This window comes from Vibrio sp. LB10LO1 (assembly GCF_010092875.1).
Lineage (GTDB): Bacteria > Pseudomonadota > Gammaproteobacteria > Enterobacterales > Vibrionaceae > Vibrio > Vibrio campbellii.
Genome location: NZ_JAADJW010000010.1, coordinates 1 through 115343, shown reverse-complemented (window position 1 = coordinate 115343; position 115343 = coordinate 1). Strand labels below are relative to the sequence as shown.

Below are 115343 nucleotides of genomic sequence, written 5' to 3'. Positions count from 1 at the left end.
AACCAAGTATTGGCATCATTGAAGAGTTCGCACCAAGCGAAACTGGAAACGGTTCAAGAGTTCAAACAAGAACTTCAAGAGTTTGGCGTTAACGCGGACGAAGGTGCAGAAGAACGTGCAATGCGTCGTCGCGATGAACTGCATGAGCGTCTACACACTTCTCGTAGTCGTAAGAGCGAATACGAGCGTACGATCACCTCTACTGAGCTAGAGATGAAAGGTTTGGCGAAACGTCTGAAGAAAGTTCAGAAAGAATACGTTGAGCTGCGTACCTTCGTGGTTGCAGCGAAAGCCGGCTGGTGTTCAGTACTTCGTTTGGCGCGTGAGAACGATGTTGAGCGTCGTCTACACAAGCGTGAACTGGCTTACATGTCAGCGGATGAACTGCGTTCAATGTCGGATAAATCATTGGGTGCACTGCGTCTAGCGGTTGCGAACAACGATGATCTTCGTGATGCGCTGCGTCTATCAGAAGACAACGCACGTCCAGAGCGTAAAGTTCTGTTCTACATTGCGGTTTACCAACACCTTCGTGAGCGTATTCGTCAGGATATCATCCGTACTGATGATCCAGTGGAAGCGATCGAAGAGATGGAAGTAGAGCTGGCGCGTCTAACGGAAGAGCTAACCCAACGTGAAAACCGTCTAGCGATCAGCTCTGAGTCAGTAGCGAGCATCATCAAGAAGACGATTCAGCGTGAGCAAAACCGTATTCGTATGCTGAACCAAGGTTTGTCGAACATCTCGTTCGGTCAGGTGAAGGGCGTACGTCTAAACGTGAAGATCCGCGAAAGTCACGAAGTGCTACTGAACGGTCTAGCGACACAGCAAGAGCAGCATAAAGATCTGTTTGAATCGACTCGCTTTACCTTCTCTGAAGCAATGGCGAAACTGTTCCAACGCGTGAACCCACATATCGATATGGGTCAACGTTCTCCTCAGGTTCTGGGTGAAGAGCTACTGGATTACCGTAACTACCTAGAGCTAAGTGTAGAAGTGAACCGTGGTACAGATGGTTGGCTACAAGCTGAGTCTGGCGCGCTATCAACAGGTGAAGCGATCGGTACCGGTCAGTCAATCCTACTGATGGTAGTGCAAAGCTGGGAAGAAGAGTCTCGTCGTCTACGAAGCAAAGACATTGTGCCTTGTCGTCTGCTCTTTTTGGATGAAGCAGCACGCCTGGATGCGAAATCGATCGCGACATTGTTCGAATTGTGTGACCGTCTGGATATGCAGCTTCTTATCGCGGCACCAGAAAACATCAGCCCAGAGAAAGGTACGACCTACAAACTGGTGCGTAAGGTGTTTAAAGACCACGAGCATGTACACGTAGTTGGTCTGCGTGGTTTTGGTCAAACGGATAAGCCTAAGACCGAAGCGCAAGAGATGATTGAAGAGTTTGAATCGTAAACTCCGAATCTAATAAAACCAAACGCCCGCAATGATTGCGGGCGTTTTTGTTTATGCTCTGATGAAAGACAAACCTATCACTGAGGGACTTGTTGTCGATATTGCCTTGGCGAGTTGCCGCTCCATTTACGAAAGGCACAACGGAAATTTGCGCTGTCGGAGAAGCCAATACGCTCAGAGATTTCCTCGACACTCATCTGTGTCGAAGCCAAGTAATGGCGCGCTAAGTGAAAGCGAACATGGTCAAGGATCTGCTGATAACTGCTTTCTTCCGATTTAAGGTGGCGTCGCAACGTTCTTGAAGACATACCCAACTCGGTAGACAACTGCTCAATGGAGGGATAACAACCTGGCCGCTCGAGAAACATCTGTGTGATCTTCTCTTTTAAACTGACATGACCGCTTACTTTGGCCAGCATTTCATCACAAGATTTCAAACACATTTGCAGCGTCATAGGATTCGCCGCTGGCAGCGGATCGTACAAGCTGGTGGCATCGAACTGCCATTCCAAACGGTCGCTGTTGAACTCTATTTTGCAATGGAAGACTTGTTCATACAGCTCGCTGTGTTCAGGTTCCGGATAAGGGAAGCGAATCAATTTTGAGGGAAAAGGTTTTTGCATCACCTCTTCACACAAACTTTGAATGGCCGCGAACCAATATTCACAGCAAAAAGGCAAAATGGATTGTAGGTCGATAAGTTGCTCAGCTCGAAAGTATCCTGAGTTATCTTCCACCCACATTTTTTTCTTTAACACCGGCCCTGCAAGCCGAAGATACTTAAAGCCCATCATTAATGCATCGAGCAAGGTATTACTGCTAAACACAGCATACCCAAGTACACCAAAGTCACTAAAACGAGCTTGTTGTCCTACTTCAAGCCCCAGTCCTGGCTCATCAGAATGGGCGAGGGCATTGCTAAAAATCACCAGCTTTTGTGCGAGGGTGATGTGTGTGTCCGGGGCATAAAGTTCGGGGGCACTAATGCCACTGCCTTCAAGTAATGTTTCCACTTTCACAGAGGGCTCAAGGTAGCGTGTGAGTAGCTGCAAGTCCAAAACACCACAGGATTCGGTATCTGGCTCATAAACTGCGGTGTATTCCATCATTGCCCCCTTTAAATTCGGATCAATCCTAGCGGTTATTCCGATGGTATTCAGTCATGCTTGTCTCAAAGCTGTCCGAATATCACCGTTTTTTGTCTTTTTGTAACCTGTGCCTCATGTTATCAAAATGTTGTAATTGAATAAATTGCACAGTAGGAGAGAAACATGAATGTACTGGCTAAGCAAGATACGGATGTACAGCGTGATCAAGGAATGGTTGCTACTAATGATTCGACAGTGAGCGAACTTGAAATGTGGTTTGCTGAGTTACAAGCCGCTTATCAAGCAGAACCAGCAGCGAGCTATGCGGTGAGAAAGCATCGTTTGTTGGCACTGAAGAAGCAGCTTTCTCGATACCAAGATGTATTGGCACAAGCAATGAGCCAAGATTTTGGAGGTCGTTGTCACACCGAGTCTGTTATGGCTGACATACTTGCTCCTATCCTCGATATCAACCACGTTGTCCGTCACTTAAAAAGCTGGATGAAGCCAAGTCGTAGACCTACTGAGTGGCTGTTCAAAGGCAATAAATTGGAAGTTCGATATCAGCCGAAAGGCGTGGTCGGGATTATCTGTCCTTGGAACTTTCCTTTGTATCTTTCCATCGGCCCGATGATCACGGCGTTAGCGGCAGGTAACCGTTGCATGATCAAGATGCCACCAAACTGCCCTGAGACGACTCGACAGCTGCGTCGCATGCTCGCTGAGATTTATCCAGACAACTTGGTCCGCATTGTTGAGGGGAATCATCCAGAGGCGATGGAAATCTCTCATCTGCCTTTTGATCATCTAGTGTTCACTGGATCGCCAGCAAGCGGCAAGATCATCATGGCTAACGCTGCTGCCAATCTTACTCCAGTGACCTTGGAGCTAGGGGGCAAATCACCCGTGGTGGTATTTGATGATTATGACGTTGAGAAAGCAGCAGAGCGTATCGCCCATGGCAAAGGCTTTAACTCTGGCCAAATCTGTATCGCGCCAGATTACGCCTTTGTGCCGGAAGGTAAGCAAGAGGCTTTTGTTGAAGCGTTAAAGCTTGCTCATCAGAATATGTACGGCGAAATTAAAGCCAATCAGGACTACACCGCATTGGTGGATGATGCACAGCACAAACGCTTCCATGACTTACTCGATGATGCACGCGAGAAGGGGGCAACGGTTACCCAGTGCTTAGATTATGGTGAAGGGCGAAAAACACCGTTGTATATTGCGACCAACCTGACACCCGAAATGCGTATCTGCCAAGAAGAGATCTTTGGTCCCCTATTGCCTGTTCATACCTATCGCTCAATCGACGAAGTGATTCAATATATCGTCCACAGACCTCGACCACTGGCTTGCTATCTGTTTAGCAACAACTCAGAACAACGTGAAACCTTGCTTACTCAGACCCACAGTGGTGGTGTCACTATCAATGACTGGGGATGGCATGTCCTTAATCACTCTGTGCCATTTGGTGGTGTGGGCAACTCAGGTATTGGCAACTACCATGGTGAAGAAGGTTTCCGCGAACTCAGCCACGCGCGCACAGTGCTCAAAATGCGCGATTGGTTCCCAATCCAATTGTTTGCACCGCCTTACGGCAACATGGTGCAAAAGCTGGTGCTGCGCGTATTTGCAGGCAAACCCGACCCAGACTTAAACAAGCACTCGTAACCCTCAATTCTTACCTCTCTACACAAAGAATCTTCAGCAGCCAGTGCTCGCTGGCTGCCTTGCGACCAAAGGAGATCATGGATGCATAACCTTGCTGTCAATCTGGAGCGCAGTGCTGCGCTCTTTCCTTCAAAAGTGGCGCTCAGGATGGGCGATGATGAAATCAGCTACGCTTCACTCGACAAATTCGCAGGCAACATAGCTGCCAACTTGAAACGACTGGGACTCCAAGTTGGAGATAAAGTCGCGCTGTCTTGTCCAAACATCACTTATTTCCCCATGGTGTATTACGGCATTTTAAAAGCAGGCTGTGTGGTCGTGCCTTTGAATGTGCTGTTTAAAGGCCGTGAGATTGCGTATCACCTCAATGACTCTGATGCTAAAGCGTACTTTTGCTTTGAAGGAAGCGAAGAATTACCAATGGGGAGCTTTGGCAGGCAAGGATTTTCTCAGGCCGAGCAGTGCGAATATTTTATCTCCCTCTCTGCTCAATGCGAGGAAGGAGAGCATGCAATAGACTCTTGGCTTGCTGAAGAGCATGAGAGTTTCGAATCGGTAACGAGAAATGGTGATGACACCGCAGTGATCCTTTATACCTCCGGTACCACAGGACAGCCAAAAGGGGCTGAATTATCCCACACCAATATGCTAACCAACGCCATGTCCTCCCAGTACCTGATGCGTCTGGAATACAGCGATACAACCATGGCGACCTTGCCGCTATTTCACAGCTTTGGGCAAACCGTGATGATGAATGCCAGCGTGCTGACAGGCTCTACCATGGTCCTGATTCCACGCTTTGAGCCGAAGTTCGTGATTGAGCAAATTATCCAGCACAAAGTCAGCGTGTTCGCTGGTGTGCCAACCATGTATATCGCACTGCTAAGAGCAGGTGAGCAATCTCCGGAGCATTCTGAATTGGTGAAACATAGCCTTCGGTTGGGTGTATCGGGTGGTGCCTCTATGCCAGTAGAAGTGATTCGTCAGTTTGAACAGCGCTTCGAACTACCGGTGTTGGAAGGCTATGGGCTGTCAGAAACCGCGCCAGTAGCGACATTTAATCATATTGATGGTGATCGACTACCGGGGAGTGTTGGACAGCCCTTGTGTGGCTACGTAATTAAGATTGCCGATGTAAAAGGGCATGGCCAAGCCGTTGGGGAATTAGGCGAAGTCTGCATAAAAAGCCCGAGTGTGATGAAAGGTTATTACGGACGACCAGAAGCAACCCGCGATGCGTTACGTGATGGTTGGTTCTTAACTGGCGATATTGGGCGTGTGGATGAGCACGGCAATTTGTTTATCGTCGACCGCGTCAAAGACATGATTATTCGCGGTGGCTACAACGTGTATCCGCGAGAGATTGAAGAAGTCTTGATGTGCCACCCCGATGTAGAGATGGTGGCTGTCGTTGGTGAGCATGATGACCGCCTAGGTGAAGAAGTACATGCCCATGTCGTGCTTCATCAAGATGCGCATTGTTGCCCCGATACTTTAATCGCTTGGTGCCGTGAACAACTGGCCGATTACAAGTACCCGCGTCGTGTCTTTATCCGTAAAGCACTGCCGATGACAGCAACTGGCAAGATTTTAAAACGAGAGCTTCATCCTTTAGACGTTGTGGAGGTCGAAAATGGACAAGTATGATTTTATCGTTGTTGGTGGCGGTTCAGCTGGTTGTGTTTTAGCGTCTCGCCTCACCGAAGATCCTAATGTCACCGTCTGCTTACTGGAAGCGGGTGGCACAGATTCAAGCCCTTTCATCCATACGCCCGTTGGTGTGGTTGCCATGATGCCGACCAAGATAAACAATTGGGGTTTTGAAACGGTTCCTCAAACGGGCTTGAATGGTCGTAAAGGCTATCAGCCGAGGGGCAAGACACTTGGTGGTTCGAGTTCCATCAATGCGATGATGTATGCCCGAGGTCACCGATATGATTATGACTTGTGGGCAAGCCTTGGTAATGAAGGGTGGAGCTATCAAGATTGCTTGCCGTACTTCAAGAAAGCGGAAAACAACGAAGTTCATCATGATGAATTCCATGGGCAAGGTGGTCCGCTTAATGTCGCTAACTTACGCTCGCCAAGTGAGATCCTTGAGTGTTATTTAACAGCGTGTGAGTCAATCGGTGTACCACGTAATTCGGACATCAATGGCGCCGAGCAATTGGGTGCTATGCAAACCCAAGTAACACAAATCAATGGCGAGCGATGCAGTGCTGCTAAAGGTTATCTGACGCCCAACCTGAACAGACCCAATCTGACCGTTATCACTAAGGCGACCACGCACAAAGTATTGTTTGAAGGTAAACGAGCGATTGGAGTGGAATACGGCTTGAAAGGGCACAGCTTTCAGATCAGGTGCAACAAAGAGGTGATTCTCTCTGCAGGTGCATTTGGCTCGCCGCAGATTCTAATGCTCTCAGGTGTTGGTGCTAAGAAAGATCTCGTCGCTCACGGCATTGATCAAGTGCACGAACTGCCTGGAGTAGGTGAGAACCTCCAAGATCACATCGATCTAGTGCACACTTATCGCTGCTCGGCCAAGCGCGATACGTTTGGTGTTTCGCTGCAAATGGCAACGGAAATGACTAAAGCGCTACCGCAATGGATGAAAAACCGTAACGGTAAAATGAGCAGTAACTTTGCTGAGGGCATTGGTTTTCTCTGTTCGGATGAAGATGTCACGGTCCCAGATTTAGAGTTTGTTTTTGTTGTCGCAGTGGTTGATGACCACGCACGTAAAATGCACATGAGTCATGGCTTTAGCTCTCACGTGACTTTATTGCGTCCAAAGAGTATTGGCACTGTCAAACTCAGCAGCACTAATCCTTATGATGACCCGCTGATTGATCCGGCGTTTTTCAGTCATCCCGAAGACATGGAAATCATGATCAAAGGTTGGAAGAAGCAACATCAGATGCTAGAAAGTGAAGCGTTCGAAGAGATTCGCGGCGAAAACTTTTATCCGGTTGATGCCTGCGATGATAGCGCCATTGAGCAGGACATCCGCAATCGTGCCGATACTCAATACCATCCAATTGGCACCTGCAAAATGGGAACTGAGACGGATCCTTTGGCTGTTGTCGACAAAGACCTTAAGGTTTATGGCTTGGCTGGATTGAGAGTTGTCGACGCCTCTATCATGCCGACGCTGGTGGGTGGGAACACCAATGCGCCAACCATTATGATTGCAGAGAAAGTAGCGGATATTATTAAAGCGGATTATCGCCTAGATGAGAGTGTTGAGGAGCAAACGGCTGCCTCGATATAAACCGCCTATCGCAGAATGAAATAAGCCGAGCTGTAGGACTACAGTCTCGGCTTTTTTAGCAGGCGCTTAAATGTGAAAAGGTGAATCCTATTCTTCTGACAGGTCATTTCCTTTTTCGATCATTTCAGCAAGCTCATCAAGTGCTTGGACAGAGATTTCCGACAAACGTTGTAAGTGCTGGTCAAAGCTCTCTTGTTCTACAAGCGAAGTATCATTGTTATTAGTTTCTTTTGTTAGCATCGCCCAACCTCTCGAGTTGAGTAAGGGGGAGAAAATATAAAATCAAAAATCGGCAGAAAAAAGAAACGATCGATGTGTGTTTTGTTAGCTGGATCATCGATTGGAGTAATAAAAACGATGAATTACTTAAGAAGGGAGCGATAGTGCTCAAATATGAAAGGTTAGCTAGCAACTATGGGAATAGCTGCTAGCTAAGAGATTAGAACTGAGATTTCACACCGAATTGTTCGGCTGCGTAGGCAACGCGCTCTTTCGGTTTTGGATACTCGGCTGGCATGCCAAGGTTTTCAATGTGTTTCAAGCGAGGTAGAAGGCCAGCACCGTTAGCAATTTGGATTGCTAAACCAGGACGTGCATTCAGCTCAAGCACCATTGGACCTTCTTCTTTGTCCAATACCATGTCGGTACCCATATAACCAAGGCCTGTCATTTCCCAAGCACTAGACGCAAGCTCTAGCAAACGCTCCCAATGAGGCACTTGCAGTGTCGACAAGTCTTTCCCAGTATCTGGGTGGTGAGTGACTGGTTGGTCAAATTGTACCGCACGAATGGCTTTGCCTGTTGCGATGTCGATACCAACGCCAACCGCACCTTGGTGAAGGTTCGCCTTACCATCTGATGCTGCCGTAGAACAGCGCATCATCGCCATCACAGGGTAGCCCTTGAATACAATGATACGTACGTCTGGCACACCTTCGTAACTGAAGCCGTCGAAGCAGTCATCAAACTTAATTAAGTTCTCAACCACAGCCACATCATTCTTACCACCAAGCGAGAAAAGACCCGCTAGTGCGTTACTGATATGACGCTCAACTTCTTCTTTGTTACAGGTAGCACCTGATGGCTTAGTGTAGACGCCATCTTTGTGCGAAGTGATAACCAAGATACCTTTACCACCACTGCCTTGTGCTGGTTTGATTACAAAACCAGGCCAGTCTTCGACCATTTTGTGGATCTTTTTCACTTCAGCTTGGCTGGCAATCACACCGATAAGAGCAGGCACAGTCGCGCCTGCTGCTTCAGCGATGATCTTGGTTTTTAGCTTGTCATCCACCAATGGGTATTTAGAACGATCATTGTAGCGACCAATGTAGCTGTGGTTACGCTTGTTCATTCCCATAATGCCTTTATGGCGAAGCTTTGATGGCGAAGTAAAACGTTCAAACATCGTTTAGTCCTCCGCTAGTGGTTTAAAGCGGCGCAGCTCAGTTAGACGGTAACCCGTGTATGTACCTAGTAGTAGAATACCTGCCAGTACAATAAGCTGTAGGCCGATAAAGTTAAACGTTAGGTGCTGGATGTACGTGTTAGTCATTGCTAAGTAAACCAGTACCGCTGTTAGCAGTGAACCGCCACCTTGAAGCGCTACTTCTTTCGCACCTTCTTCTTCCCATAGAATCGACATACGTTCGATAGTCCATGACAAGATGATCATTGGGAAGAAGGTAATGGTTAGACCTTCAGTTAGACCAATCTTGAATGCCACAACCGTGAACACAGAGATGATCATGATTACCGTGATGATAACCGCGGATATCCTTGCTACCAGAAGTAAGTTCAGCCTCGATAAGTAACTTCGGATGATCAGGCCCGTACCAACAATCAATAGGAAGCCAACGATACCAGTCACAAGTTGCGTTTGTACAAAGGCAACCGCAATCAGAACAGGCATGAAGGTACCGGATGTCTTAAGACCGATGATAACGCGCAGGAACACGACGATCAGAGCGCCGATTGGAATCAGCATGATGGTCTTGAACATCGCTTGTTCTTCAAGAGGCAAGCTGTGGATCGATAGGTTCAATAGACCGTCAGCTTCCACTTTATTATCTGTTGCTTCTTGCGGCGTGAGTTCTTGCTTGATCATTGAGAAGTGAACTTGGCTGTTTTTACCGCCCACTAGGTCAAGTAGAGAAACGTTTGATTCATCCCACACCAGAAGGTTAGGTTGTGCTGCCGCTTGTTCTGAATTTGGTGAGAACAGAACCCACTTATCGCCAGACCAAACTTGAACCATAGGTTGGATGGTTTGACGACGACGGCCATCTTCTAGCTCGATAACACCAACGGTTTTGCTTTGTACACCTGCAGTAAGCAAGATTTTATGTAGTGCATCAGTGCGGTCAAAGTCGTTTAGAATCAGTGCCGCGTTTTGGCTGTCTGGATCGTTGAGTGTTTTGATCAGCTCTCGAGCGAAAGTTTCGTTGTCTGCCGAACGGCTCATCGCGCGCTCAATCAACGCGTTTGCTGCCGCTTGTTGTGGAGCTGAAAGGGTAGGCTTGGTGATTTCACCCGATGGTGGTAGTTCGTCTACCTTAGCTTGAGGGTCAACCAAGAATTGTGCTTTGTAGTAAATGGTTTGTGCGCCAGTTGCCTGACGAATTGACCATTCAGCACGGCGGCCTGAATCCGAGTTTACGTAAGAAACACCGTAACCTGGAGACGACGCAGACTCACCGATTAAGGTGTAGCCTTTTTGTGTATGAGGGGCAGCAAGAGAAGCTTTTACTTCACCGCCGTTTGCATTGAATTCAATGCGGGCTTCAACATCCCAAACTTGACGTGTTTCACCTGGAGTCCAAGGAACGCCGTAATTCTGATGTCTGAAAACACTCAAGGCGATGCCTGCCACCACCAAAAGGATGATTGACAGGTAAAATGGTATTCTGGACGTCATAATCTACCTTATTATTTTTTCTTTTCTTCCGTTTGAATATATTTACGGCTTACATCAACCAATGCGATGTCGCGCATAAATTCTCTTCCTAGTAACACAGGATGGTTCATTTGAGAGCGATCTGCCAACGTAAATTGCGCTTTTTCATGAATTTTTCCAACGCGTACCCAAAGTTCAACAACAGCTCGACGCTCTAGTTCTTCATTGGTTGCTTGACGGATTTTCACGTAGCGAATAATTGGCGCTTCAATCCAAATATCTTTCTCTTCTTCTGACTTGGTATTGTCAGCAAGGTGGAAACGCACCCAGTTTTTGCCATTTCGTTCGAATTCTTCAATATCGACTGCATTCAGTGAAGAAGTCGCTGCGCCAGTATCTACGCGAGCATCGAAAGTTTGTTTGATTGAATCGATCGTCACTCGCTCAATTGAGCCAAGGACAATGTCATGGGTAGGAGTGGCTTGAACAGGAGCAGGCGCTTGAACAATGATAGGTTCTTTTGGCTTCCTGACTTCGTCCATCGCTTCTTTGCGGAAGGTGCTAAGTTCGCCATTTAACTTATCCACTTGGTCTTCCAGATTCTCGATGTAATCCGACTGGTTACTAAGTTGAAGCTCTAAGTTGGTAACGCGAGTATTGAAATTCGTTTCAGAAGCCTGAATAGCAGCTAACGTTTCTTGGTGGTACTGTTCGCCTTTGGTTAAAGTACATCCAGATAGTAAGGCGATGGCAACAACCGGAGTCAATCGTATAAACATTGAAAACCTTGGGATTGGAGTAAGTTGTTTGTTTTTTAGGAGTTTAGCGTTATCGACAATCGCTCACAAGCAAGAATCTGCGACAGTCTCTTACAGAGTGAGGAATAGTGACGAAAAGCCAAAAAATTAAGGACGCAATATGCATCCTTAATTAGATTTGAAGAGAGGTTAATGTCTTAACGGGGGGAGTGAGTTAAGACAATGTCAGAAATCTCAGTTAATTATGGCTTGGTTGCCACAAGTACCGCTCGACGAGGGGCAGGGTAGCCTTCTACCGTTTTGCTCGGGTCGTTTGGATCAAGGTAATCCGGCAGTGAGTTATGTGTCATCCAATCGGTCGTGCGCTGCTCACCAACCGTCGTTACGTTTTCATCTACGATGCGCACATCTTTAAAGCCAACCAGTTCTAGCCACACTTTCAGCGCTTTCGCTGAAGGGAAGAAGTACACATTACGCATTTGCGCGTAGCGAGACGTCGGAACTAATACCGCGTTCTCATCGCCTTCGATAACGAGTGTCTCAAGAACAAGCTCACCGCCTGATACCAACTGGTCTTTTAGCTGCACCAAGTGATCCAGTGGAGAGCGACGGTGGTAAAGCACGCCCATGCTGAATACGGTGTCGAACGCTTCTAACTTAGGTAGCTGTTCAATCCCTAATGGAAGAAGGTGAGCGCGTTGGTCATCGCCCATTAACTTGCGAATCGCTTCGAACTGAATTAGGAACAGGTGAGAAGGGTCAATACCAACCGTTAGGCGTGCACCTTCACCTAGCATGCGCCACATGTGGTAGCCGTTGCCACAACCCACATCTAATACGCTACGGTTTTTCAGTGGCGAGATGTGCGGAAGCACGCGATCCCATTTCCAGTCACTGCGCCACTCGGTATCGATATGAATACCGTGCACAGTGTATGGGCCTTTACGCCATGGGTGGAATGTACGCAGTAGGCTTTCTAGCTTTTTCAGCTCACCTTCATGGAAAGGCGTATCGTTGCTGATGGTTACTGAGTTTTTGATGTCCACTTGGTTTGGGGCACCTTGTGGGATCTTGTTCAGCGCTTTCAGCCAGCGACCAAAGTCACCGTGCTCAGCATTTTGCCAATCTGTTAACTGTTGAGGTAATACGTTTAGCCACGGCTGAAGACGAGTGTCTTGAGCGATTAACTGATAAAAATTAGCAAAATTAAACATAGTTTTTCACTGAGTTTATGGAGTCAGCAGACCCTGGGTAAAAGTTAAATGTGTCATTCCCTACAGTGAGGGACGAACGTGATAGGGAATCTCGGTTTTGATCGGTTTTGATAAGATATCCCCAACTCGCTCGTTCCTCGCTCTTGAGGATGACGTCCTAATGAGAGCGAACTGTGTTGCGAAGCTTATTTAATCGCAAACATCGAACCGAAGTTAAAGCACTGGAACCAAACGTCGTAGCTTGAGAACCCAATTTCTGCGAAACGCTCTTTATGATCTTTCTTTGAATCTGGGCGCATCACGTTTTCAATCGCGCTGCGTTTTTGGCTGATTTCTAGTTCGCTGTAGCCATTCGCACGTTTAAAGTCGTGGTGAAGGTCAATTAACAGCTCGTTAGATACTTCATCTTCAAACACGAACTTTTCAGACAGAATCAAAATACCGCCCGGACGCAGACCCGCGTAGATTTTCTCTAGTAGCGCATAGCGATCTTCTGGAGAAAGGAATTGCAGCGTAAAGTTCAGCACCACAACAGATGCGTTTTCGATTTCGATATTACGAATGTCTGCTTCGACTACATCAACTGGCGTATCACTGCGGTACGCGTTGACGTGAAGCTTACAGCGCTCAACCATCGCAGGAGAGTTGTCCACTGCAATGATTTGGCAACCTTCTTGTTTGATATGACGACGCATGGAAAGCGTAGCAGCACCCAAAGAGCAACCTAGGTCGTAGATGTTTGAGTGAGGCTTAACAAAACGCTCTGCCAACATACCAATTGCAGAAATGATGTTGCTGTAACCCGGCACCGATCGTTGAATCATGTCAGGGAAAACTTCCGCTACGCGTTCATCAAACGTGAAATCCCCAATTTTATCGATTGGAGCCGAAAAAATAGTATCTGGATTGCTCTTAGGGTTCATAACCAAATCTCTGCATACAAGCCGCCTGAAATGTCAGGCATCAAAAAAGGCGCGTATTTTATGGGAAATTCGCGCCTCTGTCATTTGCTTAATTATAAGCTTGTCTAAAACATTTGTATTTGCGAGTTGCCATCGTTGGCAGGAAATACAGACAAGTTCGGCAGTGAGAACCTAAGTTGTAGCTGCTTATACAGCTTTTCAGCCAGTTCTGGTGCTAAGACGTTATCTGGCGTGTGAATCATCAAGTACGGTTGAATGCCTTGTTCAATCCACATCGGCAGTTTCTTCAACCAAGGTTCGAAAAAGCGCAGGTTATCGTCCATATCTGGATGGCCAATAAAACGAATCATTGGATGCTTGGCGGTTGCAATTGCATGCACCGGAACGCGAGGCTTTTTCTGGTGGGCATCGATCACCGCTTCTGTTGTCGGCTGCGCGGCAAATACAGGGCGGCTGTCCATAATAATGCGGTCAATGCCGCTCTCTAACAGCCACTGATTCAACGCACGCTCTTCTTCACCTTTGGAGAAAAAAGCCATATGACGGACTTCCACCCCAAGTGGGAAATTCGGCGGAAAGCTGGCACAGAACTTCTTCAGGCGCTCAAGATGCTCAGGCCCAAAAGCGGCAGGAAGCTGAATCGTCCATTGCCCAACACGCTCATGAAGTGGTTCCATGATCGTCATAAAGTCACGTAACTGCTCGTCGCAACCTCTGAGCATCTGCTCGTGAGTAATGGCTTTTGGCAACTTAAAGGTGAATTTGAAATCGTCGTGAGTCGCGGCTTTCCAGTTTTGCACCGTGTTGAGCGTCGGTGTGGCGTAAAAGGTGGTGTTGCCTTCTACAGTGTGGAACACCTGCGCGTACTTTTCGAGTCGCTCTGCAGGCTTGGTGCCACTACCATAAAAGCTTTGTTGCCACTGGTTGTGCGACCACATGGTCAATCCAAGTCGAAGGGGTAAATTATCCATATCTCTGCTTTACGTTTTTTCCTGAGCCCACTTTACGAGAGTTTTGCTGAAATAGGTAATTTCACGCTATAATCCCCACCAATTTTTTCGCTTTGGTGCGCTTTTGAACATTTGTTGTACTAAAAACCACCAATGAATGATAAAACACACTTAATTGTATGTTGAGTAGTCGATTTTCATAGGCTTTCAGCGTATAAATGGATCTTTACTCTGCTCGGCAATGAGGCTGACAGAGCGTAGTTAACAATATTTGAGAGATTGGGAATTTCATTATGCGTACCCATTACTGTGGTCACCTGAACAAGTCCCTTGCAGGACAAACTGTAGAACTTTGCGGCTGGGTTAACCGTCGTCGTGATTTAGGCGGTCTTATTTTTATCGATATGCGAGATCGCGAAGGTATCGTTCAGGTAGTTGTTGATCCAGATATGGCAGATGCGTATGAAGTGGCTAACACACTTCGTAATGAATTCTGTATCAAGCTAACTGGTGAAGTTCGCGTTCGTCCAGAGAGCCAAGTAAACAAAGACATGGCAACAGGTGAAGTTGAGATCCTTGCGAAAGGTCTTGAAATCATCAACCGTTCTGATGTTCTGCCTCTAGACTTCAACCAAAAGAACTCTGAAGAGCAACGTCTGAAGTACCGTTACCTAGATCTACGTCGTCCAGAAATGAGTGACCGCATCAAGCTACGTGCTAAAGCGTCTAGCTTCGTTCGTCGTTTCCTAGATGACAACGGCTTCCTAGACATCGAAACACCAGTACTAACAAAAGCGACACCAGAAGGCGCTCGTGACTACCTAGTACCTAGCCGTGTTCACAAAGGCAGCTTCTACGCGCTTCCTCAGTCTCCACAGCTATTCAAACAGCTTCTAATGATGTCTGGTTTTGACCGTTACTACCAAATCGTTAAGTGTTTCCGTGATGAAGACTTGCGTGCTGACCGTCAACCAGAATTCACACAGATCGATATCGAAACGTCATTCATGACGGCTGACCAAGTTCGTGCAACGACTGAGAAAATGGTTCGTGAAATGTGGCAAGAGCTACTGAACGTTGACCTAGGTGAATTCCCAGTAATGCCGTTCAGCGAAGCGATTCGTCGTTTCGGTTCTGATAAGCCAGACCTACGTAACCCACTAGAACTAGTAGACGTTGCTGACCTAGTGAAAGACGTTGAGTTCAAAGTATTCTCTGGCCCAGCAAACGACGAGAAAGGTCGCGTTGCAGTTATCCGCGTACCAGGTGGTGCAGAGCTTACTCGTAAGCAAATCGACGGCTACGCAGAATTCGTAGGTATCTACGGTGCGAAAGGTCTAGCATGGATGAAGGTTAACGACCGTGCAGCAGGCATGGAAGGTATCCAATCTCCAGTAGCTAAGTTCCTAAACGAAGACGTGATCAACGGTATTCTAGATCGCACTCAAGCGGAATCTGGCGACATCATCCTATTCGGCGCAGACAAAGCTAACATCGTTGCTGAAGCACTAGGCGCACTTCGTCTTAAACTTGGTAAAGACCTAGGTCTAACTAAAGAAGGCACATGGGCTCCTCTATGGGTTGTTGACTTCCCAATGTTCGAAGAAGACGACGAAGGTAACCTACACGCTATGCACCACCCATTCACATCGCCTCTAGGTGTTACAGCGGAAGAGCTAAAAGCGAACCCAGCAGCGGCGAACTCAAACGCATACGACATGGTTCTAAACGGCTACGAAGTTGGCGGTGGTTCTGTACGTATCCACAACGCAGAAATGCAAGCAGCAGTATTCGATATCCTAGGTATCAATGCAGAAGAGCAACAACTGAAATTCGGCTTCCTACTGGACGCTCTGAAATTCGGTACGCCTCCACACGCTGGTCTTGCATTCGGTCTAGACCGTCTAGTGATGCTACTATGTGGTACAGAGAACATCCGTGATGTTATCGCGTTCCCTAAAACAACTGCGGCGGCGTGTCTACTAACAGACGCACCAAGCCTTGCAAACCCAGCGGCTCTAGAAGAGCTAGCGATTGCAGTAACAGTTGCGAAAGAAAAAGACGCAGAATAAGCGCACAACAATTAAAGAAAAAACTCCCGCACCTGCGGGAGTTTTTGTTTTAATGGCATATATTCTAATAAATTTAGTGAGTTATTGATTAGGACTCTTCATGTCAATTATTTTGGGTATTGACCCAGGCTCTCGTATTACTGGTTATGGCGTGATTCGCCAACAAGGTCGTCATCTGCAATATCTAGGTAGCGGCTGTATTCGCACTTCAGAAAAAGAGTTGCCAGGTCGTCTCAAGCAAATCTACGCAGGCGTGACGGAAATCATCACCCAGTTTCAACCAGATGTATTTGCCATCGAACAAGTGTTTATGGCGAAGAACGCTGATTCTGCACTAAAGCTCGGGCAGGCGCGTGGTAGTGCGATTGTGGCGGCAGTGAATGCGGATCTTCCGGTGCATGAGTACGCCGCTCGCCTTATTAAACAAGCGGTAACAGGTACAGGTGGCGCAGACAAAGTACAGGTTCAACATATGGTTCAACACATGCTTAAATTGCCAGCCAAGCCTCAAGCCGATGCTGCCGATGCGTTGGGTGTTGCTATTTGTCACGCTAACACGAATAAGACGCTGGTGGCGCTTGCAGGCAAAGCAACTAGTGCAAGAAAAGGTCGTTACCGTTAGGCGTGTTCTCGTATTAAAAATGAGACATCTCAGACAGATTTAAGGATTAAATTTGTTGAGAAAATGTTACAAAACTATAGTGGTCAGAGGTCTAATAAGAAATCAATCAAGGAAGATTGAACATGAATCCAGCCACGCTGTGGCGCAGTGCATTTATGCCGCGCCAAACTCAATGGACGAGAACACAACAACGTCAAGCCGACATCCTCTCTCTATTTACCCTCATCGCTTTCCTCGTCGGGATCTACAGCCTGATCAAATGGTCCAAACATGGACATGAAAGCTTAATTTTCACATCAATACTCTTAATCGCACTCGAACTGATATCCGCCTTCAGCCTGAAATGGTTCAAGCAACCAGCATTGTCGCTCAATTTGGGTTTTGTTGGCATGTCAGTGCATGCGCTTAACATCATCTATCAAAGTGGTGGTGTGGTCGATTCAACCCAAACTTACTGGGTACCTTTGTTAGTCGTCGCTTTCTTTTTATCTGGCACTCGTATCATGGCGATCTCTTGGAGCGCGTTAGTGATAGTGCTTTCTGCGGTAATGACGTATCAGCATGTGTCTGGTTTTGGTTTTCCTCAACTTGTGTTGTCTGAATCTGCCCAGCGTGTGGAAATATGGTCAGGCACCGTGTTACCGCTGGTGGTGATTTGTATTGCACAAGCCTTTACCGCCAAGCAGCGAGACATCGCGATTGAAAGTGCAGAGATAGCCAAAGCAGAAAGTGAGTTGGTGGCGCAGAAGGCAACAGAAGGAGAGCTGCGTTTAGCTGAGGTGTTAGAACAGGCGAATCAAAACTCAAGTGAGTTGAAACAAGTCTCCCAAGTGTTGGACGAACAATCATCACAATTAGATGCTCAAGTGAATGCGCTCAATGTAAACAGTGAATCCCAAGCCAGCGCAGCCGAGCAAATGAGTCAGCAAGTGCATCACATGGCGACGGGGATTGAAGAGTCCAGCAAGTTTGTCGAAGAGCTGCGTGAGAAGAGTGAAGACGTGCATCAACAAGCTGAGAAAAGCTCGGAATTACTGGAGGATTCAACCCAAGCGATCAGCCAGATTATTACCAGCCATGAAGACATCATGAAAGTGGCAGACTTGATTACCTCGGTCGCAGAGCAAACCAACTTGTTGGCACTCAATGCCGCTATTGAAGCAGCGCGAGCGGGTGAGCAGGGCAGAGGCTTTGCGGTAGTTGCGGACCAAGTACGAGATCTTTCGGCTAAGAGCAGTCAGTCGGCCGTGGAAATTCGTAACTTGCTTGATCGCAGTGAACAAGAAGTGAAGCATGGTCAAAGCGTTGTGACGTCAAGCACAGAGCGAATGAACACCATTATCCAGCAAGTTACCACCATCTCTCATGATGTGCAGAGTTTGTCCGGCATCATGGCAACGCAAATGACGGCTTTAAAAGAGTTAGATGAAGCCAGCAGTGAAGTGGCTAACGGTGTAGTGAACACCAAAACTATTGCCGAAACTGTCGCGCAATACGGCAACGAGCTGAACGGGCAAGTAGTCGCGGTACGCAACCTCACACAGCAACTTGATCAAGTTGTCTCAAAAATCTAACCCCACCGCATAAAGGACTGGATGTCTATCCAGTTCTTTATTATCCTGTCGCAAATTCATTTCCAAAGAGTATTTATAGTGATTGGACGTCTTCGCGGCACTCTGCTTGAAAAGCAACCACCTGAAGTTTTAATTGAAGTTAATGGCATTGGTTATGAAGTTCAGATGCCAATGAGCTGTTTCTACGAACTGCCAAACGTCGGTGAAGAAGCCATTATTTATACTCACTTTGTTGTACGTGAAGACGCGCAATTGCTTTACGGTTTCAACACAGTCAAAGAACGTGCGCTATTCCGTGAAGTGATCAAAGCGAACGGTGTTGGTCCTAAGCTAGGTCTGGGTATCCTCTCAGGCATGACGGCGAGCCAATTTGTTTCTTGTGTAGAGCGTGAAGACATTTCAACGCTTGTGAAACTACCGGGTGTTGGTAAGAAGACGGCTGAACGCCTCGTCGTTGAAATGAAAGACCGCCTGAAAGGGTGGGGCGCTGGCGATCTGTTTACTCCGTTTACTGATGCAGCACCTGCGGACTCTGGCTCTGCGGCTTCTAACAACGCAGAAGAAGAGGCAATCAGTGCGCTTCTTGCTCTAGGCTACAAGCCGACTCAAGCGTCGAAAGTGGTTTCTCAGATCGCTAAACCGGATATGACCAGTGAGCAACTGATCCGTGAAGCACTAAAATCAATGGTGTAACGGAAAGCCCAAGGGAACAATATGATTGAAGCCGATCGTTTAATCGCGCCAGAAAATCCTTCGTTTCGTGAAGAAGACGTCATCGACCGTGCGATTCGTCCTAAGAAGCTGGCGGATTACCAAGGTCAGGATCACGTGCGTGATCAGATGGAGATTTTCATCAAAGCCGCTCAATTGCGAAATGAAGCGCTCGACCACCTTTTGATTTTTGGTCCTCCAGGTTTGGGTAAAACCACGCTTGCGAACATCGTTGCCAATGAGATGGAAGTGAACATTCGTACCACTTCTGGCCCTGTACTCGAGAAAGCAGGGGACTTAGCGGCGCTGTTGACCAATTTAGAAGAAAACGATGTGTTGTTCATTGATGAGATCCACCGCTTAAGCCCGATGGTTGAAGAGGTGTTGTATCCAGCGATGGAAGACTACCAGTTAGACATTATGATTGGTGAAGGTCCGGCGGCACGCTCTATCAAAATTGATTTACCACCTTTCACTTTGATCGGTGCAACGACGCGTGCAGGCTCTTTGACATCACCATTGCGTGACCGTTTTGGTATTACTCAGCGTCTTGAATACTACAAAGTGAAAGACCTGCAAGATATCGTTCAGCGCAGTGCTGACTGTTTGGGCTTATCTATGGAGTCGGAAGGGGCGTTAGAAGTTGCTCGCCGTGCTCGTGGCACGCCACGTATTGCTAACCGATTGCTACGCCGAGTTCGTGACTATGCGGAAGTAAAAGGCAACGGTCATATTTGTGCTGATACCGCAGACAAAGCATTGAACATGCTTGATGTCGATGCCGAAGGTTTCGATTATATGGACCGTAAGCTGCTGTTAGCGATCATGGAGAAGTTTGGTGGTGGACCTGTTGGTTTGGACAACATGGCAGCGGCGATCGGTGAAGAGAAAGACACCATCGAAGACGTTCTTGAACCATATCTAATCCAACAAGGCTATTTGCAACGCACTCCGCGTGGTAGAATTGCCACCGATCGTGCTTATTTGCATTTCGGAATTGAAAAGTAAGATTTCAACGCTGGGCACGTAGTGCTCAGCTTTTCACCAATGTTGACCAACCTCTCATTTATTAAATCTCTTCTAATACTAAATAGGTAATAAAAACTTATTGGTTGTTAACTCTATGTTCTTAGCCAACTGATAAATCTCTCTCCTGATTACGCTCCTTTAACATCCCTTTTAAATATCGTTTGATCTAGATCAAATTGATGGATTTTTGTTCAAATTCGACGCCTAAAGATTGATATATATCAAAGCGCTTTCCTGCTATAAACCTTTTGAAACAAACTGTTTTTAGAAGTAATATTAGGCCCAGCTATATTAGCTGATGCTTAACAATTAACTAACCAACGAAGCACATTTTTGCAACAAAGCGTTGTGATAATTCAACATTTTTCAAGTGTAAATAACACTTGTGTATGGATTGCAATATGTAGAGAGTGTCATTCAGCCGACACATAGGAGTTACCATGATTGACGTAGTTGATCTGTCGCGGTTGCAGTTTGCACTGACAGCGATGTATCACTTCCTATTCGTACCATTGACCCTTGGTATGGCCTTCCTTTTGGCCATTATGGAATCGATGTACGTAATGACGAACAAGCAAATCTACAAGGACATGACCAAGTTCTGGGGTAAGCTGTTCGGTATTAACTTTGCACTTGGTGTGGCTACCGGCCTTACCATGGAGTTCCAGTTTGGTACGAACTGGTCTTACTATTCCCACTATGTAGGTGACATCTTCGGTGCGCCACTTGCGATCGAAGCACTGGTTGCTTTCTTCCTGGAGTCAACTTTTGTTGGTCTATTCTTCTTCGGGTGGGATCGTCTATCGAAACGTCAACACTTGGCGGTAACCTGGTTGGTTGCTCTAGGTTCTAACTTCTCTGCACTTTGGATTCTTATCGCGAACGGCTGGATGCAAAACCCAGTAGGCGCTGAGTTCAACTTCGAAACCATGCGTATGGAAATGGTGAGCTTTGCAGACGTTGTTCTAAACCCAGTAGCGCAAGTTAAATTTGTACACACAGTAGCGTCAGGTTACACGTGTGGTGCAATGTTCGTTCTAGGCATCAGTTCATACTACCTACTGAAAGGCCGTGACGTGGCGTTTGCTCGTCGCTCATTTGCTATCGCAGCATCTTTCGGTATGGCAGCAATCCTATCGACAATCGTTCTAGGTGACGAATCTGGTTACGAGTTGGGTGAAGTTCAAAAAGTGAAACTAGCGGCAGTTGAAGCAGAATGGCACACAGAGCCTGCGCCTGCAGCATTCACGCTATTTGGTATTCCAAACCAAGAAACAATGAACACCGATTACGCAATCAAGATCCCTTACGTAATGGGTATCATCGCAACGCGTTCATTTGACGAGCAAGTAACAGGTCTACACGATCTACGTGAAGAGCACGTTGACCGTATCCGTACAGGTATGTACGCGTACGAGCTACTTGAAAAACTGCGCGCAGGCGACAAGTCTGAAGCAAACATGACTGCGTTTGACGAAGTGAAAGGTGACCTAGGTTACGGTCTACTTCTAAAACGTTACACAGAAAACGTTGTTGATGCGACAGAAGATCAAATTCAAGCGGCTGCGGATGATTCTATCCCAACAGTTTGGCCACTATTCTGGTCATTCCGTATCATGGTTGCGTGTGGTTTCATCATGCTATTCGTATTCGGTGCGTCATTCATCCAAACATGTCGTCAGAAGATCGAACAGAAACCTTGGGTTCTTAAGGCTGCATTGTTCAGCATTCCACTTCCATGGATTGCGATCGAAGCAGGTTGGTTCGTCGCAGAATACGGTCGTCAGCCTTGGGCAGTAGGTGAAATTCTACCAGTTCACGTAGCTGCATCTGCACTGACTGCAGGTCAGATTTGGACTTCACTATTCGCAATCCTAGCGCTATACACTGTGTTCCTAATCGCAGAAGTATACCTAATGGTGAAATTCGCTCGTAAAGGTCCAAGCAGCCTGAAAACAGGTCGCTACCACTTCGAGCAAAACGCTGACTCTGTTGAAGACAAAGTTAGTCGCCAAGTAGAAGCGTAAGGCAAGGAGACAACAAGATGTTTGATTACGAAATCTTGCGATTCATCTGGTGGGTACTGATCGGTGTTCTACTAGTTGGTTTCGCGATTACTGACGGTTTCGATATGGGTGTAGGCGCGCTTGTACCTGTAATCGGTAAAAACGACACGCAACGTCGTGTGATGATTAACTCAATCGCTCCGCACTGGGATGGTAACCAAGTATGGCTTATCACTGCAGGTGGTGCATTGTTCGCAGCATGGCCTTTGGTTTACGCGACATCGTTCTCTGGTTTCTACCTAGCGATGATCCTAACTCTAGCGGCACTTTGGCTACGTCCAATCGGTCTTGATTACCGTTCGAAAATTGAAGATCCAAAATGGCGTAACACTTGGGATATCTGTATCTCAATCAGTGGCTTCGTTCCACCAATCATCTTTGGTGTTGCGTTTGGTAACCTTCTACAAGGTGTTCCGTTCCAGTTGAACGAATTCCTAATGCCAACGTACCACGGTTCATTCTTCGGTCTACTAAACCCATTTGCTCTGCTATGTGGTCTAGTAAGCTTGTTCATGATCCTGATGCAAGGCGCAACTTGGCTGCAAATGAAAACAACTGGCGAAGTACACACTCGTGCTCGTAACGTAGCTCAGCTTACTGGCCTACTAACAGTGGTTGCTTTCGTAGCAGCAGGCTTCTGGATCCAAAACATTGAAGGCTACGTAATCGTAGGTGGTATCGACACTGCAGCAGCGTCTAACCCTCTAAACAAAGAGGTTATCCGTGAAGCAGGCGCGTGGATGACGAACTTCGAAACTTACCCACTACTATGGGCTGCACCTGTATTGGGTGTTGCTATGCCGCTTCTAGCTGTATTGGCATCTCGTCTAGAGAAGTGTGGTATTGCATTCCTAACATCAAGCTTAGGTAACGCTGGCGTTATCTTTACTGCTGGTATTGCGATGTTCCCATTCATCATGCCATCAGACCTAGTGCCAAGCCACAGCTTAACAATGTGGGATGCAACGTCATCTGAGCTGACTCTGAACCTAATGACAGGCGTAGCGTTTGTAATGGTTCCAATCATCTTGGCTTACACGTCTTGGACTTACTACAAGATGTTCGGTCGCTTGGATGATCAGTTCATCGAAGACAACAAAAACTCACTTTACTAAGGAGCTATTACTATGTGGTATTTCGCATGGATTCTAGGTGTACTACTTGCTTGTGCATTCGGTATCATCAACGCTCTTTGGTTAGAGCACTCAGAAATGATGGATAAAGACAGTGAGTAATCTCGCTGACAAGGTAGCGAAACTTCACGCACCAATGGACAAGACTCTGTTGAGAGTCTTGGCCTTAATCCTCGGCTTTATGCACGTTGGATTGGTGATGTGGGACCCAAACGCATACCATCGAGAAATTGGTGGCTTTAATGCGTTTATCGCGCCAGCATTGATTTGGGCTTGTTGCTCAAGCATGGTGTATGGCGTGGGTTTTAAACCGAGAAGCTGGTACTGGCAAGTATTGTTCAGCCCTTACTTCTCACTCGCTATCCTAATTTATCTAACTGCACTCTATTTCATGTAAGCGTTACACTCTGAAATAAAGTCGGTTACTAAATCATCGAATAAAAGCCAGGCAGTTTGTCTGGCTTTTATTTTTTCTACAAAATTCAAAAATATTCCCTTCGCTCAGTACCAATTACTGCCGCTTCAGTTATAGTAATTGCTTTAAAGAATTGAAATTACTGGTACTCCCTTGCAAGGCACATCAAATCCCTTCCGCTGGCCGATCACCGTGTATTACGAAGACACGGATGCGGGCGGCGTTGTATATCATTCAAATTATTTGAAATTCTTTGAACGTGCACGCACTGAGATGTTGCGTGAAAAAGGCGTTTCCCAACATGTGTTATTGGAACAAAACATAGGCTTTGTTGTCCGACACATGGATATCGATTTCAACCAAGGCGCTAGGCTGGACGAGCATTTGACCGTTCTAACCCGAGTGTCAGAAATCAAACGTGCTTCTTTGCAATTCTGTCAAGAGTTAGTCAATGATGAAGGCAGAACATTGTGCAAGGCAATGGTTAAGGTAGCATGTATCGATAATAAGAAAATGAAGCCAATTGCGATTCCATCATTTATCAATTCGGAGCTAACAAATAGTGACTGCTGATATTTCCATTTTAGATCTCTTTCTTCAGGCCAGTCTGTTGGTAAAGCTTGTGATGTTGACACTGCTAGGCATGTCAATCGCATCATGGGCTATGATCATTAAGCGCAGCAAAGTCTTATCTCAAGCATCAAAAGATGCAGAGTCATTTGAAGACAAATTTTGGTCGGGCACGGATCTTTCACAGCTTTATCAAAAAGTGAAAGGCCGCAAAGACGACATCACGGGCACAGAAGAAATCTTCTACGCAGGTTTTACCGAGTTCGCACGCCTACGTAAGAGCAACGCAAACTCACCCGCTTACATCATGGAAGGTACTGGCCGTGCAATGCGCGTCGCCGTTGCTCGTGAAGTTGATGAACTTGAAACCAGCCTACCATTCCTTGCAACGGTTGGTTCTATCAGTCCATACATTGGTCTGTTTGGTACCGTTTGGGGCATCATGCACGCGTTCATCGCTTTAGGTGAGGTAAAGCAAGCAACGCTTTCAATGGTAGCGCCCGGTATCGCAGAAGCACTGATTGCGACAGCGATGGGCCTATTCGCGGCAATCCCTGCGGTAATGGCTTACAACCGTCTAAGTAACAAAGTAAGTAAGCTAGAACACACATACGCAACTTTCTCTGAAGAATTCCACAGCATTCTGCACCGTCAAGCGATGGCGGGTCGAGACAGCGCAAGTAAGGAATAAGTCATGGCGGGTTACCAACCTAAAAAGCGTAAAATGACTGCAGAGATCAACGTCGTACCTTACATTGACGTGATGCTTGTTCTGTTGATCATTTTCATGGCGACCGCTCCATTTGTGACTCAAGGCGTGGATGTGGATCTACCACAAACGTCGACGGCTGAATCCATGCAAGATCTGGCTGGTGATACTGACAGCAGCTTCATCATTATCGAAATCGATCGTGACGGCAATTTAGGTCTGAGCGTGAATGATGAAGAGGTTCAACGCGGTCTATCACTACAAGACGTGATTGTGCGTGTGAAAGCCGAGCGTGAGATTAAGCCTGATTCACCTGTTGCAGTCGGTGGTGATGCGGCAACGCCATACGCTGACGTTGTACTTTTGCTTGACGAGTTAAGTCGTGCAGGCATCCCAAAAGTGGGTCTGATGACCGATATCAAGGAATAGACATCGTACATCTATGAAAGACAACAAGAAGAAACGCAAAGAATACACCAAGCCGATAGCGATATCGGTTGGTTTGCATGCGCTGTTGGTCGTTGCTCTGCTTTGGGGTACGGATTTCACAATGTCGAAACCAGAGCCGACAGGGCAGATGGTTCAGGCCGTGGTGATTGATCCAAAACTTGTTCAGAAACAAGCGAACGAGATTCGTCAGCAACGCGAAAAAGCCGCGAAGAAAGAGCAAGACCGTCTGGATAAACTGAGACGTGAAGCTGAGCAGCTTGAGAAAAACCGCAAAGCTGAAGAAGAACAGATTCGTAAGCTAAAAGAGCAGCAGGCAAAAGACGCCAAAGCCGCTCGTGAAGCTGAAGCTGCTCGCAAGAAGAAAGAACAAGAACGTAAGGCCGAAGAAGAACGCACTCGCAAAGCGAAAGAGCAAGCGGCAAAAGCCGAGCAAGAGCGTAAAGCCAAAGAAGAGGCAGTACGTAAGGCAGAGCAGGAACGTGTAGCGCGTGAGAAAGCCGCGAAAGAAGCGGAAGAAAAAGCGAAACGTGAACGCGAAGCTGCAGCAAAAGCCGAACAAGAACGCATCGCGAAAGAAAAGGCAGCCAAAGAGGCCGCAGAGAAAGCGCGTAAAGAAAAAGAGCGTCTTGAGCAAATCGAGCGTGAGCGTAAAGAACAAGAAGCGGCACTGGATGACATCTTTGCCGGTCTAGAAAGTGAGTCGAGTGCAAACCAACAGGCACAAGGGCAATTTGTCGCTGACGAAGTTTCTCGTTACAGCTCAATCTATACTCAGCTTATTCAAAGCAAATTGCTAAAGGACGACTACCTATTGGGAAAGGAGTGTAGAGTTAACATTAAGCTGATTCCGACAGGGGCAGACATGATAGTCTCATCGGTGAGTGTGCTTTCTGGAGACTCTAGAGTATGTGCGGCTGCAAAGAGTGCAATCGCACAAGTGCCAAGTTTTCCAATGTCTACCGATTCAACAGTTAACCAAAGGCTGAAGGATATTAACCTTACGGTCGCACTACAACAATAAGGGATAAGCCGTGATTAAACGTCTTTTACTAGGAATGTTTGTACTGCTTGGCAGTCTGACGAGTGTAGCTCATGCTGCATTAGAGCTGGTGATTACCGATGGTATTGATTCAGCACGACCAATTGCTGTTGTTCCATTCAAATGGGAAGGCAGTGAACCGCTTCCTACCGATATTTCTGCTGTGATTGCTTCTGACTTGCAACGCAGTGGTAAATTCAGCCCGGTACCAACCAGCAAAATGCCCCAAACGCCATTCAACGAATCAGAGGTGAACTTTGACGCGTGGACCGGCTTAGGTGTGGACGCATTGCTTACTGGCTCAATCAAAAAGAACGAGCAGGGTAACTACGTAGTCAACTACCAATTGGTTGACGTAGTGCGCGGCCAGCTAACTGGTGGTAAGAGCAAAGCATTGGGTGGTGACGGTGAGCTAGTCCTTTCTAAAGATCATGTTCTGTTCAACAAGGTTGCAACAGTTGAAGGCCCACGTATGCGTGAATACGCACACCGCATCTCTGACTTGGTTTACGAGCAGTTGACGGGTGAACGTGGTGCGTTTATGACGCGTATTGCTTACGTGGTAGTGAACGATAAAGATAACTTCCCTTACCAACTTCGCGTGGCGGATTATGATGGCTACAACGAGCGTTTAGTTCTGCGTTCTAAGCAGCCACTGATGTCTCCTGCATGGTCTCCAGATGGTCAAAAGCTGGCTTATGTTAGCTTCCAAAATGGCCAAGCTGAAATCTTCATCATGAACATCTATACCGGCGAGCGCGAGAAGATTACTTCATACCCTCGTCACAATGGTGCGCCAAGATTCTCTCCAGATGGCAGTCAGTTAGCACTGGTACTTTCTAAGACTGGCTCGCTTCAGGTATACACTTTGGATCTGAAAACTCGCAAGCTGACACAAATTACGCGTGGCAGATCAAATAATACAGAACCGTTCTGGCACCCTGATGGTAAATCACTGATTTTCACATCTGACAGGGGTGGTAAACCACAGATTTATCAAGTAGATTTGGGCAGCGGCTCTACTAACCGCTTGACTTGGCAAGGCAGCCAAAACTTAGGTGGTCAAATCACCCCTGATGGTCGATTCCTAGTTATGGTGAATCGCAGTGATTCGGGTTTCAACTTGGCTAAACAAGATTTGGAAACAGGCGCTCTTCAGGTTCTAACAAAAACATTGCTTGATGAGTCTCCGAGCATTGCCCCAAATGGTGGCATGGTTATCTATAGCTCGATTTACAACAAGAAAAACGTACTATCGATGGTGTCAATTGATGGTCGATTTAAAGCTAGATTACCGGCAACAAATGGGCGTGTAAGAGCTCCCGCATGGTCACCGTTTTTGTAGTAAGAAAAATTGATTAATAAAGGAAAATAAGATGCAACTGAACAAGGTTCTAAAAGGGCTACTAATCGCGATTCCTGTGATGGCTATGACAGCATGTAGTTCAAGTGATGACGCTGCTTCTAACACTGGTGCAGAAACAAACACTGGTGCTTCAGAAACAACAGTAGTAACGCCGATCGATCCAAATGGTCAGCTAACGGAGCAAGAGCTAAAAGAGCAAGCGCTACGTGAAACTCAAACTATCTACTTCGCATTTGATAACTCAACAATCGCGGGCGATTACGAAGAAATGCTAGCAGCTCACGCTTCTTACCTAAGCAAGAACCCTGCTCTTAAAGTAACGATTGAAGGTCACGCGGATGAGCGTGGTACGCCTGAGTACAACATCGCACTTGGCGAGCGTCGTGCTGAAGCAGTATCGAACTACCTACAAGCACTAGGTGTTCAAGCTGACCAAATCTCTATCGTTAGCTACGGTGAAGAGAAGCCACTTCTTCTAGGTCAATCTGAAGAAGTTTACGCTAAGAACCGTCGTGCGGTTCTAGTATACTAATTCGAGGTAAACCTCATGTTCAGTAACACTAAGCGCGCTGTTACGCTTACGTTACTGGCAAGTGCAGCGAACTTCGCGTTTGCTGCACCAGCTCCAGTATCAGATCTCAACAGCACATCATCAGTATCTACTCGATCTTCTTCAGAAAGCGACATCGAGCGTTTAGAGCGCTTGCTGCAAAATCGCAACCGCGTTCAGCTTCAAATGCAAGAGCAAATTGACCAAATGTCACAAGAGATCAGTGATCTACGTGGTCAGTTAGAGCGCAACAGCTACGAGATGCAGCAAATGCTGAAACGTCAGCGAGAGTTGTTCGTTGAGTTAGATCGAGTGCGTGGCGAAATGAAAGCTGCGCCAGTAAAAGAAACCAAACCAGCGGAAACGGGTGGTAAGTACTCATCGAATGCCGATGAGCAAACGGCTTACCAAGATGCGGTGGACTTGATCCTTAAGAAACGCGACTACACTGGCGCGATCGCTGCATTCCAACAGTTCCAAAAGGACTATCCTGATTCAACTTACTCAGCGAACTCGCATTACTGGCTAGGTCAGTTGTACTTCGCTAAGAAACAGGACAAAGAGGCCGTGAAAAGCTTTGCTGCTGTGGTTTCTTACAAAGATTCCAACAAGCGTGCAGACGCATTGGTTAAGCTAGGCGATATCGCAGAGCGTAACAAAAATGACGCACAGGCGAAGAAATACTATCAGCAAGTTGTTGATGAGTACCCGGGCAGTGCCTCGGCGAAAGTTGCAGGCTCTAAGCTGAAGTAATCACGCCTAATCGGTAGCAAGACAATATCAAAGGGAGCAGAGGCTCCCTTTTTGTTTTTTGTATCCCTATCTCTTTCTACTCCTTATCTCCCTATGCCTCAATCCCCATCAATTCTTCTCGATATTCGTCTCTGCGTTGCTGAGCTGAGATGTAACAAGCGTTCATTCTCTACAGTTAGAATTGTTACTTACAACAAAGATATACGGCTAGACTGCTATAAATTCCGGTTACGGGTTGGTTTTTGAAAATCAACAAGGTTACAATACTCGGATTAAAGGAAGTTGCGTAGAGCAAGAGCAATGAGCCACATACTAGATAAAATCGAGACAGTTTACCCATTCCCTCCAAAACCAATCCCATTAAGCCAAGAAGAAAAAGCCGATTACATCGAGCGAATCAAAAAGCTGCTTAAAGAGAAAGACGCGGTACTTATCGCGCACTACTACACCGATCCTGAGATCCAAGCTTTGGCTGAAGAGACCGGCGGTTTTGTTGGTGATTCGCTAGAAATGGCGAAATTTGGTAACCGTCACCCAGCAAGCACACTGATCATTGGTGGTGTGCGCTTTATGGGCGAATCTGCAAAGATCCTTACGCCTGAAAAACGCATTCTGATGCCAACGCTAGAGGCTGAATGCTCTCTTGATCTTGGCTGTCCAGCAGACAAGTTCAGCGAATTCTGTGATGCACACCCTGACCATACGGTCGTGGTATACGCAAACACGTCGGCAGCGGTAAAAGCGCGCGCTGATTGGGTAGTTACATCAAGCATCGCTCTAGAGATTGTTGAACACCTAGACGCAGAAGATAAGCCAATCATCTGGGGCCCTGACCGTCACCTAGGTTCATACATCGCGAACAAGACAGGCGCAGACATGTTGCTATGGCAAGGTGAGTGTGTGGTTCACGATGAGTTCTCTGCAGATGCACTACGCAAGATGAAGAACGTATACCCAGATGCCGCTATCCTAGTGCACCCAGAGTCTCCTGCGAGTGTGGTGGAACTTGCCGATGCAGTGGGTTCTACAAGTCAGCTAATCAAAGCGGCGAAAGAGCTTCCTCAGCAACAAATGATCGTGGCTACTGACAAAGGTATCTTCTTTAAGATGCAGCAGCTAGTGCCAGAAAAAGAGCTGATTGAAGCACCAACGGCAGGCGCGGGTGCAACGTGTCGCAGCTGTGCACACTGTCCTTGGATGGCTATGAACGGCCTTAAAGCGATTGAAAAAGCATTGAGTGAAGGTGGCGCAGAGCACGAAATCTTTGTTGATGAAGCACTACGTGTGAAATCTCTGATCCCACTGAACCGCATGTTAGATTTCGCAGAGCAGCTCAATATGCAGGTGAAAGGCAACGCTTAGTCAGTTTTTCAGACCAAAGTTTGCTACGACAAATCTCAAAAACCAGCCGAATATGGCTGGTTTTTTTGTTTCTTACAATCAATGAGTTAGTATTTAGTTATAGCAATCAGAAAGGAATCGGAAACTTATGGCTGTATGGCTAGTACTGAAAAAGTGGCTAAGTACCCATCTTTTCAAATTGAGCAACCGAAACCTTCTTGTCATTAGTGGCGCATATATTGCCATCTCATGGTTGTTGCTGGCCCTCGCGGGAGAGCACGCACTAACCGATAACTTCTCGAACTTCATTTACTACCTTATGGTCACTGCCTCTACAGTGGGCTATGGCGATCATTCACCCGTCACCGATATGGGCAAGTGGGTAGTTGTGTTGTTTATCATCCCTGGTGGTCTGAGCTTATTTGCCGCCATTTTGGGACGAGTGGCGGGAAGCGCGGTCGACTATTGGCGAGCGGGAATATTGGGCAAACGGAGAGTAAGAGTGGAAAACCATATCGTATTATTGGGTTGGAATGGCGCACGTACCATGCATCTGATCCGCATGTTGCAACATGAAGAACATGGCAAGCGTCCAATCGTTTTGTGCAGTCGTTCAGACATTGAAAACCCACTGCCGGGTGAGATTGGTTTTATCAAGGTTAACAGCTATACCGATGCGCAGGAGATGAAGAACGCCAACATCACCGAAGCGAACTGTATCATTGTTGATAATCTCACCGATGACATCACCCTCTCAGCCGCCTTGTATTGTGCCTCTGTGAATCCTGATGCACACTTGCTCGCTTACTTCAAAGACGATGCGTTGGGCCGATTGTTGAGCCAGCACTGCCCGAGAGCGGAATGTATCCCAGCTGTAGGGGCAGAGATGCTTGCCAAAGCGGCGGTGGATCCGGGCTCAAGTGCACTCCATCAAGAGCTGTTGGCTTCAACACGTGGTATGACTCAGTACTCTGTGATTTACCCTGAAGATCAACCAACGACGACGGTCGAGACGATCTTTGGGTTCATTAAGAAGCACCATCAAGCGACCTTGATCGCTTTCGATCTTGGTAGTGGCATTGAGCTTAACCCAGAGCTCAGTGCTAAAGTGCCACCGAGCACTAAACTGTTTTATATTGCCGATGAGCGAATTGATGATTTCGCTTGGACAGACATGAACAAGGACAAATAATGCACATGATTGCCGACCTCTTGGCAGGTTTTCCTAACTTTCTTATCTATTTTTCTGTTTCGATTATCTTCGTACTGGCGTTCAAGTTCATCTACGTCAAACTGACGCCATACGATGAATGGCACCTGATCAAAGAAGAGAAAAACACCGCGGCTGCGGTTGCGTTAAGTGGTGCGTTCCTTGGTTATTGCTTAGCGATTGCAGGTGCGGCGACTAACTCAGTGAACATCGTCGATTTCATGGTGTGGGGCGTTGTGGCCATGCTCGCGCAAATCATTGCGTTTGGTATCGTACGTTTCATTCTTTTGCCAAAAGTCTCAGAGCGTATTGAGAATGATGAAGTGCCAGCGGGCATTGTGCTAGCTGCCGTCTCTGTCTCTGTCGGCGTGCTGAACGCGGCTTGCATGACGTACTAGGAGGAGCGATGAAACGCAGTTCTAACGTCAAACGTTCTTCAATGGACAAAAGCTTTAAAGTTGGACGAATCATTCCATTCGTTGCTTTTGGTGGCATCTTCTTTCTGGCAACACACGAATCGAAAACGGAAGGTTACATCTACACCGATGCGGATGAGTGTAAATCGGATGCGCCAGAGTTCAGCGAACAGTGTGAAATCGCGTATCAAGAAGCGATGGCGAAAGCAGAAGAAAACGCACCACGCTATAACAATGAGTACGAGTGTGAAGACGATTTCTACGAAGACGATTGTTACTACAGCTCACGCCACCGTTCTTACGTACCATTTGTGGGAGGATACTTCTTCAGCCGTGCAGTCAGCGGTTTAAGTGGTTACAACAAAAGCTACTATTCAGAGCCGATGTATCGCTACAAATCCAAGTATTACAACGGCGCAGGGCAGTTCTACGGCTCTTACCGTAATCAACCGACTAAGGTGGCGACGAGTAACCTAAACAAGCGAGGTGGCGGTACGATTGGCCGTGCCATGTCGCGAGGTGGATTCGGTAAAGCAGTATCAGTGAGTCGTGGCGGTTAACAGCGATGTTTCGACGAGAAATACAAGAAAGAGAAAACTGGCGTGATTTAGCACGCCAGTTTGGTTTTGGTTTCCATTCTATGTATGACCAACCCTACTGGGATGAGAGTGCTTACTATCAATTCTCTCTTTCCCAAATCGAACAAGACATTGAAGACCCAACCGAGGAGCTTCATCAAATGTGTCTTGAAATCGTGGACGAGGTCGTACGAAGTGAGCGATTACTGACGCAATGTGCCATTCCTGAAGCCATGTGGTCCCAAGTGGCTTCCTCTTGGCAACGCAGAGAGCCATCCCTCTATTCAAGAATGGATTTTGCTTACAACGGTTCATCACCAGCAAAACTTCTAGAGAACAATGCAGATACCCCTACCTCTCTGTTTGAAACAGGCTTTTGGCAGTGGGTATGGTTAGAAGATGTGGTTAACAAAGGCCGCATCCACCAAAGTGCGGATCAGTTTAATATTCTGCAAGATTTCCTCATTGAGCGCTTCGCCGAGATCGCCAAATTGCAACCGGGGCAGACGTTGCATTTCAGTTGCTGCAAATACACCGAAGAAGACAAAGGCACAGTGCAATATCTGGAAGATTGCGCCCGTGAAGCTGGTTTAGCTACGGCGTTTGTTTTTGTCGAAGATATTGGTGTGACAGAAGAAGGGCAGTTTGTTGATGCCGATGACCGAGCGATTCGTTGGATGTTCAAACTCTACCCGTGGGAATTCATGTTCGAAGAGCAATACAGCCAGTATCTCGCAACTTCGAGTGTGAATTGGTTAGAGCCGATGTGGAAGTCGATTCTGTCTAACAAAGCGCTATTACCGTTGCTTTGGGAGCGTTTTCCAAATCATCCTAATCTCCTGCCTGCGTATTTTGCGAACGATCCAAAAGCGAGCAGTTTGAAAGACTATGTCATCAAGCCTTTTTTTTCTCGCGAAGGCGCAAACATAGAGATCGTCAAAAATGGACAGCGTTTAGTGAAAACTCCTGGCCCGTACGAATCGAGCCAAAACATCGTCCAGCAATATCATCCGCTACCGAAATTTGGTCAGAGCCATACTTTGATTGGCAGCTGGTTAGTCAATGACAAAGCCGCCGGCATTTCCATTCGAGAAGACAGCAGTTTAGTCACGCAAGATATGGCGCGCTATATTCCCCACGTTATTCTCGATTGATCAAAAAAGCTCTCCAACGTGGAGAGCTTTTTCATCAAATGCAGTCTGCTTTAGGTGAGTAAAGCGTCTTACTCTTCTTCTGCTAGCATAACGCCGCGTTGAGTCAGACCACCAAGCATCATTGGCATCGCATTGAAGATCTCTTCAAACTGCTCTAAACCTTCCATGCCTTGCTCTGCAAGTGTCGCGATCGTTGTTTCTGGATCGTAAAGCATAGTAAGAGAAAGCAGAACACCCCCCAGTAGAGCGCTGTCTTCGCTATCTGCAGGCATCAAGTTTTCCCAGTCATCACGAGTGATTTGCCAGCCTTGAAGTACGCCTTCACAGAAATCACGCGTGTTCGCTGAAACGATATCTTGATCATCCAGTTCACAACCTTCTGGCCATTGCCATGAACCTTCTAGAAGAGCAGGACGAGTTTGGTTCCACATTTGAACAATCTCATCAATGTACTGCTCTAGTTGTTCGCCATCAGAGAAGGGTGCGGTTTCTTCACCACCCCATAAGAACGGCAGCCACTCTTGAGGGTTTAGAACGTTTGGCGCACACGCCATCGACGTTACAAAGCCTTGAGTTTTCGCTAGGTTTAGTAGTTTTCCATCAAGTTCTGGAAGAGAAAGGATGTCTTGTAGTTTCAAAATCGAATACCATTTGTTAATGGGCTGGTTGGTTGCGCTCATATTACCAATCAATCAGCGATAAATCGATATTAGGGAATGATTCGTCTACATCTATGGAAATTCGTTCGTCACTCAGAAAAAAAAGCATTCTCGCCCTAACGCTTTATTTGTGTTTCTTTATCGCGACCATTGGCTCCGTCGTGTACCTCGTTGTTGACCCGCCAGTTCGAGAAAAGCTCGAACGTAATTTGAATTTACGCACCCAATTACTCGCATCTCAAATCGAGGGGCCATTGACCAGCTCCGTTGGATTGCTGAACAGCTTGGTCGGGTTAGGGCAAACACCAACAGCCGATATTTCGCTGCAAGGTACCATTCCTCAGTTGCTTGCCGTGAGTGATGACATCATCGTCAGTGGCGGTTTATGGCCAAAGCCGACACTCGAAGATGAGCGCTGGCAATACACAAGTTTATTTTTCAATAAGAACGAGCACGGCAGCTTAGATCAAATCCATTCTTACAATAACCCCGAGTCCGGTGGTTACGACAACGAGCCATGGTATCAATCTGTGGCGAATAAGCCCGCTGGTTATGTCAGTTGGTCTGGCGTTTATATTGACACCTTTACCCAAGTTCAGATGATCACGGCTTCAGCGCCTTACTACAAAGAGGGCGTTTTCGCTGGTGTCGCCACGGTCGATTTATCCCTCGAAGCGCTATTCCAATTCATTCGCGAGCACACCAACCAATACTCTTTAGGCGTGGTGATCCGTGACGCGGATGGACAAGTCGTGATTGAGCATAACTTTCATCTCACCAAAGACATTTACATCAGTCAGCTTGAATTCGGCGCTTTCCAATGGCAAATGGACGTTGTGAATGCCAAAGTTCAAGTTGCAGAACAAGTGTTTGATCAAGTGATGAGTGTAGAGCGGGGCATCATACCTTTCTTATTGATCTGCGTGCTGGTGGGCTACTACCTACTGAATCGATACATTGTGGAACCCATCGTCCGCATCGCGCAAAAAGTTGATGACTCCAAAACTGGTGGCATCATCGACATTACCTACGACAGTGAAGATGAAATCGGGCACTTGATCACCAAGTTTAATGAGAAAACCGTCTACCTAGAGCAAGAGCGCATCAAAGCGCAGGCATCCACCAATGCGAAAACGGCATTTTTGGCGACGCTATCTCATGAAATTCGAACGCCGATGAATGGTGTGTTGGGAACGGCGCAAATCCTGCTGAAAACCCAGTTAACCGACGAGCAGAGAAAGCACCTCAACACCCTTTATGACTCAGGCGATCACATGATGACGTTGCTAAACGAAATCTTGGATTACTCGAAGATTGAGCAGGGGCACATCGAGATTGATAACACCCCATTCCCAATTGATTCGATTCTGGGCAGTACCAACAGTGTCTATCACACCTTGTGTGCTGAGAAGGGCCTGCAATTCCGCGTGATTTCCAATGTGCCAGAGGGGCGTTGGTACAACAACGATAAAGCGCGACTGCGCCAAGTTTTGTTCAATCTGCTCAATAATGCAGTCAAGTTCACCGACCGAGGCTATGTAGAGGTAGAACTGACAGAGTATGTCGAGGGGCAGCAAACGCGCTTGCGCATTAGCGTAAAAGATACAGGCATCGGCATTAGTCCTGACGCTCAGGAACGCATCTTTAGGCCGTTTGAGCAGGCGGAATCTTCGACCACGCGTCGATATGGCGGCACAGGCCTTGGACTCGCGATTGTTAAGCAAATTTCCGAGCACATGGGCGGTAGCATTACCGTGCAGAGCCAAGAATGTATCGGCACTAAGTTTGTGGTCGAACTTGATCTAAACCCCTGTGAAGCGGGGATATTGGAGCCTACCAGCACACACAAACTTGATTGCCAAGGTTTACGTGCGCTGATCGTTGAAGATAACCGCACCAACACCATCATCATGGAGACTTTCTTACGCTCGAAGGGTTTCGCTTGTGTTTGTGTCGAGAATGGCAAACAAGCCGTAGAGCAGGTGTCCAGTCAGAAGTTTGATTTGGTATTAATGGACAACCACATGCCGGTGCTCGATGGGGTAGGCGCAATAGCGGTGATTCGCTCTATGGATACCCCCGCAAAATCTGTGTTGATCTTCGGGTGTACGGCCGATGTATTCAAAGAGACACAAGAGAGAATGCTGGATGTAGGCGCTAACCACATTATTGCAAAACCTATTGTTGAATCAGAATTGGATGATGCTTTGTATCGCCACGCTTCTATCCTCTATCAATACCAAGATAAGCAGGGGAATAAACCAGTAACACCGCACGATGTAGATGCGTTACTTTTGAACTTCTATCTAGCGTTAGATGATGGCAACCTCACTCAAGCGCTAACGACGCTGTCTTATATTCTCGATAGTGTGCAACCGAGCATGACAGAAGAGCTAAGCAGCGTTATCGAACGTATTGAAAGCCACTTACTCAAAGCCTTATCTCCTGAGCAAGAAGACATCGATCAGCTCACCATATTATTGGCAGATCAATAACCTCACACATAAAAAGGAAGTCGCTTGAACCGAGGTTCGAGCCACTTCCTCTGTTCAAGCCCATTTCTCTAACCCCACAAACTTCGCATTTACTCTGAAAATCGACCTCCAAGTAGCATAAGCCGATCTTTTTGAAATTCACTTACCAGATATTTCTCTGGTTTTCTGCGTGTTTTCGTGTGCTAAGTCGTTTATTAGTAAATAAATTACGTTTTTAAACCTCATTTTAGGTCGTTTTAAGGTGGTTTTTACTGGTTTTGGTGAAAGCTGCTACTTTTGGGCTTAAAGTTGGTTATTAATTTACAACCAAGAATTTAAAACGGAATCATAAACTGAAAATATTGTGTTTTAATAGCGCCATTAACTGCTATGTGGTTTTAAATGCAGTAAATCATTTTATAGATGTCTTTTTTAATAGTGTTTGATTTTAGAGGTTGTAAATGAAGTCTCGTGGACCATTTTGTATTCGTAACGCCGCAGCGGATACTTTTGCTATGGTGGTTTTTTGTTTTATCACAGGGATGATCATTGAGATTTTGATCTCGGGTATGACGTTCGAGCAGTCTCTGGCATCACGCACGCTGTCTATTCCAGTCAACATCGCAATTGCATGGCCTTATGGCATGTTCCGTGACTGGGTGCTACGCCAAGGCAACAAGCTTTCCCCTTCCTCTTTCATGAAGAACGTATCTGATTTGGTGGCGTACGTGCTATTCCAATCTCCAGTTTACGCAGGTATTTTGTTTGCGGTAGGCGCATCGACTGACCAAATTATTACAGCAGTGGCGAGTAACGCGGTAGTATCTTGCGGTATGGGTGTACTTTACGGTTACTTCCTTGACCAATGCCGCCGTTGGTTCCGAGTACCTGGTTACTATCAAGAAGCATAATTGCCCCTGTTTTATGCAATTTAGCTAGATAGTGAGCAAACAAACGCAAAAGGGCGCTTTTTTTCGTGTTTAGCCTTGACCATCAGGCACATAATCATTAAATTAGCGCCTCGTTAGCCAATGATGCTAACCACAATTTGATTCGGTGAGTTGTCCGAGTGGCTGAAGGAGCACGCCTGGAAAGTGTGTATACGGCAACGTATCGAGAGTTCGAATCTCTCACTCACCGCCACATTCTAAAGCCCCAGCAGAAATGCTGGGGCTTTTTCGCATATATACTTCGATAATTTATGTTTATCTATCCTCCGTACATTTCCTTTCTATTAAGCACAAATCCACAAAACTAAGCAACGTGTAAAGTAATGCCGCCTAGTTCCTTAAAATTTAGTAAACGGTTTGCTGCTGTTAAAAGCAATCCTGAGGGCATGCTATCAATGAAAGGCAAGAGTACAAATGTCACTTGGATGGTTTGTCGTCATTGCGCAAGGTAAAAGTATTGCCATGCAGAAAAAGACCGAGAGCAGTTAAGCAATAGGACTTAGGTGTATTAGTTCAGACTAGATCTGCCACTTTAGTTTGAAAAAAGATGTGAATTTTTTCAGGCAAATTAGCGGAATATGAACATGTACACATTATATTAGTTTAAAATACGGTGTCATACAGTATTTAGCTTGACTAACAGCGTAAGCCGGCCTGGTTATTACCTGTATTTCTGCCTATCTAACATTTTCATGGGGTTATAACACTTGATTGATTTACGAACCGCACTGAGTGTGATGTCAAAATCGTCGCCATATGCAGTCTCTACAGAGAGAGAAGCAGTACTATCTACGGACCTAGATGCTGTAAAAAAGTATCTTTATGTAAGAACTGACATAGAAGATAAATTTGCTAAAGAATTGAAAGAACTGTCCTCGACAGATAAGAGATTAATTTTTTTGTGTGGTAGTAGTGGTGATGGAAAGTCTGAAATACTTACAAAGTATAAGAAAGAGTATCAAAATAGAGCTGACTTTCATCTTGATGCAACCCACAGTTTCCGTCCGACGGACACCGCAATTCAAACTTTGGACAAACTCTTTTTTGATTTTGAGCGAGGGGGGAGGTCATTAGTTGTTGGTATCAATGTGGGAATGATGGGTAACTACGCAGAGGAAGGTGATGTTACCTCGGTGAGAACATCGATAAAGAACTACCTAGAGCAAGAGACAATACCGGATAACCATGTTTACCTTAATTTTGAAGACCATCCAAGGTTCACCTTCGAAGACGAAGGACACAGCTCTCAATTTGTTAGTGACTTGTTAACTAAAATTACAGCGCAGGAAGATAACCTGATCCGCCAGTACTTTGATAAAGAGTTGCAGTCAACAAGGCCGAACCAACGTTTAATATCCAACTATCAGATCTTGAGCCGACCAGAGGTTCAGGCTGTCATTATTGATGTGCTTTTCAAGGCTAGATTGATAAAAGACCAGTTTCTAACGGCGCGCTCTCTGTTGGATTTTGTCTTTCATTTATTGGCTGGTCCTGGTCTACTTCAAGACAATCTTTTTGCATCGCGAGAAAACGAGCTAACCAGTAAAATCACAGAATTTGACCCGGCTAACATCCATTCCAAAGGGCTGGATGCCTTCGTTTTGGCCCGCAACCTGAAACTGGAAGACGGTGAATTTGACATTTTCTGCTCTGGGGTCAAAGAGTTAGTGGGTGTTGGTAATATCAATGCGAGCTCTTATGTAAGGTTGTTTTATTTGCTGCGTCAGGCAGATGTAAGTAACAACTACCACCTCCAGTTCGCTAGTGACTTTGATGAGCAGCTCTTATTTCAATACTCGAAACTTTGGCAAACCCATGTGAATTACAGCGGCGAAGTAGCTGAGCGTAAGATGTTGCGCGAGTTCTATCGAGATACTGCAGTCGCAGCCATTCATAAATACATCAACCGAAATGCACCAGAGTTGAGTCGAGGCGAGTATTTTGTGTCGAGTCACAACGGAGTCCAGCTCGCGGCAGAACTGGATATTCAACCATCGTTTGACGACATTCAGTGCGATAATGGGCGTGCTATCGGGCATTTTTTAGCGTACTTCAAAATCGGTGATGCGATCATTCCAATGCCAATAAGCATCAACCTTTTGGGTTTGATGCTACGTATTCTTGAGGGTTACATGCCCAACAAACACGATAAGACGACAGTCGTTATGCTTGATGAAGTTACGGATCACATAGCAGATGTCGCGAGTAAGGCTACATCTCTTTATGTTTTGGATAACGGAAAGAAAATAAAAATCAACAACATCGAAGATGAGTACTTTGAGGTAAGTGGACTATGATAGTGGCGCAGATCAGAGCGGATCTCCCGCAGGCAAGTAAAGATGTAAACCCAAGTAACGCTTTGAGTAGTTACTTTCCGATCCGAACAAGCGATAGGAAAAATAAAGACATCTTTGACTGGGATACCGTACTCGGTTTCACAGTCAAAAACGCTTATCGTAAGTACCAAGAGCTCGATGTTGAGGCCTTTAAATCTGGGGTAGAAGCTCGTTTTGTTGGTAAGCTAGTTGGAGAAAAATTTTGGCTAGTACTCGATAAAATGTACTTTGAGCGTGAAGGGTTTTACAACATAGCTCCCGAGTTTTTGTTGTTTAAAGCGAATAAAAAACAAGGGGCAACGGCCAGCTCTCGTCTAGGGGACATGTACTCAAGTCTTATGCAGGATTTTCTTCCAACCGAGAAGCTCAACGTATCGATGAATTTTCTCGAGCGAGAGCTTTATGAAGAGTTGAAGGAACAACTAAATAAACAATCCGGAGATAAGAAACCGAAGAGCAAGAAAAATGGGCAGGTTATTGGCAATAATGAGTATCCGTATCTGCCTTTCTTGACCAAGCTCTTTCAACAAGACCTTCACTTCTTAGAGGAACACCCCAAGTACCTCCTCTCTACGTTTACTGATTTTCTGCGTTTGTATTCTGTACTCTACACTTCTCAGCTTGCGTTGAATCTAGGCAGCTGGCGAGATGGCAAACCAGAGCCCAAGCGTTGCTACTTCATTTTAGATAGTGAAAAGGCTAGTGAAGAGCGGACGAATGTGAAAGATTTTGGCTTTGGACAGCTGAACCGAGCAATGCACAATATTTTCCCCTATTTGGCAATGAACGACAGCCTTCAGATACCTAAAGCACGTAAGCAACCTATCTGGAAACTTGCTCAGCAGCTGCAGGAAAGTCCGGAGCTTGCGGAAAAGTTAAGTAATTACGCAAAAGCATTTAATGAGCGCCGTGGCCTTGACCAGCAAATAGTGCAAACAAAAGACCCCTTGGCTGCTTTGGATCAACTACTCAAGTTATCGAAAGATGAGTTTGGGCGAGGTATGTCCAAGCATTCAATTAATAAGGAATATGTCCAGACGATCCAAAGAGAGCTGTGCTCAAATTTTATTTATAACCGAGGACGTATTGGCAAGGTCTTGGTTATAAATCAAGACTATTTAATGTTACTCACAAACATTGTGATTGGAAACCAAGAGAAAATGCGTTTCCACGAGCTGGTTTTAGCATTTGAATCTCGCGGCGTGTTTTTCGATAAGCAAAGTCATGCGGCATTAATCGAGTTTTATGAACGAATTGGTAATGTGGAAAAAATGAGCGATAGTGGAGACGCAGTATATGTACGTAAAACCATTTGAGGACTTTTTGGTCGAGCTGTTTGTAAGTGATCTTGACTTCGAAAAAGCAGGAGAGAGGTATCACTTCAAATCGCCAGATAGTGCAAACAGCACGCGCCTCTACAAATCGTTTATGAACTTATCAAAGCAAGAAATCAATGCAGCAATCGGGGACGAGTTCATAAGTCTTCCGGTGGTTAATTGTGGAAAAATTAATTTAATACCTGTACTGCACAGGGATGAAAAATCTCTGGACATTAAGACGGCAGGGAACGCACCTAAACACGGCTTTACTGAAAATTTCATTTCAACTTTACGTGATGCGGTTTCTGGTCAAAATGGTCAATTCAAGGGCTCGGTACTTTTAGTAATTCACAACAGTTCATTAGACACAATTATTAGTGCTTGTGATGATGTGGCTAAAGAAAATTCGGTTTGGCACCCTGAAAAGATTAAAGATGCACTTTACGATATGATCGGCATTGCATCGAAACTTAGGAAAGTATCCGAGTGCCTGCTAGAACAGAGATATAAGCAAATTAATGAAGACGAGTCCACAATGTTTGGCTTCGAGGGATTGCACAAGGTCGTACAGGATGGCGATTTGAAGTTTAGCGAGCTCAACTTGCTAGATGACCCTAAAATTCTAGATTGGCAAGATAACCCAAAGCAAATTGAAGAGCGACTGGAGCAAAACCGGAAGTTATACGACCGTATTGATCGGATCACCAAGAGCGAGAATGATCCGAATGAGTTGAAGGAGAAGCTCGCAGAAATTGACTTTGGTGATAAATTTATTAGTGAGCACTTTGGTGGCGATGACGCGTCTGGCTGGAAGCAAAGCTTAACCCTTGGAGAGTGTTTTCAAGAACAACAAAAAAACAAGCAAAATCTGCTCGAGCTTGAGTCTGAAATTCTGGCCCGAGGTGAACTTATAGCCAAGAACAAAGCAGATACCAAAGCTGGACAACGAGAGCGCCACCTCATCCTGTTGTTGGAAGGTGAACAGCAAACCTTCAATCTCGAACTGAGTTTCTTAAATGGTCGAGTAGAGAAGAAGCAATGCTCGATCCAACATGACAACAGCGGAGTCGTTGAGGTTACCGATATCAATAATACAGGTGGTAAGCGCAGCCGTGTTCTATTGGAAGGGGTTTACACTGGTAGCCCCGTCTTTTTTACTCTCTCATTGAAGCGGGACAAAACTGCCGAACGCTTTAAGTTTAAAGTTCTAGCTATTCGAGCCAGTGATTTCCATGTTGATGCATTTCGTACCAATTTCTTAATCCAGCCCGCAACCACAGCAAAGAAAACTCCTCAGGTTGTGCTTCAGACTGGGGACAAAGCCCTTGAGATTGCGGAACAAGGTTCGAAAGTCTCTTTAGAGAAGATTGGGCAGGAGTTCGATCGCAGTGAAGTCGGAACCGTCGACTTTCAAAAAGTAGCGAATGAATCTGATGAACTTCGTTTCACTGTCAACAACGGTGAAGCATCCCTGACCTTCAATATCGAGGGTCCTGATGCGACCGACTCGTTGAGATTACCTTTGATACTCGATCAAGAGCGACACGGTAAGCTCTTTACTCGAGATGATTACTTTGGCCTATTCAGGGCAAACTCCAAAGTCGTGCTTGACAATAAAGAAAATTCTCCAACTGGTCGTCGTTTAACACTTTTGCAATGGGAAGCCCAGCAGGTAGCACAGCGGTTATTGAGCGGTGAAATTGTCGATGAAAACCCAGAAGGCGAGCAGCTTAGCATCGCAGACCTTGAAGTCAGTTACCCTAATCTGCATAAAGCGTATCGTACACTTTTCGACTACTGCGTGGACAACCGCACCCTGATTAGCTTAGCTGGATGGGGGCCAAAGTTTCGCGATTTAGTGAAAGCGGTCGTCCAGTACTATTACGAGGCGCTAGATACCATTGAAAATGATGTGGTATTGAACGACCAGCAAAAACAGTTGATCAAGATAGGCTTTATCACTGCAGAAGGGCGAGAGTATATCTCACCATTTAGCCCGCTAGTACTTGCTCATTCACTGGAATTAGCTCAAAACATCGAAGCGGATCATAGTGGTAGCTTTAAAGAGCTGCCGCCAGTAACCGTCGCGCGACTGAATGCCCGTGGGTTACTACCTTATCTCTATGATGTCCGCAACGGTTTTTCGTTTAGCCAAGAGGATAAAGACAATTCATTCTGGATAGCGCTGATGCCACAGCAGGAAACCAGCTACGCTTTTGTTCGACGATTGGTGAGAGATAAGGTCTCCGAGTTTAAAGAGGCATTCTCTTCACTTTTCTCAGTGGGACCACAATCTACGTTGATCATCAACTCCGTCAACAACCATAAGAACCGTGAGTTGTTCTTAGGCTTGGTCGATTACGTAAAGGCGCAAAAGGATAAGGTCTGCCATATCCATGTCAACCTGTATGACGATAAACTGATCTACAGCGAGTTCGATCGTTTTGCAGAAACCGGCAGTTATGACGAGTTAAAGGCCCTATACGAAATAGATAAAGGCGGTGCCAAAGCTCGCGAGCAGGCCGATATGGTGGTCGACTTGCTACGCACTCGAATCACTTACAGCAAGTTCGAAAATGATAAAGTCGATGGTGAGCAAGCCTATGCCCACCTGAGCTTCTTCCTTAATAACAGTAAGGTTGAAGCCCGCGATGTTAACGTTGAAAAGCAGCTTAGTGGTGTTTTGTGTCATGGACTTATGGCCGGTGAAGCCTCCGAGTCAGAGGAAGGCAGTTACAACACTGCTTTTGGTCTGCGTGGGGTGGATTGTGCCAACAAACCGCACCTGCAGATAGCGCAAAAGTTGAACAGCCTGATCAAGCCGGCTCGCCGTTCTGGCGAAAAAACCAGCAACGCTAAGTCAATGAGCCTAATGGTTAGCGACAACTTCAAGACGCTGTTAGACCGCTCATACGAGAATTCCATTTGGACTACTATCATCGACCCCAAAGTTACTTTGGATTTTTTTGATGCGTCTAATGATGCCGTGCTTATTCAGTACTCGGATAACTACACTAACTCCACCAACTACGATGCAATTACAGTGACTAAGCAAACCGAAGTTTATAAAAAGGTGTTGGAACAAGGTGAAGGTGGCATTATTGAAGAGTTTAATGCTTTTAATGGTGAATGGTTACTGAAGATGGTCGCGGCAACGGGCAGCCCAACGGCTATTGCTAACAACCGCAAAGAGAAACGTGGCATTATCGGCGCCTATAAATTCGTGAACTGCCTGCTAGCCCAGTCTGATATCATTTGGGTACCGATGTCTGTCGCAGAGATGCTGCGCGTCGCAGGCAATATCGGTCTCAACATGTCGGACGGTGACTTTTCCCGCAAAGCACAAGGTTACAAATCTGGCGCTATTTCAGATGATGTCCTGTTTGTAGGTTTTAAAGACCAGCAGATGTATTTGTTACCGCTTGAGGTAAAGGCGGGGCAAAAACAGACCCACAGTAAAGGGGTGAAGCAGGCGCTTGAACTAAAACGTTACTTGTCTGAAGATATCCTCGGTCGAGATGACTTGGCTGGTAACCTCTATCGTGGTTTGTTTATTCGTCAGGTGCTGATGCAGGTGGATAAGTACCAACTTTACGATCTGTACGAAGATAGCTACTTCGACGCATTCCTCAATCAACGTGAATGGTGGCTTCAAGGAGACTATGGTCTGGCGGACATTGCAGAGTACCCGAAAGGATTCTTGGTTTCCTTAGTAGAAAATGACACATTCATCTGCGAGAGCTTTGAAGAAGTGGATGATATCCTGAAAATCGAACTACCTGTCAGTGATGTTACCAAGTTTATTGCTACGCCATTGCAGATGCTCATCAATGACATCCGTCCGGAAAAACTATGTGCGATACCCCAGGAGTACATCCTGAAAGGGCAAACTTCGGGTGTTACTTCGATTTCAATGTTAACAAACTCAGTGCCAGATACCTCTAACGCTAAATATGAGCCTTGCTTAGATACCGGAGTAGGCGCGGTTGAACCAACCCCACCCGCCACTGCTGATCCAAAGCCAATAGTCGATGTTCAGCCGTTAGTTAAAAACGACGTTGAGTCGCTTCAAGTACTGATTGGTCACGATGTACGTAACCAAGAACCGATGCTGTGGGAGCCGACCAATACCGCAAAGTTCATGAACACCAACACGGGTATTATTGGCACCATGGGTACGGGTAAAACCCAATGCACAAAGTCTGTGGTGACCCAGCTGCATCGCAACCAGCACCTGAACGTTGATGGCAAGCCAATTGGGCTACTAATTTTTGACTACAAGTCTGACTACGTTGATGACAAGTTCCTCAATGCAACAAGCGGTAAAAAGTTTAACTTATATAAGCTGCCCTACAACCCTCTGAGCCTGTTTGGTGATATTCCAATGCTGCCGGTGCACACTGCTCGTGGTTTTGCTGAAACCATGACTAAGGCCTTTGGTCTCGGTAAGGTCCAGCAAAACAAACTTCAGCGGTTAGTGGGAGAAGCATACGAACTGGCAGGAATTAAGAAGGCCGATAAGTCAACGTGGAGCCGCCCAGCCCCAACCATTGCTGATGTCTGGGCATTGTTTGAAGCCAGTGAGCCAGCAGAGGATTCGCTCTATGCCGCTCTTATGAGCCTGCAAGAGTTTGAGATTTTTGAAGATGACATAACCAAGTGCACCAGTCTTTATCAGTTGGTCGATGGCATTACCGTCATTGAGTTGGCTGGCTACCCAGGTGAGATCCAGAACCTAATTGTGGCATTGACGATGGACTTGTTCTATTCACAAATGCAGAAGATGGGTAAGCCAGAAGTGCGAGGTGACTATCGTCAGATGACTAAAATGATTCTCGTGGACGAAGCCGACAATTTCATGTCGCAAAATTTCCCTAGCTTGCGTAAGGTACTTAAAGAGGGGCGGGAATATGGTGTTGGCGTGATCTTGTCGACTCAAGACATCACTCATTTCAAGACCAGTGAAAATGATTATTCGTCTTACCTCTTCACTTGGATTGTTCACCGGGTCTCGCAGATTAAAAATCAGGACATCAAATCAATATTTAATATTGATGCTAAACCCGAACAAGAGTTGCTAATGAAGACGATTGGTGTACTTGAAAAACACCATAGTCTTTATGTGGATGGGAGCAAGAAAATTACGAGAATGAAGGATAGGGCCTTCTGGGAATTACTCGAATAATAGAAAGGGGCCGAAAGGTCCCTTTCATTCTTGTTTATTGATAACCTAGTAGCGGACTTAATGTTGTTGAGTTGGTTGGTTATCCATCAGAAATTCAAAACCGAGCTGTGGTCATCTCACTGGATTTGTTCTACTCACAAATGCAGAAGAAAGGTAAGCCAGAAGTTCAAGGCGACTTCCGACAAATCACCAAGATGATTTTGGTGGACGAAGCCGATAACTTGATGTCTCAAAACTTCCCAAGCTTGCGTAAGATCTTAAAAAAAGACCGTGAGTATGGTGTTGGGGTGATTCTGTCTATTCAAGACATTACGCACTTCCAAACTGGCGAGAACGACTACTCAAGTTATGTGCTTACATGGGTAGTTCACCGCGTGGCGAAGATTCGCCCACAAGAGCTGAAAGCCATGTTTGGTGTCAATGAGAAAGCTGAGCAAGAGAAGTTGATGGAGACCATCAATAAGCTAGAGAAACACTACAGTCTTTACATTGATGGAGCTAAGAAGATACTTCCAATGAGAGACAGGGCATTCTGGGAGCTTTTGCGATAACTTTATGATTTAAAACGCCCTTTTAGGGCGTTTTTTTGATCTGATTAGTATTCATATATGACTCAGTATGTATAATTGCGATGAATTATGATTGTGGAATTCAGCAATGGAGCTATTAGATAAAATTCAAACGATCTCACGTTGGCGACGTGGAGATCAACGAGCTCCACATAAACCCTTAATGCTGCTTTACGCTCTATCTCAATATAAACGAGGCCATGAGCGCTTGTTCCAGTTTGAGAGTGAAGTGGATAACCAGGTAAAAGAGCTGTTGGTTCAGTATGGCCCTTCGCGAAAAGCCTACCATCCGGAGTATCCATTTTGGCGTTTAGCTAACGAGAAAGATCCATTTTGGGAATTAAAAAATGGTGAAGAGTGTATTCCCCGTAAAAGCAATACAGACCCCAAAAAGTCAGAACTTATTAAATACAATGTAATGGCTGGATTTAACGCGACTTCATACCAGAGCTTAATTTCTAATCCAGAGCTGATTGAAAAAATAGCTTCCAAGTTAATCCAAGACAATTTCCCCGATACATTACAAGAGGAGTTGTTTGTTCGTTTTGGTTTTGAGGTTGATACGTCAACTAAGCAACGAGATCCCAATTTTCGAAAGAACGTTTTGCGGGCATATAATTATAGATGTGCGGTGTGTGGCTTTGACTTAGCTTTAGATACCGTACCAGTTGGAATTGAAGCAGCGCATATAAAATGGAAGCAGTATTCTGGCCCTTGTGAAGTTTCAAACGGCATTGCGCTTTGCAGTATTCATCATAAAGCTCTAGATAAAGGTGTGATTACTTTCGATTGTGATTTCAGAGTTCGTGTATCTCCGGGAACCACCGGTGGGAGTATGGTTGAACGTTTGATTTGGGATTTTGAAAACAAAAAGATTAGTTTACCAAGAGATGTTCTCTTATATCCATCTGAAAGGTCACTTGGATGGCATATAAGAGAGGTTTTCAAATGCCTATAGGATTAGTTTTAGTCCGAATTAATTGGTTATTAATGTTAGGCGTAATTTAAATATTGTAGTTTTTTAGTAGGATTTATACTGAGGACTATAATTATTAGGGAATAAAATGAGTATTAAGACAAAAAATATTAATGTTAAATTAGGGCAGTTAATGCTAGATCCTAATAACTATAGACTAGATAATGGTCAAGAGACTAAACAATATACAGATAGTGAAGTTATTGATTTACAAGAGAAAATTGAGAATGATCTAGTTAAGGAAAATATTGCTGATCTGGAGCTTTCTATTTTAAAAAATGGATTCTTGGAAGTTGATAAGATCGTTGTTCGAGAGCTTCGTAACATTGAATCTAATACAAGAAAGTATTTAGTTATTGAAGGTAACCGGAGGACTTCTGCATTTAAGTCACTAATGTCTGAACATTATAATATACAGTCAAAAACTTTTTCAGACCTGATCAGTCAAGAACTTATAGATAAGTTTAATGGTATCAATGTTGTACTAGTAGATGGCACTGAAGACGAAATAAAAGACTATTCTCAAAGGGTTATGGGGATACGCCATATTTCTGGACCTAAGAAATGGGGAGGGTATCAGAGTGCAAAGTTGATTCATGATATGAGTAAGACTAAGGATTATAAAGAAATAGGGAGACTTCTCGGAATTAGGCATCAGGATGTAAAACTTAGGCATGAAGGTTTTTTAGCTCTAGAACAAATGAAAAGCTATGAAGAGTACGGTGAATATGCCAGTCCTAAGTTATATACACTCTTTCATGAAGTTGTTAGCTCGACGACATTTTTTAAAAAAGAATGGTTAGGTTGGAGTGAAAGTAAATTAGAGTTTATGAATGTTGATAACATTCAACGAGTTTATGATGGTTTTATCCCTGATAAAAATGGGAATAAAGAGATAAATAACCCCGCAAGACTAAGGAAGTTTTCAAAATGGGTTACCGATTTTCCAGAGGTTAGAGAGCAGTTAGAGAGACCCAACCCTACTAACATGGATGATGTGGACTTTGATTTTAGCGCTGAGAGAAGGTTAAGAAAAATTAATAGTTTCATTACATTCATAGATAAACTGAATAGAGAAAAAGTGACTGACAATGAGATTGAGCAATTGAAGGTTCTCACTAAGAGTATACAGACTTTGTTCATTAAGGAGGGGATGTAATGAATAATGCGTGGTACCCTTTCGCTTTAGATTTCGTAAAAGAAGAATTAGAAGATAATGGTCAGCAAAGTGGAATGACTATACTGAGCAATTTTGTTGAGACCAATAGAAATGAATATTTCCCTGACTTAGATATTTCAGAAATTGAAGACTTTGTTAGTGAGGAGTTTGAGTGTTTTCAAGCATGGCTTAAGACACAAAATCTATCTTGGCTATTGTTTGGAGCCCGAGGTAAGTGGAATTTAAAAACTCAAGAGCTTGAAGATAAAATTGCAAGAGAGAGTGAGATATTCAATATTGACTCTAAATTGAATATTTCAGAAGCAGATAAAAAGTTATTATCTGAAAACGAGATAAACTTGAACTCAGATTGTATCGAATTATATGAAAGATTATTTTATAAGCTCTCAGAATTTAATATGCCATCAGAAATTGCGGAATGTGCATATAGGTTGGCTATTTGTCATGAAAACGTAGCTGATATCAGTAATAGTCAGCTAATAAAAGTTTGGTCAATTGCTGCTGAAAAAGCAGGAGATGCAAAAAATAAGTACTTAGCTTACAAGGCTCATGTTCAGGTTGCTGAGCTATATAAGTTGAATTCTGAACATTTAAATGCAGCAATTAACTTTGAAGAAGCATTTAATAATCGAGACCAAACAAAAAAATCTAAAGATGACCTTCGCGTTTATACTCGATTAGCTCGATATTCTAGGGTTCAATATGACTTAGATGGGGACCATAAATCAGCATCTAGAATGTTTGTTCATGAAAAAAACACTGAAAAAGAAGCGGCAGGATTTTTAGAAAAATTAATACTAAACTTACATAAGTACACATCTTTCTATGGTGAGTTACCTATCCTGGTTTGCGGATATATGCTGGTAGCCATACTTCTAGCATCTTCTGCTTTTTATTTTGCAGGTACTAGCGATTTTTGCCCGTCTTCGGAAATTGGTGTTGTTGCAGAAAAAGCTACTCAAGATGACATTGCATGTGATTCTTCGGAAGATAATATTGGTAATAGCATTTATATGTCGATTGTAACTTTTACGACCTTAGGGTACGGAGAGATCACACCCGTTAATGTGGTGGGTAAAGTTACCTCGATCTTGTTATCTTTTTTGGGTGTCATTTTAAGTAGTTTGTTTATGGTGACATTTGTTAGGAAGTATTCGAGGCCTTAGGTTTTATATCTTTTATTTTACTTGTACCACCTTCCATGGAAGGTGGTTTTTATCAGTATAATAGTGTTGTTGCCTTGGAGCTATTACATATTTTATTGACGAACCCTTACTATTTGGGTTCGTCAATAAAGTTTATGTCTTATAGATTTCTGGAAAGTAGCCCTATAGCTTTATGGTTCCTCACTGATGCTATCCCATCTTCAACATGTGCAGCCCAAGCTTGTTGGTATTCTTTACTATCAAGCTCTGGGTAGTACATCTTCAACATTAGCTCAGTCACATCGCTAGTCTCACCAAGCCAAGTGTACTTATCTAGTACAAGTGAACCATCTAACTTAGCTTCTTGGCCTTGATAGCGGAAATCACCTTCAATAGAGCGGAAGAAAGCAATACGTGCCGATACGTTTGGAGTGATACCAGTATAGCCTTTCAACTTTTTAAGTTGCTCTTCAGTAGTGCGAGCCAGGTTCATACGATTAGGTAGCATTACACAGCCTCCTTGGTTGTTTCTCTCCAGAAGTAACCTTCCTTCAAAGTTGAAGACTTAGTTGTACCGTCAAAGCAGATCTCGTAAGTACGAGCGAGATCGTCTTGAATAAGGCTGGTGTAGTTTCTATCGATCTCTGTATCTGTCGATAGGATTACAACTTGGTGGCTGGCTGTTGGGAAGTAGTTCTCAACCAGCTTATCACGGTGGTGTGAGTCTAAGCGACCTAGTGGTGTATCAATAATAATTGGCAGCTTGCGACCGGATGTGCGGCCTAGTGCTTCCAGAATCGAGATCGCGTAGATCTGTTTTTCACCTGCAGACATTGCTTTGCGATTGATCTTAATACCATGTTCGTCTACTAACTCAACATCAAACGAAGATGGGTTAATTGAAGCGGATAGCTGCAAATCTTCTTTACGAGCCAGCTTCTTGTAAGACTGTACGAACTCGTTCTCTAGTTGGTTGACGCGAGCTTTAGTTAGCTGTTCGCCAAATTTCTCTAGCAGCAAGATTGAGTTTTGGGCATTGCTAATACTCTGATCTTTATTGGATTGATCTTTATTCTTATCGTGTAGCTTCTGAATTTGACGGGCTGTTTCTAGTGCTTGGCGCAATTCGCGTTTTGCTTCTTCAAGCAAAGTATGGTATTCGATAATCAGCTTTTCTTTTTTCTTATCTAATGCGCGCACGTCCGCAAAAAGTTCTTGCACCTGCTCTTGCTCAGGAGCTCGTGCAATATTGTTTGAAGCGTTGTCTATCTCTTCTTCGACTTTTTTCAAGCGTACTCGTGCTTCATCGAAACGTGAAAAAGATTCTCGAGCCAGATTTGAGAGTTGATAGTCAATAGTATTCGCTTGACGGTCGGAGATATCTAAAAGCAGCTCAGCAGAATCAAATTCACCCACGTGTGCTTTAAAGCTGTCAGCAATCGCACTTTGAGCCATCTCTGTATCAAAACTTGGGTACTTTGAACGCAGTGTTTCTAAGAATGAGTCCAGTTCATTACCAAAGTTCTGTTTCTTCTTAATCTGTTGTTCTTGCTTGATCTGAGTTTGAAGGCGCTGCATTGCATTAGGTGCTAGTGCGAATGGAAGACTTGTCTCCATCTCCATGCGGATTTGCTTTTCAAGCTCGACTTTCTCTTTAAGTAAGCTATCTACTTTTTGTTGTTCATCTTCTCGAGTTTTAGCCCAAGCGCCGCCGTTTTGAGATAGCTTATTCTCTAGGCTAAGGATATCACGTGACACGAGCTCAATTTGTGCATCAACGATGTCAGCTTCACCACGAAGTTTCTCTGCGTTGCGCTCGTGGCTGATACGCTGCTCATCAAGAGAATCCATTTCCTCTTTTAGCGATTGGCTTAGTGCACTAGAACCTTGTTTCTTCAAGAATATATTTAAGTCACTCTTGAGCTTTGCGATAACATCTAAGCCCAATAGTCGACGGACTGCGGTCTTTAGCACCGTGCCTGACTCATCTTCCGCAAGCTCTGCGATTTTTTCACCGTCGAAGAAGAACAGATCAGCGATGCCTGTTGGGATCAATTCGTTGAGGAAACCCTGACACTGCTCGTAGTTGAGCTCTGGAATTTGGATGCCGTCTTTCTCAAGGCACAGGCTATCTTTCTTACCGCGTTTCCAGCCGCGAATCACTTTATAAGTGTTTTCTTCGCCGTTTTGGCTGTATTTAAACTCAAGCTCAATCGATGCGTTATCTTGAACGCCACCATGGCCAACGCCTTTATGGATAAGTTCGGATAGTGCGTCAACGTACTCACCATTTGACAACACTTGGCTAAATGATTGACGGCCAAAAAGAGCGAGTCGTACAGCTGTCAGAATCGATGTTTTACCAGCACCGTTAAGGCCACCAAACAAAATAATTGGTCGTTCGGTTCCTTCAATAGGACCATTTTTACTCAGACGAGCAGGAGCAGGGCGCAAGTCGATTTCATGTACGCCACGGAACACTCGAAAGTTGTTTAGAGTTAGTTTTGTAATTAACATTTCAGTATTTAAAACTCTTTTTGAAGCAGCTTATCTAGCTCGGCAAGTTGGTCGTTGTAGCGCTCGATCTCTTTTTGGTGAATATCAAACTCAGCTTTACTCTGCAGAGAAGCATGCTTTTGTTTGATCTCTTCCAAGCTACCCCAGTCTCGCTTCAACAGCGACGCGATTTTATTTGAAATACCGCTACGACGGCTTAACCCTTCCATCGAGACTTCTAGCTCGATAAGCTTCATGATCATCTCAGGTTCAATATCAAAGTTGTCACAAAGCTCATGGATGAGTTGTGCGTCATCTTTACCAAAACTCGCGTTGTCGTCGTATACCCAATCAAGGTCGTAACCATAAACTTCTTTGAAAATAGTAGGTAGAGAGTCGTCCCAGTCTGGCTCATTTGGATCGTGAATCCACTCTTGGCGAATTGCATGAAGTTCAGGTACTGTGATCAGCTCGATCTCTCTTCCTTCTGCTTTAAACTTCTTATCCAGTTCAAGCAACTCGCGCAACCATTGACGGCGATATTTCAGCCAGTAAGGTCCCGGCACGTGCTTACGTTCTGTTGCGATGTCTTCGCCTTCTTTTGCGTATTGGTAGCTAACTTTACCTGTGCGACGTTTATGGTTTCGGTACTCTTCTTTGTTCGCAGGATCGGTTGTCATTGACAGCTTATTACGGAACTCAAGAAGAGGGGCCATCCATTGCTCACCATTTTGGATAAGACTTTCCATTGCACGGTCTTTCGTTACGACAGTACAGGTCCAGCAACCAAAGCGAGAGTTACCACAAGATGGTGTTGTCTCATCGATGACCATTGGGCATTCGCCTTGCCCAGAAGAGTCTTTATAGAGGTTCCACAGCACAAGGTTTTTGCCGCCCCACGGATTTTCCCATTCAAGATCATACTCATCGATCCAAATGTTCTTAGGTCCGTACGGGGTTTGCTTAGTTTCTAGATGGCAAAGACGCAGTAGTTTCCAAACATCGTCTACACCCCATGTATCGATAGGGGTAAAAATAAACGCATTTGCAAGTGTTGTATGGCGGGCTAATCGTGAGCCGTCAATTTTGTGTTTCGCAATGACCTGCGCACGTGATGCACTTTCTTGGCTACGAGAGCCAAGTACTACAATCACTTCATCAAATTGTGAGACTTTAGACTTGATAAAGTCGCTCACTGGGTCAATTTTCATTCGTTCTGTACACCAACGGAAGGAGCGTGTTGGTGCCGGATAGCCTTTACCAAGCAAGTTTGCCCAAAACGTTTGATTGTCTTTAGGGACGACTTTATGGCAAGTGATAGGTAGGTTATCGCGCTTCGCGCCTTTCTCGATAGCGGCTAACGAGTCTTTGATGTGGTTAACAACAACAGGTGTTTCAACAAGTGTGTCTGAAGATACAACAAAAACCGGTTTTTGGCGGTCTTTTGGTTCTAAGCCAAGTAGTGCCAAGTAAACTAACGACATGACTGCTGATGAGTCTTTACCACCGCTGTAGCCAATTACCCATGGGCGTTTGTCAGCACAGTAGACACGCTGCACATCTGCAATGTAGTGGCTTAGTTTGTTATTTGCGAAGTCTTCTGCATTGATAAAGTCTTCGTATTCGGCTAGATCTTCTGCCAGTTTTAGCTCGTGTATCATGATAACTGCTTCTCTAGAGCTTTCTCTTCTGGGGTTAGTGGTAACCCAAGTTTAATTTTTAGTGCGTTGGCAGTAAGTTGAATGTTCTGTGTCGACTTACTTAGTTTGCCGTGGTTCATACTTCGTTTGATCCAGTCCGGATTGGTTTTTAACCAGTTAACTTTGCTCAACTGCTGAAGCTTTTCTTTCCATTGTTTCGGTTCTTGGCACAGTAGGTGTTTACCTAGGACACCAATGGCATGTAACCCGACGCCATGCGCATGTATATATTCTTGGCGAAGTTGTGCTGGGGATACTTCTTTATCAATGACTAGTTGCCAATCTTTGATGTGGCGAGTCACTTCTTCCCAGAATTCAGCTGCAAGTTGCTTTTCTTCTTCGCTGAAGCCGTCCTTAGGACCTTTGCTCAAGAGTGCGCGAGTCGATTGTTTGATGCTACTCAAAGTAAATAGCTTGTTCGACTTAGGGCTGATATTAGATTTCTCCATTTCAGTTAAACCGATGAAAGGCTTAACCTTAGTTGCCAATTCGCGAGCAAGCTCGGAGCTTTCATCTCTATGGTCATACAGCGTACCCAGAGACGGGCTAGGTTTTACCGCGTATTTGTTGAGATCAGCGAACATCTGTTGGCTGCGTGTAAGTCCTTCATCAATGAAGAACAACACTGGGATGTTGTCTTGGCCTAAGTCCGGATTTTCTCGCAGTGCTTCTTCAATTGCCTTGCGACGATGTTGTCCGTCATTAATCAAGATTTGTGCATCCATAGGAACTCTTAGGGTTCCTAAATTCGGTGCACCATCATGATCTTCAAATGAAATATCGACACCTACAGATACTGTTAGCGCAGAAAAAACATAATCTTTTGGGTTATCAAGTAGGTACTTAACCATTTCAGGAATACGAGTTTTGTTCAACGTTCGTTGAGCTCTTAGCTCAGGCGGAACATCGTCTTCGTTGTAACTGAAAATTTTAGGAATGATCCTAAGAGGGCACGTCGCAATGTAAAAGGGACGTCCTGCTTGAATACCTCTGACAGCAGGAAAGGAGTAGCAATAGCCTGAATCTTGATTTTGCATAGTTAGCTCTAAGGTTATGTTATTTGTCTATGACATAAAACATAGATGGTATGTCATTTTTTGACAAACTAATCTTGGAGTTTGTTATGTGTTGGTATTGTCTATGCGAATTATTACATAGGTATGCCAAAATAAGTGTGACATTTTACAAGGATGCAGGGTAGATTTCTATGGCAGGACAGGTTTTTTCTGAAGGTTTAACTGGATGCAGTTGTGCTTACTGTAAATCCTCTGACTTCCTTATTGTGTTTGTTTAAAAGTACCTCAAACTCTGCTCGAACCATCTGAGTCTCTTCAGTTGGTTCAAACTCCATTAACTTCCCTAATCGCTTATCAAAGTTCAGCTGCTTTTTGTAGTTCTCGTGTTCGGGTGGTATGTAAAGGTGCTTGTTGAGCAATGGCGGTCTGCGCTTCTCATCTACATAATCAAAGAAATCGATATCTTGTTCTGCCATTTTTATTTTGATGCGCTCGACCAGAAATGGTATAGAGTGCTCGAAGTTGTCATAAGCAGTTAAGGTTAGCTTGCCTGACGTGATATGGATTTTGATTAAATCGATTTCTTCATCCAGTTCGCCATACATTTGTAAACCCGCACCTACGTATGTGCGCAGTAAGAGTGGTAAATCATCGATGTAGTCACGGTGTAGTATGAGTGAATGCCTCTCGTTCAATAAACTTGCAGGTAATTGCTTGTGGGCCTTTTCACATTGCGTGTTGATTTGGTCTGTATCGGCTATCGCGAACAGCAATTCTGCTGCGAGATTAAGTGCGGTTTTATAATCATCAAATAGAGCTTTGATATCGCGCTTGAGTGTTTCTGGTTGTTGCGTATAAGGTTTTCTCTTCTCAAACAGTCCCATCGCGAAGTAAAGTAACAGATCTTCTTTGCGGCGCTTTTCTGCTTTTTCGAACTCTTCGGTGTCGAACATTTCTTGCAACAGACCAAACACTTTTTTGTGCGAGCCGATAAGCGCTCTTACTTCGTCTGATTGCTCAAATTCTTCATTAGCAGGTATACGGCCAAACGTTAAGCATGTGTTCCAAAATGCGTCGAACAGTTCTTGGTTTTGAGTGATCAGAAGCTTGGCTTTGTGTTTTGCTTCGACAGGTTCTGGAGAGGTGAGTTGCTGCCATTTATGGTGGCGCTTGTATTTGCTTTGTAAGTACTGCTGCTCTTCGAGTTTATCTTTGAAGATGTAAAAAATGCCGGGTGCAACGGTAATGGCATCCTCTTGCAAACTGCGTTCAATATAAGCCTTTATCTCAGACTGGGCGTAATACTTTTGAAAGGTATTACGGGAAGTAATCACACCATCTTTGTAGGGTTTGAACTGGGCGATATAGCTTTCGTTAGCAAGCATGACAGAAACAACGAGAAGCTTATCCGCCAGCTCCCAAGCGTCTAACAAAGCATCTAGACGTTCATCTTGGTCTTCAATCACGTTTAGAACAAAGCCAAGGTTGACGATGTCTGAACTCACTTTGTCGTTATCAGGCTGAAAGTTAGGATCCCAGCCAAGTACATCTAGCCCATGCGCCTCCAGTTCTCGCAAGTCATCGCCACGCCCGCAGCCATAATCAAAAATGGAAAGTGAGCCTTCTAGGTAACCATGCTTTACTAGTGTTTTCATAGGTGCAGACAGTTCATGGCGAACGAGTGCCGTTTTGTGTCTATCAATTCCAGTTTCTTCGACTTGAGTGACAGCAGAGCTGCGAAACAAACGCCCGTCGACAAGTTCATAGCCATGACGCGCAATGAGGTTTTCCCAAGAGCGCTTAAACCCAATCAGTCGGCTATTCTCATACAGCCCCGCGTTTTCACCTTCTTGAGTGAGTGAAGTGAAGTGATCAAAGTGCTCACTTTCTGGCAAGATCATGGTCTCTTTGCGATGAAGGATCGGTGGGTTGTCAGAATCCGAGTAGTTTGTGAGTTTATGGCTTAATTTAGATAGGTCGACGTTTAAGCTCTGTCTTAGCGCAGGGTAGGAGTCAGTGTAAAAGTCAGGGTAGTGAAGCAAAGATAGACGGAATTCTTTTTTAAACAGTTTCACTAGATTCCAGTGTTCATCATCTAGGCTAACGGCTTTTGCTACCGCAGGTATGAATTGAGTGAGTACTGTCGGTAGGGCGCTAAAGGCATCTTTATGAAGGTAGATAGCATCCGGCAATTGTTTCCCTACTTTGATCTGCGCAATAAGCTCAGCAAACTGTTCTTCATTCATTCCATGTCCTCGATGATGTTTCCTCGATTATAAGTTATCGAATAAGGTCCGTGTGGCGCTGCCTTTTGCACTTTTCTTGTTTACGCGAAGTCCATCACTGCGTTTTTCTCGAATCAGTGCATAGCGTGTGTTTTCAGAGCCGACACTGATGTGAATAGGGCGGTCTTTTCCGTAGAAGTAGAGGCGATCGAATTCGAGGTTCGTGCAAATGTACTTTGCGACTTCATCCATTCGCTGCTCATAACCTTGTACATAGAAGTCACAGGCAGCGCCATTTCGCTTACAAATTCGATTTCCTTTGCTGTTGAGCTCAGTGGATGCATGTTGGTCAATGTTTGGAGCCATATCTCCCGGACTAGTTTTTAGTATATAGCGAAGTAAGGCATGACTTGTAAAACCGTAGGTGATGGTGATACTTCCAAGTGCGGCAAGTGGTATCAATATCTCGTCCTGTAGTCGCAGTAATTGAATTTGCGAGTCAGCCGATGGAAGATTGTCACCAGTAAATTGATGATGCTTTACTTGATACCAGTGAATAAGTGCGTTAAGCATAAAGGTGAACCAAAATTACTGATGAATGACGGGTGATGTTATTACAGTTAGGTTGCGATGTCAGGATACGAAAATTCATTTTAAGGAGCGATTTGTGTTTAAAATTTGACCTCGGTAGCACGGTTGAAATTGTATAAAATGGCGTGTAAGAAAATTTAAAAATTTCCATATTCTACTTTAAATTCATAGCTTTAAATTGGTCGTCTGACGTTCTCACTCACCGCCACATTCTAAAAAAACGTCCTAGAGCATCTTTTTTTTACCTCTAATTTCAAAAACAACAAAGCCCCGAAATTTCGGGGCTTTGCGTTTCTTGTAAAGTGAGGTCTAACCCTAGCTCATCGGCCTATTGGTCGCGATCACTTGAACCTTTCTACTCAACAGGCTTTGTGCTGCATTCGAGTCTTTTTCAAAGCTTAAAATCGCGTTGGAGAGCTCAGTATTGGCAAGCATAGAAAGCGTCTCGCCTAGCTCCAATTTTGAGTTAGTGCGGTTTTGCTCTCGCTCGTTTGGATTTATCTGCACCACGGTTCTGCCTAGAAAGTTTCCCTTCTGTACAGACTCAGTCTGGCTATTGTTCTCGATCCAATCGATAGATAAGTGCTTTTGTGTTGGTTGGATGTCATTGGACATAGATTACCTAAACTCTTAAATCCGAGCTCTGAAGCTGAGATGGCAAAGCTTCCATGGCGATGTGGGCGGATAACAAGTCTTCCCAAGATTCGCTCTGTGTGAGCAGCTCAGCCAGTGCATCTTCAAACAGTTCGTAATCGAGTGACTCTGCGTGAAGCAGTCTATTTAAACAAAGCTTGTGCCTGTGGTTATCTAAGCTAAAAAACAATTGATGCTCAGACCAATGGTAGTTGAATGCGATAAAAGAACGGTAAAGGTCAGAATTAACAATTTGTAGATCGACGATCTCAGCTTCTAATTGAAGCATCCCTGTCGTTGGGTGAAAAATCACATGCACTCTTAAGTTGTCATCAAAAGCTAAACCCAATTCGTCTTCAATCAACTGTAATTTAGGTAACCCTATTTGATGAGCAAATTTAAGTAAAACCTCATCTACGATTTGGCGCGCAGACATAGAAGTCATCCTTTTTAGAATTTTAAGGGTGAAGTTATGACAAGTGCATTTCGATGTTTATCAAAATTGGTTGGATTTTTTTATATAAACGTTTTTTCTATAAGGTTAATAAAGAAAGTATTGATGGTGTTGCTTATATCATTAGTGCATATAAATTTCACTTATATAATATTTGATTATGTGCTTGGAACTAATGTCAAATTTTAAAACAAAGCAAATCCAGTGTAATTAACGGTTTCTTATTTTTGAGAATTTATTTTTTGAGTCATTTATAAAATACAGGTTGATCTTTTATATATTTCTGTACCAGAATTGCGACTGTCATTTTTAATAAAAAGATAAGTAGATAGAGTACGCAGTGAAATCTAGAACGCTTATTGGGTTGCTAAGCCTGTTGTTTTTGAATGCTTGCACTCACACCAATTCCTCAAACGGCGGCTTTGCGAGCTCTTCCCAAGCTGTGCTGTATGGGTGGGTGGCTTTTGATGAGTATATTGCGCCCGTGAGTACATCGGTTGATATTGATGTGTGCCAAGTAACCACAGAACGGTGTATTACAGTCGCAAAGCAGACATACCAGGGGGTTCAGCTGCCTGTGCAATACTCTTTTGTTATTGCGCCTATACAAGCAGGTAAGGGTGAAATGAAGATCCGCGCAGTGCTACGTTCTCAAGGGGAAATCAGAGCCAGTAAAGAAGAAGGCTATATTTTTACGCAAGGCAGAGTGCATAAGGATTTAAAACTAGAAGCTTACAATAATAACTAAAAAAGTAATCGTTTTCATTTTTTCTATTTTAATAAAAATTTAAGTTGAATGAAGCGAATAATCCGGCGCTAAAACCCTAATTATTAATGGGGTCAAGTCATCGGCTCAGTGCTTCTTTATATGAATATCAGTTGCACTCACTGCAATTTTTATGTTTATATCCCCCGCTTCTATGAAGTTGGCTAGATAGAGTGGTTTAAAAATAAACACTCCATTTTTTGTGGAAATACCAATGTAGGTGAGAGTAGGCTTAAATATTAGTACTTTCATTTATTCTAATATAATAAGAGCTTTGGTTGCTTGAGTATCACTAGTTATAAGTTGAACTTTAGCAAAAGCTTATTAATTTCTCGAGAATATAACAAACAATATCGAGACGTTTTTCCAAGATTATTTTTGCTACCACCGGTAGTTTTTGAGCTATTTATAATTTATTCGGGGAGTATGGTCGTGCTATCGCACCTATGCTCTTTTCTTTGCTTCTTTAATTGACATCGTTCTGATTAAACATCGCACGTACGTTTTTGTATAGGCGTAGTCAGGCTTTGGCATTTCTCTATTTGGATTAGAGAAATTAGGATTATGAAGGGTAGAAAATGGATGTGTTAGGCCAACTAAACACAGAAAGGGTCAACTCGCTATCGCGAAAAATCCATAGTACTTGTTACTATGAAAAATACGATGAAGTTTTTCATTCTCGCCAGTCTCACATTGTTGTCGTTCACAATGGGCAATTGCGAGTTCAGACGGGGGATTGCACGTTAGATGTCGTCGCTGGTTGTGGTGTGTTCCTCTCTCAAGGGGATTACTTACTAGAATACACGCCAGTAGATGGCCAATATACGGCGTCAGTGATCGAATTCGACAATGAACTTGTCAGTCAATTTTTGCAAAAGCACAGTGATTTACTGATGTCGCTACCAAAAGTTGAGAACGTTCAGTCTGGATTGTTCCCGTTTACTTTCAATTTGTTGATAGAGCAGACCTTATCAGGGATGAAGACGCTAGAAGAGCAGTCTTATCCTGACACCATCATGCGCTTAAAATACGAGGAAATGCTCATCTTATTGCTCCACGGTGAGCAAGGTGAGAACCTGTATGCGTTATTATCACAGCTGACCAACAAAACCTCAGACCGACTGCGTCGCTTTATGGAACTCCATTACCTGAAGGAGTGGAAGCTGACCGACTACGCACAAGAGTTTGGCGCGAGCCTGACGACGTTTAAAGAGCTCTTTAATGAGCACTATGGCGTTTCTCCTAGAGCGTGGATCAGTGAGCGCCGTTTGCTGCATGCCCATAAGTTATTGCTTACCAGCAAAATGAGCATTGTCGACGTCGCAATGGAAGCGGGCTTTTCTAGTCAATCTTACTTTACGCAAAGTTACCGACGCCGTTTTGGAACGACACCAAGTCGTGTACGTTCTGGGGATGAACAAGTCGCTATTGCTAAGTGAAATGTCTGACGACTAAAATTTTCTGACTAATTTTGAAAGGCATCAACTGGCGTAAACTCTATTATGCTCAGCGTAACAACGAACAAAACTATTACCTCTACTTCCTTCTGGATTGTTCGAAGTAGATGCGGAGAACAACACCAATGAAAAAGCTGCATTGGCGACGCCGTTCGCTTTTTCCTAACAACATTGTGACGCAAAGGAAGGTCACTGTATTGCAGAGAGGCGCAAGATACGAAGGTTTAACCCAATCATCGCAAGTGCCCAATGTTGTTAATGTCAATCACCGACAACTGCTTAGTGAAGATGTTTTGAGTTCAGAACAATTGTCTTTGCTGCAACGTTTGCTTGACCGCAATGTCGTTGATTGCTTATGTGCAAGCCAAGTGGTGAAAACCTATCAAAGGTTTGGTACCTCTTTAGACCGGTTTGCCATGCGCCTCTTTCTCGAGGTGGGTGGACAACTGAGTGACAATCATGTGTTGAGCTCTTTTGAGCAAAGGCTGGATTACATTAACAGCCGATTAGGGTTTCGCTTCAATTTGGCGTCCCCTAAAACGCTGATCCTGTCGATGTATTTAACCCTGAATGAGTGGGTGAACCGGAAGACAGATCAGACGGTGTTGCATGACACCATCAAGCTTGAGCAGTTGATTAATCAGCTGAGTATTCAGAAAGACTACTGGTTGAGGCTGTCGACAGAAGAGAACAGTGCGATTTTTGCAGAGCAGCAGTTAGCACTGATCCAGAGCCAGCAGAGTGAACTGTATGAGCAGCTTGATGTTCTTAATGAACAACAAAATCAGGCCGTCGAATCTCACCGAGCGATGGTGGAAGAGTGGAAGCCAACGCTTGAGAAGCTCAAAGGTCTGTCTCAGTACGGCGAAACATCAGATAAGTTTATCTCTGAATGGAAAGTCTGGTGTGGCGAAGCTCGAGTACAAGCGCCTGAGCTCAACGACGTGTGGGACGCTTGTGACCATGTGTACAGCGACTTAAATGCGGTTGCGAAGATTTGGCAGTGGTTTCAAGACATGCACACCGTTGGCAATGTGGATCACTACTATTTTGATATTCAGAGTAACCAGTGCGGTCAAGCTTGTAACCATCTCAGCCAGATTTAAATAGAGCTAAATATGTTAGATCAAATGATGAAATCTCTCGCGGCAACGCTTGGGGTTGGGGATTTTATTGCCTCAAATAATGGTTCCTACGATATCGAAGTCGACCAGATGCTGCTTAACATTCGGCAGCATTCATCATGGGTCTTGTGGGAAACCGTGCTCCCATTTCAGTTTGAACAGCACCTCGATTACCAAAAAGAGCAGGCACTTAAGCATTGTATGCAGCTCTCTTTGAAGACACTGCGAGATACGAGTAGCACACTGACGGTGAATGATAACGAACAGTTGATTGTGCAAGGAAAGATGAACATGGAAAGCGCAACCGCAGAAGCATTATGCGCTCAGCTCTCCCAACATGTGAATTTGGTGGAGCAGTTTAGTGGTGTGCTAGAGCATCAACGCGTTAATCATACCGTCAGCCACAGTATTTGGATTCCATAATGCTTGCCGTTTTAAAAAAACAACTTCGCCGACTTGTTTGGTCTGTTGCATGTACTTTGAGTTTGTTGGCGGCATTGCCTTTACACGCATCAGAGTTGGATTGGCCTGATCAGCCGTTTCGTTACTATGCGGACAACGATTCTTTAAAAGAACTATTGAATAACTTTGGCGCTAACTATCGTGTTTCTGTGTCGGTCAGTGACAAAGTCAACGATCGAGTCAGTGGTCGATTTACGCCAGAAGACCCAGCCGAGTTTCTTGATTATCTAGCACAGGTCTACAACCTGATGTGGTACTTCGATGGCGCGGTGTTGCATGTGTACAAAGCGACGGAAACCCGTTCTCGGCTGCTACAGCTTGAACTTCTGACGGCTCGTGAGCTGCGCAGTACTCTGATATCGACAGGGATTTGGGATTCTCGCTACGGTTGGCGTGCGGCAGAGAACAAAGGGCTGGTTTACTTAGCGGGCCCACCTAGATACGTGGATTTGGTTGTGCAAACGGCCGAAGCGCTGGAAAGCCGATTGGTTCAAAAGTCGAACTCTACTGATGAGCTGTTTGTTGAAATTATTCCTTTGAAATATGCCTCGGCGACGGACAGAGAAATCACTTATCGCGATCAAGCGGTGACGGTGCCGGGCATTGCATCGGTATTGAGCCGCGTATTGTCAGGTGTTCAAACTCAGATCAAGGCAACCAAAGAGAGTGAAGAAACGGACATCAATACGGCTGCAACCACGACGAAGAATGTTTCTGTACACGGCGGTGCGTCGGTTGAGGCAGAGCCAGGGCTAAATGCCATCATAGTACGTGATACGCAAGCGCGCCTGCCTTTGTACCGCAAGTTAGTCGCTCAGTTGGATCAGCCACAGTCGCGAATCGAAGTGGCACTCTCGATTGTCGATATCAGTGCGAACGATTTGAGCCAACTGGGTGTGGATTGGCGAGCGGGTATTGAGGTCGGTAACAACAGTATTTTAGACATCAAAACCACAGGTGACGTTGATGGTGGTGATGTGACGCTAGGCAGCGGGCAGACCTTTAAGTCACTGCTTGATGCGACCAATTTAAACTACTTGTTGGCTCAAATTCGTTTGTTGGAATCTCAAGGTAGTGCTCAAGTCGTGTCTCGACCGACTTTGCTAACTCAAGAAAACGTTGAGGCGGTTTTGAACAACAGCAGCACGTTCTACGTCAAGTTGATTGGCAGAGAAACAGCGGCGCTTGAAGAGGTGACCTACGGCACCTTACTGCGAATCGTCCCACGTATTGTCGGAGACCGATTTGTTGAAAGACCCGAAATCAACCTGAGCTTGCATCTTGAAGATGGCGCGCAAATTCCAGATGGCGGTGTTGATGATGTGCCATCCATCCGCAAGACAGAGATCAGCACGTTGGCGACGGTGAAGCAAGGGCAGAGCCTACTCATCGGTGGTGTGTACCGTGATGAAGTGAGTCACCAACTGCGTAAAGTGCCTTTGTTAGGAGACATCCCATACCTTGGTGCCTTGTTTAGAAGTACCACTGATACCACCAGAAGAACGGTGCGCATGTTCATTATTGAGCCGAGAATTGTTGTCGATGGTATTGGTGACAACGTGCTTATCGGTAATGAGTATGACTTAAGACCGAAGCTCGGCACCTTGAACAATATTTCAAATAACAGTGCAGAGCTGAAATCGGCACTCGCGCTCTACAGCTGTACATCTCAAGTACAAGCGGAGCGTCATCAGCAAGATCTATTGTCACAGGGCAAATCTTCGCTGTTATCACAATGCGAGCTGCCTTCAGGGCAAAAAGGATGGCGAGTGCAAATCAAAGAGTGTGATGGCTCAGAGAATCATTGCGTTCGACCATTAGAGGAGCAATAGCCTCAATGCAGCAATGGAAAATTCGTATTCTCTCTGGTGTTCATGCCGGAGTAGAGGTGACCTTACCCAATGATTCATTGGTGTTGGGGAGCGATGACTTTACCGCCGACCTTGTGTTGACCGATTCGGACATCAAGGCGAGTCACCTTGTATTGGTATGCGATGGCGATACCGTCTTACTGCGTGATTGTGATGAGGTTTCGATCAATAGCGAGAGCGTTACCGTTGACGCTAATGGGATTGAATTATCACGCAACGCCTTGGTTTCGGTTGGCCGCTTAACGTTTGCGGTAGGGCATCTTGAAGATGACTTGGCGATCGATATCACGACGGAAGCCGCAGATAAACAAGCGACACCGGTCAGTCATAAACCGTCATCAGGTTGGAAGAGAACGGTCTTGATCGGCTTGATGTGCAGCCTGATCCCAAGCGTGATATTTGCCGGTGTTTGGTATAGCCAAATCCGAGCCAGCGACAGCGATGCCATCACGGAAGCGGAGCCCATCGTTTTAGTGCGCAATATTCTGAGCGAATTGAAGCTCGATGATGTGCGGGTTGAATGGAATGCCACGGCAAGGCAAGCAGTACTGGAAGGGTACGTCGAGGATAGAACCGCAAAACTGCAACTGTTGGGAAGAATTGACGCGCTAGGGATCAACTACAAAAGTGACCTGCGAACCATGGAAGAGATTCGTCGCGGCGTGCGCTTTATCTTGCGTAACCTCGGTTATCACCAAGTCAAAGTTGAGAATGGTGAAGAGACCGGCACGCTGCTCTTAACGGGGTACATTGATGATGCGAGCCGTTGGAGCCAAGTCGAGCAGATATTAGAACGCGATGTCCCGGGGCTGGTCGCTTGGAAGGTTGAGCTGCAAAGAGCGGGCGCCTATATGGATACGCTCAAAGCCTTGCTTGAAAAAGCAGAGTTACTAAAGAAAGTTCAGCTGGTGACAAGTGGCGATCGTATTGAAGTACGCGGTGAGTTGGACGATATCGAGACCACTCGCTTCTATGGCGTTACGAGGGACTTCCGTGAGCAGTATGGCGAGAAACCTTATTTGGTTTTGAAGTCCATTCCTAAAGTAAGCAAGGGAACCAACATCGATTTTCCGTTTCGTAGCGTGAATTTTGGCCAAGTCCCTTATGTGATTCTTACGGACAATGTTCGTTACATGGTTGGGGCTCGCACCCCTCAAGGGTATCGCATTTCTAGCGTCACCCCATCAGGAATAGAGCTGGTGAAAGGCGGGCGAGTGATCACGATCGATCTAGGGTATGAAGGTGGAAATACCAATGACAAATCTTGAACAACTACTACAAAGCGACTCAGGGCAGGAACAGAAAGAGGCCATTGTCCTCAAGTTCAAGCAAGCGCAATCAGCAGTTAAGCGCCAGCTCGATCTTGGCTGTGCCCCCCATGAATATCAGTTGCTACTCAAACAGCATGAAGCCTATCAAGCGGCTCTAGCTGTGATTGAAACTGTCGAATGCAATAAATAACCAAGAGGCGATACCTATGTCATTTTACGATGCGAGTAACAGTGTTTATCTCGATGATGTTAAAGCGAAACTAGAAGAACAAGCAAAAGCGGCGAATGAAGCCGTGAATGAAGCGATCAAAAACCTAGAAACGAACGCTGACGACCCATCAAAGCTGGCTGAATTGCAGCACACCATCAACAAATGGTCGGTGGTTTACAACATCAATGCGACCACCACTCGTGCTATCAAGGATGTGATGCAGTCGATTCTGCAGAAGGTGTAAGTTATGGAAAAAGACATGCGTTTGCTGCTGGCCGAAACGGCTTTGATGGCAACCGGTATGCATCGCCACGAAGAGGCAGAGACAATTGCGTCTTGCCTCGAATCTCAAGGGGATACCGAAGAAGTCGTGGCAATGATTCGCTCTATGAGTTTGATGAATCGTGGTCGCTACGAAGAGGCGCATCGCCTGCTTGAACCTGTGTGCGTGAATTCTCCTGACTTAGTCTGCTTAGCGGCTCTGGCGGCGGGTAAAGCAGGGTTAGCGAGTAAAGCCGAATCATGGCTGGCGATGGCTTCAAAAGGCAGTGAAGAAAGCCAAGCCTTTGCAACGAGCTTCTCTCAGGATATCAGGAACCTTTAATGAAGGTTGAAAACAACTCGCTCAACTATGCGCTCAGTCAGGTTCAGCAGCCAGCTAGAGTTGATCCGCACGAGGCAAATAAGATGAGCCGTCTGATGAGTGAAAGTGCATCAGACAGCAGTGCATCAGAAAGCAATTCATCAAACAAGAGCGCATCGCCAGTGCAAAAAAGCACGGACATCGTCTCTCAGTCTGAGGCCAAAGTGACGGCAATTAAAGAGTGGTATGAAGCGCTCAAAAGTTCCGGAAACTTTAGCTCAGCGGCACTTAACCGCTCACTTGAAGGAGCGCTTACTTCTCCAAGCGAGCAGAAAGAGGCGTTGTGGTATGCACTTAGCCAGGAAAGAAGCGTAAAAGGCACCGATAAAGCGTCACCAGAACTACTGGCTTCACTCGAACAAGAGTTACTGGGCAGCTTTTCTGGACGTTTGCTCGCCGATCCCCCAAAAGACCGTGATGAGCTAAAAGTGCTGCTGTCTGAGCATTTCCCTCTGGGGGCGCAAAAGGAACAAGCACTTTGGCATAGCTGGGCCGAGTTGAAAGACATTCCTGATCAAGATCCATTGTTAGACATGGTTCGGGAAGAGTTGAGCTTTGTTATACAAATCAACTCAATGGTCAAAAACATGCTGACTTACAGCCACAAACTAGAGCTTTCATAGGAACGCAGATGATCAATACGCAGTACACCGAAGTCATGCAGACGAATCTAGAGCAAGTGCAAGATGCGCAAGCTCAGGATGGGCTTAGCGAACGTTTCGAGCAAGCGATGTTGGCCCCGGAAGGAAACAATGGTTTAGAAGGTGGTTTGTTAGAAAACATTAGCGAACTGAAAAATACCATCGATAACGCAAAAAGCAGCTTAACCGACAGTATGAAAATGGTAGGTGACGATCCTGCTCAGCTTTTGCAAATGCAATGGGCGTTGACTCGAATTACCTTTCAAGAGGAACTGATCGCCAAGACAGTAGGTAAAACGACGCAAAACGTAGAAACACTGTTAAAGGCACAGTAGTCACAATGAAGTCAGTCATCACAAGAAAAACAATGCGTGCAGTAAGCATGTTACTGGTTCTATTTTTAGTGGGTTGTCAGACCGAACTTTACACCGGTGTAAGCCAGAAAGAAGGCAACGAAATGTTGTCAATCTTACTTTCTGAAGGTGTCGTCGCCACCAAAGAACCGGATAAAGACAATACCGTCAAGTTGATGGTAGATAACGCACAAATTGCGTTTGCGGTTGATGCGCTTAAGCGCAAAGGTTACCCAAGAGAGCAGTTCTCGACACTTAAAGAAGTCTTCCCGAAAGACGATCTGATTTCGTCTCCGCTTGCTGAGCGAGCGAGACTTATTTACGCGAAATCGCAAGAATTATCGTCCACATTGTCACAAATTGATGGTGTGTTGGTCGCTCGCGTTCACGTGGTACTTGAAGACCAAAATCTTCGTCCTGGTGAGCGCCCAACGCCAGCATCGGCATCTGTGTTTATCAAGCATGCTGCGGATGTCGCGTTGGACTCTTATGTCCCTCAAATTAAGCTGTTAGTAAACAACAGTATCGAAGGGTTGAACTACGACCGTATCAGCGTGGTGATGGTGCCATCTTCGGAAGTTCGCGTGACGTCTCAAGGTAATCAATTCGAAAGCATTCTGTCGATTCAAGTGACCAAAGACACCGCAAGCCATCTGATTGCTATTCTTGTTTTCTTGGTACTGCTGATCATTGGCTCTAACGCAGCAACGTTTGCTTGGTGCCGCAGGAACGTGAAACGTGGTTAATTCCGAAACGCCGGCTTCCCAAATTCAGCATCAGTTTAACTATTGCCCTTGCAGCTATATTGACGAAAGTTGGGTAATGGAAAAACAGCCTTGGTTGTTAAAACTCCAAGGCTGGAGAAACGAAGCGGCCATCAATCAGTGGTGTATTGAAGACTGGGCGTTGTCGCCAATTACGGACCATGCTTTTAATCATCCATACAACAGTCTGGCTTTACTGCCTGTAGAGGCAACAAATCGACTGCTGTTGATGATTGGCGGAATCATGCATTGCCAAGCGATGCGCCAAGTGGTGCTAAAGCAACCTAAACAATGTCTTAATCAGGTCTTTGGAGTGGATGAAACGCGTTTTTTGATCCAACAAGGACCGATGATGATTTCCAACTGGCCCAGCGGTTGGCAAAAGCCACTGCCAACCAGCCTCGATGAAAAAAGCTTTGAAAAGACAGCCCGAGAGCTGGGGTATTTATGGGTCACTTTCTTACTGGCAAAGTCACCATCAGAGCTAGTGCAACGATGGCAGTTTAAGCTCGATCGTCAACTGACGCTCACGGATCGCAGTGCAGATTGGCTGGATGACGCGCATCGCGATCTTGCTTACCGACTTATCAAGAAAATCGCAAAACAGGTAATTCCTCAATGGTTTCATTTGTTGAAATAAAAACCGACAACTTGCAATTAGCGCCGGGCTTAAAAGTGCTCAAAGCAAAAGACTATGTGAGTTACTTAGATTCGCAGCATTTGGTTGAGGCGGCGCACTCAAAAGCAGAAAGCATCATTGCGAAAGCGGACGAAGCCTATGAGCTAGAGAGGCAGCGAGGTTATCAGGACGGCATCGATCAAGCGAAGATCGAGAATGCCGAAACCATGCTGGCAACACTTGCTCGATGCAACGAGTACTATTTGCAGGTCGAGCAAAAAATGACAGGCGTTGTGCTCGATGCCGTCAGAAAGATCATCAACAGCTTTGATGATGTGGATACCACTGCAAGTGTCGTGAGAGAGGCGCTCCAGCTTGTCAGTAACCAAAAGCAAGTGATTCTGCATGTGCATCCAGAGCAGGTTACTGAAGTGCGGGAGAAGGTTTCCTCCATACTCAGTGATTTCCCTGAAGTGGGGTACGTTGAAGTCATTGCCGATGCGCGTTTAAAGAACGGCGGCTGCATACTGGAGACCGAGGTCGGTATTATCGATGCGAGTATCGACGGTCAGCTGCAAGCGCTCAAGCAAGCTATTACCAAGCAATTGAGCGAACGCCAACAGATACAGCCCTAACGCGTTTATTTTTGCTCTCCGAAAGTCCAGCAATGCTGGGCTTTTTTATTTTCAGTGGCTGGCTATTTCTAGATTCAGCATCAATTTCCTCTCACTAGCATTCAACTGAAAGCCGTGAGCGCTAGCCGATAAAAGGCACCCTAAAAACTTCTGACCAAAAGTGATATATGGCGAATGCCCTTACGCTTATCGTTTTGATTACTCAATACGAAAAGGGGTCCTCGCAATGAACAAAGAAGAAATCATAAACAACTGGCTATCCGACTTATCTGGCGGGCAATGGCAGCTTTTGAATGGTCAATGCAACTTAGTTGGCGAAGATGGCATGCATTACGCCACGATTTTCAATTATGAAAACCGCATGGTGGTCATGTTCCCTTTGTCACCAGCCAAGCAGCCTGAGGGGGGAATATCACCTTCCAAACTGCTGGCGCTGAACTCTCACCCCGATGTTGTCGGCATTGCGTCGTTCTCGTTAGCCGCTGACAACGCCACTGTTGTACTCAACTTTGCATTGCCGGATGAGTCTGTGGTGAATAGCGATCTCAATGTCTTTTGGCAAAATGCACTCAGTTTACGCAGTGCCTTGTTTGATGCGATCACTGAATCCACTGCGGGGTGATCGATGCAAACAACGATACGAACAGACGGCGCGGCAAGTACTGCGGCTTTACTGTCCTCACAGCAGACACTAAGCGCAGCAAGCACCGCGGCTAATACCTCTTTAAGTCAGGTTTCATCGGTCTCCGTTTCCTTAGTCGGCAATCAACCGCCGCTGAACACGCAACCAGTCCCGATGCCACCATTGCGTCAGGCCGAGGAAGAGTTTAATCACGCCATCATGCGTGCTGCCCAGTATGAAGGTAGCATTGAAAATTTAGTCCGAGACAAGGTAAATGCGCAGTTTCCAACAACCTCTGACGCGGTGAAAAACCAGATAGTCGCTCAGTCGGTGGAAAAGATTGCAGAAGCTAACCAAGCATTTGAGTTTAACCATTTGGGCAATGACCTGCTGCAGAGCCCTGCCGTTGAGTACATGTCTCAATCGTTTTTGCGTCGGATCCTAGAAAACGTAGCGATCGCTCAAGCGAAAGATCCTTCAGTGCCAGTAGCAAAGACAAATGAAGACGCTGGCATCGGTTTTCTGGACGGCTGGAGTGACGACGACGCTAAGTGGGCAGAGCAGCTCAACAGCGTACTCAATGACCCTAAAGCCAATGCTCGGGTACTGACTACATTAGCTTATAGTCATTTGAGGGTATTTCGTGATCCTTCGCGACTTAAGATGATGGGCGATGCCGTGAATCAGCCATTGCTGAATGCTAAAGAAGCGAATCAAAGGCTGAACATTTTCCACTCACATGGTGCAGGGGAAAAACCTGAGATCTCGACTCCGACCACAACCCAGCCCCACGGTTGGGCATGGCTTAAGTATGCCGATTGGAATACAAGTGAAGCGCTTGGCAACAAAACCGGCAATGACTTTATCGGCAGTCGTCAAAACGGCGACCCTCATAAAGGGACCGGATTCAAGTTTCAAGGAATGCAGGAGGCTATGAAGCCTACGGCTTATCACAATGACGCCGTTGCTTTAAAAGAGCGTCCAGAACATGAGTCCGGCTATGGTGGTTTCGTTATCAATGACAAAACGTTAACCACGATTGGCGACGATAAACCAACCTCGGTCAACTGGCGCCAACAAAACATGGATAAGAAGTTACCTATGTTTGCGGGGCCATCCAGTACCACCTCTTTTATGTACGAAGTGGCACGCCTTCTCAAAATGCCTGCTTCTGAAGCGCAAGCCTTTCGAGCCTTGCTGTTGGGGTGGATGATTCAGCCGCGTGATCACAGTTTTACAGAGATCATGGGAGCACTGGATGCTTATGCAATGGAGCACAATGACCACGGCGCTGCGACAGTAGACAGTGATGGCATGATGGCGTGGCAAGCACGTGAGACGGGCAATTGGCTTGGTGCTTACGAGGGGCTGATAACCCAAAACATCGACTTACCCGGTATGGAAGCCAAGACAATCACACTAAATGGACAAGAGATTCATCTACCTGCGATTGAACCGGTGAAAATGAGTGTCGAAGAGTTCGATCAATCTGTGACTCAAGGGAAAGGCTACCCATCACAATATGCAGGGAGTGATTATCTTGATGTACTGGCGCAGGCCGCGCAGAGTGATCAAGAAGCAGACGATACCTTTGGCCTAGCTTCAGAGAAAATTCACTACGCTCCGCAAAATATGAATGACTTGAAGTTATACAATACCGAGCAGCGAACCATGCCGGAATTGCCTGAGCGAAAACCGTCAGGGCAACCATTTATCGATGGTGTAAAAGCGGAAGCATTAGGCAACTGGTTGGAGGGTAAGTCTCCTGCGCAATACCAACAGCTTCTCAGTAATGCAGCGTCTTTGTTGGCGGAATCTTCACAGGAAGGATCGCTAAGTAATGTTTTTCGTTACGGTGAGCGTAATGATGTGTGGGAAACTTTTCGCACGGTAGATAAGTCGAACATGCTTGATGCTCAGTTGGTGCTAAAAAACAAACCCGATCACCAAGATGCGTTGGCCTTTTTACAGGATGTCGCGAGTAGCAAAGCCACACCAGCTGAACGCCAACAAGCGGTATTAGAAGCCATTGGTGATGATGCAAATAACCAAGCGACGCTGATTAACGCGATGCTGCTGGCGACGACTCGATTCTATACAGGGAATGGCGCAAATATTATCAACCCAGGCTACGGCGATTTTGCTCCACCAAAGAACGAGAGTGAAATGGAGATGCGTCTTCAATCGTTCCTAAAACGTAATCAATACACCAGTTCTGCTGAGCGAGCGCAGGCGAAGAAAGAGTATCGCCAGAACGTGGATATGTTACAGGCTGCGATAGACTCTCCAATGTTTGAACGATACTCCGGTAAAGTCTGGCACGGCTGTCACACCAGTGTTGCCGATGCGGCGTTAGAGAAGGGAACCGGTTTTCAGTTTCCTGGCTTTATGAGTACAACGCGTGCTCCAGACGTGGCACAAAGTTACATGGCGAAAGGTGCGCTTTTGGTCATCAACCCGGCGCCAGACCTCGGGGTGAATATTGAACCCATCAGTAATGCGGAAGGTGAGAGAGAAATCTTGGTTCCTGCAGGGACGTCTTTTACTGTGGAACAAAGCTATACCTTACACCTGGAGAAAGGTTACCCGCCTTCAGCCAATACGGCGATGAAAAAGCGAATTTACGATGCAGAAGTGGCGACGGGGAGCCGCAAACCTCATGTGACCATACGCATAACGACGCCAGAGATGGAGAAAGCGGGCCTAAGTGGTCAAAGCGATCCAAAAGGAGAGGCGGAACTTGCTGACTTGATTGATCATATCAAGAAAAATCCCTCGAACATGGAAGAGCAAACCAAGGTTGTCGTATTGAGCCGAGAGTCCAGTGCACCAAGCGTCAATACCGCGAATGCGGATAAAGCGGCAACAGAAGCCTTTAAACCAATGTACTCTGGTGGCTTTGTTTAGCCAAGAAGCTCAACCACTTAAGTAAGTCTATTCAACTCGAGGTCTCTCAACAGTTTTAGCTTGCTTGAGACTGAAACAGTAAAGCTCAGCACACCATGCTGAGCTTTTTTCTATTCTCATCATGTGTCTTATCATAAACGGCTTAAAATGAAAAAAAGCCGACTATATCTGGCATATTCACACATCTGTATTCAGCATAATAACCCCATCAGCCAATACTCTGCGCTTATCTAAACCGCAGAGATGGAAATACTAATAAATACAGAAATAGGAATGTAAATCAGATGGCCAACGGATTTATATCGACCCTTATAAACGACTTTGCAAAGCGTTGCCAAATAGAAACGCTGGAATTTGATGAAGAAGACTGTTGCCGTTTAATTATTGATAACGAAGTGGCGATTACACTTCGCTCAAATGAAGAGAAGCTAACGCTTATTGGCTTAATCTCCGGTGATAAACCACATCCCGATGTTTATTTTAAACACATGAAGGCAGCATTAACAAAAGATGAGCCCTACGTCTGTTGGGATGAAGATGCTGGCTATATCGGTTTTATTCACATTCATCAAACGATGTTAACCGAGACATATTTTGAAACGTCGATTGCTCAATTTGTTGACTGGCTAAAGCTGTCAGCAAGCCCGCAGGAGCAAGCTGTGCAAGAACAGAAACAAACACAGACAATAGATGCGGCTCAATTTGCCACATTAAGGGTATAAATAATGATTAGTTTTGGAAACGTAAGCGCACTTCAAGCGGCACTTCCGCAAGCGCGAAATGAGATTCTAAGTGAAGGCAAACTCAATGTTGGTGGCAAGGAATATAAGATCGATGCAGATACTCAGCAGTTTGTTCGTTCAAACCCAAGTAATAGTGCAGTCGCTCGATTCTTTGAAGCAACGGGTAAGCTATTTAGAGAAGGCAACACAGACTCAGTAGCGAAAGCGATTACGAAATCGGTATTCGATAATGAGCTTGGACAAGCTCAGCGCTTGCAAACCAGTTCTTCTGTTGAGCACGGTCAAATGCTGTTTAAAGATGCCAGCCTTAAAACGCCGGCCGATGTGTTAAATGCCTTTAGCCGACTTGATGCTCAGGCGATTAAGTCAGACAGTGGTGAACTTAACCAATTGGCTGAGCGCGCGATGTCAGAATCGCTATTGGATACGAAATCAGGACAGGACTTGAAGTCACAAATTGGTGAGGGTGCAACAAAAGCATTAGCTGGCAAAGTTGTCAAAGCTTTTGGTGGCGGTGCGATGGGCGTGAAGAACAACCCAAATACCGCGATGGGCTTGGAAGTTGTATTTGAAACCGAGGTTAAGAACTTAAAAGCGGCACAAGCACATATTGAAGGTTTGGCAAACAAAGACTTGAGTTCGGGTGTCTATGCGGATTCGCTAGCGGAAGATAAGTTCAATAAAACGGGCACGACGAACAACCTTGAACGCGCGGCGGCTTGGATCATTAACGCATCGACTTCGAAAGGAAACGATGCTGATAATATTACTGCGCTTCTTAAAGAATACGCGGCCAATGATAAAGACTTGCTGAACATGGATAACTTAAAAGAGCTTCATGCGCGAGCGGTGCCGAATATTGAAAGAGATTACCGAGGCCCAGCGACGGCTGGTGGCGCACTTCCATCAAGCATTGGTGGTGAAGGCATGCTAAAACAGCACATAGAGGGCTTTTTGAAAGAAAACCCAGTGGCAGATAAAGATCTGGGTAAGCAGTTGTTTGCTGGCGTGATTGGCTACCATGGCTTCACGGATGGGAACGGTCGTATGGGGCGTATGCTGTATGCGATAGCTGAGCTGAGAAACGATTCATTTACGCCTCTCGCTTTAAGCGCAGAGCTTAGCCTTCACGGGATTAAGTAAATATCCACTCCATATTTAGAGCGACGAAAGTCGCTCTTTTTCGTTGTGAGTTATATATAAATATTGAAGTGTGAAACCGAAGTAATAAGTTTTTATTACTGGTTTTGATGTTTCCCCCCCCTTGAATTAATCAATTAAATGTATTGATGGATTATTATCTTTAAATATCTTGTTTAAAACGGATTTTTATATTAATTCCGCTAGGTTTTATTCAAGTATTTATTTCTATTATTTTGTGCAGTAGTTCACGAGAGGGAATGGAAAACAACAAAATAAAAGCCAATTTCGACATCGCAAAATCTCTATTTACGGTTTACTAGAGAGAGTAAATAGAGGGAATTGCAATGAATACACTACAAGTTCTATTAAATGAGTTTTGTGAGATAAATGAGCTACCGCCACTTAACTTTTCTGAACAAGGTCGCTGTCAATTATTAGTTGATGACCGCTATGTTATTTATTTTAGCGCAACAGATAACAACGAACTTATTCTGTCCGTGGCTTTTGGCGGACTCGAAAAAACGGGTGAGCTGAGGGTGAAAGGCCTTGAGCTCATAGCTTATGCCAATTACTTTGCCATTGCAGAAGGGGGGCTAACCCTGTCACTGGCACCAAATGGTAGGCAGCTTGTTCTTGCAGGCAGGAAGCCAATAGAGCACTTAGATGCCGCGAGTTTGTCAACTTGGTTCCATGCGCTCAATGAGCAAGCTCAGCTCTGGCAGGCTCGATTTTCGATGCTAGACCAAGACATCACGCCATTACCCAACACACAGCCATCTCACGTACAGACCCTTCGAGTCTAAGGAGTTCATCCATGGTAAATCCAACCAATAAAATCAGCCAAAGCCCGGTCCCTAGCTTAGATCAATTTCGCTCTGTGGCGGCGCAAAAAGATGACCGAGTGATCAGTAAGCGTGGCAAGGTAAAAGAGCCGTCGACCTTCCATAAAGGGCAAAAATTTGCGGCAGTGAGTGAACATTTACTGCGCTCCAAATACCCAAAGTACTTTCAAGAAAATATTAAGACTCACCTTGATTTAAAACAGGCACTGCTAAAAGAAGAAAAACCACAGACGGCACTGTTAGCTTTTTCCCTTGTCAGCCCATCAGGGTACCGAGGTGAACCGCTAACGGAACGAAAGATCCTTGAAGTAGTGAACTTGCTGGAAGAGGTTAAGATTGACGCTAGCGCTTATGAAAACCTCAAAGGTACGTTTGATTCAATCAGTCACGATCCGCGCTTACAGGTGAGCCTCGAAAAACAACATCCAGGGAAAATGGATGGTTTTGGTGCAGAACTGCTTGAGATGGCAAAAGAGAAGCTCAAAGGCACGGGGGTGAATGCGGCGATTAACCTTGCCTTGCCGGGCGTTGGATTGCTGGTGGCGACAGGTCGCGAGTTGCACAAAGCAGCGGTAAATGGCGATGCGGAGGCTTACCATCATCAATTGGATCTAATTGCGCAACTGCCCGGTCGTGATCAGAGACTTGCTTTGCCGATGCAACAAACCTTAGCTCACGGGCACGCCACCTTGTCGACTGAAGGCGCTGTTACAGCAACATTAGGGATGGCGACAGGCAGTCTTGGTGCTTTTGGAGTTAACTCTGTGGGAACGGCGGGTGTGCTCCCTCTTGCAAAAGAAGCAATAGGCAGTGCTGCGGCATCTGGCTTAATCAGTGGATCTGGTTTTGTGGCAGGTCAAGCGGGCTCATATGGTTTGAATAACGAAGCTCAAGAGGTGCTGTGCCAAGATCCTATGTCTGGTGTACTGCCGCGCATTGAAGTGTCTAACAGCAAAGGAGACTTTACCTTTAGTATGCAAGATGCCGCGTCAGTTCGTGCTTTGATGGCGTATTTAGGCCCAAAAGAGGACAAGTCGATGACGTCTCCTCAGGCGCCGAAAGAAGCACAGGAAATGGAAACAGCGCGTTTGACGCTTAAGAAGATGCTGGGCTCAGATGCTAGCGAGCATTTAGTACCAGATGTCGATCCTGTGCTTAAACTGAGTGTGGAAGATGCTCCAAGTCAAACTGAATCCGTGGCGAATGGTGCGTTTAAGAAACTGCTGAGTGAAGATTGGGATTGGTTGATGCCAGCCGTCCGAGCCATTGATCAAGGTAAGGCACAGGACATCAATAAGACCTTGACCTACAAACTGCCTCTTGATGCAGCGAACGGACGCGTGTACTTGGATAAAAGCCCGAACCTGAATGAAGGGCAATTGTCAGCGTTAGAGAAGCTAGGCTCACCAAGCCAGTTAAGATTGATGTACTTAGCAGAAGGCTGGATTTAATCCGTTGAGTTTAAAAGACAGCTCGCGGCGAAATCCTAATTAAGAAGAAAAACAAAAGGGAGCAGATGCTCCCTTTTGTTTAGTTAAAATCCTTAAAAACGTTGCTAATACCTGTGTCAATAAAGACAAAATAAATCCGTTTCCCGTTTCCCGTTTCCCGTTTCCCGTTACTCCTCAGACTGCTCAAGAGACGCAACCCAACGCAGGATCTCAGCGGTGGCTTCAATAAGATCGCCAGGAATGTACTGGTTTAACTGACCATCGGCATAAAGAGCACGTGCGAGTGGTACTTTTTGCATCACAGGGATGCCTTCTTCGTGGGCTATCGCGATCATACGTTTTGCCATCGCATCGGTTTCTTTAAGGGTTATCACAGGCAACGGTGTTTCGCCCTTTTTATAGTACAAACCAATCGCGATGTGGGTTGGGTTCGTGACCAACACATTCGAACGCTTAACGTTATCTCTTTGGTTCGAAGCTTGCAGCTCTTGGTGTAACTGACGACGCTTACTCTTGATTTCCGGGCTGCCTTCCATCTCTTTATATTCGCGTTTGACCTCGTCTTTAGTCATCTTCAGTTGCTTGGTGTGGTCGAACTTTTGGTATGCGTAATCGGCAGCTGCAATCACAATAAAGCCGACGGAAGAGATGATCATGAGTTGTTTCACCAATACGCCGGTGATGGTCGGCACACACTCTAATCCGCATGTCGGGATTTGCAGTAGCGTGTTTAAGTTGCCCCGAAGCGTGACCCAAATAATGCAGGAAAGCAGCGACACTTTAAGAATCGACTTAATAAACTCAATGATGCTCTTTAGCGAGAAAATTCGTTTTGCCCCTTCGACAGGGTTGATCTTTTTGATATCTGGTTTGACGGATTCACCACTAAATAGCAAGCCGAATTGCCCCATGTTCGACATGATGGCGATCAATGCCGCCACGATCAGGATCGGTGCCAGCAAGTAAACCATTTCTTTGGCGATGGCGATGGCTACGTCAAGCAATGCATCCTGAAACCCTTGATAAGCCAACTCACTCGGCAATAAAAGTAGGGCAGAGATGTGCGACATATAGTAGTCTGCAAAGGCAAATAGGACGGCAATTAGGGCTAGGATTAACGCCGATGAGACGACTTCCTGACTTTTGGCGACTTGCCCTTTTTGTCGGGCATCCCGAAGTTTTTTCGGGGTGGGGAGTTCTGTTTTTTCTCCGCTCATTGCTCTTCCTGTCGGTTATTACCAAATGGTATTGAGCTGTTCTCTGAACAGTACGATGTCAGAGAAAAGGGCTTGAAAGTGGTCCATCATCAATGCCAAATAAACAATCAATAGCACGCTGGCAATGGCACTTTTGATCGGCATGGCTAAAGAGAAAACGTTCAGCTGTGGGGCGAATCGGCTAATCAGCGCGAGTCCAAACTCGGCAAGGAACATGGCTAAAACCAAAGGCGCAGACATCAACACGCCAAGCCACATAAGTTGCTCGAACTGAGCGTAGAAAAAGCGCACCCATTCCTCAGTGACGGTGGGGAAAAAACTAATCACAGGCCACGACGAATAGCTGTTAAACAGCGCATAAATAAAAGCGACAAAGCCACCACCGGAGAAGAACAAGGTGATCAGGGTTTGAGTCAATAGCACAGCCGTTGGCGTTGACTGGGAGCCGAGAGTGGGGTTAAACATACTTGCCATCGCAGCACCACGTTGGTTATCCACTAGAAACCCTGCCGCCTCAATAGCCCAAAAAGGGATTGCTGCAACAAAGCCAATCAGCATACCCAATAGTACCTCTTTGCCTAAGATGACCATCAACCAAATCCCGTCCGTTTCTGCGGGCAGGTCTTGTTGGTTAATCATTGGGAAGATAAACAGCGCAAGCGAACACAAAACACCATTTCTTACCAAGGTGCCACCCAGCGTTTGTTTGTTTAAGATCGGCAAAAATATAAAGCAAGCCATTAACCTAGGGAGCGTCAAGCTGTATAGGAACAGGGCTTGGTGCAAATCATCGTAACTCATCGTATTTGCGGGATTTTATCCAAGGTCAAGGTAGCAAATGAATGCAGTTCGGCGCCCAGCCATTGTGTGGTAACAAATAGGGTTATGATGACGGCGATCAGTTTGACGACAAAGCCTAACGTCTGTTCTTGTACTTGTGTTAGCGCTTGGACGAGAGAGACCAAGGTACCGACAAGTGCCGCAACCAAAATTGGCGGCAGCGACAAGAATAGAACAAGCGTTAGAGCCTGAGTGGTAAAGTGGATGATTTCAGCCGGATTCATGCTTCTCTCCTCATTATCCGTAACTGAGCACTAGGCCATGGGTCAACTTGGTCCAACCGTCTAGCAACACAAAGAGCAGTAGTTTGAATGGCAGTGAGATGGTCATTGGCGAGACCATCATCATGCCCATGGCCAGCAAGATGTTGGATACGATCAGATCGATAGCGATGAATGGCAGGTACAACAGGAAGCCAATCTCAAACGCTCTCGTTAGCTCACTCACGGTAAAGGCGGGGAGCAACAACAATAAGCTGTCTGACTCCAAACGGTCGACGTACTTTTGTGGCCACAAGGTTCTTGCTGCATCGGTAAAAAAGACCGATTCAGTTTCACGGATGTGCTTTTTCAAGAACTCACGGTACGGCTGCAATCCACTCTCGATTAAACCTTCGATGCTCTCCGAATCTTCAAGTGAGATTTCGTGCTGGGTCACGTAGTCATAGGTTTCAAACCCCACTGGCGCCATGATGAAGATCGACAGAATGATCGCCAATCCGTACAAGGCCATATTGGGTGGAATCTGCTGTACACCTAATGCGTTTCTTAGCAGAGAGAAAACCACGGCCAGTTTAACGAAGGAGGTCGCCATCATTGCAATGAAAGGAATCAAAGCAAGAAGGGCGAGTGTAACGATGAGGTTCAGTTCATCAGGTAACTGGATCATGCTGGCTCCTGACTGCCGCCAAACAGTTCGAGAACGCGCACACCCAAGCGTTCATTAATGTTCACTAGTTCGCATTCACCAATGATTTTGCCGTTTGCTCGCATGGTGACTGGGTTAGAAATTGGCTGGTTAAGCTCAAAGGTAAAACCCGGTTGCAGCGCGTTAAGCTGTTCTAAAGTAATGGTTTGCTGACCAACATCGAAAGTCAGTTCAATTGGCAATTGCTGGTGGTCGGTCAGTGCTTCAGAGCTGTTGATATCGTTCATATTGGTTTCTTTTTCTTGGATATGGAGTGTCGTATTGTCGAGTTGGCATCGCCAAAGGTTGTGATTGGAGACCTGAAGCAGCACTTGGTGTTGCGCGATGTAGCAATCGTCGAAAAACACCACATCGCCAAGTTCAAGTTGCTCAAATTGACTGAGTGCCAAACGTGTTTTGCCAAAGCTCAACCAGAAGGGCAGTGCGATGTTTTGGCTCAGGTAAGAGGGCGCCTTTGGCAGAGTGTCAATCAACACATCTCGACCTTCATGGACCCACAGGCTAAGAGAGACATCATCGCGATTGATGGTGAGCATCAACACGTTTTCTTCTGATGCGGGTTGCTCATGAACTTGCAGCTTGCTCAATACCGGAAGTTGTCCAAATAAGCGCTTAATCATGTCGGTGTAGGGCTCAATTTGGCTACTGAGCAACGCCAATTGCAAAGAGTTTGGCAGTGATTCAAATGCCGTCGAGTCAAGAATGCCATGCAACCATTGCTGTAATTGCGCACCGCTGAAATCGATTTGAATGGTTTGTCCACCAATGAGTAGTGTTAAACGGTAGCCAGAAAACTCCGGCTTTTGGCCAAGCGTGACCGATAAGCTATTGCTCTGACTATCTTGAAAGTGACACTGTTTTGCGCACAGTTGATTACTTAGCGCAATGCTTGAAGGCTCGACCTTTGGGAAATCTAATATCATCATTCGTCCTCAGGCTTCCATTCATCGTAAATGCTGCGTTGTTGTCGCGAGCGTTGCTGGTCTTGTTGTTGGTTCATCTGTTCGCTGACTGAGATCCGAATCGGTTGGTCGATGCCTAAACGTTGCAGACGCTCGGTCAACTCTTGCTTAGCCGTTTGGTTGATCAGCGAAAGAGCGTGCTCTTGCTTAATCAGCACGCTGTAGCCAGAACTGTCTTGCTTGATAGAGATCTCGCCACCTTTTAATTGGCCTTCATTCAGAAGCAGGCGAACTTCTTTCTCGTTTGATGAAGGAAGAGACACGTAGATCTTGTCGACTAACTTATTAATCAATTCGTTTGCGTCTTGAGCTCTGTTCTGGGGCGCGTGTGTCTCTACGTTTTTCAGTATGATGTCGCCTTGCGCTGTTGATTGGCTTAGGTTAGCCATCGGGTGAAGCTTAGCGTCCGACTCTGAACTTGGATGACGCAGTTCGATGTGCTTCACTGCTTTAACCTTCTCTTCAAGCGCGGACAATGCGGCTTTCGAGTCGACAATTTTTGAGTCCACAGTAGCAGCAGCGTCTTTTGCCGCAGGGTCGAGTTTATGAGCTGCTGCATCTAACTTATGCAGTTGGCCTTGCAGCACACTCTGCACGGTTGATGGCTTAGTTTTGTTCCGTAGATTGGTTTTGTTACGCAGATTGGCTTGGTCAGTCTGAATCGGTAATACCTGATCCTTTAGAGCGTTAGGCAAGCTGGTCATCGGTATTTTAGGATCACGAGAGGAACCATTATCTAATGGTGCCGTGCTTGCCGAGCTGACTTGCTTATTGTTCGAGTCTTTTTCTGGCGCAGAGTTAGAACCCAACGGCTGTGATTTATCCGTTTCTTTACTTCCTACCGACTGCTCGATTAGAGAGTGTGGCTTTAGGGGTTTAGCGGTATCTGAATGTGGCTCTTTCGCAGGGCGCTCTGACGTCTCGCTATGGCTCTCTTCGTTTTTATCTTTGTTGTCTAATACCTGCAGGGTCTCTCTTTCTGAGAGATCGTGACTTGGCTTTTCTGGGGGCAAACCAGCGTCTGACTTCTCATTAGCAGGTTGATCTTTTAAGTTTTCAGGCTGCTCTTGGCCACCCTCGAGCTGCTCTTTCCCCGCCTCAGGAATAGCACTGCTGGCCTTGCCTTTGTGCTTCATGCTATCGAGCTTGTCTGCGTTCAATACAGCAGCGAATAAACGAGAAGTCTCTGACTCATGTTCGCTTTCTGCTTGCGTTGGCTTAAGCGCATTATTAAAGCGAGATTCAAGCTCTTCTGAGACTTGGTTGACCGGCCTCTGTTGAACCTGTTGCGGACGTTCAGTTGTGTTTGGATGATCGTTTTTGACTCGCATCTTTACCTTCTATGAAACAACAACGCTGCGGAACTCTTCTTGTTCGAGCTCTTCTTGATACTGCACTTGGCGTGCTTGCTCAGCGATTTCTTGTTCGTTTAATTGAATGAATTTTTCTTTGGTTTTATGGGCGGCCAGAGCTTCTTGCTTTCTTTCCTTGAGTCGCTGGTTCTCTTGTTCTAATGCCTTTTTTTCTTCTGCGGCTCGTTGTTTTAAATCGGCCTCTCTTTCCCTTAACAGCGCGATTTCTTGCCGCAATATTTCAAGTTCTTTTAGAACGACGGTTTTCTGTTTGGCTTTTGCAAAGCGCCGTTCTTCTTCCTCTTCGCGCCATTGACGATAATCAACGACAGACTGTTCCGCCTTTCGGAGTGAGGCTCGTGCATTATTGACTCGATACTCTTGTTGCTGAACCGCGCGATCGGCACGGTCGGCACGAATTTTTTTTATCTCTAGCAATTGCTCGATCATAAGCCTGCAAGCCCACGCAGCTGTGTGACGGTCTCTTCGAGTTCACTTGGCTCGTGCGTGCCTTGGCGCAAGAACGCTCGGATATCATCTCCCTGTGCGATGGCCATATCCGCGCGACTGTCGGCTCCGTGTTGGTACTCACCAATTTTTATCAGCAGTTCGACTTCTTCATATTTGGCCAGCATTTCACGCATGTGAGCCGCGGACGCTTGATGAGTTTTATCGACGATTTGATTCATCACACGACTGGCCGAGCGAAGCACATCAATGGCTGGATAGTGGTTCATCGCCGCCAGTTTGCGAGAAAGAATGATGTGACCATCGAGTATCGAACGGGTCTCATCGGCCACTGGCTCAGTCATATCGTCACCTTCCACAAGTACGGTATACAGCGCGGTGATGGAGCCTTTGTCTGATTGACCTGCACGTTCCATCAGTTTTGGTAGTGCGGCAAAAACTGAAGGCGGATAGCCTCGTCGTGTTGGTGGCTCGCCAGCTGCCAAGCCGATTTCACGCTGAGCTCGGGCAAAACGCGTCACCGAATCCATCAGTAGCAGGACACGCTTACCTTGGTCGCGGAAGTACTCCGCGATGGAAGTCGCGACGAACGCCGCTTTGGCTCGTTCCATTGCTGGCCTGTCTGAAGTTGCAACAACCAATACTGACCTTGCCATGCCTTCTTCGCCAAGGTCGTGTTCGATAAATTCTCTTACTTCACGGCCCCTTTCACCGATGAGGGCAAGCACGGTTACATCGACATCGGCAGAGCGAATAAGCTTGGCGAGCAGGGTACTTTTACCTCCGCCAGCCGCAGCAAAAATGCCCATCCTTTGTCCTTCACCACAGGTGAGCAATCCGTCGATGGAACGCACGCCCATCGAAATCGGCTTTTCAATCAGTTTTCTCTGCATTGGTGGCGGCGCATCACGATAAACCGGATACCAAGCGCTCGGTTCAGTGCTTTGAGAACCATCGAATGGGCGGCCCAGGCCATCGAGAATTTTCCCTAACAGATGATCGCCAACGCCGACTTCGTGCATTTTTCCGAGCGGGCTCACTTCGGTATTGGAGGAAATACCAAACATGTTGCCAAGTGGGGTAAGCAACGCATGGTGTTGCTGAAAACCCACCACTTCCGCAAGCAGCGACAAGGTTTGATCGGGATTTCGTAGCTCACAAAGCTCGCCGACACGAACACCAGGCACAACGGCTTTGATGATGGTGCCAGTCACTTGAGTCACGCGACCGCGGATTTGGATCAAACGCGTTTGCTTGATGGCCGATTGTTGAGTTTCGGTGATGTATGAGAAGTCGTTCAATTTAAGAAAACATGCGCAATAACTGATGCTGGGAGAATAGAAAGGATGGCGCCGTATTTATAGTGACTATTGGTCGGGAGTTTTTAGAAAACTTAAAACGCCCTAAAAAAACACGTCTGATTTTGACAGCCGATTAAAAATGCAATTCCTATAATTCGGCTCATATTGTAGGAAGGAGTGCAAATCAATGAGCACTATCAATAGCCAAATTTTAACGGGCAACAAATTTGACGCGCCAATTCGAAGTAACCTTGAGTCTTCCCGCACGGGAGCCTCGGTCAATGGTAATTATCGAGGTGAAACTGTCCGCGTACACAATGCAACTCAGTCGTTGTTTGATGCGATGGAAGAGCTGACGGCGTTAGGTTCAGAAAAAGCAGAAAAAGACCTCACGAAACGCAAAGTGAAAGACGGCAGCATTCGCGTGAATGAAGCGCATGAGCTGGTTTCTGATTACCTAAGAAAAGTGCCTGATCTTGAGAAAAACCAAAAGATCAAAGACCTCGCTACCAAAATGGCAAGCGGCAACTTATCAACGATTGCTCAGTTACAGGCGTACCTCAACGGATTCTCTGAAGAGAAGAGCCATCAGTACCTCGCGCTGCAAGCAGTGAAAAAGTTCCTTGGAGCCAATCCTGAAAGTAAGAACTTATTGGCGCTGATAGACCAAGCCATTCTGACCTTTGAGCAGAACCCGGACTCTTGGGCTCAGATTGATACTGAAATTCGTGTTTCAAGCTTCGCGGATGAATACAGCCAAGAGCAAGGCTTTAGCAGTTTGCACCAATTGCGTGGTTTCTATCGCGACACGGTACACAGCTACCAAGGTTTAGGCTCAGCATACAAGGATGTGGTTGAGCGTTTTGGTGCAAAAGAGGTCTCCACGGCGGTCGATTTTATGTTGCAGGGCATGAGCGCAGATTTGAGCGTTCAAGGTAGCAATATTGACTCTGTTAAGCTTCAGCTTCTGATGTCCGATATGCAAAAACTTAAGACGTTGAATACGCTTCAAGACCAAGTTAGCAACCTCTACCAGATGTTCAAACCTCAGCAGGCAAACTATGGCTTATCAAGTTACTGATTTGATGTCAGACGTCATCGCTTTGGTTGAACAGCGTTGGGTGGGAAGTGCCGAGATATGGAACCTAGTGAACGCCATGGAGTTGGCGTCCACGGAGCGAAAAATCAGCTTTTTTAGGGAACTGCATAAACTGATTCGCCATATTCCAATTGATGTATTTAACGATGAAGAACAGCGACAAAACCTAATACAAGCTGTGCAAAAAGCGCTTGATGAAGCGATTGATTTAGAAGAAGAGGAAATGTGGGACGATGAACTGGATTGATGCGTCAGTCGATGATTTTTGCCGAGGAATGGGGCTTGAAGCGGTGGACTTCTCGTCTGCAGGACGTGTTCAACTGAGCTTTGAACAAAGCGGCACTCTGCATATCGAGAAGCATCAGGACTGCCTGTTTCTTATGCTGGCGAAACCGCTGCCTTGGCACCAGTCGAATGAGCCGATTAAAAAGGCGTTGAGTTTTTGCCATGCAGGTCAAGGTTGGCCATTCCTTATTAAGACCGGGTTACTGGATGAACAGACACTGGTCTTCTCTGCACAAATTGAAGGGGATGAAGTGACCTTGCCAACCATCGAGCAAGCGTTCGCTCTACTGGTTCGTTTACATAAAGATGTGGCGGATTCATGAGTCGCATTAGTACGTTAAACGTCGGTATTGAAGGCTTTACTCACGTTTCGCTCGAGCAAGTTGAAAACGACTTCCCACAGCGTTTTCAGCTGTTGCCTGATGGTCAAGCCATCGCGACTCACCTAGAGAAACTGTACGAGCTTCGCCCCTCTGAGCAGTACTTGATGTCACTGGCCAAGCCAAAGTTGACGCATTCGGAGCTACTTCGCCCAGACAAATACCGTCAACAGTTTGATACCACTCAGCAGCGGCTTCAGGAATTGGCGCAGAAAAATGGTTCGCATGCGCTCAATCAGGCACTGGAAACACTGCAAAGTACCCAATTAGACCAACGTTATCTCACCATGGCGTTGAATCTACTGATTCAGGTTTAAGCCCCATGTTGCAAACGAAAGACGTGGAGCTGTTGCTTATCCACGCTGCACTCCAAGTTCAATATCAAAAGCCGGAACAAGCGATTACCTTGCTTGATGCACTGCTGGAAATCGAACCTCAGCATCAAGAAGCTCGCCAAACATTAGCAGTAGCATGCCTGAATTCAGGTCGATACACACGTTCAATCGAGCTGTGTGAAAGCTTATTGAAAACCGAACATTCAAATAAAGCCGGTTTGTGGTTTTGCCTAAGCCAAGCTCGCTGGAAACAACAGGATGTTGAAGGTGCCCGACACGCACATCGACGTTATCTACAATCCCTAAATAGTGAATCAAATGAATAAGTTGATCGACATTCTAAACAAAGCCGGACAGCGTAAAGACATCATGCTTGCCGTGATGCTACTTGCGATCGTCTTTATGATGATCTTGCCTCTACCGACGGCACTAGTGGACGTTTTGATCGGTACCAACATGAGTATTGCGGTCGTCTTATTGATGTTGGCTATCTACATCACCACACCGCTAGAATTCTCTGCATTCCCAGCCGTGCTTTTGATCACTACTTTATTTCGCTTGTCGCTTTCTATTACGACAACGCGACTTATCCTGCTGCAAGGCGATGCAGGTCAGATCGTATACACCTTTGGTAACTTCGTGGTCGGCGGTAACTTGGTGGTCGGTATTGTTGTTTTCCTGATCATCACCATTGTTCAATTTATGGTGATCACCAAAGGCTCTGAAAGGGTTGCGGAAGTCAGCGCTCGATTCTCTCTTGATGCGATGCCGGGTAAGCAGATGAGTATCGACGGCGATATGCGCGCTGGGGTTATTGATGTTCATGAGGCGCGTCACCGCCGTTCATTGATCGAAAAAGAAAGCCAAATGTATGGCTCGATGGACGGTGCGATGAAGTTCGTCAAAGGCGACTCAATCGCGGGCCTGATTATCATCGTGGTGAACATTCTCGGTGGTGTCACCATCGGTGTGACTCAAAAGGGCATGTCTGCCTCTGAGGCACTTGAGCTGTTCGCAATCCTGACTGTCGGTGATGGTCTGGTGTCGCAGATCCCGGCACTGTTTATCGCTATCACGGCCGGCATCATCGTTACCCGAGTTTCAAACGAGGACTCTTCTGACTTAGGCTCAGATATTGGTGGTCAGGTGACTGCTCAGCCAAGAGCTTTGTTAGTTGGTGGCGTTCTGCTCATCTTGTTTGCTCTTATTCCGGGCTTCCCGAAGGTTACCTTCCTGGTTCTTGCCGCGATTGTTGGCGGTGGTGGCTTCTTCTTGTTCTACCAACAGAAAAAACAAAGCGAATCCGACAGTTCTGACTTGCCTAGCTTCGTCGCCCAAGGAGCTGGTTCGCCAGCGGCTAAGCCTAATAAACCGACGTCATCTCGCAATAGCAAAGGTAAGCTGGGTGAGCAAGAAGAGTTTGCGATGACAGTACCGCTGCTCATCGACTTGGATTCTCGTTTACAAGAGAGTTTAGAAGCCGTGGCTCTGAACGATGAGCTTGCACGAGTCAGGCGCGCGCTTTATCTCGATCTCGGTGTGCCGTTCCCCGGTATTCACCTGCGCTTCAACGAAGGAATGAGTAACGGCGAGTACTTGATTCAATTGCAAGAAGTGCCAGTTGCTCGCGGCCGAATTGAAAGCGAAAAACTGCTGGTGACAGAAGGTAATGAACAGATTGATTTGCTGGGCGTACCTTACGAAAAAGATGATGATTTTCTGCCGGGCATTACGAGCATTTGGGTCGATCAAAGTCATCACGAAAAGCTGCAAAACAGTCACGTAGGCTTTTTAACCCCCGATCGCATTCTGACTTATCACTTGTCTCACGTTTTGAAAGAGTACGCGCAAGACTTCATTGGTATTCAAGAGACCCGCTATCTGCTTGAGCAAATGGAAGGCAGCTATTCCGAGCTAGTAAAAGAAGCGCAACGTATTGTGCCTCTGCAAAAGATGACGGAAATCCTGCAGCGTTTGGTTTCTGAAGACATTTCTATTCGCAATTTACGTGTGATCTTAGAAGCCATGGTGGAGTGGGGCCAGAAAGAGAAAGACGTGGTACAGCTGACAGAATACATCCGTTCAAGCTTGAAACGCTATATCTGTTACAAGTACGCCAGCGGTCAAAACATGCTGCCAGCCTATCTGTTGGATCAGAGTTTGGAAGATACGATCCGTAACGGCATTCGTCAGACTTCTGCGGGCAGTTACTTGGCGCTTGACCCTTCTGTTACTCAGCAATTTGTCAGCGACGTTAAGCAAACCATTGGTGATTTAAGCCGCATGCCAAATAAGCCTGTGCTGGTGGTGTCGATGGACGTGCGCCGTTACGTACGCAAACTGATTGAATCTGAATACTACGAGTTGCCGGTGTTGTCGTTCCAAGAGCTGACGCAACAAATCAATATTCAACCGCTTGGCAGGGTAGGTATGTGATGGAATGCCTTCTCACTCAGTCCCTAGTGGCGTCAGGCATCGAAGTGACGCCCTACTTTTGGCAGAAAAGCACCATCTTACTTGGTCATCGTTATGAATGTGATGGGATGGAGCTGGTCTTTCGTGTCGAAGAGGGCGAAATCATCATCGTATTACTGCGAAGAATCAGCCCAAACCAAGGTCTAAGCAACCCTTTCTCCGCGCTATTTATGCTCGCAGAACATGCCATCCGTTTGTACCCGCTCGACTGGGCTATTCGTGGCAACGTTGATGTATTGCGAGGTAGCAACATGAGCAGCCAGCGGTTAGCACAATTCTACTTACGAGCCTGCGGTGCGAGCCACGATGAACAAGAAGATTGGTACTGCTTGCGCCTCAGTGATTACCGCCCACTTAAAAAGAGAAAAAAGTAAAAACTCTCGACTGTTACTGACAGCATCCCAGAGATGCTTCGCTTTAAGATAGGACCCAAGATGAAGCAACCCTTTACTGAAACCATTGAAAACTCAGAACTTGCTATTCGCAATGCAGAAGACAGGACTGACGTATTCAATGAACTACTCGAAGGATTAGGCGTTGGTCCGGTAGCAGGCAACATTCTGCTCGATGGGTTAAATGCTTCGCCTCAATTGATGAAACAAGCAGAGCATGAGCTGCTTGAAGAAGTACAACGCCGCAGACAACAACAGCATCAGCCACAAGCCGCGAGCACCAAAGGCACTAGGCGCAAGCGACCGACCATGATGCGTGGCATGGTGATCTAGAGGTTTTTACATGACGGATATGACAACCATGAACTCCATTACCGGAGTTCTCAATACAACGGCCAATCGTGATTCTCAGATCGCATTCCAGCAGAGTTTGGTTAAGACCCTTTCTCCCATTCTAAGCGATGCCCATATCGACCCGAATCAATTAGAGTCATTGATTCGCCAATTACCCATGGTCGTTGGGCGTACGGAACAAGAAAGCTTGGATCTTTATGCCGATTCATTGGACACCTTGTTAAAGAAGCAAGATGCCTTTACTGGGACTGCTGCCGCTGAGACCGCTGCGCATTGGATGCAGTCACTGCAACACCAAGCGTTGAATGGTCAGATCGCACCTAAAGAAGTGGAGATGGGCGTTAATACTACGCTCGCACATCAATTCCAATCTTGGTTTAGCACACAGCTAAAAGACAAGGTCGACAGCTCGCTTCCGACCGATTTTGTCGCTAATTTCCGTTTGGGGAGCCAGAGTAACCAAGCGCTGCAAATTGAAGCTTTAGATACGAGCGCTCTCAAAGCAGCAACGGCGGAGATTAGCTCGTTTGTAAATGCACTGGCAGTGCAGATGAGTTCGAGTGAGGTTCGTGAGAGTGCTATTCCGTTTTTGCGAAATGCCTTTGCTAATCTTGGTTCGGTCAACCTTAATGAGCTTAAGAATTCAGACTACTTCTTAACAGAAGAAAGCTTTAGAGCTGCTGTTACCGCTCAACTTGTTGTCTCTTTCAATAGCATTGGGATCACTATCAGCACCGCTGATGCACAGGCCTTGGCGAACAAGATTGCTTGGATTCCGGGCATGTCTAAGCAGGAGCTTACCGATGCGCTAAATAGCTTAGCGACACAAGTAAAAGGACAGTTTGAAAATGCCTACGGCGCAGGTGGTGTTACTCAACTGCAAACCATCCTTGATGCCGAGATCGCGAGAATAAAATCGGATCCTAGTGCGATCACCTTATCGAGTTTGTTCTCCAATATAGCCATTGCGCTTATCAACACTCAGATCGATGCGTTCTATAACGGCTTGCTTGATGTTCAGGTCACTCAAACAACACCGGAGCAACTTGAGCGGATTAAACAAAACACCGCACAAGATATCCGACTCCTTTTCGACAAAATAGTCGCAGGCCAAGACATCGGGACGGATTTCATTTCACGTCATCAAAAAATGATGGAGAACCTAGAAAAACTCAATGATCGCTTGGGCAAAATCACACCAGAGGAAATTAGCAGTAAAGAAGTGAATGCTGAGCACGCATTGACCGCTCGTGATCTACTGTCGGTGATTGAATCTAGTATCGGTGACCGCTTTGATGAACGCGTCTTGTTTGCTCTAAACGAGCGCCGAGTCGACCGCCTTGAAAAGCGTAACGAGCAAAAAGAGCAACTCGAAGATCTCACGATCCAATTGAAAGTGTTTAGTGTTGTTCAGTCAAAAATACACTCGACCCAAAGTGTTGATGGCACTTACCAGCCGGGTCACGAATCGAATAACTTTAAAGCCAGCGATTTTGGCTACGACAATGATGCGGCGTTTAAGGCTTCTCCTGAATATAAATACTTAAAAGACAACAACATCACCAATCATAAAGACTTTTTAGAAAAGCAGGGAATGGAAGTTGGAAGCGGCCCTTTCGAAGGGGACAAGCTGTCTAATTTCTCCAGTTCTGTCACCGCAGAATCTAAAGTGCTCAACGATGAAGTGCAGATTAAAACGACCGAGTTAAACGACACCAGTTCTCAGTACAACGCCACCGTTGAAGCGATGAACAAATTTGTTCAGAAGTACCACAGTATTTTACAAGAAATCCTACGAGCCCTTTAAGGATAAATAACCATGACTACACAAAACGCGCCAACTGACCCATCTCAAATGCAAGCAGAGGAACTCCTTTCATTTTTGGAAGAGGGGGGCACGCTAAAAATGCTGCACGATGTATCAGCAGACACCATCGAGCACATTTACGCGGTTGGATACAACTTTTTCCAGTCAGGAAAAATAGAGCAGGCCGCTAAGGTATTTCAGCTGCTTAGCATGCTTGATCACTATCAAGCGCGATTTTTCATTGGTTTGGGCGCGGCTCGTCAGGAACTGGGTGAGTACCTGCAGGCGCTTGACGCCTACAGCTACGCTGCGCTTGTGGACGTAAATGATCCACGCCCACCTTTCCACTCTGCAGAATGTCACCTCAAGCTTGAGCAACTGACGGAAGCAGAGAGTGGGTTTTACAGCGCGAAGGAGATGTCTGCTGGGAAATCAGAGTATGCAGACTTGCATCAACGAGCAGGCATCATGTTAGAAGCGGTGAGAAACAAAAGGAGTAACTAGAATATGAATTCTATTGCACTTGACCGCATTCAGAATCAGGTATACACGCCTGATTCTGACCAAACTACGTTAAACAAGGTTAACAAGACCGCTACTCATGCATCGCCGTCAGTAACCGTTGAAAACGTAAAAGGTAAAGATGCTGAAGCATTGAACACCGGTAAGGTAAAAGTTCAGCTTGATGCACCAAATGCCGCAGTCAGCGATAAGGTGAATGACCTTACGCTTAAAGCCATGGAACAGCTACAAAAAATCGTAGACTCGATTGCCAAGGTTTTACACGCGGTTGCCGACAGTACGGGCTCGCTAGCAGTGAAAATCATCTCAGGTTATGCAGATGATTTTGAAGTTGAACTGGCTGCTATCACAGACAAACTGAAAAGCGCTCAAAACGAGCTCAAAATTCAGGAAGTGAAGGTAGCGAAAGCGAAGCACGAACAAGAAATGGCAGAAAACCTAGAGAAGATCAAAGAGTCTGAAGCGGCAGCGAAAGAAGCACAAAAATCGGGCTTAGCTTCCAAGATTTTCGGTTGGGTTAGCGCTGTGGTTTCTATTGTCGTTGGTGCCATCATGGTGGCGACAGGTGTTGGTGCGGCAGCTGGCGCATTAATGATCGCAGGCGGCGTGATGGGCGCAATCAATATGACTCTGCAAGAGCCTGCTGTTCAAGAGGCGATGAAAGAGGCCGGTATTAACGTCGATATACTTAATAAAGTCGTCATGGCGTTAGAGATTGCGACTGCTGTCATTGGTGCTGTAGTCACATTTGGTGGTGCAGCTGCGAGTGGTGTGGCGAAGTTAGCGGCGAAAAGTGCAAGCTCAATTGCGCAAAAAGTCACTGATATCGCAACCAAAGCGGCGACAAACATGGCGAAAATTGCCGATATGGGTTCTAAAGCGGCGACAACCACCGCGAAGGCAATCCGTTACGGTGCTGAGACCGTCGATCTTACTGTTAACGTAGGTAAGGGGACCACGGACAGTATTCATGCCGCGAACAATGCGCATGTAACTGAAATCCAAGCTGACATTACAGATTTAAGGGCGAAGATGACGCTTAGCCAAGCGGTGATCGACAAACTTAAAGAAGAAATCGCTAAGCTGATGGAAGATTTCCAAGAGCTAATGAGTGTCATCATGCAGATGATTCAGGCGAAAGGCGAAACGATGCAAGCGGTAATGAGTCGTCCAGCGACGGTTTAAGGAGCAACTATGTTAGATAAAATTAGTAATACTGGACGCGCTGACCTTTACGGTTTGGGTGAACTAGGCAAAACAACTCAGACAGAGAAAACGTCTGAGACTAAAACCGAAGCTGCTGCTATCCGTAGCAGCAATGATAGTGCAGTAACGGGTGCGAAGAACTACCAATTAGATGGGCCAAAAGCGCCTGCGATTGGCGATCAAGCGCGTGTGGTAGAAAAGCTGATGAGCGCGTTGGCTCCAACCGTAAATCTATTAATGCAAACCACAGAAAAAGCACTGAATGGTGAGCAAGTGGTTAAGTCACCATCGGATACCATTTCGCAATCACTGTCTCTGATTACTCTGCTTTACCAAGTGTCTAAGCTAAGCCGTGAGCAACAGGTCCTGCAACGTGAAATTGCCGTTGAAGCAAACGTTGCAAGCATCAAGAGCCAAGCGGAAGAGTTGAACAACTCTGCTAAAGCGATGATCGCGATGGCGGTAGTATCAGGCGTATTGGCTGGTGTGACTGCTATTATCGGTGCCGTGGGTTCTTTCAAAGCGGGTAAAGAAATCAAGGCAGAAGTCGCGAGCAACAATGTATTGAAGACGCAAAAAGCAGGCTTTGATCAGGTTGAAGAGTTAATGGGCAATACTAACTTGTCGAAAACTCAGCAAGATCAAGTGAGACGTGCTCATGCGTTCGCAAAAGATAGCATTACTGACACGACAAATACTTTGGCTAGTGGTGGCCGCAAGTTCGACAAGATGATGGGCGCAAACCAATCGAAGAACGCGGTACTGCAGGGACTTGGCCAAATGGCGAATTCAGCTGCAAATGTAGAGCAAACGAAAGCTCAAGCTCGAAGCAAAGAGGATGAAGTATTAGCAACTCGTGCTCAAGCAGACAAACAGAGAGCCGATGAAAACATTGGCTTCCAAGAAGGTTTGCTAAAAGAGCTGCGTGAGCTTTTCCGCTCTATCGCTGATAGTCAAAACCAAGCATGGCGTGCCTCTATCCCTACGGTATAGGTTTGCTATCAATCATCAAGGCGCTGGGAATACAGCGCCTTTTTTAACTGTTGATGAGGCGAATGATTCAGAGCGCTTTAACCATAAAGAGACAAGGTGTTCCTTCTCCCCAAAAATCTTCGATTTCTTCTAGGGGGTAAAAGCCCAATGCTGTGTAAAAGTGTCTCGTTTTTTCATAGTTCGGATCATTAGCAGAAGCACCTAATGTTTTGACTTGTAACAGCTTCACGGACTTTGCTTTCAACTCCTTTTCAATCGCTTGAAATAAAAGTAGGCCAATACCTTGGCGGTGGTGATCTTTATGTACGGCAAGTACGTGCAGTTCTGCAGAGTAAGCGTTGTGGTAGTTCACAGAGAAAAAACCAACCAGGTTATTACCATTCCAAGTTGTATAAGTATCTAAGGCGTCGATCTCGGCGACATACTCCATCAAAGCTTCTTCGCGGCCAAACCACTCAGGAAGTGTTCTCAATACGCCTTCGCACGCCTTTCCCAATCCTTTTTCAGCTCTTCTCTGTGTTAGCTGAGCTTTAACATCCATGTATTAACACCATTCCTTTGGAGTTCAATGTCACTAATTACACGCGCTCAATCAAGCCGAATTTCTTGAAAAAATCGGATAGGTCGAGTGTCGCTAGATCTTTAAATTCACCAGCGTCATAGAAGCGACCTTTACACGTAGGACAGCTTTCAAACCAGATATGAGGCTGTTTTGGATCGACTAATCGAAGCAGTTGATTGTTTGGGCATACAGGGCAATCGATACGATCAATTGCATTGAAGGCTTTTCCGATTTCTTCGTCACCTGAATCAATCACATCAGCTAACGGCTTCATCGCTTCCACTTCGTAGGCATCGATCCATAAGCCTTTACATTCAGTGCAGCGTTCAACATCGCCTAGCGGAGTTTGCAGTTGTTCAAAGTCAGAATTGCATTTTGGGCATTGCATTTTGTTTTTCCTTTTTATTTTCTAAAGAGAAGTGAGCCTAGTACTCCCAGCTCTCTTTGACGACAAATCAAAATACGACATCTCTCGTGCCATACGTTTTGAATCTTTTTAAGTTGTTGATATTGTTTTCTTAGCAATGACGAGTCCATGATTGCTTGAGCCTAACTAGCAGCGTTCTCGGTGATGGATTCTTTTTAGAGAGCTTCTATCTCCGTTAAATGTCACGCTTTTGAATGAATCCGTTTGTTCATAAACTCATTGCTTATTTGAATGTGTTAAAAGGTATTGAAAAGTTATTTGAATTGAAAGGGTTGGTACGTCGAAGTGAGACGAGTAACCGAACAATCCTATAAATTTGAAAGGTCAGGGAGGTGGCTAAGAGTGAAGGTTGGTGTAGTTCAGATGAGGATGAGTTGGACGGTCCGAGAAAATCTAAAAACAATCGTTTCTCATGTTGAGAGTATGAGGGCGTTAGATGCTCTGGTTTTCCCTGAACTCAGCCTTAGCGGTTTCCATCGCAACATCAAACAGCAATCGGAGCCTCAAACTATTCATCAGGCTATTCAGGCGCTATGTAAGCTTGCTTTCGATTACAAGACCACGCTTTTTATTGGTGCGCCGTTAACGGAAGGCGAGCGTATATTTAACAGCTACCTATGTATCGATGTTAATGGTGACGTCTTGGCGCAATGGAATAAAGTAGGGCTAACGGAAAGTGAGGCCAAGTTCTTTGCAAGAGGCGAAAGACGTGAACTGCTTAACTTGGCGCAATCATCAATAACGAGTGTCATTTGTCGAGAGGTTGATGACATCGAATGGTTTTTATCTGAGGTACAAGAACAAGCCAGTTTGATCCTTTGGCCTAGTTACATCGGTCAACAATCACAAGAGCAGCAAACACAGGGCTACTACGAGCGAGCATCTCTTATTGCAAAAGAAGCGGGCGCCTTCGTCGTGCAATGCAATTGGCCTCATGCCTTGAATGACCCAAATTTGAGAGGGATGGGAGGGAGTCATATTTATGATGATTCCGGCCAATGTATATACACAATGCCCTTCGATAAAGAATCAGTCTGTATCTTGGATTTGAACCAAGGAACGGTAGAGCTTGTAGAGTAGGGCATAAAGGAAGATATTGATAACCTTATTTCAATATACAATAAAGAAATAAACAATTAGTAAATTCTTATTTAGTGTTATTTATCATATGATTTGAGTTAAAACAAAAAGTTATAGTTAATATAACTTTTTGTTTTAATCTTATCTTTGTTAATTTCCTGTCCAATTTGGAAAGGTGATATTTCCTTGTTTGTTTTAACTTCTCTATATCATTATATCGATAAATCTTGAGTAATCATTTTTACTCAAGTTATTAGAAACACACTATTTCAATAATAGAGTAAGAGAGGTTAGTTATGAAAAGGCTGATAATCCTGGGTCTTGCAGTTTGCTTTGGTAACGCAGCAGTTGCTGGTGAAGGCACATACACGGGTACGATCGATATGACTATGCCGCAGGGCAATCAAGTAAAGTATGAGCGTGTGCTTGACTCTAATATCAAGTTAAAAGGGCGGAATGAAGCTCGTGCTGGTGGCTTAGTCACTAAGAGCCAAGTGGATGAGTCTCAGCCTATAGAGTTGAGAGGCCGTAGCTAAACACTCAATATTAATTCTGAAACGGTGGACATATTGAATATATCTGCCGTCAATTTCTATATATAAACAATGCTGTTCTGAAACATGCGTAGTGAGTCTCCTTTTCCTTTTTAAATATTTATTGATTCACTCAACCAAGAACCATTATAGAAATAATATTATGAAGATAAATAAATCTACTCTCACGCTCGCGATGGTGGCCGCCACATCATCAGTAGCAGCCCATGCGGCTTCTAAACCTAATATGCTAGTTATATTTGGGGACGATGTCGGTTATGGCAATATTTCTGCTTATAACCAAGGTATGTTGGGTTATGAGACGCCAAATATCGACCGCATCGCACAAGAAGGGGCGCTATTTACAACTTACTATGCTCAACAGTCGTGCACTGCGGGTCGCAGTACTTTCATCACCGGTCAAATGCCGGCTCGCACTGGCTTAACGAAAGTTGGTCTGCCGGGCGCCGCGCAAGGCATGCAGATGCAAGACATCACCATGGCGACAGCTTTAAAAGACATGGGGTATGCAACGGGCCAGTTTGGTAAGAACCACTTGGGCGACAAAGACGATATGTTGCCAACCAATCATGGTTTTGATGAGTTCATGGGTAACCTGTATCACTTAAACGCAGAAGAAGAGCCCGAGAATCCTGATTACCCGAAAGATCCCGAGTTTCGTAAAAACTTTGGCCCGCGTGGCGTTATCCACTCTTATGCCGATGGCAAAATTGAAGACACAGGGCCACTCACGCGCAAACGTATGGAAACGGTCGATGAAGAGACCCTTGATGCTGCGATGAACTTTATGGAGCGTCAGGTCAAAGCGGATAAGCCATTCTTCTTATGGTACAACGCAACGCGCATGCACATCAGTACTCACGTTAAAGCCGAGCACCGTACAACTGGGCTTGGGGAATACGCAGATGGTATGGTTGAGCACGACAACATGGTAGGTGATTTGCTCGATAAGCTTGATGACTTGAAGATCGCGGATAACACCATTGTTATTTACACCACAGATAATGGCCCAATGAATGCGACATGGCCTGACGCGGCATTTAGCCCATTCCGTGGTGAGAAGAACACTGGTTGGGAAGGAGGCTTCCGCGTACCTGCAATGATTCGCTGGCCTGGTCATATTCAGCCAAATACCAAGCTGAATGATATGTTCGCGAGTGAAGACTGGTTCCCAACGCTACTATCTATTGCAGGTAATGACACCATTAAGCAAGACTTGTTAAAAGGATATAAGTCTTCGTCGGCAGACCAGACTTACAAAAACCATCTTGATGGTTACAACCAAGTTGATTTTATTACGGGCAAAACAGACCAATCAGCCCGTGATGAGTTCTTCTATTGGTCTGACGATGGCGAGCTTCTAGCGATGCGTGACAAACGCTTCAAGATGCACTTTAAGATCCAAGAACATGAAGGCTGGGAAGTGTGGACCAAAGAATTAACGAATCTGCGCCTTCCTATGATTTTCGATCTTCAAGTCGATCCACTTGAGAAGGGCGATCAAGGTTTTGGCTACAAGAAGTGGCAATTTGAGCACGTGTTCTTGTTAGTCCCAGCTCAGCAGAAAGTCGCTGAAATGTTGAAGTCATTTAAAGAGTTCCCTCCAAGACAAGACATTCCGAGCTTCTCCGTCGATAAAGTTATGGAGCAAATGACCAACCTGCGTAAGCTCGAACAAGCCAAAAGCTGATTAAAAAACAAAAGTTGACTAAGAAGAAAAAGCCAGAGTTTTCACACTGGCTTTTCATATCGTGCGCTACGACAAAGGTAATTGACGTATCATTCTTTGCACGTCATTTCCGTATTTGACGCGTTGGCGAGTTTCCTCCAGAGAATACAACTGGGTCTTTCTTGCTTCTGGATTTGCACTTCTTCCTTCCGTCACCATACTCTCTGCTGATGACTTCCCGCTATCTAATCTTCCTGGGATGGTTTTAACCACTGACCAACCAAGACTGCCGATAGAACGTGCGGTCATGATGCCTTGGTAGATGGTGTAGCCACGAGCGCCTACTTTCACTTGACCAAGCAGAATCTTAGTAAAACCGCCGTGAATCGGAGGAGGCGTATAAGTCATGGTTTTGCCGCCTTGTACCATCTTGGTTGCAATCACCTGACCTTCTGAGCTGCCGATCCTCATCGCTGGGTTTGTTTTGCGTGCCCATTCAAGGTTGTACTCGCCGGATGGACGAATTTTGTTCCACAGTCGAGAACCAAGCCCCGGTTGAGTAACATCTTCTAAAGCCCCGCCTGCTCGTACCCAACGTAAGTTTTGTACCGATTTGAAAGCCGAATAGCCGCCACTGACCACGCCAATAATGTCAAATGGAATGGTGGCGATATCCAGTTTACGTGAGATGTCGCCGTCATCAATGATGCCCGACGCAAGCTGGAGCGCACCACTGGTCATGCCTGCAATGCCGCCGATGATACCAGCAGCAAGAACCAAGCTTGAGCCTCCGGTTGGGGCCGCAAGCGCAATCCCGACAATCCCCGCAATGATACCGAACGCACCAAACAAGATTTTACTGATGTTCAAGTGGCCACTTGGGTCAGTAAAGTTAATTGGGTCGTTGTGACAGTATACGTAAGCGTTGTGCACGCCCTCGCTAAATGGCGCTAGACTGTCTGGGGCGTTAAAGCGCATCAACTTCGGCTGGTAGACACGATAACCTTGACCTAGGTGATAACCCTCAAGTACCGGATCCAACCATTCGCCGTTAAAGCCTAAGTGTGAAGGGGAGACCGTCATCGATTGTGCCATTGCAAGACGCACAGAAGTTGGCAGTAATGAAATGCCACCCGCCACTGCACTGGTTTGGCCGATTTTAATCAGAAACTCACGTCGATTAAGCGGAGTAATGAATACAGAATCTTTATTGCTCATTGGTATTTCCCACCTGTTCGCGTTGTCCATATGGAGAGTAGCGGTACATCGAGCCAGTTTGACCAGCTGTGTTGGAAGCGATAACAGAGCCGTTTTGATCGGTTGCTAGCATAGAGACCACAGAACCTTGCTCTGACCATTTCGGCACGCCATCATCGTAGATGTAGTGAGTGACGCTGCCATTTTCTTCGATAGACGCGAGGTCACTCCACAAATACTCAAACTGACGACTTTCGGAGCCAGAATGTTGTCGGATTAGGCGATCATTACTGTCGTATGAGTATTGCCATTCTGTATTGCCGGACAGCACGCTAGTGAGTTTGTCGAAGTGGTCGTAACGAAGCTCTCGACCTTCGGCATCCTGAATCATGTTTCCGTTCTGGTCATATTTCAGTACGGTTTGACTAGGAAGTTGAGGGTGCGTGTGAGTGATGCGTGTTAACTGTGTTGGATCATCCGCTTCGTAGTAGTAATTCGCGAAGTCTTGGGACTCGTTGGTTACGCAGCGTTGAGTCAACATATTGCCTAGGTCATCGTGGCTCCATTCAAGGAATACGATAGGCTGCCCCCAATCACTGAGCGGACCACTACCTAAGAAATCGACACGTTTTAGCTGCGAGAGTGAATCATAGGTGTACGTCTCCGTTACCTTGCCCTGCGTCGCGCATTCTTTTTCGCGAGAGCAAAGCAAACCAAGTTCGTTGTAGTCTTGAGACTGCTCAAAGATATAAACGTCGTTGAGTGCCACCGCGCGGTTGATTTCGCGGCTGTATTCATCCCATTCAATCTCGGTGATTTGTGTTTGATTGCCGGATGTCAAACGCTCTTCAATAACGCGATCAAACTGATCGTATTCGTATTCGACAGTAGCGTTATCCGTACTGAGTTTGACCAATCGGCCAAGCTCATCGTAACCAAACTGACGGCTATCACGCGCACCTTGAATGGAGGAAATCACGCCGCCTTTTGAGTAAGCATATTGGCGGATACTTCCATCATGCTGTTCAAACTCAGGTAGGCCTGTTGAGGAATACGTGATCGTGCTGCGACTGCCGTTGTTATCTTGGCTGCCCGTTGGTAGGCCAGAAACGGGATCGTATTGGTATGTCGTTAACTGATCGCCGGATTCTTTCTCGTTGAGAACGCCTAATTGATCATCACGAGTAAAGCGTCTTGTTGGCGCAGACAAGCTGGTTTCCGTTTCTGGAATATTACTGCTATCTGCGTACGTCCAAGCTAAAGAAGCTCGATTGCTCGCCCCTCGACGAAGCTCAAGAGGTCGTCCCAACCCGTCTACGTCACGCTGACCAACGATCTGCGAACCGATCTCTAGTTTGGTGACTTGCGTTTGATCAGTATGCGCTGCGTAGGTGATCTGCTGAGCCACATTGTTAGCTTGAGTAATATGAATCGCACGATCAAACTTATCGTATTGATAGCTTTTCGATTGACTCGCAGGATCGGTTTCTTTTTTCAGTCGACCCCAAGCGTCGTATTCATAATGCCAAACACGATCACCCTGTTGTTTCCTATCTTCCAATCCCCAACTGTTTAAATTGCTAACTGTTAACGCTAAGCCCTCAATGCCTTGTGTTTTTTGACGGCTTGCAAGGTTGTTAAACGCAATGTGACGATTGCCATTCGGCAGCGTAGTGGCTTTAACCTGACCCCAATCGTCGTATTCATACCTTTCAGTTTGAGTGACAGAAATCGAGCGTGCATTTTTATCGGGAAGATCATCAAATGAGCTCTTACTTTCTAGGCGACCGAGCGCGTCGTACTCTTTCTTCCAAGTGGTTGTGTTGCCAAGTTTCGCTTCTAACTCTCTGCCTTGGCCATCCCAACTCTGTTCGCATAAGTTGCCTTTACAGTCCGTCAGCACCAAAGTTTGTCGAGCTTGGGTTGTATCGACAAGGTATTGGTATGATCGTGCTGCACTGCCATCAATACGTTCGGTTTTAGTGCGACGTAGCGAGTCATATTCAAAGCTACAGCGAACACCATCTGCGTCTACGTGATGAGCGATTTCGCCGATATCAAAATAATGGCCGACAACGACGTTAGTTTTGGTGTTGTCGTGGCACACCAGTTCTTCATGTTCCTCGACCGTCTCATTGCCCAAGGTGTACTTATAGCTTGAGGTTTTTGAGAAGGTACCATCTGCATGTATGATATCGTTCTTGATTGATGCTAAACGACCTAAAGAAAACGCCTCGTCTTTATCCTCGTGGTAGCGGTAATGGCTTTGGTAGCGGTCATGAGCATTTTCTAAGCGCAGTACGACATCCTTTTGGTTGTTGAAACCAGTCGTTTCACCGTACTCATAGGAGATCTTACGTTCTTCAGATCCATTACTTAGGGTACGAGACTTCACAAAGTTCACCATGCCAGAAGGCGAAGCAGGGCAGCCAGACTCCCCTTTTGACGAGTAATATTCATAAAACTCAGTGATGTTGTTTTCATCTTTGAAAGACAACATGTTGCCGTATTGATCGTAATCCCAATGACGAGTTTGTAGATGGCTATCTTCACCCGATGACCACTTCTGCTCTTCTTTGTTGATTAAGGCATACTGAGCTGGCTGGTTGGCAAAATTCTCATTGTTACGCGCTGGATAGCCAAGCGTCTTGAGGTGAACAACTTCATTGTTTACTAGGCGTTCTTCTCTAACCAGCAAGTGGAATTGGTTGTAAGTTTGAATGGTCTTAATCGTCCCACCTTCCACTTTTTGTACTTGGTATGCGTATTCGAACCCACGTTCAAGAAGGTTATCGATGCCTTCACCTAAGCTACCGCCCTGAACGCCGTAGCCCATAAAGTTGCGGCTATCGGAATTTACGCGGTCATACTCCGTGGTAATAATGGGCGAGTTTCGAGTCAGTACACGATGAGAAGTCACCGCTGGGAGATAAGTGTTGGTGTTGACTCTGATCCCATTTGCTTCATAGGCAAGTTGCTCAAGCATCCCACAAGGGTGGGTGACACTCTGAATTAGGTTATAAGCCCCAATCGTTTTGTAGCCAAAGTCATAGCTACCTGCATCTTCGGATAGGTTACATTGAACAAGGTTATTATTGTTCAAAATAAGGCTGAAATACGCTTCGTGTGCACTGCCAATGTTGGTGAAAATATTCACTCTGCCCGGATTCACGTGGACGATAAGCAAAAGTGGTTGGCTCTCAGATGTGCGGTCATCCCAGACTTTGTTCAGGCGTTTTTCTGAGCCGATGTTTAACCAAGAAAAATGCAAAGCATGGCCATCACTTTGAATGATTTTAATTAGGTTACCGTGATCATCTAAGATGTCTTTACGACCATTTCGATAAGTAATTTCATAACCGCTGGCATCGCCTTTTACGGAGAAATCGAGCAGCTTCTTGTAGCGGAGATCAAGTTTGTAGTTTGCACCTAATTCAGCTCGATAAGACTGTCCATTCGCAAGATGCAGTTGCTTATTTTTTAGATCGTATCTTGGAATGTTTAACTTCCAACCTTTGCCGAAGCCTAGGTTATCTGTCGAGTAGGGAGAAAATTGCAGAGCGATATCAAGGTTAGGGCCTTTTAGCCAGTTGCCGACTAAGGAACCGAGAAGAATTTGATAGGAGTAGCTTCTTGTTCTTTGGTCTACGCCCCCTGAACAAAAACTATCAAAGTTAAACGCATTTGAAGTCCAATTAGACATAGTGCCTCCTTTAAGGCGAAAGTTAGCCCAGCGAGTGTGGGCTAACGTTTTTCTAAGGCCGAGAAATTATTGGTTAACTAGGTTCCATTTGGTGTAGTCCCACTTCTGACCACCGCCGCTAAATTGGCTTTGAGGGTAAGTCAGTTTAAGACGCGCTTTGTTTCCGTACTGGTCATAAGCGGTGAAGCGGTACTCTTTTTGAGAGTCATTAATTGATGTGTTACCAGAGAAAAGCAGCTGACTTAGCGTCACAGAACGCAGCTTTTGGTTAACGCGCCACGTTGCCGTACGGCCTTGGCTAGCAGCGCTGTTCCATACGTATTCGTCTGAAACCGTGCGCTCTCTCCCTGGTTCAAAGATGTAGCCTTTGACTGAGCGGAATCCGTTTGGACAATCACCGTAACAGCCAAGCCATTCGTCTCGTAAAAAGACCTTGTCGTTGTTCGACTCTTCCCAGTTATCCATGGCAACTTTGGTCATGGTGATGGAAGTGTCTGTTGGTGTGATGTAGAAGTTACGAATTTCTGCCTTTTCAAAGTAGAAGCCGTCACCGTCGTCTTTCCAAACTCTTTCACCTGTACCAATGTCGGCAAACTCAGAAGCACTGTACTCTTTAGGTTGCACACCTTGGTAGAGCGCACTTTCATCGTATGGGTAGGCACAGCTGTCGTAGACGTTGCCACCCTCGAACTGGATTTGTGCACAAACTTGGCGATATTGAGCGGTTTCGTTGCCATATACCCAAGCTGTCAGCTTGTTGGATGCCGTTGAAAGAACGCGTGAGTTAGGAAGGCTTTCAGCACTGCGATACGCGCCGCTGATTTGGTGTGCGTAGTCATTCTCGTTGTATGTGTAGCCCCAACAGTCGCGGCCATAGCTACAGTCTTTGTCTCTGCCTAGTTGGACATCATTGCTCTTTAGGTAAAACGAAATCGAATTCTTTACTTCGTCGTTGCTTACCGTCACTGGTTGACCGTATCGGTCAGCGAAGGCAACCGTAACATTCAGCTTTGATTGCATTTTCCCATTCGCATAAAAAGGCATCGGGGCCCCAAGGCTTTCATTGTGGTCAGCGCTGAGTGTGATCGACGAAACCTCATAGCTGCTATTAATTGCCGCGAACGTTGATGCGGAAAGTAGAGTTAATGGCAGTGTGATGAATAAATTCTGCTTTAAATTGCCCATTATTATTCCCTCATGGTTGGAAGCGTATTCGATACGATTCCTTTTTTGGTTGTTATTAACTTCTTTGTTATTTAGGTGTTTTCGACTTTGTTTCTAACTTAATTAGAGATTCTTGAGCCTCTTGTTAGTACATCGTCGAGGTCAGATTAAGGGGGAAGTTATGGGGTTTGCAAAAAGGGCAGTTCGGGTTTTGGTTGAAATGGTGGTGAAAAGTTATTCCATTAAAAATCAATAACTTGATAATTTATCCTTGAGTTATATTCAAAGTGATTCAAGACTCAATAGCCGTTTTTTTTAATTCTTGATGGCAACTTCAATTCTTTTTATAAAAAGAGGTTTTGATATTTGTTGTCAGCCGAAATTTAATGATTTTTTCCTGATTTAATTATCAATTAACTTGTTTAATATGTGAGCGTAATAGCCCCAGGTTTATGAATGTTTTTATTTTTTGGCCAACGGATTGTTGAACAGAGAAATAGTATTTTGACGAAAGTTACGAGAGCAAAAATTCTTGTTAGTCTGTTTTGGTTAAAAAAACAGCAAATACTTACAGCGGAAGAGAAAGGTGTGTGCTCAGTTATTGGAAGATATAACCATTCTAGTACGGGGATATCGAGAATAAGCTGGGCTAGCGTTTTTTGACAAATCTACTCGATAAGGTGAGCAATACCCTTTACCATAACGGCAAATTCATTAGCTCGTAATTACTTATGTCTCTACCTCCTTGCCCAAATTGTAACTCAGAATACGTTTACCCAGACCAAGACCATCTTGTTTGCCCGGAGTGTGCTTACGAGTGGAACCCGACTCAGGCGGCAGACGAAGATGCCGTAAACGTGAAGGATGCCAACGGCACGTTGCTGCAAGAAGGTGATAAGGTCACGTTAGCGAAAGACTTAAAAGTAAAAGGCAGCTCGCTGGTACTTAAGATCGGCACCAAAGCGGTGATTCGTCGCATCAAGGATGGCAAAGATCATCAGCTCGACTGCAAAGTTGATGGCGCTGGCGAGATGATGGTGACAGCGCAGTTTGTAAAGAAAGCGTAATTTAAAGTCACTCGGAACCCAACTTTCCAACAGCCTCAATAGCGATATTGAGGCTGTTTTCTTTCTGTTTCATCATTCCTCAGTATGTGTCTCAAAAGCCAGCCACACATTTGCCCTTTGGCGTGCCATTCTTAATCTTGTCTGATTCGTTTTTTATCTTTGTAGGGAAGGGCATGAAGGAATACGCACCGGAGTATACGAAAAAAGAAAAGCTGGTACGGCTCATTGCGATAGGCATCATTGGTGTGGCTTTTGGTGCATGGTTCAAGTTAAAGGGGGTGCCCTATTTGGTGTCTATTACTGTGGAGCCTCAGTGTTTTGAGTTTTTGGGTATGCAAGGCGCGGAGTTTTTGGCGCACTTACTGCTTTTTTGGATGCCACTTTCCACGTTTTTGCTCGCCTCTTTATTTATGTTGCCTCCAGGTGTGCGCGGCTTAATCGATGGCCAGTTTCCACCCAAAGGTATGAAGGTATTTAGGCCCACAGTGATTCGAAGGGGCAAGCTTGGTACGTTCAAATCGTTGGGCCATTTCCTGTTACCGCTATTGTGTTTGGGTTTCTCCGTGTGGGGCTACTCGAAAGTTGAACCCATGATGGCGATATTTCAATCTAATCAAAATGTCTCGTTGTGCACTGACTGATTTTCGAAATTAGTCATTTGTGATCTTGCTTCCTAGGGAAATAGTCTAATAAATCAGTTGGTTGTTCGATTTGAAGTCTTGGTCGTAAAGATAGAAATAATTATAATGCGTTGCACTGTATGTGGAATTACTTGTCCTATCTCTTTGTTATAATTGGGCGCGATATTGAACAATATAACAAAAGGTATCTATTCATGTTCAGCAACCTGTCTATCAAGCAAAAGATAGTGCTCCCTCTATCTTTGATGATTGCATTACTGACCATTAGCTCGGTATTAAATGTTCTTACCATGTGGAAACAAACGGAGCTAAGCGACACACTTAATGAGCAAATCATTCCAAACCTATTCACGATAGAAGATGCCTACCGCGATCTTTATCAAGCGACTTCTGCTATCCAAGCCCTAGCGTTGGCAGAAACACAGCAAGAGATCGAGCATCACCTTTTTGAATATAAAGACAATGCGTACAAAGCTTTACCACGAATGCAGAAAGCGCTCGAACTGACTCAAGCTGGTCTTCTGCCTGCCCATCAAACAATGGAAATTAATAAGCTTGTGTCATTGGGTCAGAAATGGCTCGATAGCTATGAAGAGATGATTCACAGCCCGCAAGCAGAATGGCCAAGTTACTACAGCGAGCACAAAGGCCTATTTGATACCCAGTTTGTTGCCGTTCGCAAGCAGTTAAACGTGGTTAAAGATGCGATTGAAGTTAAGCAAAAGGCGTTGAAGTCGGAGATCAATGCAGCAGGTCTGCGTGCAGAGTTCATTCTAGAGGCGGGCATTGCCATCGTGATTATTGCGGCACTGGGTATGATGGTATTGCTGCTTAAAACCGTGGTTAAGCCAATCAACGATATCAAAGAGGCGATGGTGCAAATTGCCTCTGGTGAAGGCGATCTAAGTCAGCGTATTAACATCCATTCTCAGGATGAAATCGGTCAATTGGCTGGTGGTTTTAACCAGTTCGTGACTAAGATCCAAGCGACGGTGTCACAAGTAGTAGAAAGCTCGAACACGCTTCGTCATGAAATGAGCAACTTGAACTCTCTTACGTCGACGATTGCTAGCTCAACCGTTGATCAGCAACGTGATAGTGAAGCCGTGGCAGCGGCAGTGCATGAAATGCAGGTGACCAGCCGTAACGTAAGTGATAGTGCGACAGAAGCGGCATTAGCAAGCCAAACGGCGAATGAAGAGCTGTCCAATACTAACGTGATTTTGGAACAAACTGTTGCTGCGATTCGTGATCTTGCGGGCGAGATTGAGAGTGCAAGCCAAGTGATCAATACGTTAGACAGCGATGTGAGTAACATTGCGTCGGTATTGGACGTTATCCGTGGTATCGCTGAGCAAACCAACTTATTAGCATTGAATGCAGCGATCGAAGCGGCACGTGCGGGTGAACAAGGTCGTGGCTTTGCTGTGGTAGCGGATGAAGTGCGTTCCCTAGCGAGCCGCACGCAAAAGAGCACTGGCGAGATCCAAACCATGATCGAGAAGCTGCAAGCTGGTGCTGCTCAAGCGGTGGAAGTGATGCAGGGCAGTAAAACCAGCAGCGAAGACACCATTCAATCGGCAGGCTTGGCGACAGAATCTTTGGCTGAAATCCTCAACGCGATCGCACGTATGAACGAGATGAACACGCACATTGCAACAGCAGCGGGTCAACAAAGCTCAGTGAGTGATGAAGTGAACAGCAACGTTCAAGGTATCGCAGACAGCAGTACGTCGATTGTGGATGTGGTTAGTCAAGCGCAACAGTCTTTGTCTATGTTGTCTGAGCAAACTCAGCAGCTAGACAAACAAGTTAGTCAGTTCCGCGTTTAACCCTAGTGAGTATTGGCTAAAATAAAAGAGAAAAGGCACCTTTGATTATCAAAGGTGCCTTTTTTAAAAATATTTTACTGACGCTAGTACTTCAATATACACAGCGGAAAGACATGTTCGATAAGGTTCTTTTGGCTCTACCAAAGAAAAAGACGTTACATTGTTCATCAATATAGTAGGCACGGTTGTATCTGACACTTACCGGCTTGTCATGACCCAGAACAATATAGTCTTTCCCTTTCGATTTGGAATACTCGTAGTGATATTCCATGGATTGGTAGTTCTCTTCGCCAGAATCAAGTTCAGAGTAGTGAATTTGGGAGTCTATGTGGCTTTTGTACAGCTCGGTATAAGTTGTCCAACGGTATCCTATTGCCTCTACTTTCCCAAATAGCTGAACCTTTGAATGGTGTGTGATAAATAATAGAACGCCATTTAACACGACCAAGAAGGCTAATGTCTTGTATTTATGGGCATTCAAGTAAGAGCTGATCTTTGTGGTAAATACATTCATGGTTATCTATCGTTAGCGTGATTGTGCCATCTTTCGAACGGTTCATTTCTGGGTAAGGTTCTGCTTTCAACACTTGTTCGAAATCATGTTGGTAGTAAAGTGCTCTTGCTGTTTCCCAAATATTGAAAAGAGTGGCAAATAAAGTGATGGCAAATATCACATTCCAAACCTTGCTATTCTGTTTACCCACGAGCCTCGGTGCCAGCTCTTCTGATTTAGCTTTTGGCTGAGAAACTGGCTCTTCCAGAGCAAATTCAAAACTGAGGGAGTAGCCAACTCCAGGGGTGTTAACCAGAATGGTTTTGTCGTTGTCTTCCAGCGTTCGTCGAGTGCGGTTTATCAGTTGAGGCAAACTCTCTTGCGAGATGTGCTCATAGCCCCAAACTTGCTGAATAATCTCTTTATTGCTGAGCGTGTTTGGATACGCATCAACAAGGCAATTTAACAGCGCTTTTTGCTTATTCGTCAGCTTAACCGTTTCTTGTTCTTCTGCTTTGCCATTCAAAGGGGATGGCTGTAAATAGTGAGTCGTCCTGTCCCAATTAAATCTCCCTACTACTACTTGATTTCGGCTTTTCATCATCAATTAATTTAGTATGGTAGCTTGTTTAGGGGGAGCGAATTATAGGGAAATGAAGAAGGAAATCAACGTCCATATTTGAAAATTAATTACGCAAAGCGAAGCGTAAATGTTCAGTTTATGATTCAATGTTAACCAGGTGTAAATGTCATTCAATGTCACTTTGTTATCATTTCAGTTTATGTTCTGGTTATATTAATTTCTCTCCAAGATATTTTTTTATTGACGCTCTTTGTCACGAATTCTTTCGTTTTGTCTACTCTTTTTTCTTGTTTTTATTGAGAAAAGTGTGATTTTGATTGCTCACAGAAAATTTATTTTTCCAATAAAAAAGAGGCTGAATTGAGATATCAATAACAGCTTTAGAACAAACATTTTTGTCTATCGTAAAGAGCGGTAAATTTTGTTGTATGTACAACATTGAGTAATTATCATCCCGACTAATATTTGCTGACTTTTTATTGAGTCGCGTTTTTTAGTTAGGAAGAGAGAATTTTCATGACACGTAGAACCACGCTATCGCTCTTGATTGCGTCGAGCCTATTATTGGTCGGGTGTGAACAGAGCCAAGAAGGACAAGCGCAAGGTGGTCCAGTGCCGACACCAGAAGTGACGGTAATGACGGTTGAACCTGTTCGCCAAGCGCTAACAGTAGAACTGCCGGGCCGTAGCCGAGCGTTTAAAGAAGCAGAAGTTCGCCCTCAGGTAACGGGTATTATTTCTGAGCGTAATTTTGAAGAGGGTGGTGTGGTTGAGCAAGGTCAATCCCTTTACCAGATCGACGATTCTACGTTCCAAGCAGACCTATTAAGCGCAGAAGCTGAACTGATCCGTGCTCAAGCATCGGAAGAATCGACGTACTCAACAGTTCGTCGTTACCGCGCGTTGATCACCAAGAAATCGATCAGCCAACAAGATCTAGATGAAGCAGAAGCGGCGTACAAAGAAGCGAAAGCGCAAGTGTTGGTAGCGAAAGCGAGAATCAACACGGCGAAGATCAATCTGTCTTACGCACAAGTGAAAGCACCAATCAGCGGTGTGATCAGCAAGTCTAACGTAACGGCGGGTGCGCTGGTAACGGCAAACCAAGCGGCGACGTTAACGACTATCCAACAGCTAGACCCAATCAATGTTGATATCGTGCAATCTTCTGCTCAATTACTCCGTTTGAAAGCAGCGATGTCACAAGGTCACTTGCAAAAAGACGAATCCGCTCAAGTGACACTAACGCTTGAAGATGGTTCGACTTACGCGCACAAAGGCACGATGAAGTTTACTGAAGTGAACGTAGATGAAAGCACAGGCAGCGTAACGTTACGTGCAGAATTCGCGAACCCTGATGGCTTATTGCTACCAGGCATGTTCGTGCGCGCAACGGTAACGGTAGGTGTGGACCCTGTGGCGATTCTTATCCCACAAAACACAGTTACGCGTGATGCAACAGGCAAAGCCTCAGTCATGACTGTGGGTGCGGACAACAAAGTGTCTATCACTCCAGTGACGACGGCAGAGTCTATTGGGAACCAATGGCGTATCACAGAAGGTTTGAAAGTGGGTGATAAAGTCATCACAACCGGCCTACAGATGATCCAACCGGGTAACCCAGTGACCATCCAATCAGGTGAGCAGGCATAATCATGGCACGATTCTTTATCGATCGTCCGGTATTTGCTTGGGTACTTGCGATTCTGACCATGTTGGCGGGCGTGATGTCCCTGTTCAACTTGCCGGTTTCTCAATACCCGACGATTTCACCGACCACGATCTCTATCAATGCCCGTTACCCTGGTGCTTCTGCGAAAACCGTAGAAGACTCAGTGACTCAGGTTATCGAGCAAAACATGACGGGTCTGGACTACCTACGCTACCTAAATTCGAGCAGTGATGCGTTTGGTAACGCGACCATTACGCTGACGTTTGATAGCGAAGCCGATCCAGATATCGCGCAAGTTCAGGTGCAAAACAAACTGCAATTGGCGATGACGTCGCTTCCAATGGAAGTACAAAGCCAAGGTATCATCGTAAACAAATCCAACACCTCATTCTTGATGGTTGTGGCGGTTTACTCTGAAGACCCTGACTTCACAGAAAACGACATCGGCGACTTTGTTGTTACCAATATTCAAGATCCGATCAGCCGTGTAACGGGTGTAGGTCAAGTGCAAGCGTTTGGTTCTCAATACGCTATGCGTGTTTGGCTAGACCCATTCAAACTGACTCAGTTCAACCTAACGGCAATCGACGTTGCGAACGCTATTCGTGAGCAGAACGCTCAGGTTTCTTCTGGCCAGTTGGGTGCTGCACCTGCACAAAAAGGTCAGTTGCTTAACGCGACGATCTCTTCAGCAAGCCGTCTAACCAGTGTGGCTGAATTCAGAAACATCATTCTGAAATCAGAAGCGAACGGTTCGAACGTTTACTTGAAAGACGTGGCGCGTGTTGAGCGCGGCGCAGAAAGCTACGATATCAAAGGTCAGTACAACGGTTTCCCAGCGGCAGGTCTTGGTATCTCGCTAGGTACTGGTGCGAACGCGCTAGAAACGGCAGAAGCAGTAAAAGAACGCCTTGGCCAGTTAAGTGCGACTTTCCCTGATGGCTTGAAGATCGCTTACCCGTTTGAGACAACGCCATTCGTTGATGCGTCGATTAAAGAAGTAATCAAGACACTGCTTGAAGCGATCGTGTTGGTATTCTTGATCATGTACCTGTTCTTGCAGAACTTCCGTGCAACGATCATCCCAACGATTGCGGTTCCGGTGGTATTGTTGGGTACGTTCGCGATCCTTTACGCGACCGGCTTTAGTGTTAACACCTTAACCATGTTTGCGATGGTTCTGGCAATCGGCTTGCTGGTGGACGATGCGATCGTTGTGGTAGAGAACGTGGAACGTGTAATGCACGAAGACGGTCTCGATCCAAAAGAAGCAACCAAGAAGTCGATGGGGCAGATCACTGGCGCGCTAGTGGGTGTTGGTTTGACGCTGTCTGCGGTATTCGTACCGATGGCGTTCATGTCTGGATCAACTGGTGTTATCTACCGCCAGTTCTCTATCACCATCGTAGCGGCGATGACGCTCTCGGTATTGGTGGCGATCATTCTTACTCCGGCACTTTGTGCGAGCTTGCTAAAGAAAGGCGATGCAGAATTTTCGGATAAGAAAGGCTTCTTCGGCTGGTTCAACCGTAAGTTTGATGCGGCAACGGCGGGTTACGAAGCGGGCGTAGCGAAAATGCTAAAACGCACCGGTCGCATGCTATTGGTGTTCGCGGCGATGAGTGCGGGCGCAGGTTGGTTATTCATGAACCTACCGACGTCTTTCCTACCGGATGAAGACCAAGGTACTGTGTTCTCAATGGCAATTTTGCCACCGAACTCGACTCAAGAGCAGACTGAAAAGACACTAGAAAAAGTCCGTAACTACTTCCTAGAGGAAGAGAAAGACAATGTTAAATCTGTCTTCTCGGTTGCGGGCTTCAGCTTTGCGGGTCAAGGTCAGAACATGGGTATGGCGTTTATCGGTCTGAAAGATTGGTCAGAACGTGAAGCTCCAGGTTCAGATGCGGCTTCGCTAACTGGTCGTGCGATGGGTTATTTCTCAACGATTAAAGAAGCAATGGTGTTTGCGTTTGCACCACCAGCGATTCAAGAGTTGGGTAACGCGACTGGTTTCGACTTCTACCTACAGGACTCAACCGGTAACGGTCACGAAGCGCTTGTAGCGGCTCAATACCAAATCCTAGGTATGGCAGCACAAAACCCGAAATTGGTGGGCGTGCGTCCAAACGGTCAGGCAGATGCACCGATGTACCAAGTTCATATCGACCACGTGAAATTGCGCGCGCTTGATGTGAGCATTAACGATGTAAACCAAATCCTAGCTTCTGCATGGGGTGGTGCGTACATCAACGATTACATCGACCGCGGACGCGTGAAGAAGGTAATGGTGCAGAGTGACGCAGAACACCGCATGCAGCCGAAAGACTTCGACTCTTGGTACGTGCGTAACTCACAGGGCGAAATGGTGCCATTCTCGGCATTTGCAACGGGTGAGTGGACTTACGGTTCTCCACTATTGCAACGCTTTAACGGTCTACCTGCGATGAACATCCAAGGTGGCGCGGCTCCGGGCGTAAGTACCGGTGAAGCGATGGCAGAAATCGAAGCCATGGTAGAGAAACTGCCTCCTGGCTTTACGGTGAACTGGAACGGCATCTCTTACGAGGAACGTCTGTCTGGTAACCAAGCGCCAATGCTTTACGCGCTGTCGATTCTGGTTGTCTTCCTTGTACTAGCAGCACTTTATGAGAGCTGGTCAGTACCATTCGCGGTTGTGCTTGTAGTGCCTCTAGGTGTGCTAGGTGCGGTACTTGCAGTAATGACTCGCGGTATGGATAACGACGTATTCTTCCAAGTAAGCTTATTGACCACTGTTGGTTTGGCAACGAAGAACGCGATTCTTATTGTGGAATTTGCGAAGGAATACTACGAGAAAGGCGCGGGCTTGATTGAAGCAACGCTGCACGCAGTACGTGTTCGTCTTCGTCCTATCATCATGACCTCGCTTGCGTTTGGTCTGGGTGTAGTGCCACTGGCAATCAGTGCGGGTGTAGGCTCTGCGGGTCAAAACGCGGTAGGTACAGGTGTACTTGGCGGTATGGTAAGTGCGACCTTGCTTGGTATCTTCTTCGTGCCGGTGTTCTTCGTCGTGGTTGAGCGTTTGTTTGACCGCCGCGCGAGAAAAGAAGCACAAAAAGAGCAAGTGGAATCTACTTCACAACCAACGGCAAGCCAAGAGTAGGACTTAGCCCTAGAGACTAAGTTATACTATTGCTAATAAGTACAAGAAAAGGGCGCTTCGGCGCCCTTTATTTTTGGATTCAATTGGATAGTTTGGGTTTGAGGTGAAATACTGAGCCAAGAGCGTGTGGCAATTAGATTCCTGATCTCGCCTAGGCTCGTCGGAATGACGGGGTATTGTTCTCTCGGTTATGTTTCTCGTCATTACCGAAAGCGACGAAGGAGCGTAGTCGGGAATCTCTTGTAAGCACAGGGCCGTTGG

General features: G+C 45.8%; 105 protein-coding genes and 1 tRNA gene (1 of these 106 running past the window's edge). 75 read left to right on the top strand and 31 right to left on the bottom strand.

All coding sequences use genetic code 11. The features are described 5' to 3' along the window. Positions 1-1410, top strand: partial view of a chromosome partition protein MukB gene (mukB, locus tag GXP65_RS09605; protein ID WP_162092688.1) — the 3' end only. 3054 nt of this gene lie to the left of the window's left edge; only the last 1410 of its 4464 coding nucleotides appear in the window; its start codon lies beyond the left edge, outside the window; it ends in the stop codon at positions 1408-1410. Positions 1411-1487: 77 nt separating this feature from the next. Here the strand turns inward: mukB and GXP65_RS09600 are convergent, their stop codons facing one another. Continuing rightward, a complete protein-coding gene (locus GXP65_RS09600) occupies positions 1488-2516 on the bottom strand; it encodes an AraC family transcriptional regulator (RefSeq protein WP_045377896.1) in 1029 nt (342 codons plus the stop codon). A gap of 165 nt (positions 2517-2681) precedes the next feature. Between GXP65_RS09600 and GXP65_RS09595 the strand changes: the two genes are divergently transcribed. The 3 genes from GXP65_RS09595 to GXP65_RS09585 all read left to right on the top strand — a co-directional run bounded on the left by GXP65_RS09595 (position 2682) and on the right by GXP65_RS09585 (position 7446). Next, positions 2682-4172: a coniferyl aldehyde dehydrogenase gene (locus GXP65_RS09595; RefSeq protein ID WP_162092668.1), complete on the top strand. Its 1491-nt coding sequence runs from the start codon at positions 2682-2684 to the stop codon at positions 4170-4172. Positions 4173-4253: 81 nt separating this feature from the next. Further along, positions 4254-5819: a long-chain fatty acid--CoA ligase gene (locus tag GXP65_RS09590; RefSeq protein WP_162092667.1), complete on the top strand. Its 1566-nt coding sequence runs from the start codon at positions 4254-4256 to the stop codon at positions 5817-5819. Further along, positions 5806-7446, top strand: a complete 1641-nt coding sequence (locus tag GXP65_RS09585) for a GMC family oxidoreductase N-terminal domain-containing protein (protein WP_162092666.1) — start codon at positions 5806-5808, stop codon at positions 7444-7446. The genes GXP65_RS09590 and GXP65_RS09585 overlap by 14 nt, the downstream gene beginning before the upstream one ends. 87 nt (positions 7447-7533) lie before the next feature. Here GXP65_RS09585 and GXP65_RS25035 read toward each other — a convergent pair whose 3' ends face one another. The 7 genes from GXP65_RS25035 to GXP65_RS09555 all read right to left on the bottom strand — a co-directional run bounded on the left by GXP65_RS25035 (position 7534) and on the right by GXP65_RS09555 (position 14208). Further along, positions 7534-7686, bottom strand: coding sequence for a hypothetical protein (locus GXP65_RS25035; RefSeq protein ID WP_005426147.1), 153 nt, complete (start codon positions 7684-7686; stop codon positions 7534-7536). Between the two features lie 199 nt (positions 7687-7885). Beyond that, positions 7886-8854: an alpha-L-glutamate ligase-like protein gene (locus GXP65_RS09580; RefSeq protein WP_005426199.1), complete on the bottom strand. Its 969-nt coding sequence runs from the start codon at positions 8852-8854 to the stop codon at positions 7886-7888. A gap of 3 nt (positions 8855-8857) precedes the next feature. Further along, complete coding sequence (locus GXP65_RS09575; RefSeq protein ID WP_005426303.1) at positions 8858-10363, bottom strand: inactive transglutaminase family protein; 1506 nt, start codon at positions 10361-10363, stop codon at positions 8858-8860. Between the two features lie 11 nt (positions 10364-10374). Next, a complete protein-coding gene (locus GXP65_RS09570; RefSeq protein ID WP_162092665.1) occupies positions 10375-11121 on the bottom strand; it encodes an ATP-dependent zinc protease in 747 nt (248 codons plus the stop codon). Between the two features lie 221 nt (positions 11122-11342). Then, complete coding sequence (gene cmoB, locus GXP65_RS09565; RefSeq protein ID WP_005426262.1) at positions 11343-12314, bottom strand: tRNA 5-methoxyuridine(34)/uridine 5-oxyacetic acid(34) synthase CmoB; 972 nt, start codon at positions 12312-12314, stop codon at positions 11343-11345. 185 nt (positions 12315-12499) lie between these two features. After that, positions 12500-13237 (bottom strand): carboxy-S-adenosyl-L-methionine synthase CmoA, encoded by a 738-nt coding sequence (gene cmoA / locus GXP65_RS09560; RefSeq protein WP_005426299.1) that lies wholly within the window; start codon positions 13235-13237, stop codon positions 12500-12502. Between the two features lie 104 nt (positions 13238-13341). Continuing rightward, positions 13342-14208, bottom strand: a complete 867-nt coding sequence (locus GXP65_RS09555; RefSeq protein WP_162092664.1) for a DUF72 domain-containing protein — start codon at positions 14206-14208, stop codon at positions 13342-13344. 272 nt (positions 14209-14480) lie between these two features. Here GXP65_RS09555 and aspS point away from each other — a divergent pair, with 272 nt between their 5' ends. The 21 genes from aspS to GXP65_RS09450 all read left to right on the top strand — a co-directional run bounded on the left by aspS (position 14481) and on the right by GXP65_RS09450 (position 33945). Then, complete coding sequence (gene aspS, locus GXP65_RS09550; RefSeq protein ID WP_005426152.1) at positions 14481-16259, top strand: aspartate--tRNA ligase; 1779 nt, start codon at positions 14481-14483, stop codon at positions 16257-16259. Between the two features lie 100 nt (positions 16260-16359). After that, positions 16360-16881 (top strand): crossover junction endodeoxyribonuclease RuvC, encoded by a 522-nt coding sequence (ruvC, locus tag GXP65_RS09545; protein WP_005426231.1) that lies wholly within the window; start codon positions 16360-16362, stop codon positions 16879-16881. 122 nt (positions 16882-17003) lie between these two features. Further along, a complete protein-coding gene (locus GXP65_RS09540; RefSeq protein WP_162092663.1) occupies positions 17004-18455 on the top strand; it encodes a methyl-accepting chemotaxis protein in 1452 nt (483 codons plus the stop codon). A gap of 78 nt (positions 18456-18533) precedes the next feature. Then, positions 18534-19148 (top strand): Holliday junction branch migration protein RuvA, encoded by a 615-nt coding sequence (ruvA, locus tag GXP65_RS09535; protein WP_043882971.1) that lies wholly within the window; start codon positions 18534-18536, stop codon positions 19146-19148. A gap of 21 nt (positions 19149-19169) precedes the next feature. After that, the gene (gene ruvB / locus GXP65_RS09530) at positions 19170-20174 is read left to right on the top strand and encodes a Holliday junction branch migration DNA helicase RuvB (protein WP_005426235.1); all 1005 of its coding nucleotides are present in this window, start codon (positions 19170-19172) and stop codon (positions 20172-20174) included. Positions 20175-20635: 461 nt separating this feature from the next. Continuing rightward, positions 20636-22222, top strand: coding sequence for a cytochrome ubiquinol oxidase subunit I (cydA, locus tag GXP65_RS09525; protein ID WP_038889167.1), 1587 nt, complete (start codon positions 20636-20638; stop codon positions 22220-22222). Between the two features lie 17 nt (positions 22223-22239). Further along, positions 22240-23376: a cytochrome d ubiquinol oxidase subunit II gene (cydB, locus tag GXP65_RS09520; RefSeq protein ID WP_038889166.1), complete on the top strand. Its 1137-nt coding sequence runs from the start codon at positions 22240-22242 to the stop codon at positions 23374-23376. Between the two features lie 12 nt (positions 23377-23388). After that, a complete protein-coding gene (cydX, locus tag GXP65_RS09515) occupies positions 23389-23496 on the top strand; it encodes a cytochrome bd-I oxidase subunit CydX (RefSeq protein ID WP_000270284.1) in 108 nt (35 codons plus the stop codon). Then, entirely contained in the window at positions 23489-23791 is a 303-nt protein-coding gene (gene ybgE, locus GXP65_RS09510) for a cyd operon protein YbgE (protein WP_005426209.1), read from the top strand. The genes cydX and ybgE overlap by 8 nt, the downstream gene beginning before the upstream one ends. Positions 23792-23962: 171 nt before the next feature. Beyond that, positions 23963-24382, top strand: a complete 420-nt coding sequence (gene ybgC, locus GXP65_RS09505; protein WP_162092662.1) for a tol-pal system-associated acyl-CoA thioesterase — start codon at positions 23963-23965, stop codon at positions 24380-24382. Continuing rightward, positions 24372-25070 (top strand): protein TolQ, encoded by a 699-nt coding sequence (gene tolQ / locus GXP65_RS09500; RefSeq protein ID WP_005426224.1) that lies wholly within the window; start codon positions 24372-24374, stop codon positions 25068-25070. The genes ybgC and tolQ overlap by 11 nt, the downstream gene beginning before the upstream one ends. A gap of 3 nt (positions 25071-25073) precedes the next feature. Beyond that, on the top strand, positions 25074-25517 hold the full coding sequence (gene tolR, locus GXP65_RS09495; RefSeq protein WP_009842719.1) for a protein TolR: 444 nt from the start codon (positions 25074-25076) through the stop codon (positions 25515-25517). A gap of 13 nt (positions 25518-25530) precedes the next feature. Beyond that, entirely contained in the window at positions 25531-26559 is a 1029-nt protein-coding gene (gene tolA, locus GXP65_RS09490; RefSeq protein ID WP_038889165.1) for a cell envelope integrity protein TolA, read from the top strand. Between the two features lie 10 nt (positions 26560-26569). Next, the gene (gene tolB, locus GXP65_RS09485) at positions 26570-27922 is read left to right on the top strand and encodes a Tol-Pal system beta propeller repeat protein TolB (protein WP_005426162.1); all 1353 of its coding nucleotides are present in this window, start codon (positions 26570-26572) and stop codon (positions 27920-27922) included. 31 nt (positions 27923-27953) lie between these two features. Continuing rightward, positions 27954-28475, top strand: a complete 522-nt coding sequence (gene pal, locus GXP65_RS09480; protein WP_005426291.1) for a peptidoglycan-associated lipoprotein Pal — start codon at positions 27954-27956, stop codon at positions 28473-28475. A 15-nt stretch (positions 28476-28490) separates the two neighbouring features. Beyond that, positions 28491-29246 (top strand): tol-pal system protein YbgF, encoded by a 756-nt coding sequence (gene ybgF, locus GXP65_RS09475; protein WP_038889163.1) that lies wholly within the window; start codon positions 28491-28493, stop codon positions 29244-29246. A 300-nt stretch (positions 29247-29546) separates the two neighbouring features. After that, entirely contained in the window at positions 29547-30608 is a 1062-nt protein-coding gene (nadA, locus tag GXP65_RS09470) for a quinolinate synthase NadA (protein ID WP_162092661.1), read from the top strand. 127 nt (positions 30609-30735) lie between these two features. Then, the gene (locus GXP65_RS09465; protein ID WP_162092660.1) at positions 30736-31779 is read left to right on the top strand and encodes a potassium channel family protein; all 1044 of its coding nucleotides are present in this window, start codon (positions 30736-30738) and stop codon (positions 31777-31779) included. Beyond that, a complete protein-coding gene (locus GXP65_RS09460; RefSeq protein WP_005426232.1) occupies positions 31779-32195 on the top strand; it encodes a DUF350 domain-containing protein in 417 nt (138 codons plus the stop codon). The genes GXP65_RS09465 and GXP65_RS09460 overlap by 1 nt, the downstream gene beginning before the upstream one ends. Before the next feature lie 8 nt (positions 32196-32203). Further along, complete coding sequence (locus tag GXP65_RS09455) at positions 32204-32773, top strand: DUF1190 domain-containing protein (RefSeq protein WP_103413399.1); 570 nt, start codon at positions 32204-32206, stop codon at positions 32771-32773. A 5-nt stretch (positions 32774-32778) separates the two neighbouring features. Then, positions 32779-33945: a glutathionylspermidine synthase family protein gene (locus tag GXP65_RS09450; RefSeq protein ID WP_162092659.1), complete on the top strand. Its 1167-nt coding sequence runs from the start codon at positions 32779-32781 to the stop codon at positions 33943-33945. Positions 33946-34013: 68 nt separating this feature from the next. On the opposite strand, the gene GXP65_RS09445 is transcribed toward GXP65_RS09450, so the two are convergent. Further along, positions 34014-34625, bottom strand: a complete 612-nt coding sequence (locus tag GXP65_RS09445) for a YecA family protein (RefSeq protein ID WP_005426252.1) — start codon at positions 34623-34625, stop codon at positions 34014-34016. 53 nt (positions 34626-34678) lie between these two features. Here GXP65_RS09445 and GXP65_RS09440 point away from each other — a divergent pair, with 53 nt between their 5' ends. From GXP65_RS09440 to GXP65_RS09395, 10 genes are all read left to right on the top strand, one after another. Next, positions 34679-37099 carry a hybrid sensor histidine kinase/response regulator gene (locus GXP65_RS09440; RefSeq protein WP_162092658.1) on the top strand — a complete coding sequence of 807 codons (2421 nt, stop codon included), beginning with the start codon at positions 34679-34681 and terminating at the stop codon, positions 37097-37099. Between the two features lie 440 nt (positions 37100-37539). Continuing rightward, a complete protein-coding gene (locus GXP65_RS09435) occupies positions 37540-37989 on the top strand; it encodes an L-alanine exporter AlaE (protein ID WP_010646956.1) in 450 nt (149 codons plus the stop codon). A gap of 144 nt (positions 37990-38133) precedes the next feature. Further along, positions 38134-38221, top strand: a tRNA-Ser gene (locus GXP65_RS09430). Positions 38222-38735: 514 nt separating this feature from the next. Beyond that, positions 38736-40325 (top strand): DNA phosphorothioation-dependent restriction protein DptF, encoded by a 1590-nt coding sequence (gene dptF / locus GXP65_RS09425; RefSeq protein ID WP_205455489.1) that lies wholly within the window; start codon positions 38736-38738, stop codon positions 40323-40325. After that, on the top strand, positions 40322-41680 hold the full coding sequence (gene dptG / locus GXP65_RS09420) for a DNA phosphorothioation-dependent restriction protein DptG (RefSeq protein ID WP_138955741.1): 1359 nt from the start codon (positions 40322-40324) through the stop codon (positions 41678-41680). Before dptF ends, dptG begins: the two co-directional genes overlap by 4 nt. Next, positions 41661-46868 (top strand): DNA phosphorothioation-dependent restriction protein DptH, encoded by a 5208-nt coding sequence (gene dptH / locus GXP65_RS09415; RefSeq protein WP_162092657.1) that lies wholly within the window; start codon positions 41661-41663, stop codon positions 46866-46868. The genes dptG and dptH overlap by 20 nt, the downstream gene beginning before the upstream one ends. Before the next feature lie 71 nt (positions 46869-46939). Continuing rightward, positions 46940-47419: a hypothetical protein gene (locus tag GXP65_RS09410; protein WP_205455488.1), complete on the top strand. Its 480-nt coding sequence runs from the start codon at positions 46940-46942 to the stop codon at positions 47417-47419. Positions 47420-47525: 106 nt separating this feature from the next. Then, positions 47526-48395, top strand: coding sequence for a phosphorothioated DNA-binding restriction endonuclease (locus GXP65_RS09405; protein WP_162092656.1), 870 nt, complete (start codon positions 47526-47528; stop codon positions 48393-48395). Positions 48396-48501: 106 nt separating this feature from the next. After that, the gene (locus GXP65_RS09400) at positions 48502-49572 is read left to right on the top strand and encodes a ParB N-terminal domain-containing protein (protein ID WP_205455487.1); all 1071 of its coding nucleotides are present in this window, start codon (positions 48502-48504) and stop codon (positions 49570-49572) included. Beyond that, positions 49572-50759, top strand: a complete 1188-nt coding sequence (locus tag GXP65_RS09395) for a potassium channel family protein (protein WP_162092655.1) — start codon at positions 49572-49574, stop codon at positions 50757-50759. The genes GXP65_RS09400 and GXP65_RS09395 overlap by 1 nt, the downstream gene beginning before the upstream one ends. Before the next feature lie 139 nt (positions 50760-50898). Here the strand turns inward: GXP65_RS09395 and dndE are convergent, their stop codons facing one another. The 8 genes from dndE to GXP65_RS09355 all read right to left on the bottom strand — a co-directional run bounded on the left by dndE (position 50899) and on the right by GXP65_RS09355 (position 59835). Then, complete coding sequence (dndE, locus tag GXP65_RS09390) at positions 50899-51246, bottom strand: DNA sulfur modification protein DndE (RefSeq protein WP_162092654.1); 348 nt, start codon at positions 51244-51246, stop codon at positions 50899-50901. After that, complete coding sequence (dndD, locus tag GXP65_RS09385; RefSeq protein WP_162092653.1) at positions 51246-53255, bottom strand: DNA sulfur modification protein DndD; 2010 nt, start codon at positions 53253-53255, stop codon at positions 51246-51248. The genes dndE and dndD overlap by 1 nt, the downstream gene beginning before the upstream one ends. 8 nt (positions 53256-53263) lie before the next feature. Further along, a complete protein-coding gene (locus GXP65_RS09380) occupies positions 53264-54895 on the bottom strand; it encodes a DNA phosphorothioation system sulfurtransferase DndC (RefSeq protein WP_021453027.1) in 1632 nt (543 codons plus the stop codon). Then, positions 54892-55971, bottom strand: a complete 1080-nt coding sequence (dndB, locus tag GXP65_RS09375; protein ID WP_162092652.1) for a DNA sulfur modification protein DndB — start codon at positions 55969-55971, stop codon at positions 54892-54894. Before dndB ends, GXP65_RS09380 begins: the two co-directional genes overlap by 4 nt. 197 nt (positions 55972-56168) lie before the next feature. Then, positions 56169-58196, bottom strand: a complete 2028-nt coding sequence (locus tag GXP65_RS09370) for a DNA phosphorothioation-associated putative methyltransferase (protein ID WP_162092651.1) — start codon at positions 58194-58196, stop codon at positions 56169-56171. 27 nt (positions 58197-58223) lie between these two features. Then, a complete protein-coding gene (locus GXP65_RS09365) occupies positions 58224-58748 on the bottom strand; it encodes a hypothetical protein (protein ID WP_162092650.1) in 525 nt (174 codons plus the stop codon). 333 nt (positions 58749-59081) lie between these two features. Continuing rightward, entirely contained in the window at positions 59082-59381 is a 300-nt protein-coding gene (gene exsE2, locus GXP65_RS09360) for a T3SS regulon translocated regulator ExsE2 (protein ID WP_162092649.1), read from the bottom strand. A 7-nt stretch (positions 59382-59388) separates the two neighbouring features. Next, on the bottom strand, positions 59389-59835 hold the full coding sequence (locus GXP65_RS09355) for a CesT family type III secretion system chaperone (RefSeq protein ID WP_005537110.1): 447 nt from the start codon (positions 59833-59835) through the stop codon (positions 59389-59391). Positions 59836-60193: 358 nt separating this feature from the next. On the opposite strand from GXP65_RS09355, the gene GXP65_RS09350 reads away from it, so the two are divergent. From GXP65_RS09350 to GXP65_RS09255, 20 genes are all read left to right on the top strand, one after another. Beyond that, the gene (locus tag GXP65_RS09350) at positions 60194-60601 is read left to right on the top strand and encodes a YscW family type III secretion system pilotin (RefSeq protein ID WP_021017830.1); all 408 of its coding nucleotides are present in this window, start codon (positions 60194-60196) and stop codon (positions 60599-60601) included. 596 nt (positions 60602-61197) lie between these two features. Next, a complete protein-coding gene (locus tag GXP65_RS09345; RefSeq protein WP_012127524.1) occupies positions 61198-62058 on the top strand; it encodes an AraC family transcriptional regulator in 861 nt (286 codons plus the stop codon). Between the two features lie 143 nt (positions 62059-62201). Further along, positions 62202-63182, top strand: coding sequence for a T3SS regulon anti-activator ExsD domain-containing protein (locus GXP65_RS09340; RefSeq protein ID WP_005426156.1), 981 nt, complete (start codon positions 62202-62204; stop codon positions 63180-63182). Positions 63183-63194: 12 nt separating this feature from the next. Continuing rightward, entirely contained in the window at positions 63195-63623 is a 429-nt protein-coding gene (locus GXP65_RS09335) for a YscB family type III secretion system chaperone (protein ID WP_039975162.1), read from the top strand. Then, the gene (sctC, locus tag GXP65_RS09330; RefSeq protein WP_050906455.1) at positions 63623-65494 is read left to right on the top strand and encodes a type III secretion system outer membrane ring subunit SctC; all 1872 of its coding nucleotides are present in this window, start codon (positions 63623-63625) and stop codon (positions 65492-65494) included. The genes GXP65_RS09335 and sctC overlap by 1 nt, the downstream gene beginning before the upstream one ends. Positions 65495-65499: 5 nt before the next feature. Beyond that, the gene (gene sctD, locus GXP65_RS09325; RefSeq protein WP_045453218.1) at positions 65500-66801 is read left to right on the top strand and encodes a type III secretion system inner membrane ring subunit SctD; all 1302 of its coding nucleotides are present in this window, start codon (positions 65500-65502) and stop codon (positions 66799-66801) included. Continuing rightward, complete coding sequence (locus GXP65_RS09320; protein WP_005426287.1) at positions 66788-66994, top strand: EscE/YscE/SsaE family type III secretion system needle protein co-chaperone; 207 nt, start codon at positions 66788-66790, stop codon at positions 66992-66994. Before sctD ends, GXP65_RS09320 begins: the two co-directional genes overlap by 14 nt. Positions 66995-67010: 16 nt before the next feature. Beyond that, positions 67011-67259: a type III secretion system needle filament subunit SctF gene (sctF, locus tag GXP65_RS09315; RefSeq protein WP_005426103.1), complete on the top strand. Its 249-nt coding sequence runs from the start codon at positions 67011-67013 to the stop codon at positions 67257-67259. A gap of 3 nt (positions 67260-67262) precedes the next feature. Next, positions 67263-67619, top strand: a complete 357-nt coding sequence (locus tag GXP65_RS09310) for a YscG family type III secretion system chaperone (protein ID WP_005426289.1) — start codon at positions 67263-67265, stop codon at positions 67617-67619. Beyond that, entirely contained in the window at positions 67619-68281 is a 663-nt protein-coding gene (locus GXP65_RS09305; protein ID WP_162092648.1) for a YopR family T3SS polymerization control protein, read from the top strand. Before GXP65_RS09310 ends, GXP65_RS09305 begins: the two co-directional genes overlap by 1 nt. Before the next feature lie 8 nt (positions 68282-68289). Then, positions 68290-68634 carry a type III secretion system inner rod subunit SctI gene (gene sctI, locus GXP65_RS09300; RefSeq protein ID WP_005426285.1) on the top strand — a complete coding sequence of 115 codons (345 nt, stop codon included), beginning with the start codon at positions 68290-68292 and terminating at the stop codon, positions 68632-68634. A gap of 17 nt (positions 68635-68651) precedes the next feature. Continuing rightward, positions 68652-69398, top strand: coding sequence for a type III secretion inner membrane ring lipoprotein SctJ (gene sctJ, locus GXP65_RS09295; RefSeq protein ID WP_029388702.1), 747 nt, complete (start codon positions 68652-68654; stop codon positions 69396-69398). Further along, positions 69391-70056, top strand: coding sequence for a SctK family type III secretion system sorting platform protein VscK (gene vscK / locus GXP65_RS09290; protein WP_162092647.1), 666 nt, complete (start codon positions 69391-69393; stop codon positions 70054-70056). The genes sctJ and vscK overlap by 8 nt, the downstream gene beginning before the upstream one ends. After that, positions 70035-70670: an HrpE/YscL family type III secretion apparatus protein gene (locus tag GXP65_RS09285; RefSeq protein WP_005426171.1), complete on the top strand. Its 636-nt coding sequence runs from the start codon at positions 70035-70037 to the stop codon at positions 70668-70670. Before vscK ends, GXP65_RS09285 begins: the two co-directional genes overlap by 22 nt. A 226-nt stretch (positions 70671-70896) precedes the next feature. Beyond that, the gene (locus GXP65_RS09280) at positions 70897-71292 is read left to right on the top strand and encodes a hypothetical protein (RefSeq protein WP_005426189.1); all 396 of its coding nucleotides are present in this window, start codon (positions 70897-70899) and stop codon (positions 71290-71292) included. A gap of 3 nt (positions 71293-71295) precedes the next feature. Then, the gene (locus GXP65_RS09275; protein ID WP_162092646.1) at positions 71296-74199 is read left to right on the top strand and encodes an ADP-ribosyltransferase; all 2904 of its coding nucleotides are present in this window, start codon (positions 71296-71298) and stop codon (positions 74197-74199) included. A gap of 284 nt (positions 74200-74483) precedes the next feature. Continuing rightward, entirely contained in the window at positions 74484-74921 is a 438-nt protein-coding gene (locus tag GXP65_RS09270; RefSeq protein WP_162092645.1) for a CesT family type III secretion system chaperone, read from the top strand. Between the two features lie 3 nt (positions 74922-74924). Beyond that, positions 74925-76085, top strand: a complete 1161-nt coding sequence (locus tag GXP65_RS09265; RefSeq protein WP_162092644.1) for a VopS family T3SS effector adenosine monophosphate-protein transferase — start codon at positions 74925-74927, stop codon at positions 76083-76085. A gap of 344 nt (positions 76086-76429) precedes the next feature. After that, positions 76430-76888, top strand: coding sequence for a CesT family type III secretion system chaperone (locus GXP65_RS09260; RefSeq protein ID WP_162092643.1), 459 nt, complete (start codon positions 76430-76432; stop codon positions 76886-76888). Positions 76889-76899: 11 nt separating this feature from the next. After that, positions 76900-78378: a CesT family type III secretion system chaperone gene (locus GXP65_RS09255; protein ID WP_162092642.1), complete on the top strand. Its 1479-nt coding sequence runs from the start codon at positions 76900-76902 to the stop codon at positions 78376-78378. A 167-nt stretch (positions 78379-78545) separates the two neighbouring features. Here GXP65_RS09255 and sctU read toward each other — a convergent pair whose 3' ends face one another. Genes sctU through vscN form a run of 8 tightly spaced genes read right to left on the bottom strand, consistent with a single transcriptional unit; the run spans position 78546 to position 85445 of the window. Continuing rightward, on the bottom strand, positions 78546-79595 hold the full coding sequence (gene sctU, locus GXP65_RS09250) for a type III secretion system export apparatus subunit SctU (protein ID WP_005426254.1): 1050 nt from the start codon (positions 79593-79595) through the stop codon (positions 78546-78548). An 18-nt stretch (positions 79596-79613) separates the two neighbouring features. Next, entirely contained in the window at positions 79614-80396 is a 783-nt protein-coding gene (gene sctT, locus GXP65_RS09245) for a type III secretion system export apparatus subunit SctT (protein ID WP_005426270.1), read from the bottom strand. Continuing rightward, complete coding sequence (vscS, locus tag GXP65_RS09240; protein ID WP_005426136.1) at positions 80393-80659, bottom strand: SctS family type III secretion system export apparatus subunit VscS; 267 nt, start codon at positions 80657-80659, stop codon at positions 80393-80395. Before vscS ends, sctT begins: the two co-directional genes overlap by 4 nt. A gap of 13 nt (positions 80660-80672) precedes the next feature. Continuing rightward, on the bottom strand, positions 80673-81323 hold the full coding sequence (vscR, locus tag GXP65_RS09235) for a SctR family type III secretion system export apparatus subunit VscR (protein WP_005426130.1): 651 nt from the start codon (positions 81321-81323) through the stop codon (positions 80673-80675). Further along, positions 81320-82285, bottom strand: a complete 966-nt coding sequence (gene sctQ, locus GXP65_RS09230) for a type III secretion system cytoplasmic ring protein SctQ (protein ID WP_162092685.1) — start codon at positions 82283-82285, stop codon at positions 81320-81322. Before sctQ ends, vscR begins: the two co-directional genes overlap by 4 nt. Further along, a complete protein-coding gene (locus GXP65_RS09225) occupies positions 82285-83655 on the bottom strand; it encodes a type III secretion system needle length determinant (protein ID WP_162092641.1) in 1371 nt (456 codons plus the stop codon). Before GXP65_RS09225 ends, sctQ begins: the two co-directional genes overlap by 1 nt. A gap of 9 nt (positions 83656-83664) precedes the next feature. After that, positions 83665-84126, bottom strand: coding sequence for a YscO family type III secretion system apparatus protein (locus GXP65_RS09220; protein WP_005528941.1), 462 nt, complete (start codon positions 84124-84126; stop codon positions 83665-83667). Beyond that, positions 84123-85445: a SctN family type III secretion system ATPase VscN gene (gene vscN / locus GXP65_RS09215; RefSeq protein WP_038875771.1), complete on the bottom strand. Its 1323-nt coding sequence runs from the start codon at positions 85443-85445 to the stop codon at positions 84123-84125. The genes GXP65_RS09220 and vscN overlap by 4 nt, the downstream gene beginning before the upstream one ends. 187 nt (positions 85446-85632) lie before the next feature. Between vscN and sctW the strand changes: the two genes are divergently transcribed. Genes sctW through vopD form a run of 12 tightly spaced genes read left to right on the top strand, consistent with a single transcriptional unit; the run spans position 85633 to position 95293 of the window. Next, positions 85633-86526 carry a type III secretion system gatekeeper subunit SctW gene (sctW, locus tag GXP65_RS09210; RefSeq protein WP_012127547.1) on the top strand — a complete coding sequence of 298 codons (894 nt, stop codon included), beginning with the start codon at positions 85633-85635 and terminating at the stop codon, positions 86524-86526. Continuing rightward, positions 86507-86791 carry a TyeA family type III secretion system gatekeeper subunit gene (locus tag GXP65_RS09205; RefSeq protein WP_005426113.1) on the top strand — a complete coding sequence of 95 codons (285 nt, stop codon included), beginning with the start codon at positions 86507-86509 and terminating at the stop codon, positions 86789-86791. The genes sctW and GXP65_RS09205 overlap by 20 nt, the downstream gene beginning before the upstream one ends. After that, positions 86778-87152: a type III secretion chaperone SycN gene (gene sycN / locus GXP65_RS09200; RefSeq protein ID WP_005426085.1), complete on the top strand. Its 375-nt coding sequence runs from the start codon at positions 86778-86780 to the stop codon at positions 87150-87152. The genes GXP65_RS09205 and sycN overlap by 14 nt, the downstream gene beginning before the upstream one ends. After that, positions 87149-87526, top strand: coding sequence for a type III secretion system protein VscX (gene vscX, locus GXP65_RS09195; RefSeq protein WP_005426245.1), 378 nt, complete (start codon positions 87149-87151; stop codon positions 87524-87526). The genes sycN and vscX overlap by 4 nt, the downstream gene beginning before the upstream one ends. Positions 87527-87531: 5 nt before the next feature. After that, positions 87532-87870, top strand: coding sequence for a type III secretion system chaperone VscY (vscY, locus tag GXP65_RS09190; protein WP_005426237.1), 339 nt, complete (start codon positions 87532-87534; stop codon positions 87868-87870). Then, the gene (gene vcrD, locus GXP65_RS09185) at positions 87854-89980 is read left to right on the top strand and encodes a SctV family type III secretion system export apparatus subunit VcrD (RefSeq protein WP_346265903.1); all 2127 of its coding nucleotides are present in this window, start codon (positions 87854-87856) and stop codon (positions 89978-89980) included. Before vscY ends, vcrD begins: the two co-directional genes overlap by 17 nt. Continuing rightward, on the top strand, positions 89980-90393 hold the full coding sequence (locus tag GXP65_RS09180) for an LcrR family type III secretion system chaperone (RefSeq protein ID WP_162092639.1): 414 nt from the start codon (positions 89980-89982) through the stop codon (positions 90391-90393). The genes vcrD and GXP65_RS09180 overlap by 1 nt, the downstream gene beginning before the upstream one ends. A 60-nt stretch (positions 90394-90453) precedes the next feature. Beyond that, positions 90454-90744 (top strand): LcrG family type III secretion system chaperone, encoded by a 291-nt coding sequence (locus GXP65_RS09175; protein ID WP_005426293.1) that lies wholly within the window; start codon positions 90454-90456, stop codon positions 90742-90744. Positions 90745-90754: 10 nt separating this feature from the next. Next, positions 90755-92572, top strand: coding sequence for a virulence-associated V antigen (locus tag GXP65_RS09170; protein WP_162092638.1), 1818 nt, complete (start codon positions 90755-90757; stop codon positions 92570-92572). Positions 92573-92584: 12 nt separating this feature from the next. Beyond that, positions 92585-93076 (top strand): SycD/LcrH family type III secretion system chaperone VcrH, encoded by a 492-nt coding sequence (vcrH, locus tag GXP65_RS09165; protein WP_005426175.1) that lies wholly within the window; start codon positions 92585-92587, stop codon positions 93074-93076. A gap of 3 nt (positions 93077-93079) precedes the next feature. Then, positions 93080-94279: a type III secretion system translocon subunit VopB gene (gene vopB, locus GXP65_RS09160; RefSeq protein ID WP_162092637.1), complete on the top strand. Its 1200-nt coding sequence runs from the start codon at positions 93080-93082 to the stop codon at positions 94277-94279. A gap of 9 nt (positions 94280-94288) precedes the next feature. Then, on the top strand, positions 94289-95293 hold the full coding sequence (vopD, locus tag GXP65_RS09155; RefSeq protein ID WP_162092636.1) for a type III secretion system translocon subunit VopD: 1005 nt from the start codon (positions 94289-94291) through the stop codon (positions 95291-95293). A gap of 67 nt (positions 95294-95360) precedes the next feature. Here the strand turns inward: vopD and GXP65_RS09150 are convergent, their stop codons facing one another. Together GXP65_RS09150 and GXP65_RS09145 are read right to left on the bottom strand one after the other, a co-directional pair. After that, entirely contained in the window at positions 95361-95834 is a 474-nt protein-coding gene (locus tag GXP65_RS09150; RefSeq protein WP_162092635.1) for a GNAT family N-acetyltransferase, read from the bottom strand. 37 nt (positions 95835-95871) lie between these two features. Beyond that, the gene (locus GXP65_RS09145) at positions 95872-96243 is read right to left on the bottom strand and encodes a zf-TFIIB domain-containing protein (RefSeq protein WP_050906477.1); all 372 of its coding nucleotides are present in this window, start codon (positions 96241-96243) and stop codon (positions 95872-95874) included. A 381-nt stretch (positions 96244-96624) separates the two neighbouring features. Here GXP65_RS09145 and GXP65_RS09140 point away from each other — a divergent pair, with 381 nt between their 5' ends. The 3 genes from GXP65_RS09140 to GXP65_RS09130 all read left to right on the top strand — a co-directional run bounded on the left by GXP65_RS09140 (position 96625) and on the right by GXP65_RS09130 (position 99606). After that, positions 96625-97362, top strand: a complete 738-nt coding sequence (locus GXP65_RS09140; protein WP_162092634.1) for a carbon-nitrogen hydrolase family protein — start codon at positions 96625-96627, stop codon at positions 97360-97362. Positions 97363-97658: 296 nt separating this feature from the next. Then, positions 97659-97898 carry a hypothetical protein gene (locus GXP65_RS09135; protein WP_045377997.1) on the top strand — a complete coding sequence of 80 codons (240 nt, stop codon included), beginning with the start codon at positions 97659-97661 and terminating at the stop codon, positions 97896-97898. Positions 97899-98058: 160 nt separating this feature from the next. Further along, complete coding sequence (locus GXP65_RS09130) at positions 98059-99606, top strand: arylsulfatase (RefSeq protein ID WP_162092633.1); 1548 nt, start codon at positions 98059-98061, stop codon at positions 99604-99606. A gap of 66 nt (positions 99607-99672) precedes the next feature. Here GXP65_RS09130 and GXP65_RS09125 read toward each other — a convergent pair whose 3' ends face one another. The 3 genes from GXP65_RS09125 to GXP65_RS09115 all read right to left on the bottom strand — a co-directional run bounded on the left by GXP65_RS09125 (position 99673) and on the right by GXP65_RS09115 (position 105670). After that, positions 99673-100803, bottom strand: a complete 1131-nt coding sequence (locus tag GXP65_RS09125; protein WP_043882966.1) for an RHS repeat-associated core domain-containing protein — start codon at positions 100801-100803, stop codon at positions 99673-99675. Then, complete coding sequence (locus GXP65_RS09120) at positions 100793-104485, bottom strand: RHS repeat protein (protein WP_162092632.1); 3693 nt, start codon at positions 104483-104485, stop codon at positions 100793-100795. Before GXP65_RS09120 ends, GXP65_RS09125 begins: the two co-directional genes overlap by 11 nt. A gap of 66 nt (positions 104486-104551) precedes the next feature. Further along, positions 104552-105670, bottom strand: coding sequence for a hypothetical protein (locus GXP65_RS09115; protein ID WP_162092631.1), 1119 nt, complete (start codon positions 105668-105670; stop codon positions 104552-104554). A gap of 710 nt (positions 105671-106380) precedes the next feature. On the opposite strand from GXP65_RS09115, the gene GXP65_RS09110 reads away from it, so the two are divergent. From GXP65_RS09110 to GXP65_RS09100, 3 genes are all read left to right on the top strand, one after another. Beyond that, positions 106381-106716, top strand: a complete 336-nt coding sequence (locus GXP65_RS09110; protein ID WP_005426222.1) for a zinc ribbon domain-containing protein YjdM — start codon at positions 106381-106383, stop codon at positions 106714-106716. Positions 106717-106889: 173 nt separating this feature from the next. Continuing rightward, on the top strand, positions 106890-107357 hold the full coding sequence (locus tag GXP65_RS09105; RefSeq protein WP_162092630.1) for a hypothetical protein: 468 nt from the start codon (positions 106890-106892) through the stop codon (positions 107355-107357). 194 nt (positions 107358-107551) lie between these two features. Beyond that, positions 107552-109189, top strand: coding sequence for a methyl-accepting chemotaxis protein (locus GXP65_RS09100; RefSeq protein ID WP_162092629.1), 1638 nt, complete (start codon positions 107552-107554; stop codon positions 109187-109189). Between the two features lie 467 nt (positions 109190-109656). On the opposite strand, the gene GXP65_RS09095 is transcribed toward GXP65_RS09100, so the two are convergent. Continuing rightward, positions 109657-110283, bottom strand: coding sequence for a helix-turn-helix domain-containing protein (locus GXP65_RS09095; protein ID WP_162092684.1), 627 nt, complete (start codon positions 110281-110283; stop codon positions 109657-109659). A gap of 498 nt (positions 110284-110781) precedes the next feature. Between GXP65_RS09095 and GXP65_RS09090 the strand changes: the two genes are divergently transcribed. Next, entirely contained in the window at positions 110782-111918 is a 1137-nt protein-coding gene (locus GXP65_RS09090) for an efflux RND transporter periplasmic adaptor subunit (protein WP_162092628.1), read from the top strand. A 2-nt stretch (positions 111919-111920) separates the two neighbouring features. Further along, a complete protein-coding gene (locus GXP65_RS09085; protein ID WP_038889556.1) occupies positions 111921-115082 on the top strand; it encodes an efflux RND transporter permease subunit in 3162 nt (1053 codons plus the stop codon). The last annotated feature ends 261 nt before the right edge of the window (positions 115083-115343 follow it).

Excerpts from the sequence above, each read along its gene's own strand:
- GXP65_RS09090 (WP_162092628.1), top strand. The coding sequence starts at position 110,782 with ATGACACGTAGAACCACGCTATCGCTCTTGATTGCGTCGAGCCTATTA.
- GXP65_RS09270 (WP_162092645.1), top strand. The coding sequence starts at position 74,484 with ATGGCCAACGGATTTATATCGACCCTTATAAACGACTTTGCAAAGCGT.
- GXP65_RS09335 (WP_039975162.1), top strand. The coding sequence starts at position 63,195 with ATGTTAGATCAAATGATGAAATCTCTCGCGGCAACGCTTGGGGTTGGG.
- GXP65_RS09275 (WP_162092646.1), top strand. The coding sequence starts at position 71,296 with ATGCAAACAACGATACGAACAGACGGCGCGGCAAGTACTGCGGCTTTA.
- GXP65_RS09115 (WP_162092631.1), bottom strand. The coding sequence starts at position 105,670 with ATGGGCAATTTAAAGCAGAATTTATTCATCACACTGCCATTAACTCTA.
- GXP65_RS09340 (WP_005426156.1), top strand. The coding sequence starts at position 62,202 with ATGAAAAAGCTGCATTGGCGACGCCGTTCGCTTTTTCCTAACAACATT.
- sctU (WP_005426254.1), bottom strand. The coding sequence starts at position 79,595 with ATGAGCGGAGAAAAAACAGAACTCCCCACCCCGAAAAAACTTCGGGAT.
- GXP65_RS09145 (WP_050906477.1), bottom strand. The coding sequence starts at position 96,243 with ATGCAATGCCCAAAATGCAATTCTGACTTTGAACAACTGCAAACTCCG.
- GXP65_RS09380 (WP_021453027.1), bottom strand. The coding sequence starts at position 54,895 with ATGATACACGAGCTAAAACTGGCAGAAGATCTAGCCGAATACGAAGAC.
- aspS (WP_005426152.1), top strand. The coding sequence starts at position 14,481 with ATGCGTACCCATTACTGTGGTCACCTGAACAAGTCCCTTGCAGGACAA.
- cmoA (WP_005426299.1), bottom strand. The coding sequence starts at position 13,237 with ATGAACCCTAAGAGCAATCCAGATACTATTTTTTCGGCTCCAATCGAT.
- vscR (WP_005426130.1), bottom strand. The coding sequence starts at position 81,323 with ATGATCCAGTTACCTGATGAACTGAACCTCATCGTTACACTCGCCCTT.
- GXP65_RS09320 (WP_005426287.1), top strand. The coding sequence starts at position 66,788 with ATGACAAATCTTGAACAACTACTACAAAGCGACTCAGGGCAGGAACAG.
- sctF (WP_005426103.1), top strand. The coding sequence starts at position 67,011 with ATGTCATTTTACGATGCGAGTAACAGTGTTTATCTCGATGATGTTAAA.
- exsE2 (WP_162092649.1), bottom strand. The coding sequence starts at position 59,381 with ATGTCCAATGACATCCAACCAACACAAAAGCACTTATCTATCGATTGG.
- tolR (WP_009842719.1), top strand. The coding sequence starts at position 25,074 with ATGGCGGGTTACCAACCTAAAAAGCGTAAAATGACTGCAGAGATCAAC.
- GXP65_RS09280 (WP_005426189.1), top strand. The coding sequence starts at position 70,897 with ATGAACAAAGAAGAAATCATAAACAACTGGCTATCCGACTTATCTGGC.
- sctT (WP_005426270.1), bottom strand. The coding sequence starts at position 80,396 with ATGAGTTACGATGATTTGCACCAAGCCCTGTTCCTATACAGCTTGACG.
- GXP65_RS09170 (WP_162092638.1), top strand. The coding sequence starts at position 90,755 with ATGACGGATATGACAACCATGAACTCCATTACCGGAGTTCTCAATACA.
- GXP65_RS09220 (WP_005528941.1), bottom strand. The coding sequence starts at position 84,126 with ATGATCGAGCAATTGCTAGAGATAAAAAAAATTCGTGCCGACCGTGCC.
- GXP65_RS09540 (WP_162092663.1), top strand. The coding sequence starts at position 17,004 with ATGAATCCAGCCACGCTGTGGCGCAGTGCATTTATGCCGCGCCAAACT.
- vopB (WP_162092637.1), top strand. The coding sequence starts at position 93,080 with ATGAATTCTATTGCACTTGACCGCATTCAGAATCAGGTATACACGCCT.
- GXP65_RS09440 (WP_162092658.1), top strand. The coding sequence starts at position 34,679 with ATGGAAATTCGTTCGTCACTCAGAAAAAAAAGCATTCTCGCCCTAACG.
- GXP65_RS09305 (WP_162092648.1), top strand. The coding sequence starts at position 67,619 with ATGAAGGTTGAAAACAACTCGCTCAACTATGCGCTCAGTCAGGTTCAG.
- GXP65_RS09095 (WP_162092684.1), bottom strand. The coding sequence starts at position 110,283 with ATGAAAAGCCGAAATCAAGTAGTAGTAGGGAGATTTAATTGGGACAGG.
- vopD (WP_162092636.1), top strand. The coding sequence starts at position 94,289 with ATGTTAGATAAAATTAGTAATACTGGACGCGCTGACCTTTACGGTTTG.
- ruvB (WP_005426235.1), top strand. The coding sequence starts at position 19,170 with ATGATTGAAGCCGATCGTTTAATCGCGCCAGAAAATCCTTCGTTTCGT.
- cydA (WP_038889167.1), top strand. The coding sequence starts at position 20,636 with ATGATTGACGTAGTTGATCTGTCGCGGTTGCAGTTTGCACTGACAGCG.
- GXP65_RS09435 (WP_010646956.1), top strand. The coding sequence starts at position 37,540 with ATGAAGTCTCGTGGACCATTTTGTATTCGTAACGCCGCAGCGGATACT.
- GXP65_RS09130 (WP_162092633.1), top strand. The coding sequence starts at position 98,059 with ATGAAGATAAATAAATCTACTCTCACGCTCGCGATGGTGGCCGCCACA.
- sctI (WP_005426285.1), top strand. The coding sequence starts at position 68,290 with ATGATCAATACGCAGTACACCGAAGTCATGCAGACGAATCTAGAGCAA.
- GXP65_RS09450 (WP_162092659.1), top strand. The coding sequence starts at position 32,779 with ATGTTTCGACGAGAAATACAAGAAAGAGAAAACTGGCGTGATTTAGCA.
- GXP65_RS25035 (WP_005426147.1), bottom strand. The coding sequence starts at position 7,686 with ATGCTAACAAAAGAAACTAATAACAATGATACTTCGCTTGTAGAACAA.
- sctD (WP_045453218.1), top strand. The coding sequence starts at position 65,500 with ATGCAGCAATGGAAAATTCGTATTCTCTCTGGTGTTCATGCCGGAGTA.
- GXP65_RS09465 (WP_162092660.1), top strand. The coding sequence starts at position 30,736 with ATGGCTGTATGGCTAGTACTGAAAAAGTGGCTAAGTACCCATCTTTTC.
- sctQ (WP_162092685.1), bottom strand. The coding sequence starts at position 82,285 with ATGATATTAGATTTCCCAAAGGTCGAGCCTTCAAGCATTGCGCTAAGT.
- sctC (WP_050906455.1), top strand. The coding sequence starts at position 63,623 with ATGCTTGCCGTTTTAAAAAAACAACTTCGCCGACTTGTTTGGTCTGTT.
- GXP65_RS09110 (WP_005426222.1), top strand. The coding sequence starts at position 106,381 with ATGTCTCTACCTCCTTGCCCAAATTGTAACTCAGAATACGTTTACCCA.
- GXP65_RS09180 (WP_162092639.1), top strand. The coding sequence starts at position 89,980 with ATGGAATGCCTTCTCACTCAGTCCCTAGTGGCGTCAGGCATCGAAGTG.
- GXP65_RS09460 (WP_005426232.1), top strand. The coding sequence starts at position 31,779 with ATGCACATGATTGCCGACCTCTTGGCAGGTTTTCCTAACTTTCTTATC.
- GXP65_RS09205 (WP_005426113.1), top strand. The coding sequence starts at position 86,507 with ATGGCTTATCAAGTTACTGATTTGATGTCAGACGTCATCGCTTTGGTT.
- dndD (WP_162092653.1), bottom strand. The coding sequence starts at position 53,255 with ATGTTAATTACAAAACTAACTCTAAACAACTTTCGAGTGTTCCGTGGC.
- GXP65_RS09120 (WP_162092632.1), bottom strand. The coding sequence starts at position 104,485 with ATGTCTAATTGGACTTCAAATGCGTTTAACTTTGATAGTTTTTGTTCA.
- cydX (WP_000270284.1), top strand. The coding sequence starts at position 23,389 with ATGTGGTATTTCGCATGGATTCTAGGTGTACTACTTGCTTGTGCATTC.
- GXP65_RS09345 (WP_012127524.1), top strand. The coding sequence starts at position 61,198 with ATGGATGTGTTAGGCCAACTAAACACAGAAAGGGTCAACTCGCTATCG.
- vscX (WP_005426245.1), top strand. The coding sequence starts at position 87,149 with ATGAGTCGCATTAGTACGTTAAACGTCGGTATTGAAGGCTTTACTCAC.
- GXP65_RS09355 (WP_005537110.1), bottom strand. The coding sequence starts at position 59,835 with ATGTCTGCGCGCCAAATCGTAGATGAGGTTTTACTTAAATTTGCTCAT.
- GXP65_RS09365 (WP_162092650.1), bottom strand. The coding sequence starts at position 58,748 with ATGCTTAACGCACTTATTCACTGGTATCAAGTAAAGCATCATCAATTT.
- GXP65_RS09125 (WP_043882966.1), bottom strand. The coding sequence starts at position 100,803 with ATGAGCAATAAAGATTCTGTATTCATTACTCCGCTTAATCGACGTGAG.
- dptH (WP_162092657.1), top strand. The coding sequence starts at position 41,661 with ATGTACGTAAAACCATTTGAGGACTTTTTGGTCGAGCTGTTTGTAAGT.
- ruvC (WP_005426231.1), top strand. The coding sequence starts at position 16,360 with ATGTCAATTATTTTGGGTATTGACCCAGGCTCTCGTATTACTGGTTAT.
- vscY (WP_005426237.1), top strand. The coding sequence starts at position 87,532 with ATGTTGCAAACGAAAGACGTGGAGCTGTTGCTTATCCACGCTGCACTC.
- vcrH (WP_005426175.1), top strand. The coding sequence starts at position 92,585 with ATGACTACACAAAACGCGCCAACTGACCCATCTCAAATGCAAGCAGAG.
- GXP65_RS09570 (WP_162092665.1), bottom strand. The coding sequence starts at position 11,121 with ATGTTTATACGATTGACTCCGGTTGTTGCCATCGCCTTACTATCTGGA.
- GXP65_RS09100 (WP_162092629.1), top strand. The coding sequence starts at position 107,552 with ATGTTCAGCAACCTGTCTATCAAGCAAAAGATAGTGCTCCCTCTATCT.
- dndE (WP_162092654.1), bottom strand. The coding sequence starts at position 51,246 with ATGCTACCTAATCGTATGAACCTGGCTCGCACTACTGAAGAGCAACTT.
- dndB (WP_162092652.1), bottom strand. The coding sequence starts at position 55,971 with ATGCAAAATCAAGATTCAGGCTATTGCTACTCCTTTCCTGCTGTCAGA.
- GXP65_RS09595 (WP_162092668.1), top strand. The coding sequence starts at position 2,682 with ATGAATGTACTGGCTAAGCAAGATACGGATGTACAGCGTGATCAAGGA.
- nadA (WP_162092661.1), top strand. The coding sequence starts at position 29,547 with ATGAGCCACATACTAGATAAAATCGAGACAGTTTACCCATTCCCTCCA.
- GXP65_RS09135 (WP_045377997.1), top strand. The coding sequence starts at position 97,659 with ATGAAAAGGCTGATAATCCTGGGTCTTGCAGTTTGCTTTGGTAACGCA.
- ybgF (WP_038889163.1), top strand. The coding sequence starts at position 28,491 with ATGTTCAGTAACACTAAGCGCGCTGTTACGCTTACGTTACTGGCAAGT.
- GXP65_RS09395 (WP_162092655.1), top strand. The coding sequence starts at position 49,572 with ATGAATAATGCGTGGTACCCTTTCGCTTTAGATTTCGTAAAAGAAGAA.
- GXP65_RS09370 (WP_162092651.1), bottom strand. The coding sequence starts at position 58,196 with ATGAATGAAGAACAGTTTGCTGAGCTTATTGCGCAGATCAAAGTAGGG.
- GXP65_RS09175 (WP_005426293.1), top strand. The coding sequence starts at position 90,454 with ATGAAGCAACCCTTTACTGAAACCATTGAAAACTCAGAACTTGCTATT.
- tolA (WP_038889165.1), top strand. The coding sequence starts at position 25,531 with ATGAAAGACAACAAGAAGAAACGCAAAGAATACACCAAGCCGATAGCG.
- GXP65_RS09455 (WP_103413399.1), top strand. The coding sequence starts at position 32,204 with ATGAAACGCAGTTCTAACGTCAAACGTTCTTCAATGGACAAAAGCTTT.
- dptG (WP_138955741.1), top strand. The coding sequence starts at position 40,322 with ATGATAGTGGCGCAGATCAGAGCGGATCTCCCGCAGGCAAGTAAAGAT.
- vscS (WP_005426136.1), bottom strand. The coding sequence starts at position 80,659 with ATGAATCCGGCTGAAATCATCCACTTTACCACTCAGGCTCTAACGCTT.
- GXP65_RS09105 (WP_162092630.1), top strand. The coding sequence starts at position 106,890 with ATGAAGGAATACGCACCGGAGTATACGAAAAAAGAAAAGCTGGTACGG.
- GXP65_RS09310 (WP_005426289.1), top strand. The coding sequence starts at position 67,263 with ATGGAAAAAGACATGCGTTTGCTGCTGGCCGAAACGGCTTTGATGGCA.
- sycN (WP_005426085.1), top strand. The coding sequence starts at position 86,778 with ATGAACTGGATTGATGCGTCAGTCGATGATTTTTGCCGAGGAATGGGG.
- GXP65_RS09260 (WP_162092643.1), top strand. The coding sequence starts at position 76,430 with ATGAATACACTACAAGTTCTATTAAATGAGTTTTGTGAGATAAATGAG.
- GXP65_RS09600 (WP_045377896.1), bottom strand. The coding sequence starts at position 2,516 with ATGGAATACACCGCAGTTTATGAGCCAGATACCGAATCCTGTGGTGTT.
- GXP65_RS09265 (WP_162092644.1), top strand. The coding sequence starts at position 74,925 with ATGATTAGTTTTGGAAACGTAAGCGCACTTCAAGCGGCACTTCCGCAA.
- GXP65_RS09225 (WP_162092641.1), bottom strand. The coding sequence starts at position 83,655 with ATGCGAGTCAAAAACGATCATCCAAACACAACTGAACGTCCGCAACAG.
- GXP65_RS09590 (WP_162092667.1), top strand. The coding sequence starts at position 4,254 with ATGCATAACCTTGCTGTCAATCTGGAGCGCAGTGCTGCGCTCTTTCCT.
- GXP65_RS09585 (WP_162092666.1), top strand. The coding sequence starts at position 5,806 with ATGGACAAGTATGATTTTATCGTTGTTGGTGGCGGTTCAGCTGGTTGT.
- GXP65_RS09255 (WP_162092642.1), top strand. The coding sequence starts at position 76,900 with ATGGTAAATCCAACCAATAAAATCAGCCAAAGCCCGGTCCCTAGCTTA.
- GXP65_RS09150 (WP_162092635.1), bottom strand. The coding sequence starts at position 95,834 with ATGGATGTTAAAGCTCAGCTAACACAGAGAAGAGCTGAAAAAGGATTG.
- cmoB (WP_005426262.1), bottom strand. The coding sequence starts at position 12,314 with ATGTTTAATTTTGCTAATTTTTATCAGTTAATCGCTCAAGACACTCGT.
- GXP65_RS09400 (WP_205455487.1), top strand. The coding sequence starts at position 48,502 with ATGAGTATTAAGACAAAAAATATTAATGTTAAATTAGGGCAGTTAATG.
- sctW (WP_012127547.1), top strand. The coding sequence starts at position 85,633 with ATGAGCACTATCAATAGCCAAATTTTAACGGGCAACAAATTTGACGCG.
- cydB (WP_038889166.1), top strand. The coding sequence starts at position 22,240 with ATGTTTGATTACGAAATCTTGCGATTCATCTGGTGGGTACTGATCGGT.
- GXP65_RS09445 (WP_005426252.1), bottom strand. The coding sequence starts at position 34,625 with ATGAGCGCAACCAACCAGCCCATTAACAAATGGTATTCGATTTTGAAA.
- GXP65_RS09405 (WP_162092656.1), top strand. The coding sequence starts at position 47,526 with ATGGAGCTATTAGATAAAATTCAAACGATCTCACGTTGGCGACGTGGA.
- GXP65_RS09085 (WP_038889556.1), top strand. The coding sequence starts at position 111,921 with ATGGCACGATTCTTTATCGATCGTCCGGTATTTGCTTGGGTACTTGCG.
- GXP65_RS09555 (WP_162092664.1), bottom strand. The coding sequence starts at position 14,208 with ATGGATAATTTACCCCTTCGACTTGGATTGACCATGTGGTCGCACAAC.
- pal (WP_005426291.1), top strand. The coding sequence starts at position 27,954 with ATGCAACTGAACAAGGTTCTAAAAGGGCTACTAATCGCGATTCCTGTG.
- GXP65_RS09580 (WP_005426199.1), bottom strand. The coding sequence starts at position 8,854 with ATGTTTGAACGTTTTACTTCGCCATCAAAGCTTCGCCATAAAGGCATT.
- GXP65_RS09285 (WP_005426171.1), top strand. The coding sequence starts at position 70,035 with ATGGTTTCATTTGTTGAAATAAAAACCGACAACTTGCAATTAGCGCCG.
- GXP65_RS09575 (WP_005426303.1), bottom strand. The coding sequence starts at position 10,363 with ATGACGTCCAGAATACCATTTTACCTGTCAATCATCCTTTTGGTGGTG.